The sequence below is a fragment of the Marinovum sp. 2_MG-2023 genome, from assembly GCF_030548265.1.
GTDB lineage: Bacteria > Pseudomonadota > Alphaproteobacteria > Rhodobacterales > Rhodobacteraceae > Marinovum.
On record NZ_JAUOSD010000015.1, the window covers coordinates 1 to 113,404 of the forward strand.

The window sequence follows — 113,404 nt, forward strand, 5'->3', positions numbered from 1 at the left end:
GTGATTGAAGCCTATCTTGGCACCGGTTTGAAGAACAAGGAGCCAGCATGATGGGTGATCTGTCGCGCAATGGGGGGGGGGGCCCCCCCCCCCCCCCCCCCCCGGTTCCTTGACGTCAGGCGCGACGCCGGCGTCCACCGCTGCGCCCGCTACGACCACGGCCTTCCTGACCGGCTTTCACCGGCAATTTGTTGGCCGCAATCCAGGCCCCGCCATGGGCATCATTGTCGGTCAGAAGATTGGCGGCGCGGATCGCCTCCATCTCGCTGCCGGAACGGGCCTGCATCGACCCCAGCCCAAACAACGTCACAAAGGTCTCGTCGTCGATTTCCGCAGGCAGGATGATGCCGGCGGCTTCGACTTCGGCCTTTTTCGCTGCAATCCTGGTTTGTGTCACCGGCATCGCCACCGGGTTCATGATCGCACTGGTCATGCCGGCGCCCATGGCCATCGGCAGAAACGCATTGTTGATGCCGTGGCGGTTGGGCAGCCCAAAAGAGATGTTTGACGCGCCACAGGTGGTGTTCACGCCCAGCTCATCGCGCAAACGACGCACCAGGGTGAAAACCTGTTTGCCAGCGGTTGCCATGGCCCCAATCGGCATCACCAGCGGGTCGACCACGATGTCATGGGCCGGAATGCCGAAATCGGCGGCGCGTTCGACGATCTTCTTGGCCACGGCAAAACGCACATCCGGGTCTTCGGAAATCCCGGTGTCGTCATTGGAAATGGCCACCACGGGCACATTGTATTTCTTCACCAGCGGCAGCACAAATTCCAGCCGCTCTTCTTCGCCGGTTACGGAATTCAGCAGCGGGCGGCCTTCGCAGACCTTCAATCCGGCCTCAAGTGCCGCAGGCACAGAGCTGTCGATGCAGAGCGGCACGTCAACCAGCCCCTGGACCATTTCCAGGATCTTGGTCATCAGCGGCGGTTCGGTTTCATTTGGATTCGGGTTGGAGTTGTAGACAACCCCGGCATTGATATCGAGGATATTTGCCCCGGCGGCGACCTGTGCCAGCGCGTCTTTTTCCACGGTTGAAAAATCGCCCGCTTCAAGCTCTGCTGCCAGTTTCTTGCGTCCGGTCGGGTTGATACGCTCGCCGATCACACAGAACGGTTCGTCAAATCCGATGACGGCGGTTTTGGTTTTTGACTCGACAATCGTGCGGGTCATATCAATGCTCCTGTAAGGCGCGCCAGAATGGCCGGCAGCGCGGGATCGGTGAAATCTTGCAAGGTCTCGAAGGCGCCAGCCTGGCGCAGGGTCTCGTCGTCCAGCGCGGAGCGGATGCCGACGCTATAAGCGCCAGAGGCCCGCGCCGCACGCATCCCCGATGGGCTGTCCTCGAACGCGATGGCACTGCTGGGCGAAACGCCAAGTTGCCGCATCGCTTCGATATAGGGGTAGGGGTCGGGTTTGCCGCGCGGGCATTCCTCGCCAATCACGATCACGTCGAAGTATTGGCGCAGGCCAATTGCATCCAGCATCGCCTCGGCGTTCAGCCGCATGGCGTTGGTCACGATCGCCCGTGGCCAGTCATTTGCAACCGCCTCTTTCACCAATGCGGTCACACCGGGCATCGCCGGATAGGGGCGCGGCAGACGGTCGCGAAACTGGGCCTCTTTCCAGTCGCTCAATCCCTGCGGGTCCGGTTCATCCGGCAGAAAATCCGCATAGATGTCAACGTTCAGCCGCCCATGCATGTCGCGCATATAGCCTTCGTCGGTCAGATCCATGCCGCGCGACGCCCAAAGTTCCTTGTAGACCTGAATATGGATTGGGTCGGAATTCAACATCGTCCCATCAAGATCGAAAAGCAGCGTCGGCATGTTATTCCTCAGTCCCCGGTCACGGGTTTGCTGGCGTTGCCGCCATGGTTCGTGGCCCATTCAGAACTTGCCGTGATCCCGCCCAGCGGGAAAAAATGCAAGGCCTCGACGTTAAAGTCGGGATGGGCCGCCTTGTGATTGGCGAGGTCGGTGATCACATCCATCGGCGCATAAGGCAAGAGCAGCTTGGTCACATCCATCGCCCGTTTCTGCAAAACCTTCAACGATGGTCCCACGCCACAGGCGATGGCGAATTTGATCAGGGTCTGCAATTTGGCCGGACCGGCCACACCGACATGGATCGGCAGGTTGATACCGGCGGCGCGCACCCCATCGGCCCAGGCAATGATCGGCGCCGCTTCAAACGCGAATTGCGTCACCAGCGCCATATCGGCATCGGTGGTTTCGTTGAATTTGTTTTTCCAACGCAGGGCGGCTTCGACATTGGTATTGGAGCCGTCAAGGTCGATGTCGCGGTTGCCTTCGGGGTGGCCCGCCACATGCAACCGTTTGAAGCCGGCACGGTCAAACAACCCGGTTTCCAGAAGCTGCATGGAATTGTCGAAATCCCCCTGCGGCTCCTTCACGCCACCGGCGAGCAAGAGCGCCTGGTTCACACCAGCCTCGCCCTGATACATGGCGATCCAGTTTTCCAACGTGGCGCGGTCCCGAATGATGCGGGCGGGGAAATGCGGCATGACCGCAAAGCCATCTTTGGCCAGACGGCGGGCGGTGGCCACCATGTCGTCGATGGGGGTGCCGTCGATATGGGCGATATAGACGCGGGTGCCCGGCGCCAGGAGGTCGCGGAAATCGCTGATCTTTTGCGCGGTGCGCGGCATGACCTCGATCGAATAGCCATCAATGAATTCGGCAACCACCGGCGAAGAGGTGGCGATCATCGGTGTGTCACGCCGTTTGAAGTTCAACAAAGCCATTGCGGCCCCCCTTATGGTGCGCAGGGTACTGCGTCTGCGCGACAGCCGGGGCTCAGGCCCAGCCATCATTGGCAATCAGGGTCTTTATCCGATCCTGATCATATTCACCGTCCAGTCGCGCGGCCTCGGCCTTTGCGACATCTGCGGCGTCTCCGTCGACCGGATAAGGGGGGGCTTTGCGCCATTCGGCCAGATAGGCATCGGTGTCGGCGGCGCCGACCTTCATTGCGGCACGGTCAATGGCCTGTTCGAAACGTTCGGGCAGCGGCACCTTGGCGGCGCGGCGGCCTTTGCCAACGATGACCTGGGCCGGAATGTCCCGCCAGTAAACCACTGTCACATCAGCCATTTGATTCCCCTTTTCCGGTAATCCCTGAATAAGTCAGGGGGGATTTGCGCCACGTCCCAATTTCGACCGAACACCGCTGATCCGCGACCTCGGTTTGGCCCAATGGACGATTTCGCATGGATAGGCGGTTGCGATCCGCGAAGGAACCCAAGGCGCAGCTCATAATATTCATGCAGAACATGAGCGTGGCTCATGTCGGGTGGCAAAAGGGTCTGTGCGATCTGTCACAAAGAATTAAGGCCAGACCCAGATGGCCGCTTGCACGCCAGCAGGGTCGTGCCTATCCTCAAAGGCAACACGATACTCGGAGGGCGTTACAATGGCGTCCAGGCGTCCCAAAGGTGCGGGCGCTTTCCCGAAACCGGTAGAGAGCCCCGCGCCACGACCGCCCGCTCCGGACGCGCTTTATGCTGCGCTGGATTTGGGCACGAACAGTTGCCGCATGTTGATTGCCCAGCCAAAGGGCAGTCAGTTCCATGTGGTCGATAGTTTCTCCAAATCCGTGCAACTCGGGTCTGGGCTGGAACGATCCGGACGGTTGAGCCGCGCCTCTATCGGGCGCACGGTTCAGGCGATGCGAATCTGTGGCCAGAAGCTGCGGCGGCATAAGGTGCAGAACATGCGTCTTGTGGCGACAGAGGCCTGTCGCCGCGCCAAGAACGCCCGCGATCTGGTGAAATATGTCCAACGCGAAACCGGGCTTCAGCTTGAGATTATTGAACCGGAAGAAGAAGCGCGGCTGGCCGTGATATCTTGTGCGCCGCTGGTCAGCACCAAGACCGATCAATTGCTGGTGGTGGATATTGGCGGCGGTTCGACCGAATTGGTGTGGATTGATTTGTCGGCGGTGCCCAATCAGGACCGACCGCGCGCGATCATGCGGCTGCACACCGGGTTTCAGAATGCCGGCAGCCCGTTTCCGGTGGCGCGGGTGGTGGATTGGATTTCCGTGCCGCTTGGCGTTGCCACCCTGCGTGACCAATTCAACGATGTCGAAGATGATGCGGCGCGCTATGCGTTGATGTCGTGGTTCTTTGAGGAAAACCTCGCTGATTTTGCGCCGTACAAGGATGTGCAGGCGCGTGAGGGTTTTCAGATTGTCGGCACCTCTGGCACTGTGACCACGGTGGCCGCCAGCCATCTGGGGTTGAAGCGCTATGACCGGACCAAGGTGGATGGTCTGCGGATGAGTTCGGATCAGATCGACAAGGTGATCAACCAATATCTGGAGTTGGGCCCGGAGGGGCGGCGCAAAGATCCGCGGATCGGGCAGGATCGTCAGGCACTGATCATGTCGGGGGCGGCAATTTTGCAGGCGTTGTTGCGGTCCTGGCCGACGGATCGGTTATCGGTGGCGGATCGGGGTTTGCGTGAGGGGCTGCTTTATGCGCAGATGTCGGCGCATGGGGTGTTGGAAGACGGGCCGTATTGAGATTTTCACCGCAGTTTGATACTGCGCCGCTTTGACAATGAGCGCTCTGCGCGCTTTAGGAGCCCTTCGGGCGGAGTTTGGGGGCGTTGCCCCCGTCGCGCAAGCGCGACTCCCCCAGGATATTTTTGAACAGAAGAAGCATCGAGGGCGACGTAATGGCCAAGAAACCCACAGGAAAGTCGCCCACGGGCAAGAATACATCCGGGCGCGGGCAGCGCGATTTGACGGTCAAGGTCAAGACCGCACGCGGGCGCACCCTGTCTTCGACCCGTTGGTTGCAACGGCAATTGAACGATCCTTATGTCAAACGCGCCCAGACCGAGGGATATCGGGGGCGCGCGGCGTTCAAGATCCTTGAGCTGGATGAGAAATATCGCTTCTTGGTGCCGGGCGCCCGGGTTGTCGATCTGGGCTGTGCGCCGGGGGGATGGTGTCAGGTGGCGGTGAAGCGCATCAATGCGCTTGGCGAACGCTCAGGCAAGGCGGTTGGCACGATCCTCGGGATTGATTTGCAGGAGATCGAGCCGATTGCCGGGGCGGAATTGCATGTGCTCGATTTTCTGGATGAGGGTGCGGATGATCAGGTCAAGGCCTGGTTGGGCGGCAAGGCGGATGTGGTGATGTCCGACATGGCGGCGTCTTCGTCCGGGCACAAACAGACCGACCATTTGCGCATCATGCATCTGTGTGAAACAGCGGCCTATTTCGCATTTGACGTGCTGGACGAGGGCGGCACATTTGTGGCCAAGGTTCTGGCTGGCGGTGCCGAGGGCGATTTGCAGAAGCTGTTGAAGCAGAATTTCACCAAGGTGGTGAATGTGAAACCGCCCAGCTCGCGCGCGGATTCCAGCGAAAAGTTTGTTGTCGCCACCGGATTTCGGGGCGGCACAGGGACATCTGACATCTAGCGGTGACATCTGACATCCAGCGGTGACATCCGACATCCAGAGGATTTGTCAAAGCTTGAACGAGAAAGGCCGGCCCGGGTGTGAGAGCGGGGCCGGCCTTTGGCTGTGGAAAAATGCGCAGGCGGATCAGTCTTCTTCTGGTGCCAGGATGACACGGAAGATCACACAATCCAATGCGGCCATCACCGCGAGACCAAGCAGAACGATCATCGAAAATTCCCTCGTTTGACAGTGAGGGTAGGTTAGATTTTCGCCGCATTCCTGACAAGGTTTACGCCGAATTGTGGCGAAATTTCAGCATCTTGCCCCCTGATCTTTGCGTGACGGGAAAAGGTTGGCCGTAAGGCGTCTGATTGCCGCGAAATTGGAAACAGCCGGTGGATGGAATGTGGCGGAAACGTGGCGACGGCGATTCGTCGCCACGTTTGATTCAGCCCTTGAGCGCCTTGTTGAGGTTTTCGTCGATCTTTTCCAGAAACCCCATGGTGGTCAGCCATTTTTGATCCGGTCCGACAAGAAGCGCCAGATCCTTGGTCATATGGCCGCTTTCCACGGTGTCGATGATCACCTGTTCCAATGTTTCTGCGAAGGCGCGCAATGCGACGTTTTCGTCCAGCTTCGCGCGGTGTTTCAACGCGCCGGTCCAGGCATAGATCGAGGCAATGGAATTGGTTGACGTACTTTCGCCTGCCTGGTGTTGGCGATAGTGGCGGGTGACGGTGCCATGGGCGGCCTCGGCCTCGACGATCTTGCCATCGGGGGTCATCAGCTGCGAGGTCATCAGGCCAAGCGAGCCATAGCCCTGGGCCACGGTATCGGATTGCACGTCGCCGTCATAGTTCTTGCAGGCCCAGACAAAGCCGCCGTTCCATTTCAGCGCACAGGCGACCATGTCGTCGATCAGGCGGTGTTCGTACCAGATGCCCTTTTCCTTGAATTTGGCTTCGAACTCTTCTTCGAACACCTGCTGGAACAGATCCTTGAACCGGCCGTCATAGGCCTTGAGGATGGTGTTTTTGGTCGACAGATACACCGGCCAGCCGAGGTTGAGGCCGTAGTTCAGCGAGGCGCGGGCGAAATCAATGATCGACGCATCGAGGTTGTACATGCCCATGGCGACGCCGGCGCCGGGGGCGTCGAACATTTCCTCTTCGATCACGGTGCCGTCGGCGCCTTCGAATTTGATCGTCAGCTTGCCGGGGCCGGGATAGCGAAAATTGGTGGCCTTGTATTGATCACCAAAGGCATGGCGCCCGACCACGATCGGCCGGGTCCAGCCGGGCACAAGACGCGGCACGTTGCGGCAAATGATCGGCGCGCGGAACACCACGCCGCCCAGAATGTTGCGGATGGTGCCATTGGGCGAGGGGTACATGCGTTTGAGGCCAAATTCCTCGACCCGCTGTTCGTCCGGGGTGATGGTGGCGCATTTCACGCCAACGCCGACCTCCTGGATCTTGTGGGCGGCGTCGAATGTGATCTGGTCATCGGTGCGGTCGCGCTCTTCGATACCCAGATCATAATAGAGCAGATCCACATCAAGGTAGGGGGTGATCAGTTTCTTTTTGATGAAGTCCCACATGATGCGGGTCATCTCGTCACCGTCGAGTTCAACGATGGGATTGTCTACTTTGATCTTGGTCATCGGGGCCTCATTGAGTTGGGTCACGGAATCGGCGTCTTGGGTCATTGCTAGCGCATAACCCACCCTCAGCGAAACATTGTATACTGATGTATGCCATTTTTCCGCGCCTAGGCGGCCGCATCTTTCGCCTGAGTGTCGCGCATTTCAGCACGCCGCAGGAAGACCATCAAAATTGTGCCAATCGAGGCAAAGACCAACACCCCCAAGATCAGCGGCGTTGGCGTGCCGTCAAAGGCAAGCCCGACCGGCACCGCCAGCGCCACCGAAATCACCGTCGACACCGCACCAATGACGCTTGCGGCCAGCCCGGCGATATGGCCCACCGGTTCCATCGCCAGCGCATTCAGATTGCCCAGACACATACCGGTCTGAAAGAACACGCCGATTTGCCAGATGACAAAGATTGAAAAATGCAGCGTCTCGCCCAGCGGCATTTGCATCAGGATCACCGCCACCGATGACAGCCCGACCTGAACCAACAGGGTCAGGGTCACCAGAAACCGCATGCCCAGTTTCAACACCAAAGCGGAGTTCAGGAAACCGGATGTCCCGGCGACCAATGCGATGAAGCCGAACCACAGGTGAAAGGTCGCCCCGTGATCAAAGGCCTGATCAAACACCTGTTGTGTGCTGGACAGGACCGAAAACAACATCGCCGCGACAAAGGATTGCGCCGCGATGCCAATGACCACGGCACGGTTCGTCATGATTTCGGCTGTGCCGCGCTTCAGGGCGCCAAGGGTCAAGGGCCTGCGGTGTTCGACCGGCAGCGGTTCCGGCAAGCGCAGGTGCATCCAAAGTGTCGATGCGAGGCAGAATACGACGAACATCAAGAACACGGAGCGCCAGCCGGCCCAGGAAATCAAGAGCGCCCCAATGGTCGGCGCAAAGGCCGGGATCAGGGTGAAGATGATCATCACAAAGGACATCAAACGCGCCATTTCACGACCCGCATAGAGATCGCGGACAATCGCCAGCGTGACAATCCGTGGGCCTGCGGCCCCAAGCCCCTGGATCACACGGGCATAGATCGCCATTTCCAGCGTCTGCGCCTGCCAGGCCAACAGCGCCCCAAGGATATAGATCGCCCCCCCGGCCACGATCACCGGTTTGCGTCCGAACCGATCGGACAAAGGCCCGGCAAACAGCGTGCCGATCCCCATGCCAAAGATGAAAGAGGTCACAATCAACTGGGCACGGTTGGGATTGTCGGGGCTCAGCTCTGCGGCGATCTGCGCCATGGCGGGCAACATGGCGTCGACGGCCAGCGCAATTGTTGCCACCAGAATTGCCATCATGGCGACAAATTCAACTTGGGAAATGCGTTGACCGGGCATGCACACACCTATGTGACGCGCCGCTTCTGCGGGCGTGTGGGGGGTGGTGTGGGGCTATTTCAGGCAGAGCAGCGGGTCAAGGAATAGATGATTGTGCGAAAATGCACCGTAAATCGCGCTATGCGTGAAACTATCGCCGCGATTCGGCCTTGCCGCTTGGGGTGTCGGTGTTGGCGGGCGTGTTGTTTTTATGGCCAAGCTGCGCCATCAGCCACTCTGTATGTTCATTGCGTTTGCGCAGGGCAAACTGGCCAAATTGCTGAATTGTTACCGCAAAAACCCCGAGACCGAGGAAAATGAATACAGTTGTTCCTATTTTTCCCAGCGCCGTGGCGGGCACCAGGCTGCCGTAGCCGACGGTCGACAGGGTCACAACGGTAAAGAAATAGGAATCCAACCAGGACCAGCCTTCGGCAAACCGAAAAAACACCGTGCCGGCCACCACCAATCCGGCCAGGGTGACCACCAGTGTCAAAATGCGCAGCGGATGCATCTGGTTTCGGCTCCTGGCGTTAGCTGGATTGGCCCTTCAATTCTGCAATCACCTGGGCCCAAAGCTCGGGCGGTTGGGCGCCGGGCACCGCATGTTTGCCGTCAACCACAAAGGTCGGCACGCTGTTGACGCCCATTTCACGCGCCGCCTTGTCGCGGTCCTGAATGTCTTGAATATCGCTGTCGCTTTGCAACAGACGCATCACAACCGAAGCATCCATTCCCAACCCGTCGGAAATATCGCCCAGGGTGTCATGATCGCCAATGTCGCGGCCATCGACGAAATAGGCCTTGAACAAGGCCGAAACCATCGCGGTCTGCCGACCTTCGATCCCCGCCCAATGGATCAGCCGATGCGCATCGACGGTGTTCGGCGTGGTCTGGATCGCATCCAGATTGATGACCAGACCGGCCTTTTCCGCATGTTGCTGGACCGGCAGATAGGCCTGAACCGCGCCGTCCTTGCCGCCGAATTTGCCTTCCAGATAGGCGCGGCGATCCATGCCGCCCCGGGGCATGTCGGGGTTCAGCTGAAAGGGATGCCATTCAATGGTAAAGGGATGATCCGGCGCCGCTTCCAGCGCGCGATCAAGATAGGATTTGCCGATATAGCACCACGGGCAGATCGGATCAGAGATAATGTCGAGTTTGGTCATGCGGATCTGCCTTTGGCTGAATTTGCTGCGGTGTAACAGGGTGATGCGCCAAAGGCGAGAGGGGCCTGTCGTCGCGGTGCGGTCGATCGCGGATCAGGGCTGTTTTGGGGTGTTGAACCCCTGACGCAGGGCGCGCCGGGACAGTTTGCCGTTTGGACCGGTGGGCAATTGCGCCATGCGGCGGAACAGACGCGGTTGTTTGTACCGCGCCAGAACCGTCTCGGACCGGGTTTTCAGCGCCGCGTCAAGATCCCGGTCGGCAGTATAAAACGCCGCAATGACAAATGTGTCCGGCTTGATTTCGACATCTGTCACCGCAATCGCCTGTAGCCCCGGCAGGTCGTGCAATGCCTGTTCCACCTCTTGCGGGGACACCCGGAAACCGCCGGCGTTCATCATGTCATCCGCCCGGCCGAGATAGGCGATTTGACCGTCATCCGCCATTTGGCCAAGATCGCCGGTATGGAACCAGCCGTCAAACCGTTTGCGCGCGGTGGCGTCGGGTGCGTTCAAATATTCCAGCATCAGACCGGGGTCGCTGTCGGCGATACAGATTTCGCCCGGCGTGCCCAGCGGTAGGGTTTTGCCATCGCTGCGAATGGCAATGTGGCGGCCTGTCTGTGGGTGGCCCAACATGCCGGGGCGGGCGGGATTGGCGGGGCTGGACGAGATGAAGGTGGAACATTCTGACATGCCGTAGGCTTCGTAAATCTCGGTGTTGGTGGCGGCGTGCCATGCGCGGCGCAGACCCTCGGGCAGCTTTTCACCCGCCGCAAGCGCATGCCGCAGATCGGGCAAGGCGGGCAGGGGCGCGGCCAGAAGTTTGCGGAACACCCCCGGTGCGGCGGCAAATAGGGTTGCGCGGTGCCGGGCCAGCAGATGTGGCAGTTGGTCAGGGGAGAGCGACGCCATGGGAATAAGCGCCGTGGCCCCAGCCGCCCAAGGATCAAGCAACCCGGTGCCAAGCGTGAACGTCCAATTGAAGGCCCCGGCATGGCAAAGCCGATCGCTGGGCCGCAGGTCGTACCAACCCCGGACCATCATCTGGCGCGCCCAGACCGCGCGATGGGCATGTACCACCGCTCGCGGCGTGCCGGAGGTACCGGAGGTAAAGACGATATAGGCCGGTCGATTGGCATCGCCGATGGCATATTCGGCGGGCGGCAGGGTGGTCATCTCCTGCAACTCGGTGACCGGGATCACCTGCACATCGCTTTCGGCGCAGGCCACCACAGGATCGCGCAGGATCAGCGCCGGGTTCAGGATTTCGATGATCTTGGCAGTTTCGCGTTCGGACAATTGCGCCGCCGTGGGCACCGGCACCAAACCGGCGCAGATACACCCCAGATAAGCCAGCGGAAAATCCGGCGTATTGCCCAGCCGCAGCAACACCCGGTCGCCAGCTGTCAGCCCCTTTGCCAACAGCCCTGTCGCAATGCCGCGCACGGCATTTTCAAGGCGCGCAAAGCTCCAACTTTGTGTGACATCGGGCGCTACCAGCACCAAGGCATCCTTGTCAGGGGTGCGCGCCGCATGGCGCAACACAAATTGCGCAAGGTTGAAATCCGCCGGGCAGGGTGGCGGCGGGCCTTGATTGAACAGGCTGATTTTGGTGGCATCGGGCATAGCGGTGTTCCGGGACATAGGGCCAACAGACATGGGCGTAGGCACTGCAAGGCCCAGTTGCAAGACCATGCAGCTCTGCTTATAGGATGGTTATGACCAAGTCCGAAAATGCAAAATTGATCCGTATCGCCCGGGACAAGAGCGAGGACCCGGTGCATACCGAGCCGCTTGACCTTGGTGAACGGGTTCGTGAATTGCGCAAGGGCCATGGCTGGACGCTGGAACAGGCGGCAACCAAGGCCGGGCTGGCACGGTCGACCCTGTCGAAGATCGAAAACGGTCAGATGTCACCGACCTATGACGCGTTGAAAAAGCTGGCCCTGGGGCTGGGGATTTCGATCCCGCAATTGTTCACGGCGCCCCAGAATGAGCGGGTCAATGGCCGGATGTCGGTCACCCGCTCTGGCGAAGGTGCGGCACAGGCGACAATCACCTACGAACATGAACTTCTGGCCGAGGGGCTGACCAAAAAGCAGATGTTGCCCTATCGCGCGCGGATCAGGGCCCGCTCGATGGAGGAATTCGACGGTTGGATTCGCCATGATGGCGAGGAATTTCTGTATGTCCTCACCGGGGTTATCAAGCTTTTTACCGAGTTTTATGAGCCGATTGAAATGCGCCGGGGCGACAGCGCCTATTATGACGCGACCATGGGCCATAACGTGATCTCAACCAGTCAGGATGATGCAACCATCCTCTGGGTGACATCGCTGACCTGATCCACCCCGTACAACAGCCGATTTGCGGCCGCTAATGTGCGTCCATTTCCGTGGCTTGCCGTGCAAGGCTTTGGATATAGATCCAATCCTTCAACTCTTCTTCGGCCTCGAGATCGGTCAGGTCGTGTTGACGCGCCAGATGTTCGGCCACCGCTTCGGGCGGGATGGGGGGCGATGACAGCGCCGTTTCGTCGATATGCGGGAACCGGCGTTTCAGGTGCCGCAAAGCCCGCCCCCAATCACGTGTCATGTCCGTCCAGTTCATTTAATATTCCTCCGCATTCAGGCGTCCCATTTCGCCCCGACATTCACCTTCCAGGGCAAGTGTCACAAAAAGCTTAAAATGCTTTGGCCGGTTCTGTCAGCAAAATAATGTGAAGAGGTCGCGAAGACGCGAAAACACCGCCGAAACGGCGGTGTCACGTTGTTGTTGTGATGGGGTCCGTCACGCCGCCGGGGATCAAAGGTTCCTTGGGGCGCGCACTGGAAAATCAAAGCAGGGCGGCGCGCGCCGCGATCTTGGCGGCCTTGACCGGCAGTTTTGTCGCCTTGCGCACCGGGCTGCAGGCGGTGACCAATCCAATCACCGCGCAGAGCGCAATCAGGCGCTTCACAACATGCCCTTGACGCTTCGGGCACCATCACTGATGTCGCGGCCGACGCCTTCGACCGTGTTGCAGGCGGCCAATGTTGTCAGGGCCGCCATCAATGTCACCAGACAAAACGCACGCATGTTCACTCCTCTTCGTACCACCAGACATCCGGTTGCCAGCCGATCCAGTCGCCGTACATCGGAATGTGGTCGGGGTATTTCAACTCTTTCGCATGTGCAACACGCGAGATGTTGAATTGATAGATCGGGATCACGTATCGCCCGGTGGTCAGCACCCGGTCCAGCGCCCGCACCGCCGCAACGAAATCTTCGCGGCTTTCGGAATTGACCAGCTTGTCGATCATCGCTTCGGCCGCGGGCGAGGCCATGCCCATCCAGTTCTTGGTGCCCGGCTCGGTCACGCCGTCCGCCCCCCAATAGAGCCGCTGTTCATTGCCGGGGCTGAGCGAGACACCAACCCGGTAATAGGTCATGCCGAAGTCGTAATTGTTGGTGCGTTCCTTGTATTGCGCGTTATCGACGGTGGTGACCGTGGGGAAAATGCCAAGACGTTCAAGCGCTTGGGTGTAAAGGTCGATGATCGACTGGTTTTCCGACGACCCCTGGCTCAACAGGATTTCAAAGGTGAAGGCGGTGCCATTGGCATCCTTCATCTGGCCATCCTGTACGGTCCAGCCGGCCTGTTCAAAAAGGTCCATCGCGGCTGCAATGTTCTTGCGATTGCGGGCAGAGCCATCAGCGACGGGCAGGGCATAGCCCTCAAGCGCGCCTGGCAGCAGATCATCGGCATAGGGTTCAAGAAAGTCGCGCACCCGTCCGCTGGCCGGGCCGTCCTGCATGCCCAATACCGAATTCGAGAAGTAGGAGGTGATGCGCGGTTGTTCGCCACCGGTCAGGGTTTCGTTGATGAATTCAAAGTTGAAGGCATGGATCAAGGCATCACGCACCCGCCAATCCTTGAACTGATCCAAACGCGTGTTCATCACGAAACCGGTGATCCCGCTGGCGCGGCGATGCGGAATGATGGATTTCACCACGTCGCCGCGGGTCACGGCAGGAAAGTCATATTGGCTGTCCCATTTCCCGGCATTGAATTCGCGGTTGGTATTCACCTCTCCGGCTTTGAAAGCCTCAAACGCGACGGTGCTGTCGCCATAAAACTCCATTCGGATTTCGTCGAGCACATTGGTGCCCCGGCGGAATGGCACATCCTTGCCCCAATAATCGGGATTGCGTTTCAACGACAGGAAACGACCCGGTTCAAAATCGGAAATCACATAAGGCGCGCTGGTGATCGGGATGTCATCCAGACCGGAATTGGCAAAATCCTTGCCGTCCCATTGCGCCTTTTTCAAAATTGGACGCATGCCGACCAATAGCGCAAGTTCACGGTCATCGGTATTGAAGGTAAAGCGAACTTTGCCTGGGCCGGTCTGTTCCATACGGTCGATTTTCGACCACAACCCGTGATAACGCGGATGGCCAATCGTGCCGAGCGTTTCATAAGACCACATCACGTCTTCCACCGTGACCGGGCTGCCATCGGAAAATTCAGCGGCAGGATTGAGCGTGAATTCCGCCCATTGCCGATTCGGTCCGACCTCTATCGATTCGGCCAAAACCCCGTAAAGCGTGAATGGCTCATCCCAACTGCGGCCCATCAAACTTTCATAAGCGATGAAACGTAATTGCCACGGTGCGGTGCCTTTGGGGACCTGTGGATTGAGGCTGTCGAAGCCGCCGGTTTCACCCGTCACGATCCGCCCGCCGGTGGGGGCATCCGGGTTGGCATAGGGCAGGTGCGCAAAATCTTGGGGTAGGGCGGGATCGCCATACATAGCTATGCCATGCTGCGGTTCGGCCGATGCGAATCCCATGGTTGCAATCAGCGCCAAACTGGCGCCGAAAGTTGCAATTGGGTGGAAAAAAATTGGACGCATTTGGGCAACAATCTCCTGAATGCCTTGTATCATTGGATTTGGAGCGTAGCGGTGGATTTCTGCCTTTTCAAACTTTTAGCTTGGATGCGGGCGCAAGATTGCTTATAAAGGGGGCACTGCTCGATAGGTTTCTTGCCTGTATGAAACCTGCCTCAATAACTTAACCCCGGCTTCGTGCCGGGGTTTTTTTGTGCATATAGCCTGCCGTTCCCCGGATGACCCGAAACCTTATTGTGATCAGCGCATGGCACGGGGTCTTGGCCTTTTGCAGTTGCAGCGATTAGGCTGCAGTGCAGAATCGGCAAGCACGAAGGAGCTATCATGTCGCTCAAAGGCAAAACCGCAGTTATCACAGGATCGAATTCCGGGATTGGTCTCGGCGTCGCCCAGGAGTTGGCGCGTGCGGGGGCGGATGTGGTTCTGAATTCATTCACCGACCGGGACGAGGATCACGCCCTGGCCGCCGAAATTGCCAAGGAGTTTGGTGTCACGGCGCGTTACATTCAGGCCGACATGTCAAAGGGCGACGAATGCCGTGCCTTGATCGAAAAGGCGGGGGGCTGCGATATTCTGGTGAACAACGCCGGCATCCAGCATGTGGCGCCGATTGATGAATTTCCGGTGGCGAAATGGGATGCGATCATTGCGATCAACATGTCGTCGGCGTTTCACACCATGGCAGCGGCGCTGCCGGGGATGCGGGCGCGGGGCTGGGGCCGGGTGGTCAATGTCGCCAGTGCACATGGATTGACGGCTTCACCGTTCAAATCGGCCTATGTCGCGGCCAAACACGGCGTTGTCGGCATGACCAAGACCGTCGCGTTGGAAACCGCGCAAGAGCCGATCACCGCAAATGCGATTTGTCCCGGTTACGTGCTGACACCCCTGGTCGAGGCGCAGATCCCGGATACGATGAAAGAATATGACATGAGCCGCGAAGACGTGATCAAGAATGTCATGCTGACGCGCCAACCCTCGAAAGAGTTCGCCACGGTCGAACAGATCGGTGGCACGGCGGTGTTCCTGTGTTCCGACGCTGCGGCACAGATTACCGGCACGACCATCAGCGTCGATGGCGGCTGGACCGCGCTTTAAACTCTGTTCGGCGGAGGCAGGAACCAGAGGGGGGCTCGCCCCCCGACCTGCGGTCTCCCCCCAGCGTATTATAAAAAGAGAAGAAGGACTGGCGCCTTGCCTGAGACTGTACGGATCAATCTGGCCCTGCAGGGCGGCGGGGCGCATGGTGCCTTTACCTGGGGCGCTTTGGATCGGTTGTTGGCCGAAGACTGGATCGAGATTGGCGGGATTTCCGGCACCTCGGCCGGGGCGTTGAATGCTGCGGCCCTGAAATCGGGGTGGGTGGCCGGGGGGCGCGAAGGTGCGCGCCTGGCGCTGACAGAGCTATGGGGCAAGGTCAGCGGGCTGGGCGATATGCGCATCCCCGCCTGGATGGAGGGTTTTGTGCCAGCGCCCCTCATCGCCGCGCGTGCGTTGGAAATGTCGCCGATGTTTGTCATGGCGGACACGATGAGCCGGGTGATGTCGCCCTATGCCTATGGCCCGTTTTACCGCAATCCGCTGGATGATATTGTGCGCGGGTTTGATTTTGGCCGGGTGTGTGACACCGACCATGGGCCGGAGCTCTTTATCTGTGCGACGCGGGTGCGCGATGGCAAGGTGCAGGTGTTTTCCGGCGAGGCGCTTTCGCCACAGGTGATTTTGGCCTCGGCCTGTTTGCCGACGCTGTTTCAGGCGGTGGACATCACCGACGCCGATGGCACGACAGAGGCCTATTGGGACGGTGGTTATACCGGCAATCCGGCCTTGTTTCCGCTGTTTGATCAGCGGTTGCCGGATGACATTGTCATTATCAACATCAACCCGCTGGAGCGCGACACAGTGCCAAAGTCGGCACAGGATATTCAGAACCGCATCAATGAAATCAGTTTCAATTCGTCGCTGTTGCGCGAATTGCGGGCCATCGACTTTGTCCAGCGGCTTATATCGCAGGGCAAGGTGCAAGAAGGCAGCATGAAGAATCCCCGTCTTCATATGGTGGCGGATGACGGGTTGATGAATGATCTGAACGTGGCAACGAAAACCGTGCCGCTGCCTTCGGTGATTGGCCAGCTACATGCGGCGGGCGCGGCGGCGGTCGAGACGTTTCTGGCCGAGTTCGGCGATGACCTGGGGCGGCGTCAGACACTGACACTGCGGGATATGTTTGCCTGACACCTGTTGCCGGTTACCTGACACCTGTTGCCGGTTACAGGTCGGGCAATTCCCGGCGGGTCAATGTTTCGGCGGCTTGGTGGGATCCTGGCCGTTGGGATAGACCAGACCGGCGGAAATCACCAATTTGGCCGCCTGTTCCACCGTCATATCCAATTCGATCACGTCTTCCTCTGGGAAAAACAACAGGAATCCAGAGGTGGGGTTCGGTGTGGTGGGGACAAAGACCGACATCAATTTGCCGGATGTTTCCGCCCGCACCGCAATTTCGCCCTTGGCGGTGGTCGACACAAAGCCGATCGCCCAGACGCCTTTGCGCGGATATTGGATCAGACAGGCCTTTTCGAACGAACGGTCCTCTTGGTTGAACACCGTTTCGGCGATCTGTTTCACGCCGGAATAGATCGAGCGTACCACCGGCACGCGGTCGACCAAACTCTCGGCGAAACGGACCATGGACCGGCCGATCAACCCCTTGGCAATCCAACCGACCAACAGGGTGAACAGCAAGAAGACAATGACGCCGACGCCGCGCACGTTCACCCGGATCCAATTCGGATCGGTCGGGCCCTCATTTCCCAGGAATCGGTTCAGAAGCTGCTCTGGCTGATAGGAATTCGGCACAAACGGCCATACCACGCCATCAACCCAACCGATCACCGTCCAGATCAACCAAACGGTCAGCCCGACAGGCGCAATCACCACAATCCCGGTCAGGAAAGAGGCGCGCAGGCTGGCAACCCATCCGGTGCGTGGCCGAGGGGCCGGGTCTTCGTCAAAGGGTGTGGTCATCGCGGCGTCAATTCCCTGGGCGGCGCAGGCCTTTGTGGCTGGGTCCGACCGCTAAGCTAGGTAGTTCCATGGCCAACCTCAATGGGTTGGCATGGCTTTCATACGAGCAACCCGTGAATTAGCTCTGTTGGCTGCTTAGTTCGCAGGCGATTTCGGCGGCAAGGCGGGCATTGTTGCGCACAAGCGCGATATTTGCGGTCAGCGACCGGCCATCGCTCAGCTCGAAAATCCGTTGCAGCAGATAGGGCGTGACATCCTTGCCCGCGATGCCATGTGTTTCGGCGTCTTGCAGGGCACGCTGGATGAAAGGATCAATCTCGCTGCGCGGGATCTCTGCCTCTGCGGGAATCGGATTGGCGACCAATTGCCCGCCTGTCAGCCCCAGCGCCCGCCGCATCAGATGTGCGCGTGCGATGGTGGCGGCATCCTCCATTCGCAAGGGTGCGCGATAGGCCGAGGTCGCCGACCAGAACGCCGGAAAGGCATCCTGACCATAGGCAATGACCGGCACGCCCAGGGTTTCCAGCACCTCCAGCGTTTTGGACAGATCTAGGATCGCCTTGGTGCCGGCGGCCACAACGGTGACCGGGGTGCGCGACATTTCCTGCAGGTCGGCAGAGATGTCGAAGCTATGCTCTGCGCCACGGTGGACACCGCCGATGCCGCCGGTGGCAAAGACATCGATGCCGGCCAAAGCCGCGCCGATCATTGTCGCCGCCACCGTTGTGGCGCCGGTGCCGCCGGTCGCCAGACAGGCCGCCATATCGGCGCGCGACAGTTTTGCCGCGCCTTTGGTCTGGGCCAGGGCGGTCAATTGCGCATCATCAAGACCAATGCACAGCGTGCCGTCCATCACGGCGATGGTTGCAGGCACCGCACCGTTGTCGCGGATCACATCCTCGACCCCGCGCGCCATGTCGAGGTTTTGCGGAAACGGCATGCCGTGGGTGATGATCGTGCTTTCCAGCGCAACCAGGGGTTTGCCAATCTCGCGGGCCTCGGCCACTTCTGGGGAATAGCGGATGTCAATCATGTGGGGTCTCTCCGGATACATAACGGGCAGCGGCGGTCAGCGCCCGGTCAAGCGCGTCGGCGCGGGACAGGCCGCTGGCCTCGGCCGCCATATGGGCGGCCATGAAAGTGTCGCCCGCACCGGTGACACGGGTCACCAGAACTTGCGGGGGGCGATGGGTGAATGCGCCCTGTGCATCAATGTCGGCGCAGGGGCCACCGCCATCGGTGACCAAGGCACGTTTCGCGCCACGCGCCACCAGACCGGCGGCGGCGGATTCAGCATCGCCAAATTCGGTCTGGCACAGGATGCCGGCCTCTTCGCGATTGACGTACAGCACAGCACCGGGGCGGGTGACAAAGGGCATAAGCCGCTCGGCCTTGCCCGGCGACGCCGGTGCCACCCGCAGATCTGCTGCGGCAAAGACCGGGTCGCGGGAAATCTTGCCCAACAGGTGCTCTGTCAAATTGCCATCCAGCGCGATCAAACCGGAATAGGGCGCCGCGGCGCTGCCAAGACGGCCATCAACCAGCGGGCGCAGGATCTTGTCATCTGCGGCCTCAAGCGAATGGGCATCCGCAATCGCCGCAATCAGCCCGTTCGCGCCTTCGACGGCCATATAACGGTCGGTCGGCAAATCGTCAGAGCGATAGATCCACTGGCAATCCAATCCCAAATCGCCGCATTCCGCGATCAACACGTCGCCCAGGACATCCCGGCCCACGGCGCTCAGCAACGCGGGGCGCATTCCGAAACGCGCCAGCGTCATTGCAATATTCAACGCGACGCCGCCGGGGATCTGACTGATCCGGCCGGGCACATCCGATCCAACACGCATGACCGAGGCAGACCGCCCGATCACATCCCAAAGCACAGAGCCAATACAAAGAACATTCACCATGCGGCCCTTTTGGCGTGAAACTTTTTTGCCCGCAAGCCGTAGCTTGTAGTTGTAACCGAGGCGTATCATGGCAAGCTGCGCCCACATCCAACGCGAGGGAGACGCGGAATGATCCGTCTAATGGCAACAGTAATGACGTTTATGGCTGGGCTGGTCGCCGGGGCGACCCAGGCACATGAGGTCATGCCCACCATTGCCGACCTGAGCATATCGGATGGGGCGGCAGTGTTGGAATTGCGCCTGAATGCCGAGGCTTTTGCCGCCGGTGTCGATCTGGACGGGCTGGAGGATACGGATACCACCGATCGCTCTGCGGCATATGATGCGTTGCGCGCATTGCCGCCCGAAGAAATGGCCACACGCATGGCACCGGTCGCTGCGCGTATCGCGCGCGAAATTCAGCTGTTGAATGGCGATGCATCTGTGGTCTTGACGGTCGAGGATCTGGCAATCGGGGAATTGGGCAATGTGGACTTTGCCCGCGAAAGCAGCCTGACATTGCGCGGCGCGCTGGACGCGCCTCAGGCGGCACTTGTTCTGAATTGGCCAGAGGGCTATGGCACGTTGGTCTTGCGTCAAATCGGACCGGAAGATCCCTATACCGGCATTATCGAAGGTGGCGGTACAAGCGGCGCGATCCATCCCGCCGGGGGCGATGCCAAATCGGGATTTGGGGTTTTTGCCGAATATATTCCGGTGGGTTTCGATCACATCCTGCCAAAAGGGCTGGATCATATCCTGTTTGTTCTGGGGCTGTTTTTCCTGACAACCCAGCTTGGCCCATTGCTGTGGCAGATCACGGCCTTTACCGCCGCCCATACGGTGACTTTGGCGCTGGGGGCGCTGGGGATTGTGTCGGTGCCGGGCTATATCGTCGAACCGATTATCGCCGCATCCATCGTTTATGTCGCTGTCGAGAATATACTTTCCCCGAAAATGCACGCCTGGCGACCGGTGGTCGTCTTCTGTTTCGGGCTTTTGCATGGTCTGGGGTTTGCCAGCGTTCTGGGCGAATTCGGATTGCCCGAGGGGCAGTTCATTCCGGCGCTGCTGGGCTTTAATGTCGGGGTCGAGCTGGGCCAGTTGACGGTGATTGCGCTGGCCTTCCTGGCGGTGGGGCTGTGGTTCGGGCGCAAGTCGTTCTATCGGCCCTATATTGCGGTCCCGGCCTCGGTCGTGATCGCCATGGTCGGGGCATATTGGTGTGTTGAGCGGGTGATCTGAGCCTGTCAGACCCCCAGCACAATGGAATTGGCCGCCCTTCAGGCGGCCAGTTCAACCCAGACCGGAACGTGGTCCGATGGTTTTTCCCGACCGCGAATGGCGCTGTCGATCTGGCAATCGACCAGCATATCGGCGCAATCCGGTGTCAGCAGGAAATGGTCAATGCGAATGCCGTTATTGCGCTGCCAGGCCCCGGCCTGATAGTCCCAGAACGAATAATGCTCGGGCTGGCTATTGCGGGCACGGAACGCTTCTGTGAATCCCAAATTGACGATCCGCCGGAAAGCCGCGCGGCTTTCAGGTCGAAAAAGCGCGTCTTCTGTCCATTGCTGGGGGTTGGCCGCATCTTCTGATTGCGGAATGATGTTGAAGTCACCCGTAATAAGTGCGGGCATTTCAGTGCACATCAGCTGCTCTGCACGATGGTGCAGGCGTTCCATCCAGGCCAGTTTATAGTCGTATTTCGGACCCGGCACCGGGTTGCCATTCGGAAGATACAGCCCGCATAGCCGAATGGCCTGGCTGTCGCCCATAACGGTGGCCTCGATCCAGCGGGCCTGTTCGTCACTGTCGTCGCCGGGCAGGCCGCGAGTGACGTCTTCTAGTGGTAAACGCGATAGAATCGCGACGCCGTTGAAACTTTTTTGCCCATGGGTTTCAACGATATACCCCATATCCTCAAAGTGTTCGCGCGGAAATGCATCATCAATTGATTTGATTTCCTGTAGAATGGCCACATCCGGCGCGGCTTCTTTCAGCCAATCGGTCAAGGCGCCAATGCGCGCTTTAATGCCATTAATGTTGAATGTCGCAATCTTCATAGCGTCCTCCATTGGCACCGACGTAGCCTTAGGAATGGGGCGGGGACAAGCGAAAATATTTACCAAACGATTGGTCGATTCGAGCCGGTTTCTGGATTCAACCCACTTTTTTCGGGGATTGAATGCCGCGCAATATATTTGTGCGAAGTATGTTTTCGTTTTTATTCACAGGTAACTGCATACCATATCTTGTGTGGATAACTGACTTATCCACAAGCTATAGTTGAAATTAATATTGATATGCCCGGTTAAGAGGAGAATTCTGATTGCGGTACTTATGCCGATAACCAGGAGAAAATCATGCTGGCACTTGTTCAAGAAACAGTTAACGAAACCCAAACCGAAGAGCTGGTCATCGAGACCACAGAGATCGCAACAGGCGATCACGTCGACACAATGATGTGCTGCTCGGTTGACGATGGCACCGACATGTTTGGCGGTGACCAGGTCCAAGCGATGATGTGCTGCTCGTAAGAGCGCCATCGTCCTAACGCCCGGGCCGGGCGCATTTCAGACATTCCGGAGGACCAAGTGATGTCGAACGTTGTCTATTTGAATGTGCCCGGCCCCAAGGAACGCGGAGCGGCGCGCACTGGCGCGCTGGTCCGCGCCTTTGCCCGCCACCGGCGTGGCCCCGAAGATGTGTTCTGGCTGAAGGAAAACGCCGAACTTCTGAACATCCTCGAAAATACCGGCCAGGACCTGCCCGAAATGTGGATGGAACCCTATGCGGCGTTCTATGCAAACGCGGGCGAGAAATTGGCCTTTTTCCCACAATATTACCGGTTCATTCTGTCCCTGACGCTCGACCTCGAGGCGCTGGGAATGGCGGGTGATCAGGCCGAATCGCTTTGTGCCTTGGCTGTTCGTCAGGATCTTGCGGGGTATGAAACCTCGGATATTCAGCGGCTGGAGGCATTTCGCCTGATGCAGCGACGCGGATTTGATCCATTACAGGACAAAGGTGCCGCAGAAGCGCGTCTACGTGACTTTATTTCGCGTCCAGAACGCTTTGCATTGCCCAATAAGAAGGCTGCTTTTGAGCTGACGCATATCGTATTCTACCTGTCAGAATACGGTCGGAAATCGCCAGAGCTCGGCCAGAACGAATTGCGCGCATTGGAAAATGCAGGAATTTTGGCGTTTTTGGACGGAAACCTTGATCTTCTTGCTGAGGTTTGTGTCGCAATGCGCTATGCAGGGCACAACCCTTCCGGTATCTGGGAGGATTGGGTCGCGCAAAAGATGAACGAGATCGAGGTGACAGACATGGGTGAGGGCACCCCCCAACAGATCCCGATGGCCGATTGCTATCACGAGTTTCTGACGTCTTCCTGGCTGGCCGGGACGCGCGACGAAACCCTGTTTGTGCAGGTTCCGCCGCATGGCAAAACCGCCGCCCTTGGCTTTCAGCGTCCGAATGCCCGGCGCGGCGCGTTGCGGGAAATCTCGGTTCAACTTTACCGGATGGGGGACGAGCGGCGCGACGTTTGGGGCGCGATGCGCAACCGGATAGATGCCGCCCTTACCGATCCGGCCCGTCATCGCCTGGCACAGGCCGAAGCCTCGACCCGGCAATTCGATGCGTTCTTCGAAGATTTCGCCCGCGCCCGCAGGATCAGCGCATGAACCATGTCGCCTGGCGCATATCGCTACCGATGCTCAGCACCGTGCTGGTTGTGGCCTATACTTTGTTGATCACCTGTTCGGATGCGATCACAAAATATCTGGCGCAAAGCTACAAGGCACCGCAATTGCTGTGCATTGTTGCGCTTTTGATTGTGGTGATGTCGCTGGGAAGTGGCCGGATTCAGGGCAACAAGGGCAGCCTGCGCACCTCTTGTCCCGGGGCAATGGCCTGGCGGGCGGGGCTGACGGTTCTGGCGACGGTCATGTTCTTTAATGCACTGGCCACATTGGTATTTGCCGAGGTTTTTGTCTTCATTGCGCTGGTGCCTTTGCTGTCGGCGATGATGTCGGGTCCGATCCTGGGCGAACATGTGCGATTGTCGGCCTGGATTGCGCTTGGCCTCGGGTTTGTTGGTGTGTTGTTCATGGTGGACATCAGCCTGTCGGGGATCAGCAAGGGCCACATCTGTGCCTTTGTCGGATCGGTTTCCGGCACAGCGTCGATTGTTCTGGCGCGGTATATTGGCCGCCGCGAGGACAATTCGCTTGCGCAGGTGTTCTATCCCCAAGCGGCGGTCTTTTTGTCGATGCTGATTTTGGCACCGTTTGGCTGGCAGCCGATGTCGCTGTTTGATCTGGCTTTGTCGGCGGCCTGTGCGGTGGTGTTGTTTTCTGCGCGGCTGCTCTTGGTCATCGCATTACGGCATTTGGCGGCCTATGTGGTGACACCATTGATGAACCTTCAGTTCGTCTGGATGGTATTGATTGGTCTGGTCTTTTTCAACGAGGTCCCGGCGTTCAGCACGTTTGTCGGGGCGGTGGTTGTGATGGTTTCCGGCCTCTATCTGGCGCTGGACAAGGACAGCGGCGCACGGTCGCTTGGCGCCACAGCGCCAGATCGCACAGCCGATGCACCGGACGCCCGCCTGCGGCTACGCACCCAAAGCTAGTCCGGGCATTCCAGCCGGTAAGCCCGGCTGGAATGCTCTGATTTAAATCGAAAACGACGTGCCGCAGCCGCAGGAGGCGGTGGCATTGGGGTTTTCGATCACAAACCGCGCCCCGATCAATTCTTCGCTGAAATCAATGACCGCCGAGGCCAAAAACGGCAGCGACACTGCGTCGACCACCACTTTTTCACCATTGCTTTCCAGCACCAGATCGTCGGTTTCGGCGCTGTCGAGACGAATATCGTACTGAAATCCCGAACATCCGCCGCCCTCGACAGCCACGCGAAGCGCCTTGCCCGCAGCGGCGGCACCAATTTCCGACAACCGTTCAAACGCACGTTCGGTCACTTTCGGCGGCAATTGCATCACATATCTCCGGTATTTAGGTGATTTCGCCGCCATTGGGCGGTTTTCACATGTCTCGGAGTACAATATAGAAACCCGGCACGCCATCAGCAAGGAGCCAGCGATGCATGCCCCATATGCATCCCGTCCGGATCAATCGCGCGGGAGGCTTGTTTCAGAATTCGAAAGCCATTTTCGTTCGTGTTTCCAACGGGATAGAGATCGAATTATCCATTCGAGCGCCTTTCGCAGATTGAAACACAAGACCCAGGTTTTTGTCGAACATGAGGGCGATTATTATCGCACCCGCCTGACCCATTCCATTGAGGTCGCTCAGGTGGCCCGCACCATTGCGGGCGCTTTGGGGCTTAACCAGGAACTGACCGAGGCCGTGGCCCTGGCGCATGATCTTGGCCACACCCCATTTGGCCATACCGGTGAGGATGTGCTGGATGAGCTGATGGCGCCTTATGGTGGCTTTGATCACAATGCTCAGGCGCTGCGCATCGTCACCTCGCTGGAACTGCATTACGCCGAATTTGACGGGTTGAACCTGACCTGGGAAACCCTTGAAGCTATTGCAAAACATAATGGTCCGGTCTTGGGCGAATTGCCTTGGGCTTTGACGGAATACAACCGGTTCCATGATCTGGAATTGCACACTCACGCCAGCGCCGAAGCCCAGGTTGCGGCCATTTCCGATGACGTCGCTTATAACAACCATGATCTGCATGACGGTCTGCGGGCCGGCCTGTTCAGCGAAGACGACATTTGCCATCTGCCGATTGTTGGACCGGCCTTTGCCGAGGTCGACCGCAAGTATCCGGGGTTGGAGAAAAATCGTAGACGCCACGAAGGGTTGCGCCGGGTTTTTGGTGTGATGGTCGAAGACGTGATTGACACATCGCGCCAGCTTTTGGACGAATGTGGCGCGACATCGGCCCAAGGGATCCGCGATTTGCCGACACCGGTTGTCCGGTTTTCAGATGCGCTGTGGCAGGATTTGCAACTGATCCGCAGTTTTTTGTTTGAACGCATGTACCGCGCGCCGGACGTGATGAAAGTCCGCGAAGAGGTGGGCCAGGCGGTGCAGGATCTGTTTGCGATCTATATGCGGTCGCCAGAACATCTGCCATTGGCCTGGCAGGCGGCCCTGGCGGAAAACCCCGAAGATATGGTGCTGCGGGCGCGCTGCGTGTCGGATTATATCGCCGGCATGACCGACCGCTTTGCCCTGCAATCGCAACGCCAAATGGGCGCGATCCGGGATTAACTTCGTCACAAAAGCGACGGTTGTTTTGTCTAGCAAATTGAACGTAAATATTAGGTGATTATTTCTGTAGGTCATTTCGTGGTCAAATCTGCCCTTTTTCCCGGAAAGAATTGCCTCGTGATCGGGGCGGCGCACCCCATCGGGCGGGCGATGTGCCTGCGTCTGGTTGATCAGGGCGGATTTGTGATTGCCGTCGATTCTGACGAAGACGCGGTACAGGACCTGGCCAGCCTGCGGTCAGACCGGATTGCGCCGCTGGCGATGTCATTGGCGGATTGTGACGGGCTGGATCATCTGGCCGCGCATTGGGCGGATGACCCGTTGCATGTCTTGGTGATGGCGCAGGCCTTGAATGGCGCGGCGGATCTTGGCGCGACATTGACGTCGATTGAACACACAACCAAAAGCCTGGCCTCGGCGCTGGCGGATTCGGATGGTGCGGCATTGGTGCTGTTTGCCGTGCCGGACGAGGGCGGCAAGGCCAGCGGGCGCGCGGCGGCGGCGGCCCTGGCAACATTGACGGGCGATCTGGCGGCGACCGGTGTGCGGATCAATGCGCTGATGCTGCATTCCGCCGCCCTGCAAAGCGGGGCGTTCGATCAGATTTGCACCACGGCAATGATGATGGCCTTGCCCATGGCGCGTGCTGTCAGTGGCTCTGTGCTGCCGGTGGGGCGGCATGGCCTTAGGCTGAATGCGTCGCCTGCGGAATGACTGCTCCGGCGTGGCCAGCTTGGATTGACTGAGGCGCGCGGCGTGATACACCGCCATTCAGCACAAAGGACCAAAAAATGAACCTGTTTTCCGACCTGCGCGGCTGCGTCATTGCCGCGCTTGAACAGATGCAATCCGAAGGCGCGCTGGCGCAGGATCTGGACTTCACCAATGTGACGGTGGAACCGCCACGTGATCCGCTGCACGGCGATATGGCCACCAATGCGGCGATGGTACTGGCCAAACACGCCCGCCAGAAGCCGCGTGATATTGCCGAGGCCCTGGCCGAAAAGCTGCGCGCAGATGACCGGATTACAGCGGCGGATGTTGCGGGACCGGGTTTCTTGAACATGCGTTTGGCGCCTGCAATCTGGCAGGGGGTGGTTGCGGCGGCCCTGGCCCAGGGCACGGCGTTTGGCCAGTCAAAAATGGGGCAGGGTCGGCGGATCAACGTGGAATACGTCAGCGCCAATCCCACGGGCCCGTTGCATGTCGGCCACACACGCGGCGCGGTTTTCGGTGATGCGCTGGCCAGTTTGCTGGCCTATTCCGGCCATGATGTGACCCGTGAATATTACATCAACGATGGCGGTGCGCAGGTCGATGTGCTCGCCCGGTCAGTTTATTTGCGCTACCTGGAGGCCCATGGTCAGGAGGTCGCATTCGAGGACGGCACCTATCCCGGTGATTACCTGATCCCGGTCGGCGAGGCGCTGAAGGAAAAGGTCGGCGACGACTATCTCGACAAGGGCGAGCAATACTGGCTCACCGATGTGCGTGAATTTGCCACCGAAAAGATGATGGATCTGATCCGCCATGACCTCGCGCTGTTGGGCGTCGAGATGGATGTGTTTTATTCAGAGAAATCGCTCTACGGCACCGGCCGGATCGAAGCCGCCATCCAGGAGCTCGACGACAAGGGCCTGATCTATGAGGGGGTGTTGGAGCCGCCAAAAGGCAAAAAGCCCGAAGATTGGGAACCGCGCGAACAGACCCTTTTCAAATCCACCGAACATGGCGATGATGTCGACCGTCCGGTCAAGAAATCCGATGGGGCATGGACCTATTTCGCGCCCGACATCGCATATCATTATGATAAGGTTTCCAGAGGCTTCGACGGCCTGATTGATGTGTTTGGTGCGGATCACGGTGGCTATGTCAAACGGATGAAGGCGGCTGTGTCTGCGCTGTCCGATGGCAAGACGCCACTGGATATCAAGCTGACGCAGCTGGTCAAATTGTACAAAAACGGCCAGCCGTTCAAGATGTCCAAGCGGGCCGGAACCTTTGTCACGCTGGCCGATGTGGTCGAACAGGTTGGCCCCGATGTGACCCGGTTTGTGATGCTGACGCGCAAGAATGATGCGCCCCTGGATTTCGATTTTGACAAGGTGCTGGAACAATCGCGCGAGAACCCGGTTTTCTATGTGCAATATGCCAACGCCCGGGTGCATTCGGTGCTGCGCAAGGCGCGGGATGCGGGGTTGGATGTGTCCGACGCGGCATTGCAGGGCGCGGATCTGGGCCGTAACGGGCATGAAGCCGAATTGGCCGTGGCCAAAAAACTGGCCGAATGGCCCCGGTTGATCGAAATTGCCGCCCGCACGCATGAGCCGCATCGCGTGGCATTCTATCTCTATGAACTCGCTGGTGAATTCCATACATTGTGGAACCGGGGCAACGAAGTGCCGGAGCTGCGTTTTTTGCAGGATGGCGATGATGCCGCAAGTTTGGCAAAAATTGCACTGGCGCGGTCTGTGTCGGTTGTTATTTCCGCCGGTCTTGGTATCTTGGGTGTGACCCCAGTGGAAGAGATGCGCTAAGACACTCTCTCTGCCGGGCATAGAGCAGACAAATGGCACACCCGGTGGCACGTATCACCGGGGGCAGAGAGGCGAAAATGGCAGATGTTCAATGGTCCGGCACTCCTGTGGGGTACGGCAGAGACGACACATATCATTCATCCAATCCGCAATCTGCGGGACCACAGGGGCAAACCCACCAGGCGCATTCTGGTCCGGAGCCGTTTGACCCGGGTCAATATGGTCGGGGCCAATACGATCAGCACGCCCTGAATCAGGGACATTATGGCCAGGACCAATCAGAGACTGGTCAGCCGGGTGCGCCTCAGGCCGATCTGGCCCAGTCCGGCAAGGGCATGGGCGGTTATGTCAATGTGGCGGGCGCGGTTGTGTCGCTGGCGCTTCTGGTTGGGGTCGGTGTCTGGGGCTATCAGCTTCTGGTGCGTGATGTGACCGGCGTGCCGGTTGTGCGTGCCTCGGATGGGCCATGGCGCGTCGCACCCGAAGATCCCGGCGGAAGCCGTGCCGATCATCAGGGGCTGGCCGTGAACGAAGTTGCCGGTCTTGGCACGGCCTCTGGTCCGGTGGAACAGGTCGCGCTGGCGCCCAATTCCGTCGGGCTTCAGGACGAAGATGTGGCCAGCTTGAAGCTCAATACGCTGTCGACCCGCGAGGGCGGCGCCGCAATGCCGACCATGGCCAGCAGCCGGGCGACCTTTGGTGCCTCGGACCAGGGTGTGACCCAGCGCAATTTTGTGCCGGGGTCGGTAACCCCAAGTGCCGTGACAACGGGGGGCGTGACGCAAACCTCGGTGACACCGCGCGGGGTCACCCCGCGGAATGTGCCCGTGGCGGTCAATCCCCTGCCTGCGCCGACCAATACTGCGGGCGGCATCATGACCAACCGGGTGGACACCAGCGGCCAGCGGCAACCGATTTCCAATGCCACCATTCAGGCGCTGGCGGATCAGATCGCAGCCGATGTAAAGCCCTTTGGCACCACGACGACGCCAACGACCCCCGCGCCGATGGTTGTGGCCTCGGTCAAGCCGATCGAAACCGCCGTTTCCACAATCGACGGCCCCGGTGTGCGCCGGTCCTTGCGTCCGCGCACGCGTCCGTCGCAATTGGTGAAAACCTCGCTGGCCTCGCCGGTGGCGGCGGCCCCGACTGCGCAAGCCGCAACAGCCACAACCGCCGAAATCAATGCCGCGACCCTTCCCGCAGGTACACGTTTGGTGCAATTGGGCGCCTATGACAGCGCCGCGATTGCGCAATCGGAATGGGGGCGGATTTCCGGCCGTTTCAACAGCTTTTTCGATGGCAAAAGCCGCGTGATCCAACGGGCGGAAAGCGGCGGGCGCACCTTCTATCGGCTGCGTGCGCATGGGTTTGATGATCTGGCGGATGCCCGTCGCTTCTGTGCCGCACTGGTGGCGGAACGGACCGATTGTATCCCGGTCATCACCAAATGACAGCCCGCGCCGCGATATTCGCCCCGCGCGGGACGAAACTGACCGGTGCGGAAAAAGCGTTTTTTCGTGAGGCCGATCCTTGGGGGTTTATCCTTTTTGCCCGCAATATCGGTTCGGCAGATCAAATCCGGGCTCTTTGTGCGGATTTGCGCGATACCTTGGGCCGCGATGCGCCGATCCTGATTGATCAGGAGGGCGGTCGCGTCCAACGCATTTTGCCGCCGCTTGCAACCCGCTGGAAACCGCCGCTGGACGATGTGATCCGGCTGGGGGACAAGGCCGATCGCGGCATGTATCTGCGCGCACGGATCATTGCCGCAGAATTGCGCAGTTTCGGCATTGATGTGAATTGCATCCCGACGCTTGATGTAGCGGATGAATTCACCCACCGTTTTCTGCGCAACCGCTGTTATGGCGAAACCCCGGATCAGGTCACAACAGTTGGGCGTGCGGTGGCCACGGGCCTGCTTGAGGGCGGGGTGCTGCCGGTGGTGAAACACATGCCGGGCCATGGTCGGGGCCGGGTGGACAGCCATCTGGAACTGCCGTTCACTCAGGCGCGGGTCGACGAATTGCGCAGCGTGGATTTCGTACCATTTTCGGCTTTGGCCGATCTGCCGCTGGGCATGACCGCCCATATGATATTCGAGGCCGTCGACCCCTATTTCCCCGCGACGCAATCCGGCGCGATGATCAACCTGATCCGCGAGGAACTGGGCTTTGCCGGGCTTCTGATGACCGACGATATTTCGATGCAGGCGCTCAGCGGCACGCCCGGTGAACGCGCCAGCGCGGCGATGGCGGCGGGCTGTGATGTGGTGTTGCATTGCAACGGCGATCTGACGGAAATGGCCCAGGTGGCAGAGGCGGCCGGCACATTGGGCGAGGGGGCCGCACTACGCGCCTCGGCGGCGCTTGCCCTGCGCGATGGGGCCAGCGAGGTTGACACCAAAGAGCTGCAAGCGGAGTTTGAGATGCTGTTGGCCGGACCGTAAGGCACATGAACGACACGATCCCCTTTGATAATGATCCTCCGCCCCAGGCGGAGCCGCAAAGCGTGGCTGACCGTCTTGCGGCGGAGGCATTGATCGTTGATGTCGATGGTTTCGAGGGGCCGCTGGATCTGTTGTTGACGCTGTCGCGCACGCAGAAAGTCGATTTGCGCAAGATCTCGGTGCTCGACCTGGCGCGGCAATACCTTGGATTTGTTGAAAAAGCCAAAGAACTTCGAATCGAATTGGCGGCAGATTATTTGGTGATGGCGGCCTGGCTCGCCTTTCTGAAATCCCGCCTTCTGCTGCCGCCCGATCCAACCGAAGACGGCCCCTCTGGCGAGGATCTGGCCGCGCATCTGGCGTTTCAGCTGGAGCGGCTTCAGGCGATGCGCAATGCGGCGGCCCAGTTGATGGCGCGCAACCGGTTGGGGCGCGATATCTTTGTCCGTGGTTTGCCGGAAACCGTGGAACGGGTGAAATCGGTCACCTATACCGCGACATTGTTGGACCTGATGCAGGGGTATGCCCGCATCCGCACCCGCGATGAATTCCGTCCCTTTGTGATGGACCGCGAATCCGTGTTCACCATGGAGCAGGCGCTGGAACGCATGCGCGGTTTGATCGGATTTGCCGGGGCGTGGACCGACATTTCGGTCTATCTGCCAGAAGGCTGGGACAACGATCCGGTGCGCCGACGCTCTGCCACGGCGGCGACCTTTGCGGCCTCTTTGCAATTGGTCAAAGAGGGCAAGGCCGAGCTGCGCCAACCGGGGACATTTGAGGCGATCGAACTGCGCCGGATCACGGAAGACTAGATGAACGACAACGCAGAACATATTGGCAAAGAGGAGAAAAGCCTCTTTGCGGCCCCGCCCATGGGCGAACAGGAACGTATGGTCGAAGCGGTGCTTTTTGCCAGCGCCGAACCGGTCACGGTGCGCGATCTTGAGGCCCGGATGCCACACGGATGTGACGCGGCAGAGGCGCTGGTGCACCTGCGCAAACGCTATGAAGGGCGCGGCGTGCGGGTGATGCGCGTTGGCGATGCCTGGGCGATGCGCACGGCGGCCGATCTGTCGTTTCTGATGCAGAAAGAGACCGTCGAAACCCGGAAATTGTCGCGCGCCGCCATCGAAACACTGGCAATCATCGCCTATCACCAACCGGTGACCCGCGCCGAGATTGAGGAAATTCGCGGTGTCGCGGTGTCGCGCGGCACGGTGGATCAATTGCTTGAGATGGAATGGATCCGCTTTGGCCGTCGCCGGATGACGCCGGGCCGACCGGTGACATTTGTGGTGACAGAGACCTTCCTGGATCATTTCGGGCTGGAAAACGCGCGCGATTTGCCGGGGCTCAAAGAGCTGCGTCAGGCCGGATTGCTGGAGAATCGACCGCTGCCTGGCACCCCGCAATTTGGCGATGGCGAAGACGAACCAGAAGCGGATGCAGGCCAAAGCGAGTTGTTCGAGGATTAACCTTCACGCGCCCGAACTGCATCGCTTTCCAAAAAATTCATGATTGGCCCTTATAATGCGCGTCAAAAAGCACAGGAGAGCAGGGCGATGAATTCCAACCAACTGATCAACATGGTGATGCGTCTGTTTTTGCGCAAAGCGGTGAGCAAAGGCATCGACGCCGGGATTGACCGGTTTTCCAAAGGCCGTGAGGGGCGAAAAGAGCCAGCAGAGAAGCCGGATCAACATCACGCGATGGATGCGCAAGACACCGAACATGCGGCGTCTTCACCCCAGTCGTCTGACGCGCCCCAGTCCAAGGAGGAGGTGCGCAAGGCCCGGCAAGAAAAACAGCAGATTCGCCAGGCGCGGCAGGCCAAACAGGCCATTCGTGCCGCCCGACGCGCATCGCGGATGTAGTGGTAATTCGCCCTAGCGGAAGTGTTTGGACAGCTTCAATCCCTGTCCCTGGTAGTTGGATTTCAGCCCGTCACCATAAAGCACATCTGGTCGGGTGCTCATCCGTTCATAGACCAAACGTCCGACGATCTGGCCGTGTTCCAGCACAAAGGGTGCCTCGTGACACCGGACCTCCAGCACGCCGCGCGCACCGGCCCCGCCAGCGGCGTCATGGCCGAAACCGGGATCAAAGAAGCCGGCGTAATGGACGCGAAATTCGCCAACCATGGCGATATAGGGGGCCATTTCAGCGGCGTAATCCGGCGGGATATGCACGGCTTCGCGACTGACAAGGATGTAGAACGCACCGGGGTCCAGAATCAATTGTCCGGCGTCGCTGTGCAATTCTTCCCAGAATTCGCTGGGCTCGTATTGCCCGATTTTGTCGAGGTCGATCACCCCGGTATGGGGCTTGGCGCGATAGCCGACCAAGGTTCCCGACGCGGGCTTCAGATCGACCGAAAACCCAAGCCCGGCATCAATCACCGCGGCACTGTCGACCAAGGGTGTGGCGTCATGCAGCGCGCGCAGCGCCACGTCATCAAGCACCGCCTGACCACGGCGAAAACGGATCTGGTTCAGCCGCATGCCCGGCCGCACCAATACGGAAAAGGAGCGCGGGCAAATCTCTGCGAACAGCGGCCCGTCGTACCCGTCGGGGATACGGTCGAATTCCGTGCCCTGATCGGTGATTGTACGGGTCAACAGATCGAGCCGCCCGGTCGAGCTTTTGGCATTGGCCACGGCCTGGACCCCGGCGGGCAGTGCCAGTGATTCCATCAAGGGCACCACATATACCGCGCCTTTTTCCAGCACGGCGCCTTGGCTCAGATCAATGCGATGCATTTCGAATTCGCTCAGCCGGTCCGCCACGCTGCGGCCCTTGCCGGTGAGAAAAGAAGCGCGCACGCGAAAGGCCACGGAGCCAAGCCGCAGATCAAGACTGGCGGGTTGAATCTGGGCATCAATGATTTCTGGCGTGCCTTGCAGGGCACCGCTGGAAATCAGATCGCGAATTTGCTGGCTGGCAAGAACACCGGTCATACTGGCCCTCCGGGGCAGGGTTTCAGGTGACGCGCCACACAGAGGTGGTCATCTTGGGGGAGGAGTAAATGGTCGGGCTAGCAGGACTCGAACCTGCGACCTTCCGTCCCCCAGACGGACGCGCTACCAGGCTGCGCCATAGCCCGACTGGAGTGTCTTCTTACCGGTTTTGGGCGGGGGGGCAAGAGCAAACTTTGACGAATTTCGCGACACAGTCGATTGCGGAAAATAAACTTTGGAAATTGCCCGTCGTTCCGCCCGTTTCCGGGCGGTTTCAGGTCAGATCTTGGCGAATTACTGTTTTGAATCAGCGCGCGGCCTGGCTCATCCGGCGGTGATGGGCACGCACCCGAATGATCAGGGTTTCCACCTGTTCCGCCGAGAGGCCCGAGTCGCGGGTCTTTGCATCGGTCAACAGGGTCAGAAGGCCGGGATCGGCATGAATGTCGTGATCCGACGGGTCGGGCGGCGTGACGATATTTGCCGGCTTTGGGCCATCCGTCGCGGTATCGGACGGGGTGGTATCGGACGGGGCGGTGTCGACAGATGCGATTTCGGGTTCGGGGGTGACCTCTGGCTCGATGTCATCACCGCCATGATCAGCGACGTCAGAGATGGGCTCTGGTTTCGCTGGCGGCGTAAGGGAGGGCAGCACGGGCAGCACGGGGCCGGAATCGGCTTGCTCGGTGGCCTCGGATGTGGGTTCGAAATCGGTCTCTAGGTCGGCCTCAAGGTCGGCTTCGGCCAAATCCTCAGGTTCGTCAGGCGGAGCTTCAGAAGTGTGAGTTTCGGCAGCGGGCAGAGCCTCTGCGGGGATCTCTGGCTCTGGAGCAGTGTCCTCTTCGGCCAGCCGTTCGGACAGCGGTTTCTGAACAAAGTCCGGCAAATCATCAGCGGCCACGTTTACAGTTTCAGGTTCGGATTCAGTTTCTGGGGCAACAGATTGATCCGGCTCTGAAATTTCGCTTTCCAAGGGGGCAGAGGCCGCCGAAAACGCGTCTGTTTGTGCGGTCTCTGGCTCCGGCTCAACCGCTTTCGGTTCATGATCAATTGGATCACTTTCAACCGACTCCTCGGTCGAAGACGCGTCTTCCTCTGCCACAAGCTGCGCCTCTGGCTCTGCAACCATATCCTCCAGCGGCAGATCATCGGTTTGCTCTGCCGTGACAGATGGGCCTGAGGGAGCGAAAAAATTGTCCTGGTCTTCGTCATCGGTGTCGTCGAACAAATCGGCGATCGTCGCGTCCTTGCGACCAGAGGGGGCTGTTTGTTTTGTCGTCTCGTCAGCCGGCTCCGGGGTCTCATCGACAGGCTGCACCGTTTCGACAGTGGGCGCGCCGTCAGAGCTGCGTTCGGCAAATTCCAGCACCTGACCGGTGGTCGGCTCTGGCGGGGGCATTGGTGATGCAAGCGTGGCGTCGACGGTGACCGGCGGCTCGATAATCTTTGAGAGATCCTCGTCCAGCGGCGGCGACATCGCGGCGACATGTTTGATGCCCTGTTCGCGCAGGATTTTCTGCACGCCCTTGATGGTCATGCCATCGTCGTGCAACAGTTTCTTGATACCACCAATCAGGGTCATGTCGGCAGGACGGTAATACCGCCGACCGCCGGCACGTTTTACCGGTTTGACCTGGCTGAATTTGCTTTCCCAAAACCGCAACACATGTGCGGGGGTGTTCAGCCAATCGGCAACTTCCGAAATGGTGCGAAATGCATCGGCGGATTTACTGGGCATCGCGCCGTGCCTACCTAGGACCGGTTGCCAGCCGCAACGCGATCTTTCATCAGATGCGAGGGACGAAAGGTCAAAACCCGGCGGGGTTCGATTGGAACTTCCTGACCGGTCTTGGGGTTGCGGCCCACACGCGCCGCTTTTTCGCGCACAGAGAAGGTGCCGAAAGAGGAAATCTTGACCTGTTCGCCGGCAACCAGGGAATCCGACATGACGGTCAGAACCCGTTCCACAAGCTCCGCAGATTCATTCCGCGAAAGACCGACTTCGCGGAACACCGCTTCGCTTAGGTCCATACGTGTCAGAGTCTTCTCGCCCATCCGTTCCATCTCCTGATTTTGAGACAGCTTAGGCAGGTCAGCAATTCCGAGTCAACTAAAAGGACATTAGCAATGGGCGTAAAGCGATTGAAAATCCGGCATTTACCAGCGCAGAACCACCGCGCCCCATGCCAAACCGCCGCCAATCGCCTCGGTCACGATCAGATCGCCGGGTTTGATCTGGCCCCGTTGCACACCCACCGACAGCGCGAGGGGAATCGATGCAGCCGAGGTATTGCCGTGGTCCTGGACGGTCACAACCACCTTGTCCATCGACAGGCCCATCTTCTTGGCCGTGCCTTGGATGATGCGGATATTGGCCTGATGGGGCACAATCCAGTCGACATCTTCGGCGGTAACACCGGCGCGGTCCATCGCGGTTGTTGCGGTTTGGGCCAGCTTTTCGATGGCGTGGCGGAACACCTCTTTGCCCTGCATGCGCAGATGGCCGGTGCTGTTGGTCGACACGCCGCCGTCCACATAAAGAATGTCTTTGTGGCGACCGTCGGAATTCAGATCTGTTGACAGGATTCCACGGTCGTCCGCGGTGCCCTGGCCCTCTTGCGCCTCAAGTATCAGCGCGCCGGCCCCGTCGCCGAACAGCACACAGGTGCCCCGGTCGGTCCAATCCATGATCCGGCTGAAGGTTTCCGCGCCAATCACCAACACGCGCCGTGCCTGACCCGACAGAACCAACGCATTGGCATTGGTCAGCGCATAGGCAAACCCGGCGCAGACCGCCTGAAGATCAAAGGCAAAGCCGCTGGTCATGCCAAGATTGGCCTGCACCATGGTGGCCGCCGATGGAAAGGTCAGATCGGCAGTAGAGGTCGCCAGAACAATGGCATCAATGTCATTGCCGGTCAGCCCGGCATTGGCCAGCGCCGCTTGCGCGGCCTTGGTTGCCAGATCGGATGTTGTTTCACCTTCGGCGGCGAAATGGCGACGTTCAATGCCAGAGCGCGACCGAATCCATTCATCAGAGGTGTCCAACGTCGCTTCAAACTCAGCGTTTTCGACAATCTTTTCCGGCAGGTAGTGACCCACGCCAATAACCACAGCGCGTCGTGTCATGTATCGCCTCCGGGGATCTTACGATTGCCCAATTTTGAATTTGTGTTGATGTCGGTTTCGGCCTTGTCAGACGGACCGTCGTTGGTCTTGGTGGCGTTTTTGTCCGCGACCAGGGCCGCCGCCGCGATGCGCGCGGCCACACGTTCGGAAAACCCGGTGCGCGCCAGTTGAAACGCCAGCTTGACCGCCGCGCTGACCGCCATCGCATCCGCAGAGCCATGCGATTTCACCACGGTGCCGTTCAGGCCCAGGAACACGCCGCCATTCACCCGTCGCGGATCAATCCGCTTTTGCAGACGTTTGAGCGAGGGCAGGGCAAGCAGCGCCGCCAAGCGCGACAATGGCGTGTATTTGAACGCCTCGCGCAGAAGTTCGCCAATCAGACTGGCGGTGCCTTCTCCGGTTTTCAGCGCGATATTGCCGGTAAAGCCGTCGGTGACAATCACATCTGCCCGACTGCCCGGAATATCACCGCCTTCGACGAAGCCGACAAATTCAAACCGGGCGTCATGGGCATGGGCGCGGATCAGATCATGCGCCTCTTTCAGCTCTTGCCGACCTTTGTGTTCTTCGGTGCCAACGTTCAAAAGGCCGACCCGTGGCGGATCGACCTCCAGCCCGTTGCGGGCATAAGAGGCGCCCATCAGGGCGTATTGCAGCAAATCATGCGCGTCGGCACGTACATCGGCGCCCACATCCAGCATCACGTTGAAGCCCTGCGGGTTCCGTGATGGCCAGAGCACGCCAATCGCCGGACGGTTGACGCCCGGGATCTTACGCAGACGCACCATGGCCAACGCCATCAAGGCGCCGGTATTGCCACAGGATACTGCAACGGTGGCATCGCCTGCGCGCACGGCCTCTAGTGCCGACCACATTGACGTGCCTTGACCCCGGCGCATGACCTGGCTTGGCTTGTCGTGCATCGACACAACGCCCTGCGCATCACGAATCTCGCATCGACCGCGCAAATATTTGCGGCGCTCAACCAAAGGCCGCAACTGTTCCTCTGGCCCATGCAGGATGAAGGACAGTTCCGGGTTCTTCTTTGCAGAGCGCTCGATACCCGCGACGACAGGGCCGGGACCACTGTCCCCGCCCATCGCATCGATCGACAACACAATTGTGTTGTCAGAGCCCGTTTGGGCCCCGGTCGCTGCCGCTGTCTGATTGTGGGGCGCGGTCATGACGGGACCTTGCTTGCGAAAGCTCAGGCTGCGTCTTCGTCCAGCTCGATCTCGTCGGCGATCGCCACAACTTCGCGTTCTGCGTAGTGGCCGCAGGACGGGCAGACGTGGTGCGGGCGCTTCAGCTCTCCGCAGTTGTCGCATTCATTTGGATTTGCAGCGACCAGGGCATCGTGCGCACGACGGTTGTTGCGGCGCGATTTGGACACTTTATTCTGCTGAACAGCCATGGCTCAATCTCTAGTCTTGTCTATGGGGCGCAAAGGCGCGCCCGCGGTTTCGGGTGGTTCCGGGCAGATACGCGCACATGAGTGGTATATACAACCCCAAATCTCTCAGAGGGCGCGAAAATACGAATTTCATGCCCCGTTGCAAGCGATTCCTTTGAAAGGACAGGTTAGCTGTCTTCCTCTTGGGCGCCCAATTGTTTCTTCAGGGCGGCAAGACCGGCAAAGGGTTTGGTGTCTTCGTCGCGCATCGCCTGTTTGCCGGGTTCGGTGATATTGGTGTCCCCCAGGGGCGGGGCATCGGGCGCGCGGGGGTAATCCGGGATCGCCAGCGCCAGCGCCTCGATCATGGCATCCCAAAGGCTGATGGTGGTGCCAAGCTCCTCTGAGGTGACATCTTCGGGCATTTCGGTTTCTGCACCTGATTCTTCGACATCGTGCCAATTGGCAATGAAACGCCGTTCTACTTCGGTATCCAGTCGCGTTGTGACCGGGTCCAGCGTCTGAACGCAGGGTTGGATCACCGTTGCCCCCAATTTGGCATGCAGTACAAAATCCCTTTTGCCTGCGCCTTTGACCTCGCCGGAAAAGCGCAGTTTGCGCAGACTGCTGACCCCAAGCTCTGTGGCCAGGAGACGGCGCTCCGGCTCTGTGGGGGTGATTTCGAACCGATGAGCACGGTTCTGTGGCAAAGATGCGACGAGCAACGTATGCGGCGAATTTTCGTTGTGATGAGCCATAACCGGAAACGCATCCTTTCTTGAACCACGGGCCAACCTTCTGTAAGCGGGATAAAAGTCAGCCGAGAGCAAAGCAAGAGGGCAAGAATGACAGGCAAAATGAAAAGCAGGCGTATCTTCCTTGCTTTGACCTGTGCCGCAGCGCTTTCGGCATGTGTGGCACAATTCCGCAACCACGGCTATTTGCCGACCGATGACGAGCTCGCCAATGTGATTGTGGGCGTCGACAGCCGTGACAGCGTGGCCGAATCCATCGGCCTGCCGGGCACCAGCGGCGTTTTGAATGCGGGCAATTATTATTATATCGGCAGCCGGGTGCGGCACTATGGTGCGCGTGCGCCGCAAATCATCGAACGCCAGATCGTTGCGGTTGAATTTGATTCCGCCGGCGTGGTGAGCAATATTTCGCGGTACGGGCTGGAAGATGGCCGTGTCGTGACCCTGACGCGCCGGGTGACCAAATCCGGCGATGGCGATATCGGCTTTGTGCGCCAGCTGTTTGGCAATATCGGTGGGCTGAACCTGGGTCAGATCGGCGGCGGCTGACACAGCCCTGCGGTCAAATTGCGGTCCTGGATACCTTTGCGTGCGCGGCCGCGCCCCGAAATGGGGAGTGTTTTTCCTGTGCAACACGTGACGTTACGTTCTGTACCCGTTTGAGCCGGGGTCATGGCATCGTCACACTTGTCTGACAGCAGTCGCGCCAACATAGTCAAGTGATCCGGCTGAGGGCGATTCCGATGAAGGTACTGAACAGACCGCGTTATCAATCGCGCATTGCCGCGAGCCCGGCTGATGTGGAATCGGCCCAGGCGCTGCGCCATTTGGCGTTCCACGGTGTGCCGGGGCTGGACGTGGATGATTATGACGCGATCTGTAGCCATATTCTGGTCGAGGATCAGCGCGATGGCCGGTTGGTCTGCTGTTTTCGCATCCTGCCGCTGACCGGCGGCTGTGACATCGCGAAATCCTATTCCGCACAATATTACGAATTATCCGCACTGGCAGAATATCAGGGCCGCATGGTCGAGATGGGCCGTTTCTGTGTCCACCCGGAGGTGCGCGATGCGGATGTGCTGCGTGTGGCCTGGGGCGCGATGACCGGCTATGTCGATGACAATGCGGTGGAATTGCTGTTTGGCTGCGCATCGTTTCAGGGCACCGAGGCGCGGGACTATTATGATGCCTTTGCCATGTTGAAGGAACGCCATCTGGGCCCGAAACGCTGGCTGCCCAAGGTCAAGGCGCCGAATGTGTTTCGGTTTGCCGCCCGTCTGCGGCGCAAGCCCGACATGAAGCTGGCGATGCGGCGGATGCCGCCGCTGCTGCGCACCTATCTGCTGATGGGGGGCTGGGTCAGTGATCATGCGGTGGTCGACCGGCAGATGAACACCCTGCATGTCTTCACCGGGGTCGAAATCGGGCTGATTCCACCGGCGCGCAAGAAATTGCTGCGGGCGGTGGCGCAATAGTTCAGGCTGCAGAGAGGGGGCCAGCCCCCTCAAACCCCCGGGATATTTCCGGTCAGATGAAACAAGGAGCGGGTCGTTGGATGCGCGCGCCACTTGACCTTCCTTCTGTGCCTGTCTAGCTGCGCAGCATGGCACAGATACCTCTTTTACAACTCTCCGATATTTCCCTGACCTTTGGCGGCGATCCGGTGTTCGACTCGCTGGACCTTGTGGTGCAGGAACGCGACCGTGTGGCGCTTGTCGGGCGCAATGGGTCGGGCAAATCGACCCTGATGAAGGTCATGGCCGGGCTGGTTGAGCCGGACCGTGGCACGCGGGTTGTGCCGCCGGGCGTTTCGGTCGGCTATATGGAACAGGAGCCGGATTTGTCGGGGTTTGCCACGCTGGGCGATTTCGCCACCAGCGCGCTGGACCCTGGTGAGTTGTACAAGGTGGAACGCGCGGGCGAGGGTTTGAAATTTGATCCTGCGCGCCCGGTCGAGACCGCCAGCGGCGGGGAACGGCGGCGCGCGGCACTGGCCAAATTGATGGCGGAAGCGCCGGATTTGATGCTGCTGGACGAGCCGACAAACCATCTTGATATCGAGGCGATCCGTTGGCTTGAGGGCGAGTTGAAGACCACGCGCCGCGCGTTTGTCTTGATTTCGCACGACCGGGCATTTTTGAATGAACTTACGCGTGCAACCCTTTGGATTGACCGCGGAATGTCGCGGCGTCAGGAGAAGGGTTTCAGCGATTTCGAGGCCTGGCGCGACAAGATCTGGGAAGAAGAGGATCAAGCGCGTCACAAGCTGAACCGCAAGATCAAATCCGAGGCCCGCTGGGCCGTCGAAGGCATCAGCGCGCGGCGCAAGCGCAACATGGGCCGGGTGCGGGCGTTGGGGGAATTGCGGGCCGAACGATCCGGCCAGATCCAACGCCAGGGCACAGCCGCCATGGCGTTGGAGGCGGGGCCGAAATCCGGCCGCAAGGTGGTGGAAGCGACGGATATTTCAAAGGTTTATGGTGACAAGGTCATCTGCCAGGACTTTTCCTTGCGTATTCAGCGCGGCGATCGGGTGGCCTTTGTCGGGCCCAACGGCGTGGGCAAAACCACCCTGTTGAAGATGCTGATGGGCGAGGAACAGCCGGATCAGGGCACGATTTCCCTCGGCACCAATCTGTTGCCTGCGGTGTTCGATCAGGCGCGGGCGCGATTGGATCTCGAGGCGACGCTCTGGGACAATCTGACCGGTGATCCCGAAATGCGGGTGTCGGGCAAGGCGGATCAGATCATGGTGCGCGGCCAGCCGAAACATGTGGTTGGCTACCTGAAGGAATTTCTGTTTGACGAACGTCAGGCCCGTGCGCCGATCCGATCCTTGTCGGGCGGGGAACGGGCGCGGTTGCTGTTGGCCAAGCTTATGGCGCGGGAAAGCAATCTTCTGGTGTTGGATGAACCGACCAACGATCTGGATGTGGAAACGCTTGATCTGTTGCAGGATTTGCTGGCGGACTATGACGGCACGGTGCTGTTGGTCAGCCACGACCGGGACTTCCTGGATCGGGTGGCGGCGACCACAATCGCGATGGAGGGCGATGGGCGCGTTGTGGCCTATGCCGGCGGGTGGAGCGATTACCAAAGCCAGCGACAGCCCGTAGAAACGCCGGAAAAAGACGTTGCAACATCGGCGTCAAAGCCGAAGGCGAAACAGGAAAAAGCCGCGCAATCCGGTCTGAGCTTTACCGAGAAACATCGGTTGGAGGCTTTGCCCGGAGTGATTGAGCGGTTGGAGGCCGAGATCGGCAAGTTGGAACAGCTTTTGGCCGATCCCGCGTTGTTCACCCGTGAGCCGGTGAAATTCAAGAAAGCGACCGAAGCCTTGGTCGAGCGTCAGACAAAACTGGCCGCTGCTGAAGAAGATTGGCTGACGCTGGAGGAAAAAGCCGGGTAAAGGCCGCTAGGACGTTTCGTTTTTGCGGCCAAATCCCAACAATCGCGACAGGAATGTCAGCTCCAGCACGGTGAGCAGAATACGCAGGACATGGTGCAGGGAGACCAGCGCCGGGCTGGCGGCCAGGCTGAGGGCGATGATCGACATTTCGGTGACGCCGCCGGGAGCCAGGCTGATCAGCAGAACCAGAAATGACAGGCCGGTTATCTGTTGCAGGACAAGCGCAATCGCCGCCCCCAGCATCAGCATATAGCCGACAGAGACCACGGCCAGCCAGACAGAGCGTTGCAGCAGCCGGGCGGTAATCCCCTTGAACCGCAAACCGAGGCTGGCGCCGACCACAACCTGGGCTGTCGCAATCAGCCAGAATGGCACATGCAGGTCGACAAATCCGGTCAAGGTCAGCCCGCCCGTCAGAAACAAGGGCCCGATCAATTGCCCGGCCGGCAGTTTGATCACACGCGCGATTGTCAGGCCGATGCCGCCTGCGGCAATCACCAACAACAGTTCGGTCCAGTTGAAACCATCGGTCGCGGCAACCGAAGTGTCGGGCAGGGCGCCGGCCGCGCTGCCCACTGGATGGCCCAGCCATAGCGAAAGCCCGGCAGGCACCATGGTGACCACCACAATAATGCGCAGAAACTGCTGGATCGTCAGAACGCGGACATCCGCGCCAGAGGCTTCGCCCAAAAGAATGCTTTCCATCAACCCGCCGGGGGTGCCGCTGTAAAATGCGGTGGCGCGGTCAAATCCGCCCAAGTGCCGGAAAATCAGAATATTTCCACCATGTGCCAGCCCAATGAACGCCAGCAGCGCGGTCAAGGTATAAGGCAGGTGGGTCATCTGGGTGAGCAGGGTCGGCGTGGCCTGGGTGCCGATCATCACGCCAATCATCGAAATGAACCCGGATCGGACCCAAAGCGGAAATTGGTATGATTTCAACAGGCTATGCTGGGTGGTGCCCACAACAATGGCAGAGCCGACCAGCGCGCCCAGCATCCAGGGCATCGGGATATGCGCCACCCATGCCAATGCGCCGAAAGCGCCGGAAACCAGCAGAAGTCCAATGGTGATGAAAAGGGTGCGCAATGTCATTGGTATTACTATTAGATTGCGTCAGGCAGATTGAAAAGAGCAGGTTTCTTCCGATTTTGACACCAGTAAGTTCCCTCATGACAACACCGGTTTTAATCGGTTCGCGGATTTATCGCGGCTCTTCTTATGGTCGGCACCATCCGTTGGCGATCGAGCGGGTGCCGGTGGCGATTGATTTGTCGCGCGCATTGGGCTGGTTGCCAAAGACGCAATACCGCGTGTCGCCGCGTGCCAAACCGGCGGCGCTGGCGGCGTTTCACACGCCGGCCTATCTGGCGGCGCTGCAACGGGCCGAGGCGGAACAGCATGTCAGCGATTCGGTGCGCGAACGATTTGGGCTTGGCACCCTGTCGAACCCGGTATTTGCCGAGATGTTTCGCCGGCCTGCGACAGCGGCGGGTGGGTCGTTGCTGGCGGCGGCCTTGTTGCAGGGGGGCGGGGTGATATTCAGCCCCGGTGGCGGCACCCATCACGGGCTTGCGGATCGGGCGGCGGGGTTCTGTTATCTGAATGACCCGGTGCTGGCGCTCCTGGCCTTTCGGGCCCAGGGGCTGCGACGCATTCTTTATATTGATATCGACGCACATCATTGCGACGGGGTCGAAATTGCACTGACCGGCGCGCCGGACGTGCGCATGATCTCGATCCACGAGGCGCGTCGCTGGCCGTTTACCGGCGGTTTTGCGGATCGGGCTGGCGGTGCGGCGCTGAACCTTCCGGTGGATCGCGGGTTCAACGACAGCGAATTCGCGGTGCTGCGGGATCGGGTGATTTTGCCCGCAATCGAACGGCTTAAGCCAGAGGTGATCGTGTTGCAATGCGGGGCCGACGCGGTCGAGGAAGACCCGCTGGCGCGATTGTCGCTGTCCAATAATGCCCATTTTGACATGGTGCGCGCGCTCAAAGGCGCGGCGCCGCGTCTGCTGGTGTTGGGTGGCGGTGGCTATAACCCCTGGACGGTTGGGCGGCTCTGGGCCGGGGTTTGGGGGGTGTTGAATGGATATGACACGCCCCGGACATTGGCGCCGGAAAGCCAATCTATTTTGGCAGCGCTCCATTGGACCCGGCGGCGCGGTGCGGTGGCGCCTCATCTGATTGAAACGCTTCGGGATGTCCCCCGCACGGGGCCGGTTCGCGCCGACATCGCCGCATTGGCCGAGGCCGCATCGTCAATTGCAAGATCGTGGGAATGGAGCGGGTAACGAGAATCGAACTCGTAACTTAAGCTTGGGAAGCTCGCGTGATACCTTTTCACCATACCCGCGCTCTGGGGTGGTCAGATAGCCGAAGCGCCGGTGCTCTGCAAGAGGTTGCACAGCAAAAACGCCCCCGAAAGCGGGGGCGTTTTCCTGTTGGATCGGGAACCTGATCAGCGCGGCAGCAACACGCCATTCAGCACATGGATCACGCCGTTGGATTGCATGACATTGGCCTGTGTCACTTCTTGGGCGTTGCCGCTTTCGTCAAAGATGAAAACGCGATTGCCCGATGTGACCTTGGCCGACAGGGCATCGCCCGACACAGCCGCAAACTGGTAGAAACCGTCGCTGCTGTTGCGCGCTGCGGCAATGATGTCTTCGGCGGTCCAACGGCCCGCCACCACATGCGAGGTCAGAACCTTGGTCAGCTGGTCCTTGTTTTCCGGTTTCAGCAATGTGTCGACGGTGCCGGCGGGCAGGGCGGCAAAGGCGTCATTGGTCGGGGCAAACACCGTGAACGGGCCTTCGCCCATCAGCGTATCCACCAGGCCGGCGGCCTTCACCGCCGCGACCAGCGTGGTGTGGTCAGCGGAATTGACCGCGTTTTCAACGATGTTCTTGTTGGGAAACATCTTGGCGCCGCCCACCATTGGCACATCGGATTCGGCCATGTCGGCGCCTGCCATTGCGGTTGCAGCCATGGCGTCTTTTTCCATTGCGGCTTCTTTGGTTGCGGGCAACAGGACCGTATCAATCACATAGATCACGCCGTTGGATTGTTTCACATCGGCAATGGTCACAGTGGCCTCGCGGCCCTGTTCATCGGTCAGCATGATTTTGTCGCCCATATAGGTGGCCTGCAAGGTGCAGCCGCCCAATGTCGGCACCGGATGGGTGCCGCCGTCGTCGTCGATCATGCCCTTGATGGCCATCGACATCGCATCGGCGCCGACAACATGGCAGGTCAGGATCCGGGTCAATTCATCTTTCATACCGGGGTCCAACAGGGCCTCAACCGTGCCGGCGGGCAGGGCGGCAAAGGCGTCATTGGTCGGGGCAAACACCGTGAACGGACCTTCGCCCATCAGCGTATCCACCAGGCCGGCGGCCTTCACCGCCGCGACCAGCGTTGTGTGATCGGCAGAATTCACCGCGTTTTCGACGATGTTCTTGTCCGCGAACATCGGCGCGCCGCCCACCATTGGATTGTCGGTTTCGGCATGGCTGGCGGCGAGGGCCGGAAATGCGGTGCTCACGGTTAATGCAGTGGCAACAAGAAAACGGTTCATGTGGTCTCTCCCTTTCATCCGCAGTCCGATGATCGGCGCGGTATGAAAGGAAGTACGGCTGACCCCGCAAATAGGTTTCAGCTGTTCACAGACATGTGACAATCGCCCGGGACGGCAGGGGCGATCAGCACGGCAAATCAGCTGCGCCGTCTGCGCCGTCTGCGCCCGCCGTCACCTTCGTCGCCGCCGGTATTGAAGCTGACATCCGGCAAGGTGACGATTTTCAACAATTCCGGAAAGGGATCAGTGGCATGCGGGATGGCATTGGCATTGACGAAATGCTCCTGGAACTTCGGCTCGATTGCGGTTTCGACCTTGGTGATCTGGCGCACCACCCGTTCGATTTCCGCCCGCGCCGCAACATTGCACAGCGCGATACGTGCGCCGGTGCCGGCCGCATTGCCCGCGCTGGTCACCTTGTCCAGCGGCACATCCGGGATCATCCCCAGCACCATGGCGTGCAGGGGCGAGATATGCGCGCCAAAGGCCCCGGCCAGCACCACCCGGTCAACCGTGTCCACACCACGGGTATCCATCAACAGCCGGGCCCCGGCATAAAGTGCGGATTTCGCCAATTGGATGGCGCGAATATCGCCCTGTGTCACGGTGATGCGCGGCCCGCCCTCGGCGCTGGCGTCATGGATCAGATAGGCATGGGTGCGCCCCTCTGGCACCGAGCGTGGCGTGCCGGTTTGCGCGGCAGAGCCAATCAACCCCGACGGATCGAGCAGGCCGGCCAGACGCATTTCGGCCACGGCCTCGATGATACCGGAGCCACAGATTCCGGTGATGCCGGTGGCCGCCGTCGCGGTGGCAAACCCATCTTCATTCGACCACAAATCGCAACCGATGACCCGGAACCGCGGTTCCTTGGTTTCCGGGTCAATGCGGATCGCCTCAATCGCGCCGGGGGCGGCACGTTGCCCGGAAGAGATCTGTGCCCCCTCAAACGCCGGGCCGGTGGGCGAGGAACAGGCAAGCACGCGGGATGTATCGCCCAACAGGATCTCGGCATTGGTGCCGACATCGACCATCAGCGCCAGATCTTCTGATTTGCCCGGCTCTTCCGACAGGGCGACCCCGGCGGCATCCGCGCCAACGTGACCGGCGATGCAGGGCAGGATGTAACACTGCGCGCGGGCGTTCAGCACAGACAGCCCAAGATCACGCGCGGGCAGGGTGACGGAATCCGACGTGGCCAGCGCAAAAGGCGCCTGACCCAGTTCCACCGGATCAATTCCCAGCAGTAGGTGATGCATCACCGGATTGCAGACAAAAACCGTCTCGACAATCAGCGCCGGATCAATTCCGGCCTCAGCCGCAATTTCCCCCGCAAGGGTATTCAGTGCATCGCGCACCGCTGCGGTCATCTCGACCTCGCCGCCGGGGTTCATCATCGCATAGGACACCCGGCTCATCAGATCTTCGCCAAAGCGAATTTGCGGGTTCATGATGCCCGACGATGTCTTGACCTCGCCGGTTTCCAGATCGGTCAGATGGGCGGCAATGGTGGTCGACCCAAGGTCCACGGCCAGCCCGAACAACCCGGCCTCATGCAGCCCCGGCCAGATGTCGACAATCGAGGATTTCGTCGCTTGATGATCGCGGTGCAACGCCACCGTGACCTTCCAACTGCCCTTGCGCAGAACCTTTTGCAGCTTGGCCAGCAGGGTCACATCGGCGCGAATACCGTCGATTTCCCATTGCGATTTCAATGCCTTTTCCAGCCGTTCGAAATCGCCGGTTGGCTCGTGCATGTCCGGTTCTGCCACCTCGACATAGAACAGCCGCGTGGCCGGATCCATCACGATGTCCCGTGCTGCGGCGGCCTTGCGCACCACTTGTTTGTGGACCTGGCTTTCGGGTGGCACGTCGATGACAACGTCGCTTTGCACCGTCGCCTGACAGCCAAGCCGCCGGCCCGGTTTCAATCCGCGTATCTGGTCATACCGTTCTTCGACCGCGTTCCATTCAGACAGCGCATCGGGCGCGACGGTGACGCCATGTTTCGAAAATTCACCAACCCCGGGCGTGATCTGGCATTTTGAACAAATCCCCCGCCCGCCACAGACCGAATCCAGATCGACCCCCAATTGCCGGGCGGCGGTCAGGATCGGCGTGCCAACAGCAAACCGGCCGCGTTTTCCAGACGGGGTGAAGACAACAAGGGGGGATTGCTCGGCCATGGGAATCTCTTTCGCGTTTTTGGCGATCATAGGCTGCCGCGCGGCAAGCGAAAGCCCAACCCGCGCCGGACCCCGCCGCAGTCCCATCTGTAAGACCGCTTACCCCTCGCTGTCCAACCAGCGCAGGATCTCACCCCGGTTGCCGTCCAGATCGGGCGCGGGCGCACGGGTGGTGCGATCTTCCATGCCGGATATTTTGATTGGATTGCCCGCCGCAGTATAGGCATGTCGGCCATTGCGATCGAGCACATCCACCACCATGTTGCGCGCGACGATCTGCGGATCTTTCATCGCTTGTGCCACGTTTTGGATCGGACCGGTCGGAATGCCCGCAGCGGTCAGCCGGGAAATCCAATGGGCACAGGTCTTGTCCAGTGTCACGGCTTCGATCAGGCGTTTCAACAGGCGGGCATTTTCACAGCGCGCCGGATTGGTGGCAAAGCGCGGATCGCCCGCCAACGGCAAATCAAGACAGACACAAAGCCGTTCAAACAAGGCATCATTGCCGGCCGCAATGACAAAAAGCCCGTCAGAGGCGTGAAAGGTTTCAAACGGCGCGATGGATGGGTGGCGTGCGCCGCTGGGTTCGGGCGGGGTGCCGGTTGTGGCCGTTATCGCAATGGCATGTTCCAAAATCGCCATCTGACTGTCCAGCATCGCCACATCAATCTTGCGTCCAAGGCCGGTGTTTTCCCGGTCGTAAATCGCCGCCAACACCCCTTGGGTCAGGTACATGCCCGCGACAATGTCGCCAATCGAGGCCCCGACGCGCACCGGTTCCCGACCTTTTTCGCCGGTGATCGACATCACACCGCCTCGGGCCTGGACCACCATGTCATAGGCCGGGCGTTTGGCGTCCGGCCCGGTCTGGCCAAACCCCGAGACGGAGCCATAGATCAACCGCGGAAAGGTCTTGTGCAGCGCGTCCCAACCATATCCCAGACGGTCCATCACGCCGGGGCGGAAATTTTCGACCAGAACATCGGCACGGGCCAGCAGCCGGTCGAAAATGACGCGGTCCTTTTCCGCCTTGAGGTCAAGCGCGATGCTTTTCTTGGAATGGTTGATCGCAGAAAAATAGGCGCTGCGCCCCGCTTTGAACGGGGGGAAGGCACGGGTGTCATCGCCACCGTCGGGGCGTTCGACCTTGATCACCTTGGCGCCAAGGTCCGCCATGGTCATGGTGGAAAACGGGCCCGCCAAGACATGGGTCAGGTCCAGCACGGTGATGTTTTCAAGTGGCTGCGGCATGTGTGATTCCCGGCTGCGATACATCGTAGTAGCGCGGAAATATGACGTTCATTTCAGCTGTGGTTGCAAGGGGCGCATTTGGGTTTCGCAATGGGCGCGTATGGGCGCGATCAACATATGCTGTTTTTCCGGTTTCTGCCCGGTTTCTGTGTGGTGTTGCCATCGTCGGTGGTCAGAACAATTCGATGTCACCATGATCGGGTTTGGCGGCCTTGCGTGATGTTTGAAACATTGCGGGCAGGGGCGCGGCATCCCCCATTTCCTCAAGAAAAAGACGTTGTGCCCGTCCGGTGGTTGGCCAGAAACGCAGTTTTCGGCCCTGCTGTCCGCCCAGACATCGGCTGACAACCGGGAAATTTTCCTGTTGCATGAACCATTCGGCAAAGCGGGCATTGGCAAGGCCGATTTCCTTGCCGCTGGAATACATTTTTGCGCCACCAAAAAGTTTCACCTGCAATCGATCCCGCCGCGCGCCGCGATTGATCAAGCCGTTGACCAGCAATTCCATCGCATTGACGCCAAAACGCAGATTGCCGGAACTTCTATGGGTATTCCCCGGCAACAGGAAATGATTCATCCCGCCAACCAATGCCACCGGATCCCACATGGCGGTCGCGACACAGGATCCAAGGATGGCGGTCATCAATTCATTTGGGTTGTCAGAGAATTTTGTTTCGCCCTGCAACACATTGATGCGGACCACCGGATTGACGGGAAAGCTGGAGTTCGGATCGGTTTTGACCATCACGGAATTCATTCAATCATCTCACTGCTTGCAACATACATCCAAGTTTCTAGGTTGGGCCGGGTTCGTCAAAACTCGTCCCAGCCTTCATCGGCATTGACGGCCTGTTTCACCGGAATGTCCCCGGCGCGGGACCGGGCCGAAAAGGTTAGCACGGGTTCGTGAACTGTTTGGTCCGCTGTCTTGGCGGCGTCTGGCCAGGCGTGCGCGGTTTCGACCCGGGTCTTTTCCCGTGTCCAATCTTCGGGATCATTTGGCCGTTTAGCCGCGACCGACGTCTGCCAGTCATCGACATCCCGCAACCGAAAAGCGCCCAACACCTCGGTCATGCGTTCGGCTTCGTCACTCAAAGATCTGCTGGCAGCAGAGGATTCTTCGATAACGGCGGCGTTTTGCTGTGTGACCCGGTCAAGATTGCCGATGCTTTCCTTGATTTCCGCCAGATTGTTGGCCTGTTCGCGGGATCCAGTTGCGATGCGTGACACCAATTGAGACACATGGTTCACCCCTTCGATGATATCATTCAGGGCCACGCCCGCTTTCCCAGCCAAGGCGCTGCCCTGGGTCACCTGCTCACTTGATCGCATGATCAATTCCTTGATTTCATTTGCGGAATCCGACGCGCGTTGGGCAAGTGCGCGCACCTCTGACGCGACAACCGCAAATCCCCGCCCCGCATCGCCGGCCCGTGCGGCCTCAACCCCGGCATTCAGAGCCAGCAAATTGGTCTGAAACGCAATATCGTCGATCACGCCGATGATGTCGGTGATTTGCTGGGAACTTTCCTCGATGCTTTTCATTGCCGAGACTGTCAGGCCGACAACCTCGCCGCCGGTTTCGGCCTGTCGTTTGTTTTCCGTAATGCGCCGGTCTGCGTCGGCCGCATGCTCTGCCGTTTGCTGGACGCTGGCGTTCAATTCTTCGATGGCGGCTGCCGATTCTTCCAATGTTGCCGCCTGCGATTCCGAGCGCTGCGATTGATCTGCGGCCACCTCTGAAATTTCACGGGAAGAATTTCGCACAGTTTCGGCAGTCACAGTCGCCGTTGCCAGGACATCATGCAAATTGTTCAGCAAGCTGTTGAAATTGCGACAGATTGCGAGGTGATCCTCATCAAGATCAGAAAACTCTGCTTCGTCAATCGGGCAGTCAACTTCGCCCTTGGCCAGCCGGGACAAATGTTCCGCCAGACGGTGAAACATTTTCTGCCGTTGATCCGCCTCTTTTTGACGGGCTTTGCGGTCCATATTCTCCCGGGACAGCGTGTCACGCAGCACCGACAATTCATCCGAGATTTTCCCGATCTCGTCCAGCCGGTCGTTCCCAGGGATTTCAACCTGATAATGCCCGCGACCAACGGCGCCCATGGCCCCACCAAGCGCAGCAAGTGGGCGTTGCACCATGCGATTGAAAACCAGGACAACAATGATAAGGCCAAAGAATGCGACCAGGGTGCTGAGAACGAGCGCGAAATTCGTTTTTTCGCGATACCCTGACAGCGCGACGTCGTAATCCCGTGCGATGGCGACCACACCCAAAAGGGTCGTGCCGTCGGAGGCAAAAATCGGCACGGCAGAGGCGAAACTGAATCCGCGTGCGCGGGTCTGTGCAGCGCCGCTTTCGCGCGCGGCTGCGGTGGCCTGGGTCAACAGGGACTGAAACTCCGGGTTGGCGATGGTTCTGGACGTATAGCTGGACAGGGCATCGCCGTCGGCATGTTCCACCGTGATCATTGCCAACCCCGGGTCTTTGTCGACAACAGGTTGATAGATCTGCGAAATCCGGCTTTCATCCTTGGCTTGCAACGGCGCACTCAGTTGCGCTGCAAGCAATTCCAGCAACAGGGCTTCGGATTTGGATTCGTGTTGAAGCCCGAGTTCACGTTCATTCCGGGCCACCTGAATGAAGATGACAGTGAAGACCACGACAAATCCCAACGCCATGACCGCCGCCATTTTGGTGCGGATTTTGAACGCCATGGGAAATTTGAGCCATCCTGGCACAGACCGGAATTTTGACTTGTCTCGTCTTGTCATCGTGATGGTCCGTTGGTGGCCTCAATGGATGGAACCAAATGTCTCAAGATCGTTTCCAATCGAGATCACCGAAACGAAACGGGCGTGGGCCGGTGAAAGCCAGCCAAGTAATTCGCCGGGTCTTGGCCAAGCGGGATTTTGGCCAATTGCGGGACGAATATTCTGTCATCGGGCAGGATCTTTGCGATCACCGTCCGGGCAATGCGCAAAAGGCAATTCTGAAACATGGGTGTCTTCCTGTTATGGCCATAATGATGTCAACATTCGGCCATAATGTTTAAGATCACCTGAAATTCAGAGCGTCAGAGAGCCGCTGATGTGGTTCGGATTTGATCTGCCTTGGCAGAGAGCATTGCCAGATTGATTTCAGTGGTCTGGTGAAAGGTTTCCAGACGTTCAATAATGCCTTCCAGGCCGCCGTCGGCGTTTTGAATGCGGCCACTTTCAACCCGGCACAGAAGTTTCACAACATTCAAGCCATTGATTCTATGACGTAATTGTCGGCAAATGTCGGGAATCCAGCGAGAGGCCAGTTTCGCTTCTGACGTGTAATCCTGGGTCGATTTTCGCAGTCTCTCAATCATGTCCGCCTGTATGGCACAGGCATTTTGCTCCGTTTGATCGGAATATTCCGCCAGCAATTCGATGATTTGTGATTGGAATCTGCCGTGCTGAACAGCTTTGCGCATGCGGCCCAGCGTACCTTTTTGCGGATCACGCAGACGTTCGACCAGCTGTTGCATTTCCGAAGCCATGATATCGTAATTCTGGGAAATCGTGCCAAGCGCGCCGCTGGCACCTTCGATCCGACCGGCCATGATCCGCATATTCACCGGTTCGCTGCGCACTTTGTTGAAATCGCGGCTGACTTGCTCCGAAAGCCTTTCGGCGGTGTTCAGAAGATCAATCAGCTCCGACAGGTGACCCACGTCGCTGTTGGGCGTTTGTCCCGCATGTGAACGTTTCTCGCATTCGGCTGCCAAGGCCTGATGCATGAATGAATCGTAATCCGCGAAACCGGCCTTGGCCAAACAGTTGACAAAATGGTCCGCGCTTTGCTGGGATGAAAGACCCTGGCTTTCCCGATCACACATGTCGCGGTACAGATCCCGGATCATTGCAAGATGGACGGTTTCCGGGCGCAGCCGCCACGACATGAACCCGTCGTCGGTTGCCATGGCTGCAGTAAAAGCCCAATAAAATCTGCTATTTGCCGCTTTGTATTTTACATAGGCACAGGCCGGATATCCGTCACACAACCTTTGCCAATACAGATGGTAAACCCCGCGCGGTGTATCCGAATGGCCAAGGGACCGGTGCTGGGTTCCCAAAAGCTGCGGAGCCGAAAGGCCGGAAATGGCGCACAATTGCGGTGATACATAGCGCAGGATTCCGCGGCCATCCGTTGCCGTGGTGAGGATCAGACCGGGCGGCACCATGATCTCGGAATCATCCGACGTGACGCCGGGGGCCGGATGCATGTCGGGCAATTCTGATAGGGGGGCAAGATGGTTCATTCCATGCGCTTTCCTGAGGTTCAAAACAAATCGACGTGGCCGGATGCTGGGTCTGGATCGGGATGCGGTTGCGGCAGGCCAAAAATGCGTTGGTAATGGCCGAGTTTCGCGACCTTCGCCAAAACCTCTGCGTTCAGGCTGACACCGGGGTCCGTCATGCGCGCAATGCTGAACAAGAGCGCCTTCAGGTCATCCAAGTGTTGGATAAGCCCATCAAATGTCTGTAGATTTTCAATGTCGCCCTGTGAGGTTTCAACAATGGTGCTGGCAAAAACCGTGTGTTCCAGATTTCGGGCAAAATCGGCGAGCTCTCCGACATCCCGTGCCAGGATCTCCAGCATCTCTTTCATCGACCTGTCAGTCATATCTGCGCTCCAATCACCACGTCAAAGCGGGCCGACAACGCGTTCGATACAGGCGCGGAGCTGGGTGGGTTGAAAGGGCTTTTTGATATAATTGTTCATGCCCAACCTCGCGCCATGGTCCAGGATTTCCTGTTCTGCGCGCCCGGTGATCAGAATGAACCCCGTCCGGGCAATGGGTTTGTGGTGGCGGATCGCCTCCAGCAGCTGCAACCCGTTCATCCGAGGCATGTTGAAATCCGAAATCACCAGATGGACCGGGCGAGAGGCCAGGCTGCGCCAGGCTATTTCGCCATCCGCTTCGGTGCGGACATTGCGCACGCCGATTTCTTCCAGTGATTGGGTGATCAACCCGCGACTGGTGGACATGTCATCCACCACAAGAACATGCAGCTTATCCTTCAAGCTCATGGCTTTTCTCCTTTTTTAGCGTCTGCTCCGGCCGGGATGGACCCGACCCTTTGCGGCGGAAAATGCCATTGCCGACTACGTGAAAATCGCCGGTGATCTCCTCTGGAATATGTTCCGAATGGCCGATGAAGATCGCACCACCCGGTGAAATACGGTCGCAAAGCCGGCGCCAAAGCCGCGCCTGAACCTGTTCGTCAAAATAGATCGCAACATTGCGACAAAAAATAACATCGAAATTGCCGGAAATCGGCCAGTCCGCTTTGAGGTTGAGATGGCGGAAGGCCACCAATGCACGTGGTCCGTCGCTGACGGACACCATGTTTCCTGTGTTGATGCGCGTGAAATAGGCCGTTGCCTGGGACGCGGGCAGGGGCCGCAATGCGGCGGCGGGATAGATCCCGTCGCGCGCCCGCGCCAGCGTGTGGCAGTCAATGTCCGTGGCCAGAATGCGCAGATCGCCGAGGGGATTTCGACCGCCTAGATCCAGACACTGGAAAGCCAGACCATATGCCTCTTCCCCTGAGGAACATCCGGCGGACCATATACGCACACGTCCGCCAACACGGGCCCGTGTGATCAGGTCCGGCAAAATCTGCGCCCTGAGATAGTCGAAATGATGGGCTTCGCGGTGAAACTGCGTAGTATTTGTGGTCAGCGCAGAGACAAATTTTTCGCGGGCGGCAAGGTTTTCCGGATTGCTGAGCAATTTGCAGAAGGCATCGATACTGGGAATCTTTGTGCCGCGCAGGCATCTTGCCAGTCTCGATGACACCATGGCGCTCTTGCCGACCGGAAGGTGAATGCCGCTCAGGTCATAAAGCAGGCGCGCAACCTGGCGATAGTTTTCATCGGAAATTTGGTCGTGCGGACCCTGATGATGGATCTTGAGGCTCATGCCACAGCGTCTTGGGCTTGTGGAAAGACCTGATGCACTTCCAGCAACCGCACCAGAGTTTCGTCAATCGTATAGACACCGCGGATATAGGCCTGGGTCCGGGTCGAAGACACATCCGGCGTGGGCAAAAGATCCCCCTCTTTCACCATGAGAATGTCAGATACCGCGTCGACAAGAAAACCGACGGTGCGGTCGTCGACACGGGCGATGATAATGACATGACGGGGGCCGGGATCGGTTCGCCCCAGGCCCAATCGCAGCGACAGATCCAGTACAGGAAGGACCGTGCCCCGCAGGTTCATCATCCCGATCACATAATCCGGCGCATGCGGCAGGATGGTGGTTCGGGTCCAACCGCGAATTTCCAGCACATGTGCGATGTCAAAACAAAACGCCTGATCGCCAATGGCAAAGGACACAATTTCCTGGCGGGTGGCGGTGGGCAAAACATGGGTTTCAGGCATGGTGGATCACCTCTGTCTGGTCCGGTTCCATGGCGGTGGTCGATAGGCCGCCGCCGGCGGACGCGATCATTTGGTCGGTGTCGACAATCAGGGCGATCTGGCCGTCGCCAAGGATCGTCGCGGCCGCAATCCCCGGAATCTGTTGATAATTCTGTTCCAGCCCTTTGATCACGACCTCGCGTTGATCAATCAACTCATCCACAGCAAGCGCCGTCCGCCGCCCGGAGTCGCCCTCTACCAGCAAAAGCGACAGCGTGTTCAGGTCGACCGGCGCCCGGCGATACCCAAGCGCCAGACCAAGATCGACAATCGGCACCAATTCCGTCCCCATTGTCAGAACCCGATCATCATCGCAGAAACGTTCAATGCGTCCCTGGCCGGGTTGCAGCATTTCGCGCAGGGCAAGCGTCGGAACCACCAGCGATTCCCCGGCAACCGTCACAACCATGCCTTCAAGCACCGCAAGCGTCAGCGGCAGCGAAATCGAGATCGCCGTTCCCTGACCCGGCTCTGAATGCAGGGTGACCCGGCCGCCGAGCGATTGAATTTCCGAGCGGACGACATCCATGCCAACCCCACGTCCAGACAGGTTCGACACTTTGGTCGCGGTGGAAAAGCCGGGCCGAAACAGGATGTTGTCGATATCGCTGTCGCTCAGGTCGTCCTCTGGCCGGACCAGCCCCTTGGCCTCGGCGATTTCGCGCACTTTTTGGCGATTGATGCCGGCACCGTCGTCGCGCAGGGTGATGACCACCCGCCCAGAGCGATGGGCGGCCTCAAGCGTGATGGTGCCACGGTCGTCCTTGCCCAGCGCGCGCCGGATGTCGGTGGTTTCAAGCCCGTGGTCAACCGCATTGCGCACCATATGGGTCAGCGGTTCGACCAACCTTTCGGTCACGGTTTTGTCGACCTCGGTGGCATCCCCCACGGTCACAAGTCGCGCGGATTTCCCTGCTTCGCGCGCTGTTTCGCGGACGGTGCGCGACATGCGCTGGAACAGGCTGCGCACCGGTTGCGCCCGGATGGCCATCACGCTTTCCTGGATGACGCCGGACAATTGTTTGAGCTGGCCCATCGCCTCTTCCACGGTTTTGGAGGCGGAATGCGGCAATTCCTTCATGGATTGCCGCAGCATGGATTCGCTGATGACCAATTCGCCGACAAGGTTGATCAACCGGTCGACCCGTTGCAGGTCGACCCGAATGGTGCTGGCGCGGGCGCTGTCTTTGCTGTGGGGGGGATTGCCGGGCAGGGCGTCGGGCAGTGGGGATGGATCGTTCGGGGGCGGGTCGTCTGATGACATCCTGTCGGTGAACAGCGCGCCATCCGTTGGCAACGGTGGTTCTGAGCGGCTCGACGACGACGATAGTGGCGCGAGCGGTGCAAATTCCAGCAACGGGGCAGACGCGGTCTGTTGCGGGGCGTCGGGCGTTGTGTGTTCCGTTATGACCAACGTGCACAGGCCTTCGACGAATTCGAACACCTCATGTATCGCGGCAAGATCCACGCCGTCATCCGGGGTGATGTCGAGATGCCAGACCAGCGTCGGAACCCGCCAATCGCCCACGCCCAGCGGTTCAAGACCGGCAATGTCGGCGCGCACCGTCAAATCGCCGAGATCCTCCAAAGCCCGGAACAACAGGGCCGGGTCGTGACCGTTGGCGTAAAGTTCGGACGTCGGTGCAAAGGACATATTTATCCCCGGCAAACCAGCAGCAACACCCGCCGCTGGTGCCGCCAGATCGGGTAGATCAGGCAGCGCCGCATTGCCCAATGGGTCAGGCTGGACGGGATCCGCAGGGTCGCCAATATCCGGCAGGTCGCCGAGGTCCAGCGGCCCCCCGAAATCCATCGCCAGTGGTACAAAATCCGGCTCTGGCGTGTTCACATCCATTGGCGATCCGCCGACAGATTGGCTCAGCAATTCCAGATCACTCAGGATCGAATCCGCAGTATCAACCGGCATCTCGGTGCCATTGCGCGCCGCATCGACCAGATCGCTCAGATGATCGCCGGCCGTGAACATCAGCGCCAGAGTGTCGGCCGTGACCTGTAACCGTTCCGCACGCAGATCATCCATAACGTTTTCAAATGCATGGGAAAACGCAACCAGGGCATCCAACCCAAAGGCGCCGGCACCGCCCTTTATCGAATGCACAGCCCGAAACATCGCATTTATCGTCTCGGCATCGCCGCTTGCGTCGTCCAGATCGTTCAGGCCCGAAGACAGGCTTTCCAGCAGGTCGTCACATTCCTGAAAGAAGAGATCGCGCAACTCGCTCATCCGCAAATCCCCTCAGATAACCAGCCGGTTGATGACGGAAATCAGCTTGTCCTCGTCAAAGGGTTTGACGATCCAGCCGGTGGCACCGGCGGCGCGTGCGCGTTGTTTCAATTGAATGCCGCTTTCCGTGGTCAGCACCAGAATGGGAACCGAGGCACCGGTTGTGCGGGCGCGGGCACCCGAGATGAAGCCAAACCCATCCAGCCGGGGCATATTGATGTCGGTGATCACCAGATCGGGCGCGCAGTGATCAAGCTTTTCCAGCCCATCCATCCCGTCTTCGGCCAATTCGACCTCAAACCCGGCGTCGGTCAATACGGATTGCAGCATATGGCGGATGGTGCGGGAATCATCGACGGCGAGGATCTTGTGGCTCATGCCAATGCCCCTTTGTCGAGGGGATCACCGGAAAACACCCCGGCGGCAATGCCCAGGGTGGCGAACCCCTGGCACAGACGATCAGACGGATCCGCCAGCACGAAATCCCCTGTGCTGCGGTGCCATTCGATCCGGGCGCGCAGCAAGAGTTCCGCCGCCATGCCGCCCAGAAACTGGACATCCTCAGCCTCAAGCACAAGATCGCGACCGCGCGCCGCGATGATGTCATCCTGTAATTTTTCACAAGCGGCAAGGTCCAGCCGCGCCGCCAATCTCACGGTGACAGGGCCGCTGGCCCCGGTGCTTGCAGTCATGTCGCCACGCCCCGATTTGCAATATTTTTTCCAATTGCCCTGATGCTAGGCGCGGGCGCTTAAGAAATCGTTTCGGATTTGCTATGTCGGGTGTCTGTGGCGGTAAAAGATGTGTTTTAATTTTAAATCAGCACCTTACGCAGGGAACTTACATCAAGGTAAAAAGCTTCCCTGTGTAAGGTATGGTCTGTTTTGGCCAATGGCCAAGATCAATGGATCAGCGATCCACCATTCACATCGACCTCGGACCCGGTGCAATAACTCGACAGATCCGACGCCAGGAACAGCGCGCAGCCCGCCACATCCACGGCGGTTCCCGCGCGTCCCATTGGAATGCCGGCCAGAACCTGTTCCTTCATGGCCGGGGTCAGCTTGCCGGCGGTGATGTCGGTGGCGATAAAGCCGGGGCAAATGGCGTTAGAGCGCACATTGTCCGGGGCCAATTCGCGTGCCATTGCCTTGGTCAAACCCAACACCCCGGCCTTGGCCGCCGAATAATGTGGCCCGCCAAAGATGCCACCGCCGCGTTGCGCCGACACCGACGACAGGTTGATGATACTTCCCGATTTCTGCGCCCGCATTGTCGGGATCACCGCCTGCGACATATAGAGCGTGCCGCGCAGGCTGACGTCGGTCACTGCGTCGTAATGATCTGCTTCGATCTCCATCAGTTTCAGCGGCTGGGTGATGCCGGCATTGTTCACCAGAATGTCGATCCGGCCAAACATATCGGTCAGGATCTGTACCGCCTGATCACAGGCTTTCTTTTGGGTGACATCACAGGGCAGGCCGACATGGCCATCGCCCGGCAGGTCCAGCGCCGCCGCAGCCGCGTGGTCGGCATCCAGATCAAGGATCGCAACACGGGCCCCATGTTCGGCGAATAATGTCGCTGTGGCCTTGCCCAAACCACGCGGGCTGGCCGCGCCGGTGATGATTGCGAATTTGCCGTCCAGAAGTCCCATGTCGCGTTCCTTTTCTTTGTTTTTTCTGTGGCTTACAGCCAGCTTTTGATTTGATCGGCCACCTTGGTGGTCGACAGCCCATACATGTCGTGCAGGGTCGGCAGGGCCCCGGCCTCCAGAAATTGGTCCGGTAGCGAGATCATGCGAAATTGCGGCGTGACCCCGGCCAGCAGCAGGGTTTTCGCCACGGCTTCGCCAAGCCCGCCGTTTTCGGTGTGGTTTTCCGCCGTCACCACCAGCCGCCCGGATTTCGCAGCCTCGGCCAGGATGGTGTCCACATCCAGCGGCTTGAGCGTCGGCACGTGCAGCACCGCGACATCGACGTTGTCGCGGGCCAGGATTTCGGCCGCATCCAACGCCCGCATCGTCATGATCCCGGACGAGATGACCAGCACATCACGCCCCTCGCGGATCATCTGGGCGCGGCCCAGCTTAAATTTGTAGCCCGGTTTGTGCCGGGTCAGCACATTTGGCACCTTGCCGCGCAACAGGCGGGCATAGACGGGGCCGTTGTGGGCGATGATCTCGGGCACCATGCCGGCCACATCCGCCGCATCACAGGGGTCGATCACCACCATGTTGGGCAGGCCGCGAAAGATCGCCAGATCCTCGGTGGCCTGATGCGACGGCCCGTATCCGGTGGTCAGACCGGGCAGGGCGCAGACCACTTTCACCGGCAGGTTTTCCTCGGCTATGGCCATGGCGATAAAGTCATAGGCCCGGCGTGACGCGAACACCGCATAGGTGGTGGCAAAGGGAATGAACCCTTCGCGCGCCATGCCAGAGGCCGCAGACATGAGCAATTGTTCGGCCATGCCCATCTGGTAAAACCGGTCCGGCATGGCGTTCGCAAAGACATGCATGTCGGTGTATTTCGACAGATCCGCTGACATCCCGACAATGCGGCCGTCTTGTTGTGCTGCCGCGACCAAGGCGTCGCCAAATGGCGCGGAGACCGTATCATATCCTTCTGCCGCCAGTGACGCGATCATTGCTGATGTGGCGACCTTTTGCTCTGCGACCTTGCGCGGTTCATATTTGCGGCGCATGGAATCCCGGGTCATTGTGGTTTCCCTTCTTCCAATGTGTTCAACGCCTTGGCCCATTCCTCCGGCGCGACGCGGACGAAATGCGCCATTTCGCGGGCCTCAAGGAAATCGACGCCTTTGCACATCTTGGTGTTGCAGATGATGACGCGCGGTTTGGGGTCGGGATGCAGGCGCGCCGCGTCAAACGCCGCGACCAGCGCGTCCAGATCATTGCCGTCGACCTCTTGCGCGAACCAGCCAAAGGCGGTCCATTTCGGCGCCTCTGCACCAACGGCCAGCGAATCGCGGGTCGGGCCATCGGCCTGTTGATTGTTGAAATCCACGATGCAGATCAGATTGTCCAAGCGCCATTGCGTGGCGGACATCACGGCCTCCCATGTGGATCCTTCACCCAATTCACCGTCAGACATCAGGTTATAGACAAACGCCGGATTGCCCTTGCGTTTCAGGCCCAGCGCCGCGCCAACCGCGATCCCCAGACCCTGACCCAGCGAGCCGCCCGTGATTTCCATGCCCGGCGTATAAGATGCCATGCCCGACATCGGCATGCGGCTGTCATCCATGCCATAGGTTTCCAATTCGTCCTCTGGCAAAACCCCGGCTTCGATCAGCGCAGCATAAAGCGCAATCGCGTAATGGCCGATCGAGAGATAGAACCTGTCGCGGCCTTCCCATTCCGGGTCTTCGGGGCGATGATCCAGCGCGTGGAAATAGGCGGTTGCCAACACATCCGCCACGCCCAGCGCCTGACCGATATACCCCTGGCCCTGCACCTCGCCCATCAACAGCGCCTTGCGCCGGATGTTCCAGGCGCGCATCGCCAGCGACATATTGGCCCGTTTGCCTGTTTGGCTTTGGTCGCGCATTGCACCCTCCCTTTGCGTGATATGGCGGTCTAGCACGCCGGGCCGGAGGCAGATTGTTCCAAAAATGCAAAACACCGTTAGAAAAACTAAACTACTTTGCGGCGCAAAAACCGGGTAGCAAGGGCGCAAACCCCTGAATACCTCGGAGAATTCACATGTCTCAGATGATCTTTGCCGACAGCCTGTCCCGTCTTGGAACGGAAAGCGCCTTCATGGTGTTGGCGCGGGCCCAAAAACTTGCAGCTGAGGGCAAGGACATCATCAACCTTGGCATTGGCCAGCCGGATTTTCAGACACCGGGCCATATTGTCGAGGCCGGGATCAAGGCGTTGCAGGACGGCCATCACGGATATACCCCCGCCAATGGCATTCCCGCCCTGCGCGAAGCGGTGGCCGCGGATCTGGAAAAACGTCACGGTGCGCAGGTCAATCCCGACAATGTGGTGGTGGTGCCGGGTGGCAAGCCGACCATGTTCTTTGCGGTGATGATGTTTGGTCAGGCGGGGACAGAGATCATGTATCCCAACCCCGGCTTTCCGATTTATGAATCGGTGATCAAATATTCCGGCGCGACCCCGGTGCCGATCCGCCTGCGAGAAGAAAACGGTTTTGCCTTTTCCGCTGACGAGGTGCTGGGCCAGATCACCGACAAGACCCGGTTGATCATCATCAATTCGCCCGCCAACCCCACCGGCGGCGTCACCCCGCGCGAAGAAATCGACAAGCTGGTCGCCGGGTTGATGGAACACCCGCATGTGGCGCTGATGTCGGACGAGATCTATTCCCAGATGCTCTATGGCGGGCGCGAACATGTCTCGTTGCTGCAATACCCGGAAATCCGCGACCGGCTGATCCTGTTGGATGGCTGGTCCAAGACCTATGCGATGACCGGCTGGCGGTTGGGTTTTGCGGTCTGGCCGGATGCGGCTGTCGACCACGTGACGCGGCTCTGTATCAATGATCATTCCTGTGTGAATGCCAGCGCTCAATACGCCGGTTTGGCGGCGCTGACCGGTCCGCAGGATGCGGTGCACGACATGGTTGCCCAGTTCGATGCCCGTCGCGAGGTCATTGTGCGTGAATTGAACAGCCTGCCGGGCGTGCGGTGCTCTGATCCCGGGGGGGCGTTCTATGCTTTCCCGAATATCGAGGGCACGGGCATGAATGCAACCGAAGCCCAGAACCTGTTTCTGGATCAGGCCGGGGTGGCGACGGTGGCCGGTACGTCCTTCGGGGCGATGGGCGAAGGCTATGTGCGGTTTTCCTACGCCAATTCCACCGAGAATATCCAAGAGGCCATCGCCCGCATCCGCAAGATCCTGTGATCAGATCCCGGTGACGCGGGCGAACCTGGCGCAAGGGGATGTGATCAGCTTTCCTTGCGCACGGGTTTGCCGGTCATCACCTCATAGGCTTTGACCACAGCGGAATCGTCCAGCTTGCCATGGCCCAGCCCGGATGCACCCAACAGCATCTGATGGGCTGCGGCACTAAGGGGCAGGGGCGCGGTGCATTCCTTGCCGGTTTGCAGCACAAGGCCGAGATCCTTGATAAAGATGTCGACCATCGACCGGGGGGTGTAATCGCCGTCCAGCATATGCGGCACCCGGTCTTTGAACATCCAGCTCATGCCGGCCGATCCCGATACGATGTCATAGAGCTTTTGCGCATCACATCCCGCCGCCGCGCCCAGCGCCATCAACTCGGCCGCCGCGACCAGATGCACGCCCGCCGCCAATTGGTGCACAACCTTATAGGTCGCGCCAAGGCCGGGTTCATCGCCCAGATGGTGCACCGTGCCGGCCATGGCCGCCAGCATCCGGTCGGCGGCTTCAAACGCGCTGGGGGACCCCGACGCCATCACCGACAACGTGCCGGCATCCGCGCCGACCTTGCCGCCCGACACCGGGGCATCCAGCATGTCATATCCCAGATCGCCCAGCTTTGCGGCGATGGCACGGGCTTCGGATGGGGCGACGGTGGAACACAGCATGACGGTCGCGCCGCTGGCAAGCTCTGCCGTGGCACCATTTTCGCCAAACAACACGTCTTCGGCCTGGGCTGCATTGACCACCATCAACACCAGAAGCTCGACCCCGCGCGCGGCCTCGGCAACACTGTCACAGGCAGTGCCACCAAATTCGGCAAAGGCATCGCGCGACGGCGCATAGATGTCATACCCTTTCAGCGCAATGCCCGCCGCCAGCGCGCTGCGGGCCATGCCCATTCCCATTGATCCAAGTCCGATAATGGCGGTGTCACTCATGTCATTCTCCCTGATTATTCGCTTTTGTCCGCCAAAATCGCGTTACGGATTGTATCGCGCAGTGCCACCAACATGACATGTGCCGATGCCGCGCCGGGATCGAGATGTCCGACCGACCTGTCCCCCAGTTTCTTGGACCGGCCTCTGCGGCTCTCTAATGTTTTGGTATGGTCGCGACCGGTCTTGGCGCCGTCAACCGCCGCATCCAGACAGGCACAAAGATCCGCACCCGCCGCCAGTGCCGCCTTGGCATCGTCAACCGCCGGGCCCCAGGCGTCGATCATTGTCTTGTCGCCGCGTGCCGCACCGCCACGTGCCAGAATGCCCTGCAACAGCCCCTCGATCCAGGCGACCATCGCCGCCGCGTCAAGGTTCAGTCGGTCGGTGACATTGGCACCGGCCTGTTGAAATGCGCTGGCATAAAGCGGCCCGGTCGAGGCCCCGACCGCATCCAGAAAGGTCTTGGCCATGGCGTTCGACAGTTCAGTGATCGTGGCATCATCGCTTTCTGCCAGCGTGCGGCGCACGGCGGTCCAGCCGATGTCCATCGTCACGCCATGATCGCCATCGCCAATCACGCCATCCAATTCCGAAAGCCAGTCGCGGTTGGCAGAAATCGCATCCGCCATCGCCAACATGGCCTGAACAAAGACCGCCGGGGTCACCGGTCCATCGGGGTTCAGATCCGCGCGGTCGATGTGCACGGTCTGTGTCGCCACTTGGGCGGACCTGCGGGTCAACCCGCCCCTTGGGGCCATCTCGCCCCCAAGGGTCAGCGCCAGCGTATGGCAGGGCGCATCCATCAACGCCTGCAACTCATCATCCAGTTTCATCAGCGATACCGACGCCCCGGCCATTTCCAGCGAGGTGGCATATTCCCCGACCCAGGTCTTGTGCACCTCGATCCCCAGATCGGCCAGCCGTTTCGCGACCCGGTTATTGACGATAAACAGCTCCAACTGTCCGGTCGCACCAAGGCCGTTCACCAGCACCGCCACCCGGTCCCCCCGCGCCAGCCCCAGATCCGCAAGGATCGGATCCAACAGCGCATCGGTCACGTCATCCGCCTGTCCCAGCTTTTCGCGCCGCATGCCCGGCTCGCCATGGATGCCCATGCCGATCTCCATCTCATCCGCGCCAATGTCGAAATTCAACTTGCCGGTCTGGGGCAGGGAGCAAGCGGTCAGCGCCACGCCCATGGTCCGGGTATTGGCCAGCGCATGGCGCGCTGCGGCCTCGCATCCAGCCAGATCGCGACCCTCTTCGGCGGCGGCCCCGGCCACTTTGAACACAAAGAAATTGCCAGCCACACCGCGCCGTTCGGCGGCCCGGTCCTTTGGCGCGCTGGCGACATCATCATTCACTGCAATGGAGCGCGCCGGGGTGCCGGCGGCCTCGCATTGTTCGGCGGCCATGTCGAAATTCATCACGTCGCCGGTGTAATTGCCATAAAGGAACATCACGCCGGCCCCGCCATCCACCGCGCGCACCGCATCCATGATATGTTCCGGGCTGGGCGAGGCAAAGACATTGCCCACCGCCGCCGCATCCAGCAATCCGCGCCCGACATAGCCGGAAAACAGCGGTTCATGCCCCGATCCGCCGCCGGTGATCAACCCGACCTTGCCATCGCGCGGACCGTTCACCGCCACCACGGCACGGCCAGTTGCGCCTTCGACCTTCAACAGATCGGGATGGGCGGCAACCATGCCGGCAATGGCCTGTGGGATGATGTCTTCGGGATCGTTGATCAGCTTTTTGGTGCGCATCTCGGTCATGTCATCTTCCCTTTATGAATTCGCGGGCGGCCACGACGGTCTGGTCAAGCCAGAGTGTTTCCTCGTCCCGGCGATCCTGTGGCAGCCAATGTTCCAGAATAACGCTCATGTCGGCCGGACACTGCGCCAGCTGATCCAGAATCCACGGGATTGGCGCGCGCCCCTGACCAAGCGGCACACCTTGAATATAGAACCCGACGCCATAGGTGTCGGGGGTGATCACATAATCCTTGAGGTGCAGGTTGATCGTATATGGCGCGAGCAGCTTTATGGTGTCTTCCGGCCATTCACCGGCACAGATCGAATTGGCCACATCCAGACATACACCCAGCGCCGGATGGTCGACCGTATCAATCAGCTCAACCATGCGGGGTGAGGGATAGTTGAAATGGTTTTCAATTGCGATCTTCATCCCCGCTGCCGCCGCATTGTCCAAAAGCGGGCGCAGTTGATCGGCAAGTTCGGGCACCGGCATATGGCTGTCAGCCTCGTCCAGTGCGACCCGCATGATTTTCGCATGCAAACGCTGACCAATGGTCAGGTAACGCCCGACTTCTTCGGCATTGAAACACTGGGTGCCCAATTCAAGAGCGATGCCTTTTGATTGCGCTTGGTCGAACAGGCGATGATGATCCGCCTCGGTCAATTGATCCAAAGGCATGTTGTCGGCATATTGCACAACCTTCAGCCCATAGTCCGCCGCGGCGTTCAATACATCAAAGGCGGTCATCGGGCTGTCGGGATGTTGATCCTTGATGCCAATTGCCCACCGAAAGGCATAGCTGCCCAATCCAAGTTCCATGTGACCTCCTCCTGTCGAACCAGCCGGGTCCATGGCCCGTGTGTTCTGTTTTTTGGCACCTTAGCCATTGCCGCCAGGCCGATAAACCGCGTTCCGCAGACGTGTTGTGAAGAAATTCTTTGCACCTGTGTTCGAATTCTACCTTGGGTCAAAGCTTGCTCTGGGGCGGGAAACCAACCAACCGGGATCTGATCCATCACCGATGGCAAAGATTGCTTTGGGTCGCATTTGATCGCGAATCCGAAACCCGTCGCACCCATTTTTTGCCTATGGGACGCCGGGCGTGTCGACATTGCGTCGCCAGCGCGCGCCGCCGCATTTTGCAACCGCTTGCAAACGCACGCTATTAATTTCTGTAAATTCAGAGTGAATATTCGTAAACTATACCATTGGTAATGTTTGCAGTTCGGTTCGTCAGTTATGCTAGGGTCTCAATTCAATTCAAAACTGCTCTTTGCAGTGCTGCCCTGTATCGGGGTCGCATCTTTGATCGAGTTCGGGCATCAAATCGAATTCCACTTGCCGATACCTTATTTATTGCTGATCGTCAGTGTGGTTTATGCTGGAAACCTGGGTGGACGTCTGGCCGGGCTTTGCGCGGGCGGCCTTGGGGCAATCCTGTTGCTGCATGCCTTTTTCATCGGTCAAGGACCGGCTCCGATGATGTCGTCACTCCTGCATACATTTGCGGCGATGACAGTCTTTATCGGGACTGGTTACGTTGTCGGGCGTACAACCGACCAGCGTGATTTTCATATCGCGCGCCGTCTGGAGACGCAGCGCAATGATCAAGAACAGCCGCTGATCCTGGCCAGTATGATTGCGAAAATGGGCTATTGTATCTGGGATGAAGAAAAGAACAGACCCTTGGTCGTATCCGAACAACACGCCCGCAACCACGGGGCGACGATTGCCGATTTCAAGGGCGATGTATCGGACAAGGGCGTGAAATTCCAAAACATCCATCCCGATGATCGGAATAAAGTCCGCAATTGGACATTGGATTTGCAGGACGGAAATCTGGTGACCACGGAATATCGGGTGCCCGTCGGCGAGACGATGAAATGGGTGCGTGCGGTTGCGCAACCCATTTTGGATGACGACGGCAATCTGACCCGCACGATAACCGCGTCGCTGGATGTGACCGAGCAAAAGATCGCCGAGCGGGTGTTCTCTGAATCGCAACGTCTGGATGCGGTGGGCCGGCTGACTGCGGGCATTGCGCATGATTTCAACAATATACTGACAGTGGTGTCGGGAAACCTCGAAATCGCCCTGCTGGCGGCCGAAGATCTGGGGCAACGGGAATTGCTGACCGCCGCTTTTGAGGCGTCAGATCGCGGGGCGAAGCTGTCCAAACATCTGCTGGCCTTCGGGCGCAACGCCGCGCCCAGCCCGGAGTTGTTGAATGTGAACAACGTGATCGACCGGATGGACGATCTTTTGCGCCGTACCATGCCAACCAATATCCAGATCGAAACCCGGCTTGAGGCAGACCTGCCAAAAATTGAAACCGATCGCACGCAATTGGAAAGCGCGATTTTGAATTTGGCGATCAATGCGCGCGATGCGATGCCCGATGGGGGTACGATTACCCTGGAAACCGACGTCCGTCAGGTTGGGCCGAACTTCGCGCTCAAGGGCAGTGCGACACTGGCGCCGGGCGAATATGTTGTGGTCTCCGTCCACGACAGTGGCACCGGGATCGCGGCGGATATGCTGGATAAGATCTGGGAACCATTCTACACCACCAAGCCAACCGACAAGGGCACGGGCCTTGGGTTGTCGATGGTCCATGGGTTCATGGCGCAATCCGGCGGCCAGACCCGGATTGTCAGCGAAGTCGGGCAGGGCGCCATTGTACATCTCTATTTTCCGCTGACCGCGTCGGCGGCCAGGGAAATTCGCGTATCGCCCCCCATTTTGCCACGGCCCGCCAACAGCGATCAGCGCACTGTGCTTCTGGTCGAAGATCCGCCAAATATGCAAAGCGCGCTGGCGCGCAGGATGTCGGGGCTTGGGATGAACATCGCGCTGGCCCGGGATGCACAGGAGGCGCTGCAGATCCTGCGCCAGTCCGACCGTTACATTGATCTGGTCGTCAGCGACATTCATGTCACCGATGCCCAGGAGGGCGATGATCTGGTTGATCAGATCAATCGCGAATTTCCTGATTTGAAAATACTTCTCATGACCCAGGGCGCGCCGCGCACCGATGGGGCCATTTTGGCAAAGACGACCAATGTCACGCAAATCACCCGACCGATCCGGCATAACGATCTGCCACAGACCATCAACAGAATTCTCTATGGTGCGGGGTCGCCACATACGCTGGCATAGCTGACACAGACAAAGAGGCCGCTGCCCGTCAGCGGGCAATCACGATGTCAGCGCAGAGACCGCCCAGCCGGTCAGATTTTCCCAATCGCAAAACCCCGCCATGCGCACGGGCAATATCGGTGGCAATCGCCAGACCCAGCCCCACACCCGGCGCGCGCGACTGATTGCGGGATTTGTCCAAGCGCACGAAGGCCCGCACCGCGGCGGCCCGCATATCCTCGGGTATTCCGGGGCCGTCATCTTCGACCCGAATGCGCAGCGATTTGTCGGTCAACCGGGCGCTGACCGCGCAATTGGTGCCATATCGTGTTGCGTTTTCGATCAAATTGTCGATGGCCCGGCGGATCGCCACCGGGCGCAACGCAATATGTCCATCGCCCTCGCAAGTGATCAGCGTGACCGGTTTCTCGGCCCGCTGTGCATCCTCGACCGCCTGCTGCACCAGGGCCATCGGATCGGTGGGCGTGGCTTCGCCGGCCTCGGCATTGCCGCGCACGAAATCAAGGAATTCGTCGAGCATACGTTCCATATCGCGAATATCGCGGTTGAGGTCGGCAACCTCGTCTTCGTCCTGCATCGCAAGGCCAAGCTTGAGCCGGGTCAAGGGCGTGCGCAGATCGTGGCTGACCCCGGACAACATCAATGTGCGCTGTTCGATCTGGCGTTCAATTCGGGCCCGCATATCCAAAAAGGCATGTCCCGCCGCCCGCACCTCGACCGCGCCGCCGGGGGAATATGGCACAACGCGCCCTCGGCCAAACGCCTCGGCGGCGCTGGCCAGCCGGGTGATCGGGCGCAATTGGTTGCGCATATAGATAAAGGCGATCGGCGTCATCAACAGCGAAAAGATCACCATATTGACAATCAACTGGTGCGGATTGCTGGCCGAAACGCCTTTTCGATCCAGGCGCAGTTCCAGCACCCCCTGCGGCAGATCCATATAGATCAAGGTATCGCGGTCATTGGGCAGGGAAATGGCAACGACCCCGTCCAGATCGTTGCGCAACTCACGGATCACCACCCGCCCGGACAAATCAAACCAGCGTCGCAAATCGCCGCCGGTGGCCGGCTTTCGCCACGCCAGAGAAAAGTCGAGCGGCAAGGCCAGAGGCATCATCGCGGCAAGCGCCGCGCGCGGGGTGTCATCCGCAGCGGGCTGTGACACAATCAGGCGAATCTCGTCTCGCACCGATCGGGTCAGCTGTTCGGTCACGCCCTGAAAATGCCGCTGAACAAAGATCACCGTAACCACAAGTTGCAGGGTGACAACCGGCAGAACCAGGATAAGCGCGGCACGGCCATAAAGGCTGCGGGGCATGTAACGTTTGAGCCAATGAAACGACATGGCCAAGGCTTAGCGGGTCTGCCCGCATCATAGAAGGAAAACCGGCATGGACAGCCGCGAAAAAGCCGCCGTTGCCGCAGGGACATCTGCCCGGACATCGCCCCAGACACCGACCCAGACACCCGTTCCGGCATCCGGTGGCGTTCCGTCGGATGCCGCGGCCCCATTGCCGGGCGCGCCGATTACGCTGGCACCGGGGCTTGTGCGCATTCTGGCGCCAAATGCGTCGCCGATGACCTATTGGGGCACGAATACCTATCTGTTGGGGCAGGGCGATCTTGCGGTGATTGATCCCGGTCCGAATGACCCGGGTCACCTGGAGGCGATTCTGGCTGCTGTGCCGGACGGGGCGCGGATCAGCCATATCATTGTCACCCACGCCCATCTTGACCATTCACCGCTGGCCCGACCGCTGGCAAATGCCTGCGGCGCGCCGGTGCTGGCCTTTGGCAAAGCGGACGCCGGGCGCAGTGCCGTCATGCAAAGGCTTGCGGCCAGTGGTTTTGCCGGCGGCGGCGAGGGGCTGGACCATGATTTCCGCCCGGATGAGAGTGTCGTCGACGGTCAGGTCATCGCTGGCGATGGCTGGGATCTGCGGGTGCATCATACGCCCGGTCATATGGGCAATCACATCTGTCTGGGCTGGGGGGATGCGCTGTTTTCCGGGGATCATGTGATGGGTTGGGCATCCTCGCTTGTGTCGCCCCCGGATGGTGATCTGAGCGATTTCATGGCGTCCTGCGTGGCGTTGCAGGCCCGCGAATGGCAGGTGTTTTTTCCGGGCCATGGCGCAGCGGTTCCCGATCCGATGGCGCGGCTGAACTGGCTGATCAACCACCGAAAAACCCGCGAAGCTGCAATCCTGCAGGCGCTGACCGATGGTCCGGCCGGTGCATCCGAACTCGCCGCGCGCCTCTATACCGACGTGCCAGCGGCGCTCTTGCCGGCGGCGGCCCGCAATGTCTTTGCTCACCTCATTGATCTCTATGGAAAAAACACAGTTGCGCCGGTCAAAGCCCTCGCATTTGACCAGTCTTTTCGCCTGATTTGACCCGACAGCAAATTTTTCTGCGGTTTTGTGACAAAAGGCTCTGGACGCCGGAATCCGCTGTTGTTATATCGCCCACATGTTCCGGCGTAGCTCAGCGGTAGAGCAGTTGACTGTTAATCAATTGGTCGTAGGTTCGATCCCTACCGCCGGAGCCAAAATCTCTTAACGAGATAATTGGCAAAAAGGCCGCTCGATAGAGCGGCCTTTGTCGTTTCTGAATGTATTCCATTTTGGCGCTATTGGATTCCGATATGCCGGGCCATCGCCGTTTTATGCATCCTCAAGCTGTTCGACGGAAACAGGACCAACCAACGGCAACGAACCAGGCAATTGCGCCGATTCCGAACATGGCTCCGGCGCTGTCGCCGAGGGCGGGAATCACGGTTGCAAGGCCGCTTATTCCGGTGATCAATCCAAGACCAATTGTGACCCGGCCCAGATTTTTGCCAATCAGACCTGTCATGCTGACAAGGCCCACCCAAACGGCCCCCGCGATTTCATTGCCGCCGCCAAGGCCCAGCTCCACCGTGTGCAGAATTTGCCAAAGCTCCGCCGCACGGACCGGATCAACCGGAAAGATATGAGCAGCGCGTTCGATCGCGACATTTGCGATCATACCGGCCCCAAGCACCAGTGCCGCCCAGATCAAGCCAAACGCGCGGCTGACGGCGGCCCACTCTGGTGCATCCTGGCTTTGACGCCGGTGCATCGCCTCGACAAGGACGGTCAGGGCAATGGCGTTCACAACATAGATCACCGTGTTCCAGGTGATCAAAAGCGTCGGTCGCGTGTCAATAAAGGCCACAACGGCGTGTGGATCGACATCAATTGATCCAAACCCCAAGGGCGCCAGGATCAGGACAAGAACAGCAATGCCAAACAGATAGCTGGCGGCACAGATCAGGGCGGCACAGCCGGCAACTCTTTGAAGGGTCATTCGGGATCTCCTTTTTGGTTCAGCTATCGGATGCGTCGGCCCGAAAATGCGCGGCCAGACGGTGGGTTCCGGTTGATGCGGCGGTCATGTTCATCGCCATCGCGGTCAGAAAGAACTGCGCCGGCCCGGCGATTCTGCGCGGCGCAATACGGGGCAGGATGGTCAGGGTCAGGCGGCGCAAAACGTCGGGCAGATGGGTGATCCGCGCCGGGGTGCCCAGGACCTCAAAACACAGCTCTGCAATCTCGTTGTGGGTGAATGTGTCTGGGCCGCCGACGTCACACCATGCCGCACCTTCGGCAATGGCGTCGAAACTTGCCGCCGCGAGGTCGGCACCGTGAATGGGGTTGATCCGTTGCGTGCCGGGGCCAAACAGCCAGACGCGCCCCGATCTGGCCATGGCCAGAAAATCAACCATGTCGGAAAAATACCCGGTGGGCGCAATGACCGTCGATTGCAGCGGCGCTTGCTGCAACTTTCGGACAAAGGCGCTTTTGGCGGCCACCAGCGGCACATGTTCCATGCGGTCGGCATTCAGAACATGGACAAAGGCAAAATGCGGCACCTTGCTGCGCACCGCTTCTTCCAACAGGTTCACATTGGCCTGATAATCAACGTCCCAATATCCGACCCCATCGGCCTGTCGGGTGATGCCAAGCGCGGAGACAACCAAATCAATGTCGGTCATGATCCCGTCAAGGGTTTCTGGCCAGGTTGCCTGTGCTTCGACTATGGCGTCCGCCTGAAGGTTGGTTGCGGCACTTTGTTTGCGCACCAATGCGGTCACATGCCAGCCCCGTTGCAAATATTCGGCACAAAGATGCCTGCCAAGATAGCCGGTCGCACCGGCGATCAAAACGCGTTTCATCTGCGGTCCTCCTTGGCCATCGAGATTTGCTGGCTGTAATCAGAAGCGGTGCCGCGCATCCCGTTGCGATTGCCTGGCTCTGGTCGGGGGGGATTGGTGTTGCGCGGCTTGTCCGAATTTGCGGGCAGCTCTGAACGAGCTGCCCCTTTGAAGAGTTCGTAAATCGCCCATAGCCGGGGCGGTCGGCGCAGAAGCATATGGGCCATTGCGATGCCTTTCTATCCGACAACACGGTGGCCGCGACCACGCATGCATTGCACAACTATTTCTTCCCGGCGTTCGCTGGCGTCACCGGCGCCGGCGGCCCCACCGGCCAATGCGCCAACAATCGCGCCGCCCCATGCGGTACCGTCTTCGTCGACCTCGCCCAACAGTGCACCGGCACCCGCGCCCAGGGCGGCAGCGCCAAGGGTCTCTCGATCCAGCTGCTTTTGGTTGCGGGCCAGGGACTGGCATTCGGCCAAATCCGCCCGATAGGCAGGTGTTTCGCCACCGTCCAGAATGGGCCGGTATTTCGCGCCACTATTCGCACAGCCAGCGGCAACCAATATCAGAGGAAGTATCGTCAGGTATTTCATATCTTTCGTCCTATTCAACAGTCAGGCCGGGCCAGCCCGTGGTGTTCACGGGCTGTGGTCCGGCGGTGTGTCGAACAGGTACAAAACCCATGTGGATGCCGCGACCGGACCGACCGGATAGAACGTCCGAACAAGCTGGATCGCACATGTTGCGAGGTTTTGTCATTTATATCAATGTGTTGATTGTGTCGGTGAAATTCACGCCGCCAGCCGATCCGGACCTGTCCGGGGGTTCTTTACGGCTTGTGGGTCCGGCGCCATTGGCTTGGGGTTTGATCGGTGATCTTCTTGAAGCTGGCGTTGAAGGTTGATTTGGCGTTGAAACCGACGATCTCGCTGATTTCGATCACGGATTTGTCGGTGCGGATCAACAGATCACAGGCATCGCGAATCCGGCCCTGATTGACATAATCATAAAAGGACATGCCGATCTTGGTATTCAACACCTCGGACAAATGTATCGGTGATACCGCCACTTCGGACGCCAGACTTTGCAGGTTCAAGGCATGATTGCGCCACAGCTGCCCCTCTGTCATTCGCTTTTCAAGCCGTGCGGCAAAGCGGGCGGCATCCTCGGGCCGCAGGCCGGACCGCGCGTATGATTTGTTGGTGTCTTTCTCGGGCGTCGGATCTTCGTTGTCCGGTGGGTCTTGTGTGATGATCTCTTGCGACCATTGCGGCAGTGGCGGCACAGCGCGCAACGCAAAGAGACCAAATGCACCGCTAAGCACCACATCATAGATCAGCGACGCAATGCCATCTCGGACCGAATTCCGCCCCAACAGCATTCCGATTTCATCGGCAATGACGGTCAGCGCAAGGATAAGAATGGTCGCAATCAGCCCGTTCAGCCAATGCAGATTCTTGCCCTCCAGATCCGAAAATACCGCGCGGATATTGCGTTGATGCGCGATCAGAAGGCGGACACAAATCCCGCCATATGTCGCCAAAAGAACAACCCAAAGCCCCCAGAACGCAGTGTTCCCGATCTGAATCAATTCCTGATGCCACGTTGAAAGGTTGGCAACGGCGCGCCCAATGCGCACATCACCCGGCAACGCCAGACTGGGCGCAAGAAAGAGCACCCCGGCGAGGAACGGCAGCAGATGAACCCAATCCCGTCGATCCAGCTTTGGGTCGGAACTGGTCAATGCCCGGACAAAAAAGTAGAGCGACACCAAAAATCCGGGGATCAGGACATCGTTCCAGCGAAAAAACATCGGCGGGGCGGAAAAGACATTCGAATAGGCAAAAGAATTGACCATGTCCGAGGTATTGGCGGTGAAAAAACCGATCATTGCCCAGATATGCATTTTGGACCCGGGGGTTTCCCGCAGGCGGAGCAACAGGCCAAGGATCACAAATATCGAAATTGCCAATGACGCCGCAACGCCCAAATGTTCCCAGTAGAGGTTCGTGTAAATCAACATCATGAATGGGCTACTCCGGCTGGCCAAAAGGAGGCCGGTGCTGAAATGGGTCAATTGAATGGCGCGTTTATTCGACACACGGTTGCAAAGAGCAACCTTTGGATTGCAATTTGGATGCCGGGATCGACCAAGCAATCGGACGGGCGGGCAGGGCGGCCCCCGGGTCTTGGATCGGTTGGTCGTGGCGGTGAATGTCCGCTCATGCAGGACCACCGGGAAAGCGCCGCGTATCAGACAGTGACACCCGTAACAGCGGACAATCTCGCGTCATGCACTGCGCGGGTGATGCAGGATCAGGTTGAAACCCTCATCCGCGGTGGGCGGTGCGAAATGTTTTGAAAATTGCCAGAACTGGTCTTCGGTCACGGCAAAGGGGTGTTCGCCGGCGGCATTGCGTTTTGCCAGCCGCACAAGACAGTCTTCGTCCGGCGTATCCAACACATGCATTTGATGGTCCGCCGTCGTCCCGGCCAGGATTTCACGCATCCAGCCCCGTTGCCCGACCGTGTTGGCGGGAAAATCCAGAACGATGCTTGTTCCAGCATTCAGCAGTGACACCAGATGCGGCGCCATGATGCTGCGCAGTTTGCCCGCGCAGCGCATGTAATCGGCCCCCGTTTGCATTTGCTCGCCAAACAGCGCGCCAAGCCATTCATCCTCCGCGACCAGAACGCCACCGTCGCGGACCAACTGATGTGCCAGCGTTGATTTGCCGGATGCGATTTTGCCGCAAAGCATATGAAGCGTTGAAGCCATTGTTCCTGTCCTTCTATGTCGTGATGTCCTGTAAAGCCCGCCGCGCCTGTCCCGGAGTGGTGCCGAACACCCGCTTGAAGGCGCGGTTGAAGGCGGGTTCGGATTGGTAGCCGAGGTCAGCGGCGATATTGGCAATCGGCTGCGCGGTTTCGCGCAAACTCCGCCGCGCAAGGTTCATGCGCCATTCCGCAAGATATTGCATCGCGGGCGTGCCAACGAGGGTGGTGAACCGCGCCGCAAAGGCAGAACGGGACATGCCCGCCACCTGAGCCAGAGTCTCGACCGACCAGACGGCCGCCGGATCGCGGTGAATGGCGACAATGGCCCGCCCGATCTGTGGGTCGCGCGCGGCCTTTAGCCAGCCCCGGTGTGCATCCGGCGATCGGGTCAGCCAGCGGCGTATGGCTTCGATCACCACGACATCGGCCAGCCGCGTGATGACGGTTTCCCCGCCGGGACGGAGCTCGCGGGCTTCGCGCGCAATGAATCGCAATGTGCCTTGCAGCCAACTTCCGGCGTCTTCTTCCCATGGGTCGATCTTCAGCACATCGGGCAGAAGCGCCATCAACATCGGGCTGGACGCATGATCAAGCCGGGCAAGCCCGTACATGATGCTGCACGCCGCGCCGCAGCCGCCGAATTCCACGGTTTCGTAAAGCTCTGTCACCTTGCGGATCGGCAGCTCTTCGAGCGTCATCAACGGGGCCTCCGGGTCGCTGTAAAGGTTGATCGGCGTGCCCTTGGTCATCAGCACAAGGTCGCCTTTCTGGATTTCGAACGGCGCATCATCACCGACCTTCAGCCAGGCCCGCCCGTCAATCACCACGGCAAAGCTCATGACCTCGGGAAAGCCGGGGATGGTGATGCCCCAGGGGGCGGTCAGCCGCGACTGGCAATAGAAGGTGCCGGTCAGTTTGAGCAGATGCAGGATCTCGCCCAGCGGATCACCAATGGGCTGGGCCAGACGCGCGGGGTTGGGAACATGTGGTTCTGTCATGGGGGGATTGTGGCCCGGGGAATGCGGGTCGTCCAGATTGTTTGGACGATCAGTCAAGAATATCGGACGCTCGGGAATGGTGCGTCCAGAAACCTTGGGCGAAAACAGGTCATCGAACGAAGGCTTCATCAAAACCCAAGGAGGTCCCAATGACCAACCAACCCATTCTCGTCCTCGGCGCCACTGGCAAGACCGGCGCGCGGATCGCTCAGCGGCTCGAAGCAAAGGGCCTGCCGGTGCGCCGTGGCTCTCGGGCGGCGACGATCCCCTTTGACTGGAACGCACCCGACACCTGGGGGCCTGTTCTGAGCGGCGTGTCGGCGGTTTATATTTCCTATTACCCCGATATCGCGGTGCCGGGCGCGGTGGACACCGTCGCGGCCTTCACCGAACAGGCCCGCGCCTCAGGTGTTGCCAAGATCGTGCTGTTGACGGGGCGTGGCGAATATCACGCCCAGCGCGCAGAAGAGGTGGTTCGCACCTCTGGCGTGCCGTTCACCATCGTCCGCGCGGCCTGGTTTGCCCAGAACTTCTCTGAAGGGGCGTTACATGCACCGGTGATGGCCGGCGTTCTGCCAATGCCCGGCGGCGAAGTGCAGGAACCGATTGCGGATGTGGACGACATCGCCGATGTCGCGGTGGCCGCCCTGAGTGAATCGGGCCATGACGGCGACACATACGAGGTCACAGGCCCGCGTTTGATGACATTTGCCGAGATGGCCGGAGTGCTTTCGGCGGCATCTGGTCGCCTGATCGCCCATATGCCCATCTCATTCGAGGACTTTCACGCCGCGTTGCTTGCATCACAGGGCGAAATGATTGCCGACGTTTTGACCGAGATCGCCCGCGAAACGCTGGACGGTCGCAATGCCGATCTTGGCGATGGTGTTCAACGTGCCCTTGGCCGTGCGCCGCGCGACTTTGCCACCTTTGCCAGAGATGCCGCCCGGTCCGGGGCCTGGGCCGACGCGGCCTGAACCCTGTCCCACGCTACAAAAAGGAAATTTCAATGTCTCTTTATCACAAACTTACCCTTGGTGCCGCCGGTTTGACCGCGCTTGGCATCGGTCTCGCCATCACCTTTGTGCCGCATGGGTTTTATGCCGGTTACGGCATCGTCCTTGGGTCCGACCCAACACGGCTGAGCGAATTGCGCGCCCCCGGCGCCAACCTTGCGGCCCTTGGCGCGGTGATCCTGACCGGCGCCCTACGTCCCGCTCTGACATATCTGTCAGCGATGCTTGGCACCCTGGTTTTTTTCGCGTTTGCTTTTGGTCGCTTGGTCAGCATCGCGCTGGACGGCTGGCCGAGTGAAAGCATCCTGACCGCCCTGGTGATCGAGCTGGGATTTGGCGCGCTATGCCTGTTCGGGTTGCGGCGGCAGAGACGGGCACCGCGCGCCGTGGCAATGTGATGACAAAGAGGTGGGGCATCGCAACGCGGCCTCACCTCCGCGACTGATGTGATGGCCGCACAGGTGTCATGACCCGCCAGCGGTTTCGCGAAATGGGTGCAGCAGGTCGATGATCAACGCCTTGACCCGATCGCGCACCATCGTATTTCGACCGGGCCGAGAGACCAGATACATGTCCGATCTGAACTGCGTCGGCAGTTCCAATTCGCGGTAAACCGTATTGGCCATTTGGATGATCTGGGCCGAGCGCGGCACAATCGCGAATCCCAAGCCCTGATTCACCAGACTGATCACCGCATGGGTTTGGCTGACGCTCAATTGCGTGTCCGGCATGATGCCGCTGGCATAAAACAACGCGTCCAAAGTTTCCTTCAGGAACCCGCCGCGATCCTTGGCAAAAGAGATATAGGGCGCATTGTCGAAGTCGGAAATCGACAGATCCACTTTTTTTGCCAGTGGATTGCTGCCCGGGATCGCCAGAACAAAGGGTTCGTTGACGACACGGGTACGCTCGATTTCACCGCGCGGGGTCTCCATCCGGGTCAGGCCCAGATCTATACGCCCAGAGCGTTGCGCTTCGATCACCTCATAGCCCATCATTTCGATCGGCGTCAGGGTGACATTGGGCATGGTTTCCGCCATTTTCTGGGCGATCATCGGTACAAACCGAAACGCCGCAGAGGGCACAAATCCCAAAGCCACGCTGCCGGTTTCGCCACGTTCTGCCTGACGTGCGTTCAGCACAGCCTGTTCAGAACGTTGGATAATATCAATCGCACTTTGATAGAAACTTTCCCCGGCCGAGGTCAGCCTGACATGTCGGTTGCTGCGTTCCAACAGCGTCAGGTTCACCCGGTCCTCCAGAATCTTGATCTGGCGCGACAGGGGGGGCTGCGTCATGTTCAAACGGTCGGCGGCGCGGCGAAAACTCAGCTCTTCTGCCACCGCCACAAAGCACCTCATCTGGAAATATTCGAACGGTCCCTGCGCCATAATGCTCCCCTTGAATGGTGACGTGGTTTTAGTGGTCGATACAAATAGTGTATCACAGCAATCCAAATTTGGAATTTACAAAACGGCGAACATTCCCATTTTGAAGGCGTGGCACCGATGGAACACAAGCGCGTCAAAAACGCGGGTTGCACCGGGATCACGTCAAACCGGGAGGATAAAATGACTAGGAAAACGCATTTGATCGCGGCGACGGCAATGGCATCGACCATCGCGTTCGCAAGCCACGCTCAGGACAATTCGGTGACCATCGTATTGTCGGAAGAGCTGGAAATCGTCGAACCCTGTTCGTCCACCAAATCCAATGTGGGCCGGGTTCTGTTTCAGAATATTTCCGAAACCGTAACCGAAATGAACCCCGCCACCGGGCTTCAGCCGCGTCTCGCCAAAAGCTGGGAGGACATGGGCAACGGCACCTGGCGTTTTCATCTGCGCGATGGCGTGACCTTTAGCGATGGCACCGCGATGGAGGCCGACGACGTGGCGCATTCGCTGGTTCGGATGAAGTCCCCGGATATTGCCTGTGAAATCGGCGCCAAATTCTTTGGTGGCATCGACATCACATCGAACATCGTGGACGCCCATACGCTGGATGTCACGGCCGATCCGGCCCAACCGATTTTGCCAATGTTGATGTCGACGGTCACGGTCACCCCGGCGGAAACACCGTTGGACAGTTTCGTCGATCACCCCATTGGCACCGGGCCATATACGTTTGATGAATATGCCCGCGGGCAGCACATCAAACTTGGCGCCAATCCAAATTACTGGGGCGATCAGCCCGCTGTGCAATCGGCCACTTATGTGTTCCGCGGCGACAGCGCGGTGCGGTCTGCCATGGTTGCCGCAGGCGAGGCGGACATCGCCCCCAATATCGCTCTGCAGGATGCCAGCGATCCGGGCATGGATTTCTCTTATCCGAATTCGGAAACGGTTTTCCTGCGGATTGAACATGCCCAGGCGCCGCTGAATGACGTTCGGGTGCGCGAGGCGCTGAACCTGGCGATTGACCGCGAGGCCTTTGTCGGCACGATCCTGGCCAATGGCACCTTGCTGGCAACCGGCATCACACCCCCGTCGACCATCGGCTATGACCATGATCTGACGCCTTATGCCTATGACCCGGAACGGGCGCGCGCGTTGCTGGCAGAGGCCAAGGCAGACGGCGTTCCGGTTGATGCCGAGATCACGCTGATCGGGCGGCTCAACAACTTTGCCAATGTTCTGGAAACCATGGAGGCGATGCTGGCGATGTACCAGGACGTCGGTTTCAACATGAAGCTGGAAATGGTCGAAGTTGCGGAATGGCTGGAACGCTATGCCAAACCCTTCCCGGAAAATCGCGGGCCTGAATTGATCGAAGCGCAGCACGACAATGCCAATGGCGATCCGGTGTTTTCGATGTACTTCAAATATCACTCGGACGGCCAACAATCCGGCATTACCGACCCCAAGGTTGATGCAATGATTGCCGATGCCACGGCGGCGACCGGCGACGAACGCGCAGCCAAGTGGAAAGCGCTGTTCAGCTATCTGCATGAAGAGATCATTGCCGATGTCATGTTGTTCCACATGGTCGGGTTCAGCCGGGTGAACCCGCGTTTGGATTTTGCGCCCAGCATTCGCACCAACAGCGAACTGCAACTGTCGCAGATCAAGTTCAAGTAACGTGACCCTGGCGGCGGGCCGGTCCAATGGCCTGCCGCCAACAAAACTCAAAGGTCTGCCACTATGATGAAGTTCCTGGGACGGCGCGCAGTTGCGAGTGCCATTTCTCTTGTTGGTTTGATGTTGCTGGTGTTTTTCCTGAGCCGGCTTACGGGCGATCCCACCGGGCTTTACCTGCCGTTGGATGCGTCAGAGGAAAGCCGAAATCAGTTCCGCGAGATTCATGGTTTGAACGACCCGCTGTTCGTTCAGTTCCTCAGCTATATGGCGGATCTGGTCCGGCTTGATTTCGGCGATTCAATTCGCCGCTCTGAACCGGCGATTGATGTGGTCTTGCGTGGATTTGCCTGGACCCTGCAACTGGCGGTGATCACCATGTCGTTGGTGGTGGTTTTTGCCATCATCCTTGGGTCGCTGGCGGCGTTTCATGTGGGCGGCGTGTTTGACCGGCTTGCGACGTTCTTTTCATTGATCGGATCAAGCGCGCCGGATTTCTGGATTGCCATTGTTGCCATTGTGATCTTTTCGGTCAATCTGGGGTGGTTTCCGACCTCTGGCACCGGCACGGTCTGGCATTGGGTGATGCCGATTTCGGTTCTGTTCATCCGGCCCTTTGGTCTTATCCTGCAGATCGTTCGTGGCTCGATGATCACGGCGTTGGGATCGGCCTATGTCAAAACCGCCCGTGCCAAGGGGGTTGGCAACCGGCCAATCATCTTTGTCCATGCGCTGCGCAACGCGCTTTTGCCGGTGATTACGGTGATTGGCGACCAGGCGGCGGCGCTGTTGAACGGGGCGGTTGTGATTGAATCGATCTTCGGCTTTCCCGGAATTGGCAAGCTTATGATCGACTCTATCCTGCAACGTGACTTCACCGTTGTCATGGCCGCGATCATGGTCACGGCACTGGCGATCTTCCTCATGAACCTTGTGATCGACATTCTTTATTCGATCCTCGATCCCCGCATCAGGTATTGACCCATGGCACAGACTGACCTTTCGTCTTCCGACATTCCCGCCGCACCCAATCCACTGGTTCAGACCCTGCGGATGCTCTGGGCCGATAAATTCGCCTTTGTCTCGGTGATTTTTCTGCTTCTGATCCTGTTCTGCGCCGCTTTCGGCCCGATGCTGCTGGAAGATGTTGCAACCAAACAAAACCTGCGTGGCCGCAATGCGCCGCCGTTCGATTTCTCGAAAAACTGGGTCTATTGGCTTGGCGGTGATGCGCTGGGCCGGCCTTTGCTGGCGCGGATCGTCGTGGCGTCACAGAACACGATTTTTGTCGCGGCGGGCGCTGTTTTCTTTTCGCTGGCGATTGGCACCGCGCTGGGCCTGATCGCGGGCTACACCACCAGAACCTGGAGCCAGGTGATCATGCGGCTGGCCGATATCATCATGTCGTTTCCATCGCTTCTGTTGGCCGTGATCGTGTTGTTCATGCTGGAAAGTTCGGTGTTCAATCTGGTGGTGGTTCTGGCGATCACCCGCATTCCGGTCTATCTGCGGACCGCCCGCGCCGAAACGCTTGAGGTGCGCGAACGGATGTTTGTTCAGGCCGCCCGCGTCATGGGCGCGTCGACCAAGCGGATCATTTTCCGCCACATCCTGCCGGTGGTGTTTCCGACGCTGATCACCATTGCGACGCTGGATTTTGCCTTTGTCATGCTGGCGGAATCCTCGCTTTCGTTTCTTGGCATCGGCATCCAGCCGCCTGAAATCACCTGGGGGCTGATGGTGGCGCAGGGGCGGCCCTATCTGACAACGGCCTGGTGGCTGTCGTTCTGGCCGGGGCTGGTGATCATCCTGACCACGCTGTCGCTCAATCTTGTGTCGCATTGGATGCGCACCGCGCTTGATCCGGCACAACGCTGGCGGTTGGAAAATGTGAGGAAGAAAAATGGATAATCGTCTTCTTTCGGTCAAAAACCTGTCGGTGGATTTCCACACCTCGCATGGCACGGTGCATGCGGTCCGCGATGTCAGCTGGCATCTGGACCGGGGCGAAACGCTGGCCATTCTGGGGGAATCCGGGTCGGGGAAATCTGTGTCGGCTTCGGCGATCCTGAACTTGATCGACATGCCACCGGGGGAGATCACCCAGGGCGAGATCCTGTTCGAGGGCAGGGACGTGCTGACGATGTCATCCGAGGATCGGCGCAATCTGAACGGCCATCGGATTGCGATGATCTTTCAGGATCCGCTCAGCCATTTGAACCCGGTCTACACCGTGGGATTTCAAATTGCCGAGGCCATGACCGCCCATGGCATCGACAAGGCCGAGGCCCGCAGCCGCACCATTTCCCTGATGCAGCGGGTGGGCATTCCAGAGCCGGACACCAAGGTGGATGCCTATCCGCACCAATTCTCTGGCGGGCAGCGCCAGCGGATCATGATTGCCATGGCCCTGGCATTGAAACCCGACATTCTGATTGCGGATGAGCCGACCACCGCATTGGACGTCACGGTTCAGGCCCAGATCCTGGCGCTGCTCAAGGAGTTGCAGCAGGAAACCGGCATGGGGCTGTTGTTGATCACCCATGATCTGGGTGTGGTGGCCGAAGTGGCGGACCGCGTTGTGGTGATGAACGCGGGCCAGATCGTGGAAACCGGCACCGCGGCCGAGGTCTATCACAGGCCGACCCATCCCTATACCAAAAAGCTGATTGCCGCGATCCCCGGCGATGGCGCAATGGCAGAGCCGCTGGACAGCGCCACCAAACCGATCCTGGATATCACGGGGCTGACCAAACACTATGGGTCTTTTGTGGCGCTGGATGCTGCCAACCTGACGGTGTTGCCGGGGGAATCCGTGGCCATTGTCGGCGAATCCGGTTCGGGGAAATCCACGTTGGCAAAAACCGTTTTGCGTCTGGAAGAAGCCACAAGCGGCAGCGCCCTGTTCGAAGGGCGTGATCTGGTCAGCATGAATGACAAAGAGCTGTTCAACCTGCGACGCGACATTCAGATGGTGTTTCAGGATCCGACCCAATCCCTGAACCCGCGCATGTCGATCTTTGACATCATTACCGAGGCTTTTGTGATCCACCCCGAGATCCTCGACAAGGCTCAGTGGAAATCGCGGGTCTGTGCGTTGTTGGAACAGGTCGGGCTGAAGGCGGATCATATGTATCGCTACCCGCATCAGTTTTCCGGCGGCCAGCGTCAACGGATTGCGATTGCCCGCGCCTTGGCGTTGGAACCAAAGCTGATTGTCTGTGACGAAGCGGTTTCCGCATTGGATGTCTCGATCCAGGCGCAGGTCCTGTCGCTGTTGACCGGATTGCAGGACGAACTGGGGTTAAGTTACCTCTTTATCGCCCATGATCTGCCTTTGGTGCGGGATTTTGCCCATCGCGTGATTGTCATGCAGGCGGGCAAGATTGTCGAACAAGGTCCGGTTGCCCAGATATTTGACGCCCCGCAACAGGAATACACCCGCAATCTGATTGCCGCCAGCCTGTCGCCGAACCCCGATATTCAGGCAGAAAGACGCGCGGCGGCACGACAGCTGCACGGGGTCGACGCATGACATCCACCATTGCCACTGTTGCCAGCTGGCCCCCATCACCCGAGACTGACCGGATACCAAGGACCGCCAAATGACCAAAACGCTCGCCTACTTTCGCTGGCCATTTCTGTTCACCGCAATAGGTTTGGCCCTGGCCTTTTGGCTGGGCTATCACACCACCGGCACCTTTGCCGGCGGGCTGTCGTTCTTCTTTCTTGGGTCGATCCTGGCGGTTCTGGAAATCTCGCTCAGTTTCGATAACGCCATCGTCAATGCCAACATCCTGAAAACAATGGATGAAAAATGGCAACATCGGTTCCTGACCTGGGGGATTGTGATTGCCGTCTTTGGCATGCGCATCGTGTTCCCGCTGGCGGTTGTGGCCATCGCAGCCAAGATCGGCCCGGTGTCCGCGATGATCCTGGCCGCCACCGATCCATTGCAATACGCCCATATCATGGAAGAGGCCCATATCGGGATTTCCGCCTTTGGCGGCACCTTTCTGATGATGGTGGCGCTGACCTTTTTCTTTGACCAATCGAAAGAGGTGGATTGGATTCGGCTGATCGAATGCCGGCTGCGCAGCTGGGCCTCTATTCGTGGCTTGGAAATTGCCTTTGTTCTGACTGCCGCGCTGTTGTTGTCAGCCGCATTGCCCGACGAAGACAGCGCCACATTTCTTTTCGCAGCCGTCTTTGGCATGGTGACTTTTCTGGCGGTGGAACTGGTGGCGCATATTCTCGACTCGCAGAAAGAGGCGCAAACCATGGCCGCCAAAGGGGGATTTGGCGCGTTTCTGTATCTGGAAATTCTGGATGCCAGTTTCTCTTTCGACGGCGTGATTGGCGCATTTGCCCTGACCCAGAATCTGTTTCTGATTGCAATCGGGCTGGGAATTGGGGCGTTTTATGTCCGCTCCATGACCATCATGCTGGTCGAACGCGAAACCCTGTCGGAATTCCGTTATCTGGAGCATGGCGCATTTTATTCGGTGCTGGCATTGTCGATGATCATGTACGCACAATCGCTTTGGCATGTGCCAGAGCTATTCACCGGGTTGATTGGCGCCAGCTTGATTGGCCTGTCCCTGTATTCTTCGATCCGCCACAACAAAGCAAATCTTTCGGCCTGACCACACGGGTCGCTGACACCCACAACAGACAATAAAAAAGGAACGCCGATGTCCGAGTATGAGTTTTCAACCGAAACGCGAGAGCGCCTTGAAACGGTGTCCGTTGCCACATTGGCCACAGCCCTGTACAAGCGCGGATTGCGCAATCAGGTGATCCAGGATGTGCGCCCCGTGGGACGCAAAGGGTTCAATATGGTCGGGCCGGCCTTTACCCTTCGCTACATGCCCGCCCGAGAAGATCGCAACCAACTGGTGGAATTCCGCAATCCGGAACATCCGCAGCGGCATGCGGTCGAAACCTGCCCGCCGGGGCATGTGATGGTGATGGACAGCCGCAAAAGCGCCACGGCGGCATCGGCCGGCGACATTCTGGTCACCCGGTTGATGATGCGCGGCGTGGCGGGGGTGGTTACCGATGGCGGATTTCGTGATGCGATGAATATCGCCGAATTGGACATGCCGACCTATCACAACCGGCCCTCCAGCCCGACCAATCTGACCACAAACGAGGCGATTGATATCAATGTGCCGATCGGCTGTGGCGACGCACCGGTGTTTCCCGGTGATATTGTGGTGGGCGATGATGATAGCGTCATTGTGATCCCGGCGCATCTGGCCGAGGAGGTTGCGCTGGAGGCGGTTGAAATGACGGTGTTCGAGGATTTCGTGCTGAGCCAGGTCAAGGGCGGCGCCGGGATCATCGGGCTCTATCCCGCTACTCAGGATGCCACGCTGGAGGCATTTGCAAAATGGCGCGCCGAGCAGGGGCGATAGACCCACACTAAAGGGGAAGGGGGATTGCCCCCCTTGCGACTTGCCTCACTATGGCAAGTCGCTCCGGGCGTTTCTATTCCGCCTCGACCTTGATGCAGGCGACATCAGACGGACCAATGCGGCGCATCTCCGGGCGGGCCGCGCCACATTGGGACGAGGCCATGACGCAGCGGCTTTGAAAGAAACAGCCCGACGGAAGTTTGAGCGGACTGGGCAAATCGCCTTCCAGGATCTGCGGAATGACGCGCACATCCGGGTCCGGCACCGGCACCGCCGACAACAGCGCCTTGGTATAGGGATGGTGCGGTGCGCCAACGACATCGCGCGCGGGACCATGTTCCATCATCCCGCCCAGATACATCACCAGAACATCATTCGAAATATGGCGCACGATCCCGATGTCATGCGCCACAAAAATCAGCGTCAGATCCATCTCGCGTTGCAGATCGCGCAGCAGATTGATCACCTGGGCCTGAATTGACACATCCAGCGCCGACACCGGTTCATCACACAGGATCAGCGACGGTTCCGCCGCCAGCGCGCGGGCAATCCCGATCCGCTGGCATTGGCCGCCGGAAAACTCATGCGGATAGCGGTTGGCGCTGCGTTCGGCGATCCCGACCCGGTCCAGAAGCTCGCGCACGTTCTGGCGGCGTTCCTTGGCCGACCGGTCGGGAAAGAAGGTGCGGATCGGCTCTTCTACGGTTTGGTGGATCGTCATGCGCGGGTTGAGCGAGGCAACCGGATCCTGAAAGATCATCTGAACCGAGCGCCGCAAATCCAGCACATCCTGCCGCGAGGTGTAATCGACAGCTTTGCCAGCAAGCGTGACCGTGCCACGCACCGGTGGCGACAACCCGGCAATCGCCCGGATCAGGGTGGATTTTCCGCAGCCGGATTCGCCGACAATGCCCAGCGTCTTGCCCGGCATAAGATCAAAGGACACACCATTGACCGCATTCACCTTGTCCGGGGTTTGCCACGGCCAGGTGGCGGAATTGGTCATGGTGAATTCCACCGCCAGATCGCGGACCGACAAAAGGGGGTGCTGGCTCATGTCAGATCCTCCACCGGGCGGATACAGGCGCGTTGGCGTGCGCCCCCGGTCAGTTCCGGCACGCCTTTGTGACAGGCTTCCACCACATCCACACAGCGCGGGGCAAACGGACAGCCCGACAGCGCCAGCATCTGGTTGGGCGGCTGGCCGGGGATCGCCACAAGGTCGGCGTCTTCGTCATGCACATTCGGCACCGCCCGCAACAGCCCGCGGGTATAGGGATGGCCCGGCGCCGCAAACAGCCCACGGGTGTCGGCGCGTTCCATCACACGGCCCGAATACAGCACCAGCGTGTTTTCGCAGGTCCCGGCAACAACCCCCAGATCATGGGTAATCAGAAGGATTGCGGTCCCCATATCGCGGCGGATGTCATCCAGAAGCCGCATGATCTGCGCCTGAACGGTCACGTCCAGCGCGGTTGTCGGCTCATCCGCAAGGATCAGTTTCGGATTGCACAACAGCGCCATGGCAATCACGATCCGCTGGCGCATCCCGCCGGAAAACTCATGCGGATAGGCGCGCAGACGGTTTTTGGCATCCGGGATTTGCACCGCATCCATCGCCGCCAACACACGCTTGCGCGCGGCATCGCCCTTCAGACCCTCATGCAGTTCCAAACTCTCGTTCAACTGACGTTCAACCGTCATGTAGGGGTTCAGCGACGACATCGGATCCTGAAAGATCATCGCGATTTCCTTGGCGCGGATCTTGTTCAATTGCGGCTGTGACAGCGCCAGAAGATCCTGACCGCCGTAAGCGATCTTGCCGGATGCTTTGGCGTTTGAGGCCAGGAGCCCAAGGATCGACAGGGCGATCTGGGATTTGCCCGACCCGGATTCCCCGACAAGCGCCACGGTTTCACCCGCCGCGATGTCGAAGGACACATCATTCACCGCGCGCACAAATCCATCCGGCGTGTGGAACCCGATCGACAGGTTTTCTACGGATAATAGCGTCATGAGCGTTCCTTCGGATCCAGCGCATCCCGCAAGCCATCACCGATATAATAGAGTGAAATCTGATTGACCGCGAAAAAGGCCGCCGGGAACAGCAATTGCCATAACGCGCCATAGGTCATGGTGCGGGCGCCTTCGGAAATCAACGCGCCCCAGCTGGTCGATGGTTCCTGAATGCCAACGCCCAGAAAGGACACAAGGCTTTCCATCATGATGGCGTCGGGAATGGTGATGGAGGTATAGATCACGATCACCCACAGCATGTTCGGCATGATGTGGCGCAGGATGATCTTGGCATCCGACAGGCCCAACATGCGGGCCGCATCCACAAATTCACGGTTTTTCAAGGTCATCACCTGACCGCGCGTGATCAACAGCCCCGCAGGCCAGTTGATGATCACCATGACAATGATCATCTGCGACACCGACCGGCCAAAGAACGCCTGCCAGACCACGAAAAAGATGATGTAGGGGATCGACAGGGTGATGTTATAGGCGCCCATGATGATCTGATCTGTTCGCCCGCCGTAATACCCGGCAAGCGCGCCAAAGAAAGAGCCGATCATCACCGCGACAACCCCGGCGATAAAGCCGACCATCAACGACACCCGCGTGCCCTGAACCACCCGCGCATAAAGATCACGGCCCAACTCATCGACCCCAAACCAATGGCCATTGGACAGGCTCGGCCCGCCTTCTTCGTTGACTTTGCCAAGCAACGACCAGTCAATTTCCTCGATACTGTAGCGCGCGAATAACCCGCCAAAGATGGCAAACAGGGCAATGCAGCACAGAAACCCCACCGCGACCACCGCCATGCGGTTGCGGAAAAACCGCCGGCGCGCATCGGACCAGAAAGAGCGATTATTGATCATCTCTTCGGCGGCGGCGGTCTGGTACTCTGCGCTTTTCATGGCTTTTGGCGCGATCATTTCATGCCACTCCGCACTTTGGGATCAATGACCGCATAGGCCAGATCAACACATAAATTCAGTATGAAAGTCAGCACGCTATAAAGGATAGCTAACCCAAGGATCACGGAATAGTCGCGGGTGTAAGCGGCATCAATGAACTTCTGTCCGATGCCACCGGTCGAAAAGAACACGTCGATAAAGACCGATCCGGTGATCATGTAGACGAACACCGGCGACATATAGGCAATGACCGGCAAAAGCGTCGGTTTCAATGCGTGGCGGATCAGGATTGTCCGCTCCGGCAACCCCTTGGCGCGGGCGGTGCGGATATAGGGCGCGCTCATGACTTCGAGCAGCGATGACCGGGTGATCCGGGCTACATTGGCCAGATAGGACGTGCCCAGCGCCACCGCCGGCATGATGACATACGACCAATGACCGCCATTCCAGCCGCCCCCCGGCAGCCACCCCAACGCCAGCGTGAAGGTCAGCACCATGATCGGGGCAAGGACGAAATTCGGGAAAATCTGGCTGAAAATCGCCAGCCCGGTCATGACGTAATCCCAGGTGCTGTTATGGCGCAGCGCCGCAATCAGACCAAGCGGAATGCCCATCACCAGCACGAACACCGCAGACCAGAAACCATAGGTCAGCGTGACAGGAAAACCCGAGGCGATCAGATCGTTCACGTCACGATCGCGCTGCGCGAAACTGGGGCCGAAATCGAAATGCAAAATGATGTTTTTCAGATAGGTCCAAAGCTGCACGTACAACGGCTGATCCAGCCCGTATCGTTCCAGCACATTGGCCATGATCGCCGGCGGAAGGGGGCGTTCGGATGTGAACGGGCCACCCGGCGCCAGGCGCATCAAAAAGAAACACGCGACAATCAACAAAAGGATCGTCGGCACGACCGCCAGGGTGCGGCGCAGCGAATATTTTAGCATGGGTTACCTATCGAACCCTGCCGCCCCTTGACGGGCAGCAGGGTCTTTGGTTGGCAAAGGAATGCGGATTATTCAGCGACCTTGTAGAGGTCTTTGGAATAATATTTCTGCATCACGTTATCGATGGGCCAACCTTCGACATTGTCCTTCAACAGGATGTTGGTCGAATAGTGATAGACCGGGATCACCGGCATATCGGCTGCAACGATCTGTTCGATCTCGGTATAAAGCGGGGTGGTGTTGTGGCTGGATTTCGCCTCGGCCAGCAATTCATCCACACGCGCGTTGGAATATTTGGCGTCGTTATAGCCGGAACTTGTGCTCAGCAGATCAAGGAAGGTCGAGGCCTCGTTATAATCGCCACACCATGCGCCACGCGCCATGTCAAAGTTCTGGTTGCCACGGTTTTCCAGGAACACCTTCCATTCCTGATTTTCCAGCGACACATTCACGCCCAGCTTCTGTTTCCACATCTGGGTGGCCACGATGGCGACCTGTTTGTGCGATTCAGAAGTGTTGTAGAGATATTTGAATTCCAGCGGTTCGCCGCCCTTGCCATATCCAGCCTCGGCCAACAATTCGACCGCCATCGCATCGCGATCGGCCTGCGCCATGTTGGCATAGTCGATTTCCGGGGTCTCGAACCCGGCGGTGGCAACATGGGTAAAGTTATAGGCCGGGTATTGGCCGCCTTTCAGCACCTGATCGACAATCACATCGCGATCAATGGCCAGCGCCAGCGCCTTGCGGACGCGGATGTCCTGAAACGCCTCGGGGCCATTGCGCAGATTGAAGCTGAAGTAATAGTTGCACAGGCGCGGCAGGGCCCATGCCTCATTTGGCAGCTCTTCTTTCAACGCAGGATACTGGCCTGCGGGAATGTCGGTTTTGTCGACTTCGCCGGCGCGATAACGGGTCAGGCCCGAAGCTTCGTCATTGATGACCAGCGACACGACTTTTTCGATCACGGTGTTTGCATCATCCCAATACATCGGGTTGCGCTCGCGCACTGCGCGTTCCTTGACCACATGTTCGGTCAGCACATAGGCGCCATTGCCGACCATGTTGCCGGGGCGTGTCCATTCCTTGCCATGTGCGTCAATTGCCCATTTGGGGGCCGGGAATGTCGTCGCATGGGCGACCATATCGGCAAAATAGGGCAGGGGTTGCGACAATGTCACCTCAAGCGTGTGATCATCCAGCGCCTTGACGCCCAATGTGTCAAAATCCGCTTCGCCCGCAATGATAGCCGAGGCATTGGCCAGCGACATCAGCTCCATATACCAGGCATAGGGCGATGCATTTGCCGGATCGACCGCGCGTTTCCAGCCATAGACAAAATCACCGGCGGTGACGGGTTTGCCGTCCGACCATTTGGCATTGTCACGCAGATGGAAGGTATAGACCAGATTGTCGTCGGATACTTCGTGATGGGTGGCCACACCGGGAACCGTCGCACCATCAGGGCCAAGGTTATACAGACCTTCGAACAGATCCCGCGCCAGACCGGAGCTGTCCACACCTTCCAGAAGTTGCGGATCAAGCGAATCGAATTCGTCCAATGTGCGATAGGTATAGGTCTGGTCTTCGGCCAGTTTGGTTCCTTCGGGCACGTCCGCAGCAAAGGCGAAACTTGTCAGCATCGTTGTGCCGGCCAGCGCGGCCAAGGTGTGTTTCATGAACGTCATGTCATTTTCCCTGTGGTTTTAAGTTTTCTGGGCCCTTTTGCGGGCGGGTGTTGTTGGGTGGAACCGTTCCGGAGACCCGGCAAATTGGCATCGGAATATGTTTGAAAGCGCCCGATCCATCGGAAGTTTTCCTTGCTATCCTCAGTAGGTCGGTTTTGGTGGTCCCGGTCTGGTCCGGGTATCTTGGGGCGACTGTGTCGCACGACAAGATAATTGCGAGTCATACTTAACTCTACCTGAGAGAGTTTGCTGCGCAACCATGATGCCAAAAATATGACAGGGTGACGCGACGGGATGTGGTTGGCTTTTGGTGCGCAGGTTGTGCCTGTTGGCCTGATGATCACGAAATCGTGTTCCCGGCGGCTGGTGACCTGTTGCGGCGCATCGCCCCCGGCGGCATGGAAAACCACTTTCGACAGGCACGCGACAGCGCGGATTGTTCGGGAAATCCAAGAAGCGTGGTCAATTGATCCAAGGTTACATCGGTATTGGTCAGATAGCGTGCGGCCATATCGCGGCGAATGTCGTCCTTGATCTGCTGAAAGCTGGTGTTTTCCTCACGCAATCGCCGGTGCAGCGTGCGGGGATGCAGCACCAGCATGCGGGCAACATCTTCGCGATTGGCCTGCGGCGTGCCAATCAAGGGGCGCAGGACCATTTCCACTTTTTCAGTCAGATTGGTTGTCGGGGTGGGGAAAGTCTTTGTCAGATAATCCTCGACCAGTCTGTGCAGCCTTGGGTTGCCGTCCGGCACCGGCCGGTTCCAGTCGCTGGCCCAGATATGCATCGCGGCCATCGGTTGATTCTCATGCACCGGCACACCAAAGAAGCTGCGGTGTTTGGCAAGGTTTGGGCCAACCGAATGCGGCAGCGAGACCGATTTGATGTGCGTGCGATGGGCCGACCGCAACCGCCCCAGTTGAAACCCCATGCCCAGCAACAATTCCGTGGCCTGTCGGTGCGGCACGCCGACAGGCACATCCAGGTCCAGCACAATGGCAATGGCCTCTGGGTCGATTGGGCTGGGGGTTTCGACCCGGAACCGCAGGGCCGAGCCTTGGATGAACATGAAACGAGCGACGATGCTGCTCGCCTGTTTTGGCGTGCTGGCATTTTGCAGCGCCAGCCCCAGCACCCCCAAAACACCAAAATCCTGATGGCGGGCAATCCGCAGCCCCAGATCGGGACAACCGGCGATGTCGCTGCTCATTTCCAGAAGCCGACAGACCGCAATGATCGGCAGCAGGGCGTCCTCATCCACAAGAGCATCCGCGCCAAGACCGGATTGCACCAGCAATGTGGTGGCCTCAAACCCCAGGTCACTCATGACCTTGTCATATCCTCGCAGGGCCGCGGCCCGGATCACATTGCTCATGTCCCCAAATGACAATTTTTTGTCCTTAAATGTCAAGACAGACGGGGGTGGAGCCATTAGGTCAGCGTCTCATACCGACCTGGTCTTTGATTTTGCCCCGGGTTACCAAAACAACGACTGCGCAGATCGCGATGCGTTCAAAAGGAATTACAAAATGAATAGTGACAAGGCAGGACGCCGCAGCATGGCGGCCTTAAAGGTATTTCTGTTTCTGGCGGCCTTGGCGCCACAGACCAGCCTTGCGCAATCTCCTTTTGTAAAACTGGTCGAAGTGACCAACAGCGATGCGGATGTGCGTCGGGTGTTCTTTGGCCATGTGGTGGCACGCGAAACCGTGGATCTGGCGTTTCAGGTCGGCGGCCAGGTGGTTGATTTCCCGCTGGACGAAGGCGCGACCGTGCCGCTTGGCGGATTGGTGGCCCGTCTTGATCAAGAGCCTTTTGAATTGGCTCTGGAAGAAGCCCGCGCCCAAAGCGATCAGGCGAACCGCACCTATGAGCGGTATCAAAAACTGGCGGGCGACACCGTCAGCCAAACCACGCTGCAAGATGCCGAAACCCAGGTCGAACTGGCCCGGATCGCGGTGCGAAATGCCGAACGCGCTTTGGAAAATGCCACGCTTTACGCGCCGTTTGTCTCGCTCGTGGCGGGCCGGTTGGTCGCCAATTATTCAACGGTCGGCGCGGGCGCCCCGGTTGTGCGTTTGCATGACATGTCGGACCTGCGGATAGAGATCAACGTGCCAGAGACATTGTTTCAACAGGCAGGCACGGATCCAGACATCGAAATGTTTGCAGAATTTCCAGCAGGGTCAAAACCTTATCCGGTGGAGTTCCGTGAATACAACGCCGAAACCGCCTCGCTTGGCCAAACCTATTCCATCACCCTCGGGATGGAGCCGCCGACGGATCTGACGGTTTTGCCCGGCTCATCCGCCAAGGTGACCGCATCGCTCAGCACCGGAAGTCAACGGATCGAAATTCCGTCTTCTGCGGTGGTGTTGGCAAATGACGGTGGCGCGCGCGCCATGGTGTTCACCCCGAACGGGGCAGACTCCGGCACCGTCGCGCTGACCGATATTGAAATTGCCGCCACCGAAAATGGCAAGGTCGAAGTGACCGCAGGGCTGGAAGTCGGTCAAGAGATTGTCGCCGTTGGCGGCGCAAGCCTGAACGACGGCGACGAAGTCCGCCGGTTCACCGGTTTCAAGAACTAGGACCGCCCAAATGGACATTGCCCGTCAATCCATCGCCCGCCCGCTGTACACCTGGATCCTGATTTTGATCTGCCTGTTCGGTGGCATCTGGGGGTTCAATTCGCTTGGCCGTCTCGAAGACCCGGCCTTTACCATCAAAGTGGCCGTTGTGGTCACCCAATACCCCGGCTCCTCTGCCGAAGAGGTCGCCTCTGAGGTCTCTGAACCCATTGAATCCGAAATTCAGAAGATGGGCGAGGTCAAGGAAATCGAAACCATGAACCAGCCGGGCCTGTCCTGGATCACGGTGACGATGCAGGACCATTATGACGGCACCGAATTGCCGGGCATCTGGACCAAATTGCGCAATCGCGTGGCCGAAGCGCCGCTGCCAGCCGGGGCCACCGCGCCCTTCGTCAATGACAGCTTTGGCGATGTGTATGGCATCTATTACGCGGTGACCGCCCCCGGTTTTTCCGATTCCGAAATTAACGATCTGGCGGAATTCCTGCGCCGAGAGGTCCTGTCGGTGGATGGTGTCGCCGATGTGGTGACCGCCGGTGTGCCAAACGAAATCATCTATGTGGAACCCGACCTCGCGCTCAGCACATCCTTGGGAATTTCCCCGGCCGTCATGCAAAGCGCAATCGCTAGTTCTGATGAAATCGTCGATGGCGGCGCGATCGAAAACACCGAAGGCCGGACATTGATCCAGCGCCCCGAAGGTTCGGATAGCGTGTCAGCGATTGCTGCGCTGTCGGTCGGAATTGGCGGTCAGGTGATCAACCTGTCGGATTTCGCGGATGTCTATCGGGCGCGCGAAACCACACCGGATCAGATCATTCGCCACAATGGCATGGATGCCTTCACCCTTGGGGTGGCGGGCATTGGCACCGAAAACATTGTCGAGGTCGGCAATGCGGTTGAGGCCAAACTGGCCGAATTGCAGGATTCCATCCCGCTTGGGGTCGATGTTGCCCCGGTCTATCAGCAGCATCGCGTTGTGGATGAGGCCTCGAACGCGTTTCTGGTGAACCTGGCCATGTCGGTCAGCATCGTGATCGTCGTTCTGGCGGTGTTCATGGGCTGGCGCGCGGCGGTGGTCGTTGGTGTGACCCTGTTGCTCACGGTGGTGGGCACGGTGTTTTTCATGGCGATCTGGTCGATCGAGATGGAGCGGATTTCCCTTGGCGCGCTGATCATTGCGATGGGGATGTTGGTTGACAACGCCATTGTGGTTGCCGAAGGCATGCAGATCGCAATGCGCGGCGGTCAATCCTCTCGTGATGCGGCAAAAGACGTGGCCAGCAAGACCCAGGTGCCGCTTCTGGGGGCGACGGTGATTGGCATCATGGCCTTTGCCGGCATCGGGTTGAGCCCGGATGCGACCGGAGAATTCCTGTTTTCCCTTTTCGCTGTGATCGGAATTTCGTTGATCCTGTCCTGGGTTCTGGCAATCACGGTCACGCCGTTGCTTGGGCATTATTTCTTTCGCCGGGGCACCGGTGATGCCGGCGATGGCTATGACGGATTGATGTTCCGGGCCTATGCCGGGGTTCTGCACCTTGGCCTGCGCATGCGTTGGCTGGTGGTGGCTTTGCTGATTGGCAGCACCGTTGTGTGTTTCGCGCTGTTTGGTCAGGTGAAGCAACAGTTCTTCCCCGACAGCAACACGCCGCTGTACTTTGTGCATTACAAGCTGCCCCAGGGCACGGCGATCCACCAGACCTCGGCCGATTTGCAGGTGATGGAGGAATGGCTTGTCGCGCGCGAAGAGGTCGAGACCGTGACCTCGTATTCTGGTCAGGGGGCATCGCGTTTCATGCTGACCTATGAAAGCGAAGATCCCAATCCGGCTTATGGCCATTTGATTGTGCGCGTTACCTCGCTCGACGTGATCGAAGAGGAAATGAATGCGCTGGAGGATTTTGCCCTTCAGGCTGTGCCGCAGGGCGAGTTCCGGGTCAAACGTCTGGCCTTTGGTCCCGGCGGCGGTGCCCCGATCGAGGTGCGGTTCTCGGGCCGTGATCCAGAAGTGCTGCGTGATCTGGCCGATGAAGCCCGCGCGCGGTTGGTGGCGGCATCGGACAACATTGTGACCCCCCGCGTGGATTGGCGCGAAAAGGAAATGGTGTTGCGTCCGATCTATGCCGGCGACCGTGCACAAGAGGCCGGTGTCAGCCGGTCCGACATCACCACAACCCTGCAATTTGCCACCGAAGGCATGGCATCAGGCGCCTTCCGCGAAGGGGACCGCCAGATCCCGATTGTCATCCGCGCACGTCAGGATGGCAGCATGTCTCTGATAGATTACGTGATCTATTCGGACAGCGCCGGTGGGTTTGTGCCGATGGCACAGGTGACCGATGGCTTTGTGTTCGAAGCGCAGGACACGCTTTTGCATCGCCGCGACCGGGCCAATGTGATCACCGTCGGGGCCGATGTGCCGCGCGGTGTGACCGCGGCCGAGGTGCAGACCGCCGTGACGGCCACCATCGAAGAAATGGTGATCCCGGATGGCTACAAGATGGAATGGGGCGGCGAATTGGAAAGCTCGAGCGACGCGCAGGCGTCACTTGGCAAACAATTGCCGCTGAGCCTGCTCATCATGGTGTTGATTTCGGTGCTGTTGTTCAACGCATTGCGCCAGCCAATCATCATCTGGCTGCTGGTGCCGATGTCGGTGAACGGCGTCAGCCTGGCGCTGCTTGGCACGGGCTTGCCGTTCACATTTACCGCGCTGCTGGGGCTTTTGTCGCTGTCGGGGATGTTGATCAAAAACGGCATCGTGCTGGTGGAAGAGATCGACCTGACACGCGAGGCAAACCCGGACATGCCTTTGGAAGAGGCGATTGTGACGGCGTCAACCTCGCGTTTGCGGCCGGTCTTCCTGGCGGCGGCGACGACAATCCTGGGCATGATCCCCTTGCTGTCGGATGCGTTTTTCCAATCCATGGCGGCAACCATCATGGGCGGGTTGGCCTTTGCTTCGGTCCTGACATTGATCGCGGCGCCGGTGCTTTACTACATCTTCTTCAAACGCGGCGTGCAAAAGGCATTGGCGGCCAAAACCGCCGCTGCCTGAGGCCGAAGCAACCACAACCAAAAGGGGGCGTCGCGCATGTCCGGTACGTTACATCTGGCGCTCGATCCCGAGCAAGATATCATTCTGGCCAACTCCGGTGGTCGGGTTCAGATCGTGCAATTCGTCGATTACGCCAATCGACGGGCACGGCGGGTCCGCGATATTCTGCTTCGGGCATCTGACCTGCTCGGGGCGCAGAAAACCTGTCTGGCCTTGCGGTTCTGTCCGCCGGAAAAGGCCGGGAACAGCACCGATGTCGCCGCACGTGCGGCGATTTCGGCCTTTTGGCAGGACCAGCTTGCCGAGATGCATGAGGCGCTGTTCTGTGCGCCCGAGGATGACATCACGGTGGAACGGGTCACGGCATTGGCCAGGACGATGGGGCTTGATCCCGACGCCTTTGCCGCCGATCTGACGTCTGAGCGTACCGAAGCGGTGCTGGCCCGCAGTCAGCAGTCCTTTGAAGGGTCCGGCGTGGTGCAAACGCCGGCGATTTTCATCGACGGGCGGGCCTATGAGGGCGCCTGGGACGAAACCAGCATCTTTGAGGCTGTGTCCAAGCCGCTGGGGTTGCGGATGCATCTGGCCAGTCAGGATTTCTTTCACTGGGCGGCATCTGCCGGGCTTGTGTTGGTGCTGGCGACAGTGGCGGCACTTGTTGTCGTCAACGTCGGCTTTGGCGCGTGGTACGAACATCTGCTTCATACCGAATTCGGTCTGATTTTTGGCGATTGGAACCTGACGCTGGGGCTGGCGCATTGGATCAATGACGGGCTGATGGCGTTGTTTTTTCTGCTTGTCGGGATCGAGATCAAACGCGAAATCGTCAATGGTGAGCTAAGTTCCCGGGACAAGGCGATCCTGCCGGTTCTGGGCGCTCTGGGCGGTATGATGGTGCCGGCCTTGCTTTATGTCGGTTTGAACTGGGGCAACCCCGAAACCGCACATGGCTGGGGCATTCCGATGGCGACAGATATCGCCTTTACCCTGGGGATTCTGGCGCTTCTGGGCAGCCGGGTGCCCACATCGCTGAAGGTGTTTGTGTCGGCGCTGGCGATTGCCGACGACCTTGGCGCGATTGTGGTGATTGCGCTGTTTTATGGCCATGGGTTTCATTTTGACGCCCTGTTGTTTGCGCTGGGCATTTTGGCGGTGATGGCGGTGCTGAACCTGTCGCGGGTTTATGCGCGACTGCCCTATGTGCTGCTTGGGGTGCTGCTGTGGTATTTCATCCTGCAAAGCGGTCTGCACGCCACATTGGCCGGGGTTTTGACCGCCGCGCTGATCCCGTCACGGCCCAGTGCCAATATCGAAGGCGTGGCCCTTCATGCGGGCGATGTGATTGCCCGCGAGTTGGACAAAGGCGAGATTGGTGCGCCGGCGATGGCCCGGCTGGCCAATGCGGTCGACCGGTTGCGCGAACCGGGATTTCACCTGCAACATCGGCTGGAGGGCTGGTCGAACTTCCTGATCTTGCCGCTGTTTGCCTTTTTCAACACCGGGATCGCATTGGCGGCCGGATTGTCCTTTGTCGCCCCCGAAGTTTTGGGGGTGATTGTCGGGCTGTTCATCGGCAAACCGTTGGGGATCTGTCTGTTTGTCTGGATCGGGGTCAAGACCGGCATTGCGCGGCTGTCGTCGGATGTCAGTTGGCGGCAATTGTTCGGGGCGGCGTCGCTGTGCGGCGTCGGGTTCACCATGTCGATCTTCATTGCCTCCGCGGCCTTTGTCGAGCCGGCCTTGGGCGGGGTGAAACTGGCCATTTTGATTGCGTCACTGCTGTCAGCCGTGACCGGGTCTTTGATCCTGTTGTCAGCGCCACGCCCCCAGGGCAACGGGTGATCCACAAGGTGGTGTGAACCTGTGCCGGGGGTGTCGTCAGGCCTGCGCCTGCCGACAGGAGGGGGCCAGCCCCCATCGCCATGAATGGCGATTCCCCCGGGATATTTTTGAACAGAAGAAGCAGCGGGTGCGGGGGGGGAATTACCCCCCGTGTTCTTAGGTGTTTGGGCCCCGAGGTGTCAGGGCCCTAGGTATCAGGCGCTTTTCTGGCCGTAGTACAGCATGGAGACATGCCGGGCCTCGGCGAAGAACAGCCAGCGTTCGACCACCAGACCCACCCCGACAGCCAGCACGGCAATCGGCATGAGCACAGGCGCAAGCCCGCCGGTCAGTGCCACGAAGGCCAGGATCAGACCGGGCACGGCAAAGGCCCAGATCAGAACCATTCTGCGCAGGTCATTCGCGTGTTTTCGCGCCACCTGAAATCCCATTTCGCGCATCACGAAGTTGGGTTTGGTATGTGGCGGGTCCAGCTGGCGTTTCACGCCTTTGATCCCCAGCGCCATATCGGCCGTATAGCTGTCCGGTGTCGCATCAATCTTCTGCCAATACCGGGTTTTGAGCGCCGCGCTGAGGCCAAGGCAGAATGTTGCGATCGTGCAGGCCATACCGGTCGTGCCGCCGGAAAATGTGAGGATCATGGCAAGAAGCACCGCGCCGGAAGTGGCGGCGAGCACCAGATAGATCACCGGCACCAGTGGCAGATGCCATTGCGGAATGGTGCGCAGAGAGGCGTAGATCATACCGGTGCACCATACCGTTGCCGTCGCGCCCAGCGCCGCCAACAGTGCCAGCGGCAAGGACAGCCAGCTTTGCACCCCAAAGAGCGACAGCAGCGCCAACAGCCCGGCGGGGCCATAGGTGGCAATGGCTGCCACACCTTCGCGGGAGAGCCAGGAGCTGCGCCATTGGGACAGGGCGCGCCAGGCCCGTTCCGGGCGGCCAAGGTGGAAGGTGGAACTGAGCAGGCCGACGGTGATCAACGTCAGCGCAAGGGCCATGGCCGCAAAGAAATCCCAGCCGGACAGGGGAAACCGCCCGGTGACATGCGCCAGTGAAAGCCAGAACAACAGCCCGTATCCCGCGCCAGAGGCGGTGGTGAACAGGATGACCGAATAAGCAGGATGCATGTGCGGCCCCCTAGCGGCTTAGCGCCCGGTCAGCCCAGGCAAAGAGTTTCTCGATGGGTGATCCGGTCGAAGGTGCCTCTGGTTCTGCGGCAATTTTCGGCGCGTGATCACTGGCTTTGCGGGGTGGCAGGTATTTGTTCACCGGTTTGTAGCCAAATTCATCCAACAGATTGAACCCGTCGCGTGCCGCCACGTTTTGTGACACCTCACTTTCGGGATCGCCCAGATCGCCAAAAGCCCGTGCGCCGGTCGGGCAGGCCTTGACGCAGGCCGGAACGCGGTCTTCTTCGTCGATGGTTTCGTTGTAGATCCGGTCAACGCAAAGCGTGCATTTCTTCATCACCCCGTCGTCATGATCATATTCCCGCGCGCCATAGGGGCAGGCCCAGGAACAGAGTTTGCAGCCGATGCAGGTGTCGGGATTGACCAGAACGATACCGTCTTCTTCGCGCTTGTAACTGGCGCCGGTGGGGCAGACCGTGACGCAGGCCGGTTCTTCGCAATGCAGGCAGGAACGCGGGAAATGCACCGTGCCCTTGTAGTGGTCATTGTCGATTTCATAGCTGTGCACGCGGTTCAGAAACGCACCAGAGGGATCGGCGCCGTATGGATCATGGTCGGACAGCGGTGCGGAATAGCCGCCGGTGTTCCATTCCTTGCACGACGTCACACAGGCCTGACAGCCGACACAGATGTCGAGGTCGATGACAAGGCCGAGCTTCTTTTGCGTCTGTTCGGGCAGGCAGGTCATTTCGCTGGTTCCTTCCATTCGGCCCCAAAGGCGATCTTGTCCGGCGAAGCCGGCTGGCTGGCGTGGCCCAGCGGTTCGAACAATGGTTCGGTGCCCGCGGTGTCGGCCTTTTCTATTGCCACCCGCAGGTCAAACCATGCGGCCTGACCGGTCAGCGGGTCGGAGTTGGAATAGCGATATCCGCCACCGCCCTTGGGCAGCAGTTCGGAAATCAGGTGGTTGAGCAGGAAGCCCTCGTTGCTTTCAGGGGAATCATCATCCAGCCCCCATGCGCCGCGTCGCTTGCCAATGGCGTTCCAGGTCCAGACCGTGTGCGGGTTCACCCCATCCATCAGGCGGACCTGGCATTTCACCCGGCCCAGATGTGAGGAAAGCCAGACCCAATCATCGTCCTGAACCCCGATGTTTTCGCCCACCGATGTATGCACATAAAGCCGGTTTGCCGCCGTGATCTGGCGCAGCCAGGCGTTTTGCGACCCCCAGGAATGATACATATGCATCGGGCGTTGGGTGATCGCATGCAGCGGATACCCCGCGACCAACTGCTCTTCCAGCGGCGGATACCAGAAGGGCAGCGGGTCAAAGTGATCTTCGATCCTTCGTTTGGCCCGCTCTGGCGGTTGCCGGTCGCCATGCCCGCGTGCCGCAAGGCGGAATTTCTGCATCGGTTCGGAATAGAGCTGAAAGATCGTTGGATCGGGCGACATGCGAATGCCCTTTTCGATACCCCAGTCCAGATAGCCGCGATTAGCATGGCGAAAATAAGCATGGCTTGGGTCCATGTGTTCGCCAAAGAACGCACCGTTGTCGATGTATTTTTGTAGCTGGTCGGGGTTTGGGGCCCCAACGCAGGATTGATCGCCATCTTCGCCACGCCAGCCCGCAAGCGGCCCAATGCCGGGTTTGCGTTCATGGTTGACGATGTAATCGGGATAGCCACCGGGAAATTTCGGCGTGCCGTCGTCGTTGACAAATCCGGGCAGGTTCAACCGCGCGCCGAGGTCAATCATCACCTCTTGAAAACCACGCACATTTCGATCGGGCGGCACCACCGGTTGGCGAATGCCATCGGCCACCAGTTCCGGTTCCGAAATCGGTCGATCCAGCAGCGAGATACAGTCCCAACGTTCCAGATAGGTCGTGTCGGGCAGGATCAGATCGGCGAATGGCACGGTTTCGGAATAATAGGCGTCGGAATAGATGATTTTCGGGATCACATAGTCGCCATTGTCGTCTTTGGCGGTCAAGGCATCCAGCGTGCCACCGACATTCATCGACGAATTCCACGCCATATTGGCCATATACATGAACAACACGTCGATGCCGTAGGGGTCTTTCTTTGCGGCGTTGTTGATCACCATATGCATCAAACCATGGGCGGAAATGGGCGCGTCCCAGCTAAACCCCTTGTCCAGACGGCTGGGGTTGCCCTCGCCATCCAGCAGCAAATGTTCCGGCCCATGCGGAAACCCCAGATGCGGGCCGCCCAACGGCAATTCCGGTTTGATGTCGCCGGTCGCGCCATGCGGCAGGAGGTTCGGCGGCGTCTGTTTGGGGTAGGGCGGTTTGTAGCGGAATCCGCCGGGGCTATCGATTGAGCCCAAGAGGATTTGCAGGATGTGGATCATGCGGCAGGTCTGAAATCCGTTGGAATGGGCCGAAATGCCGCGCATGGCGTGCATCGACACCGGGCGGCCGATCATCTTGTCATGTTTACGCCCGGCCCAATCGGTCCAGGGCTGATCGAGCACGATTTCCTCTTTAAACGCCACATGCGCCAGCTCTGCCGCGATCTGGCGGATCTGATCGGCAGGCACGCCGGTACGCTCGGCCACCGCATCGGGGGTATAGTCGTCCCCCAGATAGCGTTCGGCCATCAGTTCAAACACCGGCCGCGCGGTGCGGCCATCGGGCAGGGTGCGCGTGCCGGTCAGAGCAGGTTGGATATCGGCGGCCTTGCCATTTCCAAATGCGTCTGTCGCCTTGTCCCAGATCATCGGATTACCGTCACCGTCGCGGGCAAACAGCCCGTCATCGGCATCACCGGGGGCCTGAATGACCAACCAGGGGGAATTTGTGTAACGCACAAGATAGTCGAGGTCGATCTGTTGCGTGCGGAACAGCTCGTGGATCAACGCGCCGACAAACAGCCCATCAGTGCCGGGGCGGATGCCCACCCATTCGTCGGCCACGGCGTTATAGCCGGTGCGCACCGGGTTGATCGACACCACCTTGGCGCCGCGTTTCTTCAGTTTTCCGATGCCGATCTTGATCGGGTTCGATGCATGGTCTTCGGCCACGCCAAACAGCATGAAGTATTTCGTGTAATCCCAGTCAGGGTCACCAAATTCCCAGAACGCCCCGCCAAAGGTATAAAGCCCGCCAGCGGCCATGTTGACCGAGCAGAACCCGCCATGGGCGGCAAAATTGGGCGTGCCATATTTCATCGCCCAGAACCCGGTCAGGCTCTGGCTTTGGTCGCGCCCGGTGAAAAACGCCAGCTTCTTCGGGTCAGTCTTGCGCACGGTGCCCAGCCAATCCGTGGCAATATCCAGCGCCTCATCCCAGCTTATTTCCTCAAACTGGCCAGATCCGCGCGGGCCGACGCGTTTCATCGGCGCGCGCAGGCGGGCGGGGGAATAATGCTGCATGATCCCTGCGCTGCCCTTGCCGCAAAGCACGCCCTTGTTCACCGGATGGTCGCGGTTGCCCTCAATATAACGCACCTTCTGTTTGCCATCTGCATCGGTTTTCAGATGCACATTGATGCCGCAGCGGCAGGCACACATATAGCAGGTGGTTTGCTTCATGCTGTCGCCAACCGGCGTGTTGGTGTCAATCTCGGGGCTTTGCGCCATCCTGTTCTCCCTGTTGAACGACATGCGCTTTGTTGCCAAACACGCCATCGATTCTCAGGGTAGTTTACATAAATCACCCGCGGCAGAAAGATTTCCCACGAAGTTCGGGCAATCTGGAACTATTGTTCATGATTTCTGGCACTACCGCGAACAAAATCCCTTTGCCCAGCCACCCCGCGCGTGGTCATGCGGCGGCAGAATGGGCCAGAAGTTCGGCCATATGCGACGCACAGCCAAGCAGCGCCGCGTCGTCGTTTTCGATCAGATAGACCGGGAATTTGGCCATGAACTCTGAAAACCGCCCCTTGTCGCAAAATGCGTCGCCAAACCCCATCTGATCGAAATGCGGCGCCAGTGACCGGCTGACCCCGCCAATGAAATAGATGCCGCCAAACGGTAACTGCGCAAGGGCCAGATCGCCCGCGACCCGGCCGGCAAAGGTGACATGATATTGCGCGGCTTCGATGGCCGCCTGATCGCTGCCGTCGGCCACGCCGGCCATGATCTCGCCCGGGGGTTTGCTGCCGGGCGTGCCGCCCTCATGCCGACGCCAGCGGTAAAGCGCCTCAAGCCCGCGCCCCGAAAGCGCCTCTTCCACCGATGGGAACCCACCCTCGGACAGCAGAAATTCCGCCAGCGTCTGTTCCTGCGGGCTGCGCAGGGCCAGGCTCATATGGCCGGCCTCGGACGGTGGCACCAACGTCAGACCGCCGCTTTGAAACACCATGGCGATGTTCACCCCGGTGCCCAGACCAATCACCAGCCGGGTGGTTTGCTGTGCGTTGCCCGTCGCGGCGTCGCTGTGCAACAACGGGCGCAGATCGCCCTTGCCCAAATGGCCCAGCGCATGCCCCTGTGCCTGCAAATCGTTCAACACCGCTACCTGTGTCGCGCCGGATGCATCGCGCACGCAATCGTCATCAATTACCCAGGACAGGTTGGTCATTTTCAACACCCCATCCATCACCGGACCCGCGCCCGCAACACAGGCCGCTACCGGCGCAGCCCCGGTTTCGGACCGATAGGCGGCGATCACCTCGCTGAGACCATCGCGGCCCTGATTGCGATAGCGCCGAACAGAGCCTTCCAACAACGAGATGCCGTGATCTGCGGTCGTGGTGGCCAGGGCAACACGGGTATTTGTGCCGCCAATATCAGCAACAAGCGTGGTTTCTGCGGGCAGGGTCATCAAGGTATCTCCGTCAAACAATGGGATGGGCGCGCGGGCTCATGCCTCGGCGGCAATCTGGGCGGGGGCCGGTCCGGTGGTGGCCCCGGTCAAAAAACGATAGGGCATCATTTCGGTGCCCGGCGGTGCCAGCGGATCGGAAATCCGCGACATCAGGATTGCCGCGACACGGCGGCCGGCCTCACGCACCGAACTGCGGGCGGCGGTAAAAACCGGCTCGGCCTCGGTGCCGTTGCGCAGGTATGACAGATCATCGTCAAACGTCACCACCGACACATCACGGCCCAAAACCAAACCCGCAGATTCAATTGCCCGGCGCACGCCAAGCGCGGTGATCATCGAAGCCACCACAAAGGCCGTCGGCGGCGTGTCGCGCGCAAGCATGGCCGAGGCAGCATCGTAGCCAAAGGTTTCGGTCATGTCGGCGGACACCATCAGCTCTGGATCGGGGGGGATATCTGCTTCGGCCAGCGCCTTGAGAAAACCAGCCCGGCGACGAAAGGCAAAATCCAGTTGTTCCAACCCGTTGATCAGACCAATTCGCCGGTGCCCCAGCGTGGTCAGATGGGTTGTGGCCTCTTGCATTGCGGTGACATTGGCCACATCGACCCAGGAAAACGGCGTCTTGACGTCGCTGGCGCGGCCATGGACCACAAACGGCAATTCCAACTGGATCAGCAAGGGAATGCGCGGGTCGTTCATCCGGGGACCATGGACCACGATCCCGTCCACGTTGCCCTTGATTTTCAAATCGCGGTAAAATGCCTCTTCTTCGGAATCCGGCACCAGCGACAGCAACATGTCGTAGCCATGCCGGGAATAGACCTCGCCGGCACCGGCGACGAAATCGCCAAAAACCGGGTTCACCATTTCATGTTGCGTCGACACCGGGATGACATGGCCGATGGTCATCGCCCGCCCGGTGGCCAGCGACCGCGCCCGCGTGTTGGGTTTGTAATTGGCGGCCCGCGCCGCATCATGCACCTTTTTCCGGGTCTTTTCGCTGACCTCTGGATAGCCGTTCAAGGCCCGGCTGACCGTGGTTTGCGACAATCCCAATCGTTCGGATAGTTGCTTTAAGTTCATTGTGCCGATGACCCCCAGAATTGACCCGAACGGGAAGTGTTCTACCTTGATTGTTGCGGAACGCAAATTGCCTTTCTTTTCACAGCTGACTTTCTGCACCGCAGAGAAAACATTGATTTCGTTAGACTAATCGATGTTGACTTTTCAACGCAACTTCCTCACATTAAAACTACCAAAGCGCTTTGGAAAGCGAGTGTCAAGACTTGTATCAAAGCGTCGATAGGTGTTCGATGGAACGTGCGTTTACCGCACAGGGAGGAAAATCAATGAGAGTTTCGCTTTATGCGAGTGTTGCGACGCTGGCGCTGTCCGCTTCTTTGGCCCAGGCCGAAGGTCATCTGCCATTCACGCCGGGAGAGGGCGATTTCAACTGGGACAGCCTGACCGCCTTTGCCGAGGCCAATGACCTGAACGGCGAAGAAATCAGCGTTTTCGGACCCTGGCGCGGGGATGATCAGGCCCTGGTCGAAAGCATTCTTGGCTATTTCACCGAAGCGACGGGCGCGACCATCAAATACGCCTCTTCCGAAACCTATGAACAGCAGATCGTGATCGACACCGAGGCCGGATCGCCGCCCAATGTCGCGGTGCTGCCGCAGCCCGGCCTGATCCAGGATCTGGTGTCCAAGGGGTTTGTCGAACCTTTGGGTGAAGACACCGAAAACTGGCTGCGGGCCAATTACGCCGCAGGCGACAGCTGGGTCAGCCTTGGCACCTATACCGGGCCGGACGGCGAAGACCGGCTTTATGCCTTTCCCTATAAAATCGACCTGAAATCTCTGGTCTGGTACAGCCCGGAGAATTTCGAAGATGCCGGGTATGACGTGCCGGAAACCATGGAGGATCTGAAGGCGCTGACGCAACAGATCGTTGATGATGGTGGCACACCCTGGTGCATTGGTCTGGGGTCCGGTGGCGCGACCGGCTGGCCCGCGACCGATTGGGTCGAAGACATGATGCTGCGCACGCAATCCCCCGAAACCTATGACCAGTGGATCAAGAACGAAATTCCGTTTACCGATCCGGCGGTTGTTGGCGCGATCGAAGAATTCGGCTTTTTTGCCCGCAATGACGATTATGTGGCTGGTGGGGCCGGGGCTGTGGCCTCGACCGATTTCCGCGACAGCCCGGACGGCATGTTCTCTTCGCCGCCGCAATGCTACATGCACCGCCAGGCCTCGTTCATTCCGACCTTCTTCCCCGAAGGCACCGAAGTGGGGCTGGACGCCGATTTCTTCTATTTCCCGGCCTATGCGGGCAAGGAACTGGGCAAGCCGGTTTTGGGGGCGGGCACCTTGGCCTTCATCACCAATGACAGCCCCGGCGCACGTGCGTTGCTGGCGTTTCTGCAAACCCCGATTGCCCATGAACTCTGGATGGCGCAATCCGGTTTCCTGACACCGCACACCGGGGTCAACACCGACCTTTACGGTTCGGATGCGTTGAAGAAACAGGGCGAGATCCTGCTGAACGCTACGACCTTCCGCTTTGACGGTTCGGATCTGATGCCGACGGGTGTGGGGGCCGGATCCTTCTGGACCGGCATGGTGGATTATGCCGGCGGCAAAGATGCCGCCGCCGTGGCCAGCCAGATCCAGGAAAGCTGGGACGCGCTGAAGTAAGCGGGCCCAAAGCGATGCCCGGCGCGATCACGCAGCACGGGCATCGCATTTTTACGACAGCATTACATCACGAAATCGGCGTTGCAGGAGGGGGCGGATATGCATCCAGCCATCATGGGACTATTGACGATTGTGATCGGGGTCGGGGGGTGCGTTGGCTATTTCTACTTCTCGAACATCATCCTGGACACGGTATTTTATCCACCGCGCGGGCCAAATGCCGGGCGCAACATCAACCGCGCCAACCTGATCCGGCCCTGGCTGTTCCTGTTTCCTGCGCTTTTTGCGCTGGGGCTTTACCTGGCCTATCCGGTGTTTGCCACGCTCTGGCTGTCGCTGACCGACCGGGATCAGGGCGGGGCCTTTGTCGGGCTGGCCAATTACAGGACGATGATGGCCGATGCCAAGTTCTGGGAGGCGATGCGCAACAACATGTTGTGGCTGGTCGTCGTGCCGGCCATGTCCACCGGATTTGGCCTGTTGGCGGCCCAGCTGACCGACCGCATTTCCTGGGGCAATTTCGCCAAGTCGCTGATTTTCATGCCGATGGCGATTTCCTTTGTTGGCGCATCGGTGATCTGGAAATTGATCTATGACACCCGCCCCGAAGGCACCGATCAGATCGGCATTCTGAATGCGCTTTGGGTCAATATGGGGGGCGAGCCGCAGCAATGGCTGACCCTGATCCCCTGGAACAATTTCCTGTTGATGGTGGTGTTGATCTGGATTCAGACCGGTTTTGCCATGGTGATCCTGTCGGCGGCGCTGCGCGGTATTCCCGAAGAAACGATTGAGGCCGCGATCATCGACGGCGCGTCACCATTGCAGATCTTCTTCAAGATCAAGGTGCCGCAGATCATGTCGACGATTGTGGTGGTTTGGACGACGATCACGCTGGTGGTGTTGAAAATTTTCGACATCGTGTTGGCGATGACCAACGGCCAGTGGGAAACCCAGGTTCTGGCCAATTACATGTACGACAAATTGTTCCGCGCCTTTGACTGGGGCGTCGGGTCGGCCTCGGCCATGGTGATCATGCTGTTGGTGACGCCGATCCTGGTCTGGAATGTGCGCAACGCGCGCAAAGAAATGCGCTGAGCGGGGGGATTGGACATGGACAATATCGCAGGTCAAAAATCCACGCTGACATGGGCGGTGCATATCGCGGTGCTGGTACTGGTGCTGGCATGGGTGTTCCCGACGTTGGGATTGCTTGTCAGTTCGTTTCGCACATCGGACCAGATTTCGACCTCTGGCTGGTGGGCGGCGCTCACGACGCAAGAGGGCCAATTGCCCGCCATCCGCATCAGCGGCCAAGAGGTGCAGGAGGCCGATCTCTATGTCATCGAAGGCGGGTTGTTTCCCGACAGTGACACCACGGTCACCGCATGGGGCACGTCGTCGCGCGCGCCCGAGGCCTATGCCGCCGGCGACACAGCCGAGCTGAAGGATGGCGCGCGTCTGACTGTGGCGGGGGACGGTGCATTCCGTCTGACAGGTGGCCAAAGCTGGGAGGGCCAGCGCCTGCCGCGGGTGTTTACCACCGCCGCGACACCGCCGGAATTCACCCTGAGCAATTACACCAATGTGCTGACCTCGGACACCGCCGGGGCAGGGATCGCCAATGCGTTCATCAATACGCTGACCGTGGCCATACCATCGACCATCATCCCGATCCTTGTGGCGGCCTTTGCGGCCTATGCGCTGGCCTGGATGGATTTCCCCGGCCGGTCGCTGTTGATTGCCGCCGTGGTCGGATTGTTGGTGGTGCCCTTGCAGCTGGCGCTGATCCCGCTTTTGCAACTGCACAACGCGATTGGCATCGGCAAGGGGTATCTGGGTGTTTGGCTGGCGCATACCGGATTTGGTCTGCCACTGGCGATCTATCTTTTGCGCAATTACATGGTCGGACTGCCGCGTGACATCATCGAAAACGCCCGGGTGGACGGCGCGACAGAGTTCCAGATCTTCATCAAGATCATCCTGCCGCTCAGCTTTCCGGCGCTGGCGTCATTCGCGATCTTTCAATTCCTGTGGACCTGGAACGATCTGCTGATCGCATTGGTGTTCCTGGGCACCGACGATTCCACCCTGGTTCTGACCGGGCGGTTGGTCAATCTGATGGGGTCGCGCGGCGGACAATGGGAGATCCTGGCAACCTCGGCCTTTGTGTCGATTGTTGTGCCGCTGGCCGTGTTCTTTGCCATGCAAAAATATCTGGTGCGCGGTCTTTTGGCCGGCTCCGTCAAATAGGGCGCCCCCCGATGAACAAACATACGGACAACATCATGAAACTTTCCCGTCAGGAAGATACCGATTGGTGGCGCGGCGCAGTGATCTATCAGATCTATCCGCGCTCCTATCAGGACAGCAACGGCGATGGCATTGGCGATCTGAACGGCATCACCAGCCGCCTGCCGCATATTGCCTCGCTTGGGGTGGATGCGATCTGGATTTCTCCGTTCTTCACCTCGCCGATGAAGGATTTCGGCTATGATGTCAGCGATTATTGCGACGTCGATCCGATGTTCGGCACTTTGGCGGACTTTGATGTGCTGGTGGATACCGCGCATAAACTTGGCCTGAAGGTGATGATTGATCAGGTGCTGTCGCATTCCTCGGATCAACACAAATGGTTCAAGGAAAGCCGCCAGAGCCGCGACAATGATAAGGCCGATTGGTACGTCTGGGCCGATCCCAAAGAGGACGGCACCCCGCCAAACAACTGGCTGTCGATTTTTGGCGGATCAGGCTGGCAATGGGATGGTCGCCGCGAGCAATATTACCTGCATAATTTCCTGACGTCGCAGCCGGACCTGAATTTCCATTGCCCGGACGTCCAGCAGGCATTGTTGGACACTGTAGAGTTCTGGTTGGATCGCGGGGTGGATGGGTTCCGGTTGGACACCATTAATTTCTATATTCATGACAAAGAGTTGCGCGACAATCCTCCGCTGTCGAAAGAGCTTCGAAATGCGTCGATTGCGCCCTCGGTGAACCCCTATAACCATCAGGAACACCTCTATTCCAAGAACCAGCCAGAGAACCTCGACTTTCTGCGACGGTTCCGTGCCTTGTTGGATCAATATCCCGGGTCCACCTGTGTCGGCGAGGTGGGCGATGCCCAACGCGGGCTTGAAATCATGGGGCAATACACATCTGGCGGCGACAAGGCGCATATGTGTTACGCATTTGAATTCCTGTCCGGAAATTCGTTGAGCGCCAGCCGTGTAGCCGAAGTTTTGCATGCAGTGGACGAGGCCGCAGCGGACGGATGGGCGTGCTGGGCGTTTTCCAACCATGATGTGCCGCGCCATGTCACCCGCTGGGGACTGGGGCTTCCTGCGCAAAAGACCTATGCGACATTGATCCATTGTCTGCGCGGGTCGGTCTGTCTTTATCAGGGCGAGGAGCTTGGCCTGCCAGAGGCGGATGTCGCATTCGAGGATCTGCAAGATCCCTATGGCATCGAATTCTGGCCTGAATTCAAGGGCCGAGACGGCTGCCGGACACCGATGGTTTGGGAACCTTCCAACCAAAGCGGTGGGTTTACCGCAGGCCAGCCATGGTTGCCGGTCAGCCATGACCATATCAACCGGTCAGTCGCCGCCCAGGAGGCCGATCCGGGTGCCTTGTTGCACCATTACCGCAATGTCATCGCCTTTCGCCACGCGCACCCCGCATTGGTCAAAGGCGCACACAGCGAAATATCCGCCGACGGCGATGTGCTGCGCTTCATCCGCAGTCATCAAGACGAGGTGATTTTCTGTGCCTTCAACCTGAGTGAGGTGCCGGCCACGATTGACCTGCCAGCTGGCACATGGTTGCCGATCGGCTCTGAAATCGGGTCTGCCGCGGCGCAGGCGGATGGAAAACTTCACCTTGGGCCCTGGCAAACTGCCATGGCAACCCAGCGTTAAGCCGCAACAGGAGACAGTAAAATGGCCAATCTGAAACTGACCGATGTCGAAAAAACCTATGGCGGCGCGGTGAATGTGCTGAACCACATCGACCTTGATATCAAGACCGGCGAATTGATTGTGTTTGTCGGCCCGTCGGGCTGCGGGAAATCCACCTTGCTGCGCATGATTGCCGGTCTGGAAAAGATCACCAGCGGCACGTTGGAAATTGACGGGCAGGTGGTCAATGACGTGCCACCGTCACAACGCGGTATTGCGATGGTGTTCCAATCCTATGCGCTTTACCCACATATGACGGTGCGTGAAAACATGTCCTTTGCGCTCAAGATCGCCAAGAAGCCGCAGGATGAAATCGACGCGTCGGTCGAACGCGCGGCCAAGATGCTGCAATTGGACGAATACCTCGACCGTTTGCCAAAGGCGCTGTCGGGTGGCCAGCGTCAGCGGGTTGCGATTGGCCGGTCCATCGTGCGTGATCCCAAGGTGTATTTGTTCGATGAACCATTGTCGAACCTGGACGCCGCCCTGCGGGTTGCGACCCGGATCGAGATTGCGCAGCTGAAAGAGAAAATGCCCGACTCGACCATGATCTATGTGACCCATGATCAGGTCGAAGCGATGACCCTGGCGACCCGCATTGTCGTTCTGGCCAACAAGGGGATCGCACAGGTTGGCAGCCCGCTGGAGCTTTATGAACGCCCCAACAGTGAATTTGTTGCGCAATTCATTGGCTCGCCCGCGATGAACCTGTTGCCCGGCGAAGTTGTGGGAACAGGGCCGCAAACCACGGTACGGATGCAACGTGGCGGCACAGCGGTGTCGGATTATCCCACCAAAGACAGCGACATGGGCCTGAAGGTCAATGTCGGGGTCCGCCCCGAGGATATGGTGGAAACCACCGGTGATGCCATTTTCGAAGGCAAGGTCGATTTCATCGAAGCCCTTGGCGAGGTCACTTTGCTCTATTTCGAAAAACAGGATAATCAGGCGGCGGTCATCGGCAAACTGGTCGGCATTCATACCGACGTGCGCGGCAAATCCGTGCGTTTGGCCGCCGCGCCCGCAAAGGTGCATCTTTTTGCCAATGGCGTGTCGCTGCTTTATCGCTGATCCCCAGGAGAGGCGGTTCATTTCAATCGCCTCTTGCGCCCACAAATCATTGCGTCTATACGCGCGCCATTAATCCGCAGGTGTGGGCGGGCCCTTGGGGGAGACATCCCCAAATGTCCACCGGTTGAAGCATTCGCTTCTCAACCCGCACCGAGGCGTAAACCGGAAAGGAAAAGAAGCATGGCTCTTCCCGAGTTCACCATGCGTCAGCTGCTCGAAGCTGGCGTTCACTTTGGCCACCAGACGCAACGCTGGAACCCCCGTATGGGTCCGTTCATCTATGGCGCGCGCAATGGCATCCACATCATGGACCTGACGCAAACTGTTCCGATGCTGGACCAGGCGCTGACCGCTGTGCGTGACACTGTGGCCAAAGGCGGCCGTGTGCTGTTCGTCGGCACCAAACGTCAGGC

At 59.1% G+C, this 113,404-nt stretch carries 105 protein-coding genes, 3 tRNA genes and 1 pseudogene (1 of these 109 cut by a window edge); 42 read left to right on the forward strand and 67 right to left on the reverse strand.

The annotated features are described in order from the left end of the window. Positions 1-115: 115 nt before the first annotated feature. The 4 genes from Q4577_RS16045 to Q4577_RS16060 are packed head-to-tail and all read right to left on the reverse strand — an operon-like array spanning position 116 to position 3,120. Entirely contained in the window at positions 116-1,177 is a 1,062-nt protein-coding gene (locus Q4577_RS16045; protein WP_303467616.1) for a methyltetrahydrofolate cobalamin methyltransferase, read from the reverse strand. After that, the gene (locus tag Q4577_RS16050) at positions 1,174-1,833 is read right to left on the reverse strand and encodes an HAD family phosphatase (RefSeq protein WP_244686452.1); all 660 of its coding nucleotides are present in this window, start codon (positions 1,831-1,833) and stop codon (positions 1,174-1,176) included. Before Q4577_RS16050 ends, Q4577_RS16045 begins: the two co-directional genes overlap by 4 nt. 8 nt (positions 1,834-1,841) lie before the next feature. Next, complete coding sequence (locus Q4577_RS16055) at positions 1,842-2,771, reverse strand: methylenetetrahydrofolate reductase (RefSeq protein WP_303467614.1); 930 nt, start codon at positions 2,769-2,771, stop codon at positions 1,842-1,844. 52 nt (positions 2,772-2,823) lie between these two features. Continuing rightward, positions 2,824-3,120, reverse strand: a complete 297-nt coding sequence (locus tag Q4577_RS16060) for a virulence factor (protein ID WP_244686457.1) — start codon at positions 3,118-3,120, stop codon at positions 2,824-2,826. Positions 3,121-3,439: 319 nt separating this feature from the next. On the opposite strand from Q4577_RS16060, the gene Q4577_RS16065 reads away from it, so the two are divergent. After that, positions 3,440-4,552 (forward strand): Ppx/GppA phosphatase family protein, encoded by a 1,113-nt coding sequence (locus Q4577_RS16065; RefSeq protein WP_244686459.1) that lies wholly within the window; start codon positions 3,440-3,442, stop codon positions 4,550-4,552. A 155-nt stretch (positions 4,553-4,707) separates the two neighbouring features. Next, positions 4,708-5,460, forward strand: a complete 753-nt coding sequence (locus tag Q4577_RS16070; protein WP_244686461.1) for an RlmE family RNA methyltransferase — start codon at positions 4,708-4,710, stop codon at positions 5,458-5,460. A gap of 430 nt (positions 5,461-5,890) precedes the next feature. On the opposite strand, the gene Q4577_RS16075 is transcribed toward Q4577_RS16070, so the two are convergent. The 5 genes from Q4577_RS16075 to Q4577_RS16095 all read right to left on the reverse strand — a co-directional run bounded on the left by Q4577_RS16075 (position 5,891) and on the right by Q4577_RS16095 (position 11,216). Then, positions 5,891-7,105 carry an NADP-dependent isocitrate dehydrogenase gene (locus Q4577_RS16075; RefSeq protein WP_303467613.1) on the reverse strand — a complete coding sequence of 405 codons (1,215 nt, stop codon included), beginning with the start codon at positions 7,103-7,105 and terminating at the stop codon, positions 5,891-5,893. A gap of 107 nt (positions 7,106-7,212) precedes the next feature. Then, a complete protein-coding gene (locus Q4577_RS16080; RefSeq protein ID WP_303467612.1) occupies positions 7,213-8,442 on the reverse strand; it encodes a multidrug effflux MFS transporter in 1,230 nt (409 codons plus the stop codon). Between the two features lie 130 nt (positions 8,443-8,572). Continuing rightward, positions 8,573-8,935, reverse strand: coding sequence for a potassium channel family protein (locus tag Q4577_RS16085; RefSeq protein WP_244686467.1), 363 nt, complete (start codon positions 8,933-8,935; stop codon positions 8,573-8,575). 19 nt (positions 8,936-8,954) lie between these two features. Next, positions 8,955-9,590, reverse strand: a complete 636-nt coding sequence (locus tag Q4577_RS16090; RefSeq protein ID WP_303467611.1) for a DsbA family protein — start codon at positions 9,588-9,590, stop codon at positions 8,955-8,957. A 93-nt stretch (positions 9,591-9,683) separates the two neighbouring features. After that, complete coding sequence (locus Q4577_RS16095) at positions 9,684-11,216, reverse strand: class I adenylate-forming enzyme family protein (RefSeq protein WP_303467610.1); 1,533 nt, start codon at positions 11,214-11,216, stop codon at positions 9,684-9,686. A 92-nt stretch (positions 11,217-11,308) separates the two neighbouring features. Between Q4577_RS16095 and Q4577_RS16100 the strand changes: the two genes are divergently transcribed. Next, on the forward strand, positions 11,309-11,935 hold the full coding sequence (locus Q4577_RS16100; RefSeq protein ID WP_244686473.1) for a helix-turn-helix domain-containing protein: 627 nt from the start codon (positions 11,309-11,311) through the stop codon (positions 11,933-11,935). 31 nt (positions 11,936-11,966) lie between these two features. Here the strand turns inward: Q4577_RS16100 and Q4577_RS16105 are convergent, their stop codons facing one another. From Q4577_RS16105 to Q4577_RS16120, 4 genes are all read right to left on the reverse strand, one after another. Next, the gene (locus Q4577_RS16105; protein WP_303467608.1) at positions 11,967-12,200 is read right to left on the reverse strand and encodes a hypothetical protein; all 234 of its coding nucleotides are present in this window, start codon (positions 12,198-12,200) and stop codon (positions 11,967-11,969) included. A gap of 226 nt (positions 12,201-12,426) precedes the next feature. Continuing rightward, positions 12,427-12,549 (reverse strand): hypothetical protein, encoded by a 123-nt coding sequence (locus Q4577_RS16110; protein WP_280520507.1) that lies wholly within the window; start codon positions 12,547-12,549, stop codon positions 12,427-12,429. Continuing rightward, entirely contained in the window at positions 12,546-12,668 is a 123-nt protein-coding gene (locus tag Q4577_RS16115; protein ID WP_244686477.1) for an entericidin EcnA/B family protein, read from the reverse strand. The genes Q4577_RS16110 and Q4577_RS16115 overlap by 4 nt, the downstream gene beginning before the upstream one ends. Positions 12,669-12,670: 2 nt before the next feature. Continuing rightward, the gene (locus tag Q4577_RS16120; RefSeq protein WP_303467607.1) at positions 12,671-14,425 is read right to left on the reverse strand and encodes an extracellular solute-binding protein; all 1,755 of its coding nucleotides are present in this window, start codon (positions 14,423-14,425) and stop codon (positions 12,671-12,673) included. Between the two features lie 384 nt (positions 14,426-14,809). Between Q4577_RS16120 and Q4577_RS16125 the strand changes: the two genes are divergently transcribed. Further along, positions 14,810-15,583: a 3-hydroxybutyrate dehydrogenase gene (locus tag Q4577_RS16125; RefSeq protein ID WP_303467606.1), complete on the forward strand. Its 774-nt coding sequence runs from the start codon at positions 14,810-14,812 to the stop codon at positions 15,581-15,583. A gap of 96 nt (positions 15,584-15,679) precedes the next feature. Beyond that, a complete protein-coding gene (locus tag Q4577_RS16130) occupies positions 15,680-16,720 on the forward strand; it encodes a patatin-like phospholipase family protein (RefSeq protein ID WP_303467605.1) in 1,041 nt (346 codons plus the stop codon). A 60-nt stretch (positions 16,721-16,780) separates the two neighbouring features. Here Q4577_RS16130 and Q4577_RS16135 read toward each other — a convergent pair whose 3' ends face one another. The 3 genes from Q4577_RS16135 to Q4577_RS16145 form a co-directional block, all read right to left on the reverse strand. Then, the gene (locus Q4577_RS16135) at positions 16,781-17,512 is read right to left on the reverse strand and encodes a DUF502 domain-containing protein (protein ID WP_244686483.1); all 732 of its coding nucleotides are present in this window, start codon (positions 17,510-17,512) and stop codon (positions 16,781-16,783) included. A 118-nt stretch (positions 17,513-17,630) separates the two neighbouring features. After that, on the reverse strand, positions 17,631-18,545 hold the full coding sequence (locus tag Q4577_RS16140) for a pseudouridine-5'-phosphate glycosidase (RefSeq protein ID WP_303467604.1): 915 nt from the start codon (positions 18,543-18,545) through the stop codon (positions 17,631-17,633). Further along, positions 18,538-19,425 carry a PfkB family carbohydrate kinase gene (locus Q4577_RS16145; protein ID WP_303467603.1) on the reverse strand — a complete coding sequence of 296 codons (888 nt, stop codon included), beginning with the start codon at positions 19,423-19,425 and terminating at the stop codon, positions 18,538-18,540. Before Q4577_RS16145 ends, Q4577_RS16140 begins: the two co-directional genes overlap by 8 nt. Before the next feature lie 108 nt (positions 19,426-19,533). Here Q4577_RS16145 and Q4577_RS16150 point away from each other — a divergent pair, with 108 nt between their 5' ends. Next, a complete protein-coding gene (locus Q4577_RS16150) occupies positions 19,534-20,649 on the forward strand; it encodes a HupE/UreJ family protein (protein WP_244686489.1) in 1,116 nt (371 codons plus the stop codon). A 38-nt stretch (positions 20,650-20,687) separates the two neighbouring features. Here the strand turns inward: Q4577_RS16150 and xth are convergent, their stop codons facing one another. Continuing rightward, the gene (gene xth, locus Q4577_RS16155; RefSeq protein ID WP_303467602.1) at positions 20,688-21,470 is read right to left on the reverse strand and encodes an exodeoxyribonuclease III; all 783 of its coding nucleotides are present in this window, start codon (positions 21,468-21,470) and stop codon (positions 20,688-20,690) included. Between the two features lie 300 nt (positions 21,471-21,770). Between xth and Q4577_RS16160 the strand changes: the two genes are divergently transcribed. From Q4577_RS16160 to Q4577_RS16170, 3 genes are read left to right on the forward strand one after another with little or no spacing between them, the layout of a single operon-like run. Then, positions 21,771-21,944: a hypothetical protein gene (locus Q4577_RS16160; protein ID WP_244686491.1), complete on the forward strand. Its 174-nt coding sequence runs from the start codon at positions 21,771-21,773 to the stop codon at positions 21,942-21,944. 60 nt (positions 21,945-22,004) lie between these two features. Next, the gene (locus Q4577_RS16165) at positions 22,005-23,099 is read left to right on the forward strand and encodes a hypothetical protein (protein ID WP_303467601.1); all 1,095 of its coding nucleotides are present in this window, start codon (positions 22,005-22,007) and stop codon (positions 23,097-23,099) included. Then, positions 23,096-24,049: a DMT family transporter gene (locus Q4577_RS16170; RefSeq protein ID WP_244686495.1), complete on the forward strand. Its 954-nt coding sequence runs from the start codon at positions 23,096-23,098 to the stop codon at positions 24,047-24,049. The genes Q4577_RS16165 and Q4577_RS16170 overlap by 4 nt, the downstream gene beginning before the upstream one ends. Before the next feature lie 42 nt (positions 24,050-24,091). Here Q4577_RS16170 and Q4577_RS16175 read toward each other — a convergent pair whose 3' ends face one another. After that, positions 24,092-24,415, reverse strand: a complete 324-nt coding sequence (locus tag Q4577_RS16175) for an iron-sulfur cluster assembly accessory protein (protein WP_244686498.1) — start codon at positions 24,413-24,415, stop codon at positions 24,092-24,094. A gap of 85 nt (positions 24,416-24,500) precedes the next feature. Between Q4577_RS16175 and Q4577_RS16180 the strand changes: the two genes are divergently transcribed. The 8 genes from Q4577_RS16180 (at position 24,501) to Q4577_RS16215 (ending at position 32,530) form a co-directional block, all read left to right on the forward strand. Continuing rightward, on the forward strand, positions 24,501-25,667 hold the full coding sequence (locus Q4577_RS16180) for a deoxyguanosinetriphosphate triphosphohydrolase (RefSeq protein WP_303467953.1): 1,167 nt from the start codon (positions 24,501-24,503) through the stop codon (positions 25,665-25,667). A 78-nt stretch (positions 25,668-25,745) separates the two neighbouring features. Further along, positions 25,746-26,381, forward strand: a complete 636-nt coding sequence (locus tag Q4577_RS16185; RefSeq protein ID WP_303567632.1) for an SDR family NAD(P)-dependent oxidoreductase — start codon at positions 25,746-25,748, stop codon at positions 26,379-26,381. Between the two features lie 77 nt (positions 26,382-26,458). After that, the gene (argS, locus tag Q4577_RS16190) at positions 26,459-28,204 is read left to right on the forward strand and encodes an arginine--tRNA ligase (protein ID WP_303467599.1); all 1,746 of its coding nucleotides are present in this window, start codon (positions 26,459-26,461) and stop codon (positions 28,202-28,204) included. 77 nt (positions 28,205-28,281) lie between these two features. Next, positions 28,282-29,658: an SPOR domain-containing protein gene (locus tag Q4577_RS16195; protein ID WP_303467598.1), complete on the forward strand. Its 1,377-nt coding sequence runs from the start codon at positions 28,282-28,284 to the stop codon at positions 29,656-29,658. Next, positions 29,655-30,653: a glycoside hydrolase family 3 N-terminal domain-containing protein gene (locus Q4577_RS16200; protein ID WP_303467597.1), complete on the forward strand. Its 999-nt coding sequence runs from the start codon at positions 29,655-29,657 to the stop codon at positions 30,651-30,653. The genes Q4577_RS16195 and Q4577_RS16200 overlap by 4 nt, the downstream gene beginning before the upstream one ends. A 5-nt stretch (positions 30,654-30,658) precedes the next feature. Continuing rightward, a complete protein-coding gene (locus Q4577_RS16205; protein ID WP_303467596.1) occupies positions 30,659-31,468 on the forward strand; it encodes a ScpA family protein in 810 nt (269 codons plus the stop codon). Beyond that, a complete protein-coding gene (scpB, locus tag Q4577_RS16210) occupies positions 31,469-32,131 on the forward strand; it encodes an SMC-Scp complex subunit ScpB (RefSeq protein ID WP_244686513.1) in 663 nt (220 codons plus the stop codon). It abuts the gene before it with no gap. Between the two features lie 87 nt (positions 32,132-32,218). Next, positions 32,219-32,530 (forward strand): hypothetical protein, encoded by a 312-nt coding sequence (locus Q4577_RS16215; protein ID WP_303467595.1) that lies wholly within the window; start codon positions 32,219-32,221, stop codon positions 32,528-32,530. A gap of 12 nt (positions 32,531-32,542) precedes the next feature. Here the strand turns inward: Q4577_RS16215 and Q4577_RS16220 are convergent, their stop codons facing one another. From Q4577_RS16220 to Q4577_RS16255, 8 genes are all read right to left on the reverse strand, one after another. Continuing rightward, a complete protein-coding gene (locus Q4577_RS16220) occupies positions 32,543-33,613 on the reverse strand; it encodes a 2'-deoxycytidine 5'-triphosphate deaminase (protein ID WP_303467594.1) in 1,071 nt (356 codons plus the stop codon). Positions 33,614-33,682: 69 nt separating this feature from the next. After that, positions 33,683-33,759: transfer RNA gene (locus Q4577_RS16225), tRNA-Pro, on the reverse strand. A 161-nt stretch (positions 33,760-33,920) separates the two neighbouring features. Beyond that, the gene (locus Q4577_RS16230; RefSeq protein ID WP_303467592.1) at positions 33,921-35,351 is read right to left on the reverse strand and encodes a MerR family transcriptional regulator; all 1,431 of its coding nucleotides are present in this window, start codon (positions 35,349-35,351) and stop codon (positions 33,921-33,923) included. A 14-nt stretch (positions 35,352-35,365) separates the two neighbouring features. After that, the gene (gene ihfA, locus Q4577_RS16235; RefSeq protein ID WP_303467590.1) at positions 35,366-35,668 is read right to left on the reverse strand and encodes an integration host factor subunit alpha; all 303 of its coding nucleotides are present in this window, start codon (positions 35,666-35,668) and stop codon (positions 35,366-35,368) included. Positions 35,669-35,770: 102 nt separating this feature from the next. Further along, a complete protein-coding gene (locus Q4577_RS16240) occupies positions 35,771-36,742 on the reverse strand; it encodes a beta-ketoacyl-ACP synthase III (protein WP_244686521.1) in 972 nt (323 codons plus the stop codon). Next, entirely contained in the window at positions 36,739-37,929 is a 1,191-nt protein-coding gene (gene plsX / locus Q4577_RS16245) for a phosphate acyltransferase PlsX (RefSeq protein WP_303467587.1), read from the reverse strand. Before plsX ends, Q4577_RS16240 begins: the two co-directional genes overlap by 4 nt. Before the next feature lie 23 nt (positions 37,930-37,952). Beyond that, positions 37,953-38,159 (reverse strand): 50S ribosomal protein L32, encoded by a 207-nt coding sequence (gene rpmF / locus Q4577_RS16250; protein WP_244686525.1) that lies wholly within the window; start codon positions 38,157-38,159, stop codon positions 37,953-37,955. A 167-nt stretch (positions 38,160-38,326) separates the two neighbouring features. Then, on the reverse strand, positions 38,327-38,896 hold the full coding sequence (locus Q4577_RS16255; RefSeq protein ID WP_303467583.1) for a DUF177 domain-containing protein: 570 nt from the start codon (positions 38,894-38,896) through the stop codon (positions 38,327-38,329). Positions 38,897-38,983: 87 nt separating this feature from the next. On the opposite strand from Q4577_RS16255, the gene bamE reads away from it, so the two are divergent. The 3 genes from bamE to Q4577_RS16270 all read left to right on the forward strand — a co-directional run bounded on the left by bamE (position 38,984) and on the right by Q4577_RS16270 (position 42,302). Beyond that, positions 38,984-39,442, forward strand: coding sequence for an outer membrane protein assembly factor BamE (gene bamE / locus Q4577_RS16260; protein WP_303467581.1), 459 nt, complete (start codon positions 38,984-38,986; stop codon positions 39,440-39,442). A gap of 194 nt (positions 39,443-39,636) precedes the next feature. Further along, positions 39,637-40,368 carry a GNAT family N-acetyltransferase gene (locus Q4577_RS16265; protein WP_303467580.1) on the forward strand — a complete coding sequence of 244 codons (732 nt, stop codon included), beginning with the start codon at positions 39,637-39,639 and terminating at the stop codon, positions 40,366-40,368. Between the two features lie 128 nt (positions 40,369-40,496). Then, positions 40,497-42,302, forward strand: a complete 1,806-nt coding sequence (locus tag Q4577_RS16270; RefSeq protein WP_303467579.1) for an ABC-F family ATP-binding cassette domain-containing protein — start codon at positions 40,497-40,499, stop codon at positions 42,300-42,302. 6 nt (positions 42,303-42,308) lie between these two features. Here Q4577_RS16270 and Q4577_RS16275 read toward each other — a convergent pair whose 3' ends face one another. After that, a complete protein-coding gene (locus Q4577_RS16275; protein ID WP_303467577.1) occupies positions 42,309-43,397 on the reverse strand; it encodes an AbrB family transcriptional regulator in 1,089 nt (362 codons plus the stop codon). A 77-nt stretch (positions 43,398-43,474) separates the two neighbouring features. Here Q4577_RS16275 and Q4577_RS16280 point away from each other — a divergent pair, with 77 nt between their 5' ends. Then, on the forward strand, positions 43,475-44,599 hold the full coding sequence (locus Q4577_RS16280) for an acetoin utilization protein AcuC (RefSeq protein WP_303467575.1): 1,125 nt from the start codon (positions 43,475-43,477) through the stop codon (positions 44,597-44,599). Here the strand turns inward: Q4577_RS16280 and Q4577_RS16285 are convergent. From Q4577_RS16285 to Q4577_RS16370, 18 genes and pseudogenes are all read right to left on the reverse strand, one after another. After that, a tRNA-Gly gene (locus Q4577_RS16285) sits at positions 44,588-44,661 on the reverse strand. The genes Q4577_RS16280 and Q4577_RS16285 overlap by 12 nt on opposite strands. Before the next feature lie 105 nt (positions 44,662-44,766). Next, on the reverse strand, positions 44,767-45,297 hold the full coding sequence (locus tag Q4577_RS16290) for a fasciclin domain-containing protein (protein WP_303467952.1): 531 nt from the start codon (positions 45,295-45,297) through the stop codon (positions 44,767-44,769). Between the two features lie 30 nt (positions 45,298-45,327). Then, positions 45,328-45,885: pseudogene (locus Q4577_RS16295) on the reverse strand (fasciclin domain-containing protein); the annotation flags it as partial. Positions 45,886-46,022: 137 nt separating this feature from the next. Next, positions 46,023-48,071: an ASKHA domain-containing protein gene (locus tag Q4577_RS16300; protein ID WP_303467573.1), complete on the reverse strand. Its 2,049-nt coding sequence runs from the start codon at positions 48,069-48,071 to the stop codon at positions 46,023-46,025. Between the two features lie 99 nt (positions 48,072-48,170). Next, a complete protein-coding gene (locus Q4577_RS16305; protein WP_303467572.1) occupies positions 48,171-49,322 on the reverse strand; it encodes a CaiB/BaiF CoA-transferase family protein in 1,152 nt (383 codons plus the stop codon). Between the two features lie 172 nt (positions 49,323-49,494). Further along, entirely contained in the window at positions 49,495-50,079 is a 585-nt protein-coding gene (locus Q4577_RS16310; RefSeq protein WP_303467571.1) for a chemotaxis protein CheD, read from the reverse strand. A 56-nt stretch (positions 50,080-50,135) separates the two neighbouring features. Then, a complete protein-coding gene (locus Q4577_RS16315) occupies positions 50,136-52,046 on the reverse strand; it encodes a methyl-accepting chemotaxis protein (protein ID WP_303467570.1) in 1,911 nt (636 codons plus the stop codon). Between the two features lie 359 nt (positions 52,047-52,405). Beyond that, positions 52,406-53,620 carry a hypothetical protein gene (locus Q4577_RS16320; protein ID WP_303467568.1) on the reverse strand — a complete coding sequence of 405 codons (1,215 nt, stop codon included), beginning with the start codon at positions 53,618-53,620 and terminating at the stop codon, positions 52,406-52,408. Between the two features lie 20 nt (positions 53,621-53,640). Further along, positions 53,641-53,985 carry a hypothetical protein gene (locus Q4577_RS16325; protein ID WP_303467567.1) on the reverse strand — a complete coding sequence of 115 codons (345 nt, stop codon included), beginning with the start codon at positions 53,983-53,985 and terminating at the stop codon, positions 53,641-53,643. Between the two features lie 21 nt (positions 53,986-54,006). Further along, positions 54,007-54,393, reverse strand: a complete 387-nt coding sequence (locus tag Q4577_RS16330) for a response regulator (protein ID WP_244686548.1) — start codon at positions 54,391-54,393, stop codon at positions 54,007-54,009. Continuing rightward, positions 54,377-55,288 (reverse strand): protein-glutamate O-methyltransferase CheR, encoded by a 912-nt coding sequence (locus Q4577_RS16335; protein WP_303467564.1) that lies wholly within the window; start codon positions 55,286-55,288, stop codon positions 54,377-54,379. Before Q4577_RS16335 ends, Q4577_RS16330 begins: the two co-directional genes overlap by 17 nt. Then, entirely contained in the window at positions 55,285-55,752 is a 468-nt protein-coding gene (locus tag Q4577_RS16340) for a chemotaxis protein CheW (RefSeq protein WP_303467562.1), read from the reverse strand. The genes Q4577_RS16335 and Q4577_RS16340 overlap by 4 nt, the downstream gene beginning before the upstream one ends. Next, positions 55,745-58,036, reverse strand: a complete 2,292-nt coding sequence (locus tag Q4577_RS16345; protein WP_303467561.1) for a chemotaxis protein CheA — start codon at positions 58,034-58,036, stop codon at positions 55,745-55,747. The genes Q4577_RS16340 and Q4577_RS16345 overlap by 8 nt, the downstream gene beginning before the upstream one ends. A gap of 12 nt (positions 58,037-58,048) precedes the next feature. Further along, entirely contained in the window at positions 58,049-58,414 is a 366-nt protein-coding gene (locus Q4577_RS16350; protein ID WP_303467560.1) for a response regulator, read from the reverse strand. Continuing rightward, positions 58,411-58,728, reverse strand: a complete 318-nt coding sequence (locus Q4577_RS16355) for an STAS domain-containing protein (RefSeq protein ID WP_303467559.1) — start codon at positions 58,726-58,728, stop codon at positions 58,411-58,413. The genes Q4577_RS16350 and Q4577_RS16355 overlap by 4 nt, the downstream gene beginning before the upstream one ends. Positions 58,729-58,937: 209 nt before the next feature. After that, positions 58,938-59,693, reverse strand: a complete 756-nt coding sequence (locus tag Q4577_RS16360) for an SDR family NAD(P)-dependent oxidoreductase (RefSeq protein ID WP_303467558.1) — start codon at positions 59,691-59,693, stop codon at positions 58,938-58,940. Between the two features lie 32 nt (positions 59,694-59,725). Then, entirely contained in the window at positions 59,726-60,757 is a 1,032-nt protein-coding gene (locus tag Q4577_RS16365) for a transketolase family protein (protein WP_303467557.1), read from the reverse strand. After that, positions 60,754-61,608, reverse strand: a complete 855-nt coding sequence (locus tag Q4577_RS16370) for a transketolase (RefSeq protein WP_303467555.1) — start codon at positions 61,606-61,608, stop codon at positions 60,754-60,756. Before Q4577_RS16370 ends, Q4577_RS16365 begins: the two co-directional genes overlap by 4 nt. A 155-nt stretch (positions 61,609-61,763) precedes the next feature. Between Q4577_RS16370 and Q4577_RS16375 the strand changes: the two genes are divergently transcribed. After that, positions 61,764-62,933, forward strand: coding sequence for a pyridoxal phosphate-dependent aminotransferase (locus Q4577_RS16375; protein WP_303467553.1), 1,170 nt, complete (start codon positions 61,764-61,766; stop codon positions 62,931-62,933). A 44-nt stretch (positions 62,934-62,977) separates the two neighbouring features. On the opposite strand, the gene ltnD is transcribed toward Q4577_RS16375, so the two are convergent. From ltnD to Q4577_RS16390, 3 genes are read right to left on the reverse strand one after another with little or no spacing between them, the layout of a single operon-like run. Next, a complete protein-coding gene (ltnD, locus tag Q4577_RS16380) occupies positions 62,978-63,874 on the reverse strand; it encodes an L-threonate dehydrogenase (protein WP_303467551.1) in 897 nt (298 codons plus the stop codon). A gap of 14 nt (positions 63,875-63,888) precedes the next feature. Further along, on the reverse strand, positions 63,889-65,652 hold the full coding sequence (gene dhaL, locus Q4577_RS16385) for a dihydroxyacetone kinase subunit DhaL (protein WP_303467547.1): 1,764 nt from the start codon (positions 65,650-65,652) through the stop codon (positions 63,889-63,891). A 1-nt stretch (position 65,653) separates the two neighbouring features. Beyond that, positions 65,654-66,454, reverse strand: a complete 801-nt coding sequence (locus tag Q4577_RS16390; protein ID WP_303467546.1) for a sugar phosphate isomerase/epimerase — start codon at positions 66,452-66,454, stop codon at positions 65,654-65,656. A 660-nt stretch (positions 66,455-67,114) separates the two neighbouring features. Between Q4577_RS16390 and Q4577_RS16395 the strand changes: the two genes are divergently transcribed. Continuing rightward, positions 67,115-68,794, forward strand: coding sequence for a PAS domain-containing hybrid sensor histidine kinase/response regulator (locus Q4577_RS16395; RefSeq protein WP_303467545.1), 1,680 nt, complete (start codon positions 67,115-67,117; stop codon positions 68,792-68,794). Between the two features lie 28 nt (positions 68,795-68,822). On the opposite strand, the gene Q4577_RS16400 is transcribed toward Q4577_RS16395, so the two are convergent. Further along, positions 68,823-70,139: an ATP-binding protein gene (locus Q4577_RS16400; RefSeq protein ID WP_303467544.1), complete on the reverse strand. Its 1,317-nt coding sequence runs from the start codon at positions 70,137-70,139 to the stop codon at positions 68,823-68,825. A 46-nt stretch (positions 70,140-70,185) separates the two neighbouring features. Between Q4577_RS16400 and Q4577_RS16405 the strand changes: the two genes are divergently transcribed. Both Q4577_RS16405 and Q4577_RS16410 read left to right on the forward strand, forming a co-directional pair. Next, positions 70,186-71,190: an MBL fold metallo-hydrolase gene (locus tag Q4577_RS16405; RefSeq protein WP_303467542.1), complete on the forward strand. Its 1,005-nt coding sequence runs from the start codon at positions 70,186-70,188 to the stop codon at positions 71,188-71,190. Between the two features lie 80 nt (positions 71,191-71,270). Next, positions 71,271-71,345: transfer RNA gene (locus Q4577_RS16410), tRNA-Asn, on the forward strand. 125 nt (positions 71,346-71,470) lie between these two features. Here Q4577_RS16410 and Q4577_RS16415 read toward each other — a convergent pair. The 6 genes from Q4577_RS16415 to Q4577_RS16440 all read right to left on the reverse strand — a co-directional run bounded on the left by Q4577_RS16415 (position 71,471) and on the right by Q4577_RS16440 (position 76,756). Then, positions 71,471-72,127, reverse strand: a complete 657-nt coding sequence (locus tag Q4577_RS16415) for a hypothetical protein (protein ID WP_303467540.1) — start codon at positions 72,125-72,127, stop codon at positions 71,471-71,473. 19 nt (positions 72,128-72,146) lie between these two features. After that, on the reverse strand, positions 72,147-72,995 hold the full coding sequence (locus Q4577_RS16420) for an SDR family oxidoreductase (RefSeq protein WP_303467538.1): 849 nt from the start codon (positions 72,993-72,995) through the stop codon (positions 72,147-72,149). A 218-nt stretch (positions 72,996-73,213) separates the two neighbouring features. Further along, the gene (locus Q4577_RS16425) at positions 73,214-73,573 is read right to left on the reverse strand and encodes a glycine zipper family protein (protein ID WP_303467537.1); all 360 of its coding nucleotides are present in this window, start codon (positions 73,571-73,573) and stop codon (positions 73,214-73,216) included. 236 nt (positions 73,574-73,809) lie between these two features. Further along, a complete protein-coding gene (locus Q4577_RS16430) occupies positions 73,810-75,006 on the reverse strand; it encodes an AraC family transcriptional regulator (protein ID WP_303467536.1) in 1,197 nt (398 codons plus the stop codon). Between the two features lie 264 nt (positions 75,007-75,270). Beyond that, positions 75,271-75,759: an ATP-binding protein gene (locus Q4577_RS16435; RefSeq protein ID WP_303467535.1), complete on the reverse strand. Its 489-nt coding sequence runs from the start codon at positions 75,757-75,759 to the stop codon at positions 75,271-75,273. A 13-nt stretch (positions 75,760-75,772) separates the two neighbouring features. Further along, the gene (locus tag Q4577_RS16440) at positions 75,773-76,756 is read right to left on the reverse strand and encodes an AraC family transcriptional regulator (protein ID WP_303467533.1); all 984 of its coding nucleotides are present in this window, start codon (positions 76,754-76,756) and stop codon (positions 75,773-75,775) included. A 149-nt stretch (positions 76,757-76,905) separates the two neighbouring features. Between Q4577_RS16440 and Q4577_RS16445 the strand changes: the two genes are divergently transcribed. Further along, positions 76,906-77,733 (forward strand): NAD(P)H-binding protein, encoded by an 828-nt coding sequence (locus Q4577_RS16445; protein WP_303467532.1) that lies wholly within the window; start codon positions 76,906-76,908, stop codon positions 77,731-77,733. 32 nt (positions 77,734-77,765) lie between these two features. Then, a complete protein-coding gene (locus Q4577_RS16450; protein WP_303467531.1) occupies positions 77,766-78,170 on the forward strand; it encodes a DUF4345 domain-containing protein in 405 nt (134 codons plus the stop codon). Positions 78,171-78,236: 66 nt separating this feature from the next. On the opposite strand, the gene Q4577_RS16455 is transcribed toward Q4577_RS16450, so the two are convergent. Beyond that, positions 78,237-79,163, reverse strand: coding sequence for a LysR family transcriptional regulator (locus tag Q4577_RS16455; protein ID WP_303467530.1), 927 nt, complete (start codon positions 79,161-79,163; stop codon positions 78,237-78,239). Between the two features lie 180 nt (positions 79,164-79,343). Here Q4577_RS16455 and Q4577_RS16460 point away from each other — a divergent pair, with 180 nt between their 5' ends. From Q4577_RS16460 to Q4577_RS16485, 6 genes are all read left to right on the forward strand, one after another. After that, positions 79,344-80,849, forward strand: a complete 1,506-nt coding sequence (locus Q4577_RS16460) for an ABC transporter substrate-binding protein (RefSeq protein ID WP_303467529.1) — start codon at positions 79,344-79,346, stop codon at positions 80,847-80,849. A gap of 63 nt (positions 80,850-80,912) precedes the next feature. Continuing rightward, positions 80,913-81,827: an ABC transporter permease gene (locus Q4577_RS16465; protein ID WP_303467528.1), complete on the forward strand. Its 915-nt coding sequence runs from the start codon at positions 80,913-80,915 to the stop codon at positions 81,825-81,827. Positions 81,828-81,830: 3 nt separating this feature from the next. Then, positions 81,831-82,757: an ABC transporter permease gene (locus tag Q4577_RS16470; protein WP_303467527.1), complete on the forward strand. Its 927-nt coding sequence runs from the start codon at positions 81,831-81,833 to the stop codon at positions 82,755-82,757. Beyond that, a complete protein-coding gene (locus Q4577_RS16475; protein WP_303467526.1) occupies positions 82,750-84,381 on the forward strand; it encodes an ABC transporter ATP-binding protein in 1,632 nt (543 codons plus the stop codon). Before Q4577_RS16470 ends, Q4577_RS16475 begins: the two co-directional genes overlap by 8 nt. Before the next feature lie 70 nt (positions 84,382-84,451). Next, positions 84,452-85,492, forward strand: coding sequence for a DUF475 domain-containing protein (locus Q4577_RS16480; protein ID WP_303467525.1), 1,041 nt, complete (start codon positions 84,452-84,454; stop codon positions 85,490-85,492). Positions 85,493-85,540: 48 nt separating this feature from the next. Beyond that, positions 85,541-86,266, forward strand: a complete 726-nt coding sequence (locus Q4577_RS16485; protein ID WP_303467524.1) for a ribonuclease activity regulator RraA — start codon at positions 85,541-85,543, stop codon at positions 86,264-86,266. 73 nt (positions 86,267-86,339) lie between these two features. Here Q4577_RS16485 and Q4577_RS16490 read toward each other — a convergent pair whose 3' ends face one another. The 6 genes from Q4577_RS16490 to Q4577_RS16515 form a co-directional block, all read right to left on the reverse strand. Beyond that, complete coding sequence (locus Q4577_RS16490) at positions 86,340-87,323, reverse strand: ABC transporter ATP-binding protein (RefSeq protein WP_303467523.1); 984 nt, start codon at positions 87,321-87,323, stop codon at positions 86,340-86,342. Continuing rightward, positions 87,320-88,282, reverse strand: a complete 963-nt coding sequence (locus Q4577_RS16495) for an ABC transporter ATP-binding protein (protein ID WP_303467522.1) — start codon at positions 88,280-88,282, stop codon at positions 87,320-87,322. Before Q4577_RS16495 ends, Q4577_RS16490 begins: the two co-directional genes overlap by 4 nt. Further along, positions 88,279-89,211, reverse strand: coding sequence for an ABC transporter permease (locus tag Q4577_RS16500; protein WP_303467521.1), 933 nt, complete (start codon positions 89,209-89,211; stop codon positions 88,279-88,281). The genes Q4577_RS16495 and Q4577_RS16500 overlap by 4 nt, the downstream gene beginning before the upstream one ends. Next, a complete protein-coding gene (locus Q4577_RS16505; protein WP_303467520.1) occupies positions 89,208-90,140 on the reverse strand; it encodes an ABC transporter permease subunit in 933 nt (310 codons plus the stop codon). Before Q4577_RS16505 ends, Q4577_RS16500 begins: the two co-directional genes overlap by 4 nt. 68 nt (positions 90,141-90,208) lie before the next feature. Continuing rightward, positions 90,209-91,828, reverse strand: a complete 1,620-nt coding sequence (locus Q4577_RS16510; RefSeq protein ID WP_303467519.1) for a peptide ABC transporter substrate-binding protein — start codon at positions 91,826-91,828, stop codon at positions 90,209-90,211. A 340-nt stretch (positions 91,829-92,168) separates the two neighbouring features. After that, positions 92,169-93,203 carry an AraC family transcriptional regulator gene (locus Q4577_RS16515; RefSeq protein WP_303567633.1) on the reverse strand — a complete coding sequence of 345 codons (1,035 nt, stop codon included), beginning with the start codon at positions 93,201-93,203 and terminating at the stop codon, positions 92,169-92,171. 154 nt (positions 93,204-93,357) lie between these two features. On the opposite strand from Q4577_RS16515, the gene Q4577_RS16520 reads away from it, so the two are divergent. Genes Q4577_RS16520 through nhaA form a run of 3 tightly spaced genes read left to right on the forward strand, consistent with a single transcriptional unit; the run spans position 93,358 to position 99,325 of the window. Next, on the forward strand, positions 93,358-94,419 hold the full coding sequence (locus tag Q4577_RS16520; protein ID WP_303467517.1) for an efflux RND transporter periplasmic adaptor subunit: 1,062 nt from the start codon (positions 93,358-93,360) through the stop codon (positions 94,417-94,419). Between the two features lie 10 nt (positions 94,420-94,429). Further along, positions 94,430-97,483, forward strand: coding sequence for an efflux RND transporter permease subunit (locus tag Q4577_RS16525; protein ID WP_303467516.1), 3,054 nt, complete (start codon positions 94,430-94,432; stop codon positions 97,481-97,483). Positions 97,484-97,519: 36 nt separating this feature from the next. Then, positions 97,520-99,325, forward strand: coding sequence for a Na+/H+ antiporter NhaA (nhaA, locus tag Q4577_RS16530; protein WP_303467515.1), 1,806 nt, complete (start codon positions 97,520-97,522; stop codon positions 99,323-99,325). Positions 99,326-99,519: 194 nt separating this feature from the next. Here the strand turns inward: nhaA and Q4577_RS16535 are convergent, their stop codons facing one another. The 5 genes from Q4577_RS16535 to Q4577_RS16555 all read right to left on the reverse strand — a co-directional run bounded on the left by Q4577_RS16535 (position 99,520) and on the right by Q4577_RS16555 (position 106,339). Then, positions 99,520-100,455, reverse strand: a complete 936-nt coding sequence (locus tag Q4577_RS16535; RefSeq protein ID WP_303467514.1) for a DmsC/YnfH family molybdoenzyme membrane anchor subunit — start codon at positions 100,453-100,455, stop codon at positions 99,520-99,522. Positions 100,456-100,465: 10 nt separating this feature from the next. Next, positions 100,466-101,206, reverse strand: a complete 741-nt coding sequence (locus Q4577_RS16540; RefSeq protein WP_303467513.1) for a 4Fe-4S dicluster domain-containing protein — start codon at positions 101,204-101,206, stop codon at positions 100,466-100,468. After that, a complete protein-coding gene (locus Q4577_RS16545; protein ID WP_303467512.1) occupies positions 101,203-104,064 on the reverse strand; it encodes a molybdopterin oxidoreductase family protein in 2,862 nt (953 codons plus the stop codon). Before Q4577_RS16545 ends, Q4577_RS16540 begins: the two co-directional genes overlap by 4 nt. Positions 104,065-104,248: 184 nt before the next feature. After that, complete coding sequence (locus Q4577_RS16550; protein WP_303467511.1) at positions 104,249-105,253, reverse strand: glucokinase; 1,005 nt, start codon at positions 105,251-105,253, stop codon at positions 104,249-104,251. Between the two features lie 39 nt (positions 105,254-105,292). Next, positions 105,293-106,339 carry a LacI family DNA-binding transcriptional regulator gene (locus Q4577_RS16555; RefSeq protein ID WP_303467510.1) on the reverse strand — a complete coding sequence of 349 codons (1,047 nt, stop codon included), beginning with the start codon at positions 106,337-106,339 and terminating at the stop codon, positions 105,293-105,295. A gap of 266 nt (positions 106,340-106,605) precedes the next feature. Between Q4577_RS16555 and Q4577_RS16560 the strand changes: the two genes are divergently transcribed. From Q4577_RS16560 to rpsB, 6 genes are all read left to right on the forward strand, one after another. Continuing rightward, positions 106,606-107,961: an ABC transporter substrate-binding protein gene (locus Q4577_RS16560; protein ID WP_303467509.1), complete on the forward strand. Its 1,356-nt coding sequence runs from the start codon at positions 106,606-106,608 to the stop codon at positions 107,959-107,961. Positions 107,962-108,060: 99 nt separating this feature from the next. Next, positions 108,061-109,059 carry a carbohydrate ABC transporter permease gene (locus Q4577_RS16565; RefSeq protein ID WP_303467508.1) on the forward strand — a complete coding sequence of 333 codons (999 nt, stop codon included), beginning with the start codon at positions 108,061-108,063 and terminating at the stop codon, positions 109,057-109,059. A 15-nt stretch (positions 109,060-109,074) separates the two neighbouring features. Then, positions 109,075-110,214 (forward strand): carbohydrate ABC transporter permease, encoded by a 1,140-nt coding sequence (locus Q4577_RS16570; RefSeq protein WP_303467505.1) that lies wholly within the window; start codon positions 109,075-109,077, stop codon positions 110,212-110,214. Between the two features lie 35 nt (positions 110,215-110,249). Beyond that, positions 110,250-111,881 carry an alpha-glucosidase gene (locus tag Q4577_RS16575; protein ID WP_303467503.1) on the forward strand — a complete coding sequence of 544 codons (1,632 nt, stop codon included), beginning with the start codon at positions 110,250-110,252 and terminating at the stop codon, positions 111,879-111,881. Between the two features lie 21 nt (positions 111,882-111,902). Continuing rightward, the gene (locus tag Q4577_RS16580) at positions 111,903-112,991 is read left to right on the forward strand and encodes an ABC transporter ATP-binding protein (RefSeq protein ID WP_303567634.1); all 1,089 of its coding nucleotides are present in this window, start codon (positions 111,903-111,905) and stop codon (positions 112,989-112,991) included. Between the two features lie 180 nt (positions 112,992-113,171). Continuing rightward, positions 113,172-113,404, forward strand: the 5' portion of a protein-coding gene (rpsB, locus tag Q4577_RS16585) for a 30S ribosomal protein S2 (RefSeq protein ID WP_244686654.1). It continues 559 nt past the right edge of the window; 233 of the gene's 792 nt are visible here — the first part of the coding sequence; the start codon lies at positions 113,172-113,174; its stop codon lies beyond the right edge, outside the window.

What these genes read in the sequence shown, in the direction of transcription:
- Q4577_RS16145 (WP_303467603.1), bottom strand. Translation starts at nt 19,425, where the DNA reads ATGGTGAATGTTCTTTGTATTGGCTCTGTGCTTTGGGATGTGATCGGG.
- Q4577_RS16575 (WP_303467503.1), top strand. Translation starts at nt 110,250, where the DNA reads ATGAAACTTTCCCGTCAGGAAGATACCGATTGGTGGCGCGGCGCAGTG.
- Q4577_RS16350 (WP_303467560.1), bottom strand. Translation starts at nt 58,414, where the DNA reads ATGAGCCACAAGATCCTCGCCGTCGATGATTCCCGCACCATCCGCCAT.
- Q4577_RS16125 (WP_303467606.1), top strand. Translation starts at nt 14,810, where the DNA reads ATGTCGCTCAAAGGCAAAACCGCAGTTATCACAGGATCGAATTCCGGG.
- Q4577_RS16325 (WP_303467567.1), bottom strand. Translation starts at nt 53,985, where the DNA reads ATGACTGACAGGTCGATGAAAGAGATGCTGGAGATCCTGGCACGGGAT.
- Q4577_RS16560 (WP_303467509.1), top strand. Translation starts at nt 106,606, where the DNA reads ATGAGAGTTTCGCTTTATGCGAGTGTTGCGACGCTGGCGCTGTCCGCT.
- Q4577_RS16490 (WP_303467523.1), bottom strand. Translation starts at nt 87,323, where the DNA reads ATGAGCCAGCACCCCCTTTTGTCGGTCCGCGATCTGGCGGTGGAATTC.
- Q4577_RS16555 (WP_303467510.1), bottom strand. Translation starts at nt 106,339, where the DNA reads ATGAACTTAAAGCAACTATCCGAACGATTGGGATTGTCGCAAACCACG.
- Q4577_RS16290 (WP_303467952.1), bottom strand. Translation starts at nt 45,297, where the DNA reads ATGGCTGCAACCGCAATGGCAGGCGCCGACATGGCCGAATCCGATGTG.
- Q4577_RS16160 (WP_244686491.1), top strand. Translation starts at nt 21,771, where the DNA reads ATGCTGGCACTTGTTCAAGAAACAGTTAACGAAACCCAAACCGAAGAG.
- Q4577_RS16120 (WP_303467607.1), bottom strand. Translation starts at nt 14,425, where the DNA reads ATGGGATTCGCATCGGCCGAACCGCAGCATGGCATAGCTATGTATGGC.
- Q4577_RS16075 (WP_303467613.1), bottom strand. Translation starts at nt 7,105, where the DNA reads ATGACCAAGATCAAAGTAGACAATCCCATCGTTGAACTCGACGGTGAC.
- Q4577_RS16400 (WP_303467544.1), bottom strand. Translation starts at nt 70,139, where the DNA reads ATGTCGTTTCATTGGCTCAAACGTTACATGCCCCGCAGCCTTTATGGC.
- Q4577_RS16470 (WP_303467527.1), top strand. Translation starts at nt 81,831, where the DNA reads ATGGCACAGACTGACCTTTCGTCTTCCGACATTCCCGCCGCACCCAAT.
- Q4577_RS16280 (WP_303467575.1), top strand. Translation starts at nt 43,475, where the DNA reads ATGACAACACCGGTTTTAATCGGTTCGCGGATTTATCGCGGCTCTTCT.
- Q4577_RS16315 (WP_303467570.1), bottom strand. Translation starts at nt 52,046, where the DNA reads ATGGCGTTCAAAATCCGCACCAAAATGGCGGCGGTCATGGCGTTGGGA.
- Q4577_RS16340 (WP_303467562.1), bottom strand. Translation starts at nt 55,752, where the DNA reads ATGCCTGAAACCCATGTTTTGCCCACCGCCACCCGCCAGGAAATTGTG.
- Q4577_RS16170 (WP_244686495.1), top strand. Translation starts at nt 23,096, where the DNA reads ATGAACCATGTCGCCTGGCGCATATCGCTACCGATGCTCAGCACCGTG.
- Q4577_RS16345 (WP_303467561.1), bottom strand. Translation starts at nt 58,036, where the DNA reads ATGAGCGAGTTGCGCGATCTCTTCTTTCAGGAATGTGACGACCTGCTG.
- Q4577_RS16080 (WP_303467612.1), bottom strand. Translation starts at nt 8,442, where the DNA reads ATGCCCGGTCAACGCATTTCCCAAGTTGAATTTGTCGCCATGATGGCA.
- Q4577_RS16255 (WP_303467583.1), bottom strand. Translation starts at nt 38,896, where the DNA reads ATGGCTCATCACAACGAAAATTCGCCGCATACGTTGCTCGTCGCATCT.
- Q4577_RS16330 (WP_244686548.1), bottom strand. Translation starts at nt 54,393, where the DNA reads ATGAGCTTGAAGGATAAGCTGCATGTTCTTGTGGTGGATGACATGTCC.
- Q4577_RS16135 (WP_244686483.1), bottom strand. Translation starts at nt 17,512, where the DNA reads ATGACCACACCCTTTGACGAAGACCCGGCCCCTCGGCCACGCACCGGA.
- Q4577_RS16435 (WP_303467535.1), bottom strand. Translation starts at nt 75,759, where the DNA reads ATGGCTTCAACGCTTCATATGCTTTGCGGCAAAATCGCATCCGGCAAA.
- Q4577_RS16305 (WP_303467572.1), bottom strand. Translation starts at nt 49,322, where the DNA reads ATGCCGCAGCCACTTGAAAACATCACCGTGCTGGACCTGACCCATGTC.
- Q4577_RS16060 (WP_244686457.1), bottom strand. Translation starts at nt 3,120, where the DNA reads ATGGCTGATGTGACAGTGGTTTACTGGCGGGACATTCCGGCCCAGGTC.
- Q4577_RS16200 (WP_303467597.1), top strand. Translation starts at nt 29,655, where the DNA reads ATGACAGCCCGCGCCGCGATATTCGCCCCGCGCGGGACGAAACTGACC.
- scpB (WP_244686513.1), top strand. Translation starts at nt 31,469, where the DNA reads ATGAACGACAACGCAGAACATATTGGCAAAGAGGAGAAAAGCCTCTTT.
- Q4577_RS16475 (WP_303467526.1), top strand. Translation starts at nt 82,750, where the DNA reads ATGGATAATCGTCTTCTTTCGGTCAAAAACCTGTCGGTGGATTTCCAC.
- Q4577_RS16140 (WP_303467604.1), bottom strand. Translation starts at nt 18,545, where the DNA reads ATGATTGACATCCGCTATTCCCCAGAAGTGGCCGAGGCCCGCGAGATT.
- Q4577_RS16565 (WP_303467508.1), top strand. Translation starts at nt 108,061, where the DNA reads ATGCATCCAGCCATCATGGGACTATTGACGATTGTGATCGGGGTCGGG.
- Q4577_RS16545 (WP_303467512.1), bottom strand. Translation starts at nt 104,064, where the DNA reads ATGGCGCAAAGCCCCGAGATTGACACCAACACGCCGGTTGGCGACAGC.
- argS (WP_303467599.1), top strand. Translation starts at nt 26,459, where the DNA reads ATGAACCTGTTTTCCGACCTGCGCGGCTGCGTCATTGCCGCGCTTGAA.
- nhaA (WP_303467515.1), top strand. Translation starts at nt 97,520, where the DNA reads ATGTCCGGTACGTTACATCTGGCGCTCGATCCCGAGCAAGATATCATT.
- Q4577_RS16310 (WP_303467571.1), bottom strand. Translation starts at nt 50,079, where the DNA reads ATGAATTCCGTGATGGTCAAAACCGATCCGAACTCCAGCTTTCCCGTC.
- Q4577_RS16050 (WP_244686452.1), bottom strand. Translation starts at nt 1,833, where the DNA reads ATGCCGACGCTGCTTTTCGATCTTGATGGGACGATGTTGAATTCCGAC.
- Q4577_RS16445 (WP_303467532.1), top strand. Translation starts at nt 76,906, where the DNA reads ATGACCAACCAACCCATTCTCGTCCTCGGCGCCACTGGCAAGACCGGC.
- plsX (WP_303467587.1), bottom strand. Translation starts at nt 37,929, where the DNA reads ATGACCGCGCCCCACAATCAGACAGCGGCAGCGACCGGGGCCCAAACG.
- Q4577_RS16070 (WP_244686461.1), top strand. Translation starts at nt 4,708, where the DNA reads ATGGCCAAGAAACCCACAGGAAAGTCGCCCACGGGCAAGAATACATCC.
- Q4577_RS16460 (WP_303467529.1), top strand. Translation starts at nt 79,344, where the DNA reads ATGACTAGGAAAACGCATTTGATCGCGGCGACGGCAATGGCATCGACC.
- Q4577_RS16195 (WP_303467598.1), top strand. Translation starts at nt 28,282, where the DNA reads ATGGCAGATGTTCAATGGTCCGGCACTCCTGTGGGGTACGGCAGAGAC.
- Q4577_RS16415 (WP_303467540.1), bottom strand. Translation starts at nt 72,127, where the DNA reads ATGACCCTTCAAAGAGTTGCCGGCTGTGCCGCCCTGATCTGTGCCGCC.
- Q4577_RS16370 (WP_303467555.1), bottom strand. Translation starts at nt 61,608, where the DNA reads ATGCGCGACCAAAGCCAAACAGGCAAACGGGCCAATATGTCGCTGGCG.
- Q4577_RS16355 (WP_303467559.1), bottom strand. Translation starts at nt 58,728, where the DNA reads ATGACTGCAAGCACCGGGGCCAGCGGCCCTGTCACCGTGAGATTGGCG.
- Q4577_RS16450 (WP_303467531.1), top strand. Translation starts at nt 77,766, where the DNA reads ATGTCTCTTTATCACAAACTTACCCTTGGTGCCGCCGGTTTGACCGCG.
- Q4577_RS16510 (WP_303467519.1), bottom strand. Translation starts at nt 91,828, where the DNA reads ATGACGTTCATGAAACACACCTTGGCCGCGCTGGCCGGCACAACGATG.
- Q4577_RS16300 (WP_303467573.1), bottom strand. Translation starts at nt 48,071, where the DNA reads ATGGCCGAGCAATCCCCCCTTGTTGTCTTCACCCCGTCTGGAAAACGC.
- rpmF (WP_244686525.1), bottom strand. Translation starts at nt 38,159, where the DNA reads ATGGCTGTTCAGCAGAATAAAGTGTCCAAATCGCGCCGCAACAACCGT.
- Q4577_RS16395 (WP_303467545.1), top strand. Translation starts at nt 67,115, where the DNA reads ATGATGTCGTCACTCCTGCATACATTTGCGGCGATGACAGTCTTTATC.
- Q4577_RS16175 (WP_244686498.1), bottom strand. Translation starts at nt 24,415, where the DNA reads ATGCAATTGCCGCCGAAAGTGACCGAACGTGCGTTTGAACGGTTGTCG.
- xth (WP_303467602.1), bottom strand. Translation starts at nt 21,470, where the DNA reads ATGAAGATTGCGACATTCAACATTAATGGCATTAAAGCGCGCATTGGC.
- Q4577_RS16485 (WP_303467524.1), top strand. Translation starts at nt 85,541, where the DNA reads ATGTCCGAGTATGAGTTTTCAACCGAAACGCGAGAGCGCCTTGAAACG.
- Q4577_RS16420 (WP_303467538.1), bottom strand. Translation starts at nt 72,995, where the DNA reads ATGAAACGCGTTTTGATCGCCGGTGCGACCGGCTATCTTGGCAGGCAT.
- Q4577_RS16095 (WP_303467610.1), bottom strand. Translation starts at nt 11,216, where the DNA reads ATGCCCGATGCCACCAAAATCAGCCTGTTCAATCAAGGCCCGCCGCCA.
- Q4577_RS16215 (WP_303467595.1), top strand. Translation starts at nt 32,219, where the DNA reads ATGAATTCCAACCAACTGATCAACATGGTGATGCGTCTGTTTTTGCGC.
- Q4577_RS16525 (WP_303467516.1), top strand. Translation starts at nt 94,430, where the DNA reads ATGGACATTGCCCGTCAATCCATCGCCCGCCCGCTGTACACCTGGATC.
- ltnD (WP_303467551.1), bottom strand. Translation starts at nt 63,874, where the DNA reads ATGAGTGACACCGCCATTATCGGACTTGGATCAATGGGAATGGGCATG.
- Q4577_RS16165 (WP_303467601.1), top strand. Translation starts at nt 22,005, where the DNA reads ATGTCGAACGTTGTCTATTTGAATGTGCCCGGCCCCAAGGAACGCGGA.
- Q4577_RS16270 (WP_303467579.1), top strand. Translation starts at nt 40,497, where the DNA reads ATGGCACAGATACCTCTTTTACAACTCTCCGATATTTCCCTGACCTTT.
- Q4577_RS16390 (WP_303467546.1), bottom strand. Translation starts at nt 66,454, where the DNA reads ATGGAACTTGGATTGGGCAGCTATGCCTTTCGGTGGGCAATTGGCATC.
- Q4577_RS16515 (WP_303567633.1), bottom strand. Translation starts at nt 93,203, where the DNA reads ATGAGCAATGTGATCCGGGCCGCGGCCCTGCGAGGATATGACAAGGTC.
- Q4577_RS16480 (WP_303467525.1), top strand. Translation starts at nt 84,452, where the DNA reads ATGACCAAAACGCTCGCCTACTTTCGCTGGCCATTTCTGTTCACCGCA.
- Q4577_RS16500 (WP_303467521.1), bottom strand. Translation starts at nt 89,211, where the DNA reads ATGATCGCGCCAAAAGCCATGAAAAGCGCAGAGTACCAGACCGCCGCC.
- Q4577_RS16220 (WP_303467594.1), bottom strand. Translation starts at nt 33,613, where the DNA reads ATGACCGGTGTTCTTGCCAGCCAGCAAATTCGCGATCTGATTTCCAGC.
- Q4577_RS16495 (WP_303467522.1), bottom strand. Translation starts at nt 88,282, where the DNA reads ATGACGCTATTATCCGTAGAAAACCTGTCGATCGGGTTCCACACGCCG.
- Q4577_RS16100 (WP_244686473.1), top strand. Translation starts at nt 11,309, where the DNA reads ATGACCAAGTCCGAAAATGCAAAATTGATCCGTATCGCCCGGGACAAG.
- Q4577_RS16520 (WP_303467517.1), top strand. Translation starts at nt 93,358, where the DNA reads ATGAATAGTGACAAGGCAGGACGCCGCAGCATGGCGGCCTTAAAGGTA.
- Q4577_RS16580 (WP_303567634.1), top strand. Translation starts at nt 111,903, where the DNA reads ATGGCCAATCTGAAACTGACCGATGTCGAAAAAACCTATGGCGGCGCG.
- Q4577_RS16430 (WP_303467536.1), bottom strand. Translation starts at nt 75,006, where the DNA reads ATGATGTTGATTTACACGAACCTCTACTGGGAACATTTGGGCGTTGCG.
- Q4577_RS16335 (WP_303467564.1), bottom strand. Translation starts at nt 55,288, where the DNA reads ATGAGCCTCAAGATCCATCATCAGGGTCCGCACGACCAAATTTCCGAT.
- Q4577_RS16440 (WP_303467533.1), bottom strand. Translation starts at nt 76,756, where the DNA reads ATGACAGAACCACATGTTCCCAACCCCGCGCGTCTGGCCCAGCCCATT.
- Q4577_RS16275 (WP_303467577.1), bottom strand. Translation starts at nt 43,397, where the DNA reads ATGACATTGCGCACCCTTTTCATCACCATTGGACTTCTGCTGGTTTCC.
- bamE (WP_303467581.1), top strand. Translation starts at nt 38,984, where the DNA reads ATGACAGGCAAAATGAAAAGCAGGCGTATCTTCCTTGCTTTGACCTGT.
- Q4577_RS16240 (WP_244686521.1), bottom strand. Translation starts at nt 36,742, where the DNA reads ATGACACGACGCGCTGTGGTTATTGGCGTGGGTCACTACCTGCCGGAA.
- Q4577_RS16425 (WP_303467537.1), bottom strand. Translation starts at nt 73,573, where the DNA reads ATGAAATACCTGACGATACTTCCTCTGATATTGGTTGCCGCTGGCTGT.
- Q4577_RS16055 (WP_303467614.1), bottom strand. Translation starts at nt 2,771, where the DNA reads ATGGCTTTGTTGAACTTCAAACGGCGTGACACACCGATGATCGCCACC.
- Q4577_RS16085 (WP_244686467.1), bottom strand. Translation starts at nt 8,935, where the DNA reads ATGCATCCGCTGCGCATTTTGACACTGGTGGTCACCCTGGCCGGATTG.
- Q4577_RS16150 (WP_244686489.1), top strand. Translation starts at nt 19,534, where the DNA reads ATGATCCGTCTAATGGCAACAGTAATGACGTTTATGGCTGGGCTGGTC.
- Q4577_RS16265 (WP_303467580.1), top strand. Translation starts at nt 39,637, where the DNA reads ATGAAGGTACTGAACAGACCGCGTTATCAATCGCGCATTGCCGCGAGC.
- Q4577_RS16090 (WP_303467611.1), bottom strand. Translation starts at nt 9,590, where the DNA reads ATGACCAAACTCGACATTATCTCTGATCCGATCTGCCCGTGGTGCTAT.
- Q4577_RS16045 (WP_303467616.1), bottom strand. Translation starts at nt 1,177, where the DNA reads ATGACCCGCACGATTGTCGAGTCAAAAACCAAAACCGCCGTCATCGGA.
- Q4577_RS16105 (WP_303467608.1), bottom strand. Translation starts at nt 12,200, where the DNA reads ATGAACTGGACGGACATGACACGTGATTGGGGGCGGGCTTTGCGGCAC.
- Q4577_RS16455 (WP_303467530.1), bottom strand. Translation starts at nt 79,163, where the DNA reads ATGGCGCAGGGACCGTTCGAATATTTCCAGATGAGGTGCTTTGTGGCG.
- Q4577_RS16550 (WP_303467511.1), bottom strand. Translation starts at nt 105,253, where the DNA reads ATGACCCTGCCCGCAGAAACCACGCTTGTTGCTGATATTGGCGGCACA.
- Q4577_RS16405 (WP_303467542.1), top strand. Translation starts at nt 70,186, where the DNA reads ATGGACAGCCGCGAAAAAGCCGCCGTTGCCGCAGGGACATCTGCCCGG.
- Q4577_RS16320 (WP_303467568.1), bottom strand. Translation starts at nt 53,620, where the DNA reads ATGAACCATCTTGCCCCCCTATCAGAATTGCCCGACATGCATCCGGCC.
- Q4577_RS16505 (WP_303467520.1), bottom strand. Translation starts at nt 90,140, where the DNA reads ATGCTAAAATATTCGCTGCGCCGCACCCTGGCGGTCGTGCCGACGATC.
- Q4577_RS16365 (WP_303467557.1), bottom strand. Translation starts at nt 60,757, where the DNA reads ATGACCCGGGATTCCATGCGCCGCAAATATGAACCGCGCAAGGTCGCA.
- Q4577_RS16540 (WP_303467513.1), bottom strand. Translation starts at nt 101,206, where the DNA reads ATGACCTGCCTGCCCGAACAGACGCAAAAGAAGCTCGGCCTTGTCATC.
- Q4577_RS16570 (WP_303467505.1), top strand. Translation starts at nt 109,075, where the DNA reads ATGGACAATATCGCAGGTCAAAAATCCACGCTGACATGGGCGGTGCAT.
- Q4577_RS16535 (WP_303467514.1), bottom strand. Translation starts at nt 100,455, where the DNA reads ATGCATCCTGCTTATTCGGTCATCCTGTTCACCACCGCCTCTGGCGCG.
- Q4577_RS16360 (WP_303467558.1), bottom strand. Translation starts at nt 59,693, where the DNA reads ATGGGACTTCTGGACGGCAAATTCGCAATCATCACCGGCGCGGCCAGC.
- Q4577_RS16065 (WP_244686459.1), top strand. Translation starts at nt 3,440, where the DNA reads ATGGCGTCCAGGCGTCCCAAAGGTGCGGGCGCTTTCCCGAAACCGGTA.
- Q4577_RS16205 (WP_303467596.1), top strand. Translation starts at nt 30,659, where the DNA reads ATGAACGACACGATCCCCTTTGATAATGATCCTCCGCCCCAGGCGGAG.
- Q4577_RS16230 (WP_303467592.1), bottom strand. Translation starts at nt 35,351, where the DNA reads ATGCCCAGTAAATCCGCCGATGCATTTCGCACCATTTCGGAAGTTGCC.
- Q4577_RS16115 (WP_244686477.1), bottom strand. Translation starts at nt 12,668, where the DNA reads ATGCGTGCGTTTTGTCTGGTGACATTGATGGCGGCCCTGACAACATTG.
- Q4577_RS16375 (WP_303467553.1), top strand. Translation starts at nt 61,764, where the DNA reads ATGTCTCAGATGATCTTTGCCGACAGCCTGTCCCGTCTTGGAACGGAA.
- ihfA (WP_303467590.1), bottom strand. Translation starts at nt 35,668, where the DNA reads ATGGGCGAGAAGACTCTGACACGTATGGACCTAAGCGAAGCGGTGTTC.
- dhaL (WP_303467547.1), bottom strand. Translation starts at nt 65,652, where the DNA reads ATGACCGAGATGCGCACCAAAAAGCTGATCAACGATCCCGAAGACATC.
- Q4577_RS16465 (WP_303467528.1), top strand. Translation starts at nt 80,913, where the DNA reads ATGATGAAGTTCCTGGGACGGCGCGCAGTTGCGAGTGCCATTTCTCTT.